The sequence below is a fragment of the Paenibacillus sp. MB22_1 genome (genome assembly GCF_047200555.1).
Taxonomy (GTDB): domain Bacteria; phylum Bacillota; class Bacilli; order Paenibacillales; family Paenibacillaceae; genus Fontibacillus; species Fontibacillus phoenicis.
Genome location: NZ_JBLADV010000001.1, coordinates 2,071,852 through 2,186,588 on the forward strand (window position 1 = coordinate 2,071,852; position 114,737 = coordinate 2,186,588).

The following is a 114,737-nucleotide window of genomic DNA, read 5'->3' on the forward strand; positions in this document are numbered from 1 at the left end:
GTTACCATATCTATGTTATCGTGTTAATACATCAATAATGCTCATAAAGAAAATACGATAAAAACAGTATAAACCCTCGATAAATCAAGGGTTTATACTGTTTATTAATGCACACATAAAATTATGCTCATAGTTTTACAGATACTGCTCGATCTGTGCGTCGTGCACGATTGCTCCAAGCTGAAGCTGCTCCTGTTATTTCCAACCGTATTGTTTGGAGGTCATACGAAGCTCTCCTTCGTAACGATGCTGAAGGGCCAAAACATTACGATTTCCAGCTCTCTGCCGCGCCTTGCTTTAGGTGACGGGGAGCACGTGGCAACCACGCCGCTTCGCGCTTCCTTGGAACCCGGCTCCATTCGGATCATTCGCCCGTAACGGGAACGGTACAGCGTGACGAACTATGACGTGGTTCAAAAAAACCTTTGGGCGGGATTTTTAAGCTCCCCCAAAGGTTTTTTGATTGTTTACCTCACCGGGCTGGATACCTGCCAAACGATGGGACTCAGCTCGACTTGCTCGCCCAACCACTGTCTGGCGATCTTGCGGAACATTTCGGCATCCCCGCTGCAGAAGAACTGATGCACGGGAGTACCGTTGCCGCGAGCTAAGCACCCCCGTTGATGCAGGATGGTGCTGATTTCGCGGGCGGTTTCATCCGCAGAACTGATTAACTTCACGTTCGGCCCCATGACACGTTGGATGGGGTCCTTCAAGAACGGATAATGGGTACAGCCTAGAATCAAGCAGTCCATAGGCTGCTTCTTCATCTCCCGAAGAGATCTCTCGACCACATGCAGCGCTTCCTTCGTTTCATACAACCCATGCTCTACCAACGGAACAAATTCAGGACAAGCTTCGCTGACGATTTCGGTTTGCGGATTCAACTCACGTAACGCCACCGTATAGGCCCCGCTTCGGATCGTACCCACCGTCCCGATGACGCCAACCTTTCCGGTCTTCGTCTCGCTGATCGCTGCCCGTGCACCAGGATGAATGACGCCAATTACAGGGATATCAACCTTGGCCTTGATGAAATCGAGTGCAGCCGCTGTTGCAGTGTTGCAGGCAATGACAATCATTTTCGGATGGAACTGGATTAAATAATCGACGATTTGCTCGGTAAACAAGCGGACTTCCTCGGGCGACCTTGGACCGTAAGGAGCCCGGGCCGTATCGCCGAAGTAAATGATTTTCTCTCTGGGAAGCTGCCTCATCACTTCCTTGCAGACGGTGAGGCCTCCCACTCCCGAGTCTAATATGGCGATGGCTTGCTGCACGAACATACCGCTTCCTTTATGTTTAGTGTAAAATCCTTCTCATTACTTTATGACTTCGCACCACAGAGGGTACCTAAATCTTAACTCAATTTGTAGTGCAAGAAAACCCGCAAGGGCGGAGAAAACGGGAAAAAGACCCGGGAGCGGGTCTTTTTCGGGCGATCGCTGTGGACAGCCGATCAAATTATTGGCCTTCCTCGTTGTCGGAAGTTGCCGCCGCTTCCAAAGCTGCAGCCACCGGTTCACCGGCTTCCGTCGTTTCTTCTTCCGATACGACGCCAAGGGCCACTGTCTCTTCTTCGGCCGCAGTCTCCTCATCCTCATCTGCAAATTCGGAGACTTGAGCAATTACCTCATCTTCATCGGTGGTCTTTTCGGAACGACGGCTTTGGATTTCACTGATCAGCACTTCAGCGGCTTCCTTCACCTTACCGACAAGAACGGTGCTTTGCTCCGAGACTTTCTCGGCAGCCTCTTGCGTCTTCTCTCCGACTTGACGAGCCCCGTTGGCAATATCCTTACGCAGCTCTTTCCCGGCTTTAGGGGCAAATAACAGCGCCGTTACCGCACCGGCAACCGTGCCGATGGCTGCCCCCCATATCCAACCTTTGTTTCCTTTGCTCACGACTCATCTCTCCTTTTTGGCTTTCTCCGCGAATGCCCATATCGATAATGTATTATAAGCAGCAATGGTCTGTCCGGTCACACTTGTAAGGAATAATTTTTGGGCTTGTCCGTCTTAGATTAGACGCCTTCCTGATCCAAATACTTCAGCACATTTGCCGAAAAATCCTGCAAAGCCTCGGGCAGCCGCCCCCTTAGTCCTTCGACCTCTTGGCGATCCCAAGCAAAATATTCCTGAACTAACGGTTTCCGCAGCCGAACCAGCTCGATGAGCGTAGCGTGCAGCTTCGCATCAATTACGGTTTCATCCAAGAGGATGTCAACAATGTCTTCATAGCTGCTGGCGTCACGCATGATAAACCCGTCGATTAAATAGCTGCCGACGTCCGTCACGATTTCCAGAGCCAAATGCAACGCCCGCTCCTCCGCATAACGCCCCAGCAGGGATGAGCTTGCCTCCGCCGATTCACGAAGGGCTTGCAGCAATTCCGGCAGCATGTCCAGTCTGCGTTCGATTTGTTCCCGGTTTACATAATACACGGGGGTTCCCTCCTTCGGTCCAGCCTAAAATTCGAAATCGACTGCGACCTGGCTCTCACGTACTTCGTTCATGTGCTCAATCACTTTCTTGTGCTCCGGATGAACTTGATATCCTTCCAAATCCACAAGCGAATCAAAGGTAGCAATGAGCGCAATGTCATAGGAACGGGGGGAACGGATCACGTCGGTGCCAACCTCAAGGCTTCTGAGCTGCTCCACTTTGCCCTGCATGCCGCGCAGCACTTCAACCGTACGTGCCACAATTTCCGGGGATGCATCCTTCAATTTAAACAATACGATATGCTTGATCATAGTTCATCCTTCTCCTTATTAACGATTCCGTATCTCATTTCAGCATAACATAAAGGGTATCCGCCGGAAAGTAAGCCCCACCCGAAACTCTATCAATCTAGCTTCATATGATATATTGTCTCATTTACTAGAGACGAGAATCAGAGGGAAAAGAGGTGAATCGCAATGACCCTCCTGCGCTTTCTGCTAAATGAACCGCTGCGAAGGCGAATTCGCCTGCTGCAAGCGGAACTCGAGCTGCTAGCCAGCCGGGTGGAGCATCTGGAGCAGGCGCTTGAGGCCGCCTCCTTCCCGGATTCGGCGACCCGGCAGCAAATGAAAGCCTCGATCGGACTCAGCATCACTATTGAGACGACGGGCTCCGTCATACAAGGCACATTGGTCACCGTGCATAACGATGCCCTAGAAATGATCGATGAGTCAGGTCGGCAGGTGATCGTCCCGGTCGCCAAAATCACGAGCATCAAATTGTAAACCGCGTGAAACCGGCGTGGTCCTCCCATTCGGTAACCGGGATGGCTGGATGGGAGGAGGAACACATTTTTTTCGCTGAAGGGATACGTGTCAACTCATATAAAAATGTTACCGAAGGATAATGGTTCACTCACGTAATTTTGTTACCCAGTGGAGGCTGTTACATAGCCTCCACTGGGCGCGTAGCGGAGGCAGGCGTCACGGGTTGGGAAAGCAGCGCTTCCAACTGATTGTGTAATGCAAGCGGATCTTGGGAAGTCTGATACGCCTGTAACCGTTGGGTTTGTTCTGGTCGTAGCACGCCCAATTCGATTAACCGGGCAACGGGTGTTTTGGCCGTGTCGAATGTTTTCTTTACACGAGCCCCGCGACGCTCCTTGCCGATCAGCTTGCGAGTGGGCAAGCAGCAATTGAAGTACCGATCATGCAGAGCATAGATGGAGTTGAGCCACTCCACCTGTTGCGTGCGGTCATAGCGTTCGTAGCCGACCAGCTGGCGGACGAGAAAGCCGTTTTTCTGCTCCACGTGAGCATTGTCGTTTTTGCGATAAGGGCGGCTGCGCGTGAAACGAATGTTGTTCGAAGCGCAGAAGGTTTTCAAATGGGCGTTTAAAAACTCTTGGCCGTTGTCACTGTGGATCCCCCAAGGCTGCATGGGCCACTCCGCGATGATGTGCTTGAGCTCACGAAGCACGGCAAGTTGGGATTTGCCGAGCAGCGCGCGTCTGCGGGTGTAGCCGGAGACCACGTCGGTCACAGTCAGCGTATAGGCGAAGTGGCCGAGCGACGATCCGCCGTTGTGTTCGACCAAATCGATTTCCAGCGCGCCCGGACGCGTTTCATCCCAATCGTAGGCGATCATGGGCACTTGTGAACGGAGTTCGGCGAGCGGCTTTCGCTTGTTGACAGCTGGTCTGGCTTTTGGACAACGAAGTGTGGATAACCTGCGCGCCAATGTCGGGCGGCTGATCTTTTGCAACTGCGATATGATAAGGTCGGTAAGGTGCAGGTGACCGTGCCGGGCAAGGCTCTGGGCTGTATCGAGCAGAACAGGATGCAGTCGCTCGGCACAAGGATAATCCAGGGCTTCCCAAACGCGCTCAATGACGGGCATCGCCTCCTGGTAAGCTAATGGCCGATTACGTTTCGATTTCGCTGGTGTCAGCGCAGGAGGGTTCGTGAGAGCGCGGATAGCATGCTTCCGATGGCAACCCAGCACCTTCACGGCGTTGTCAAGGATTGCAGATTTCTCATTTCGCGATTTCGCTCTCATGTATTGATCAGCCAAGGTACGGATTACTTCACGTCGTGTTTTCATGCTCAGTTTCAAAACACATCCCTTCGGTAACATTTCGATGTGAGTGAACCGATGCCTCTTTAGTAACATTTTAACTGAGTGATCGCGGGATATTGACAGCTTGACTACGTTTTTATACAATAAAGAAGTCGCTCATACGGGGCCTTAGCTCAGCTGGGAGAGCGCATCGCTGGCAGCGATGAGGTCAGGGGTTCGATCCCCCTAGGCTCCACCATACATACAAATATAACAGTCCATTCGGGGCTGTTTTTTTTAATTCTGTGGCGAAAAACGCCCTGAGGATCCTGATTCACGATCAGGAATCCCGGGGCGTTTTTTTCCTCACTCCGTACGAAAGCGTGTTAGCGATTACCGCGCCATTGCCATAGAGTTTACTTCCCCTCAAAAGCCCGTTGCAACTCCGAGAGGTCAAACTTCTTCATCTTCAGAAACGCCTGCGTCACTCGATTCCGTTGTTCCAAGGTTCCCTGGGTCAGCATCTCATCCAAGGCGGACGGAGTGATTTGCCACGAGAGGCCATACCGGTCTTTGAGCCAACCGCATTGTTCGGCCTCAGGAACGGCGGAGAGACTTTCCCAATAATGATCAATTTCCTCCTGCGTGTCGCAATTCACCAAGAAGGAAATGGCTTCGTTGAAGACGAACCCATGAGCGTGCGCACTGTCCATCGCTGCAAACCAGGTATTCTCCAGCATAAAATCGGTGAACATGACCGCCCCTTCCCGGTCCGGTTCTTGTCCGGGGCTATACTTCACGATCGTGCCCGGTTTCGCATTCCGGAAGACGGAGAGATAAAATTCACGTGCTTCTTCCGCTTTGCCACAGTTATCCTCTGTGAACATCATGGACGGAACAATCGGTGGACGCGGCTCCCCCTCCGGATTCGTTAACATCAGCTGCCACGTAACCCCGTACTTGTCCTGAATCCAGCCATACCACTCGCTGAAGGGGTATCGATCCAACGGCATGAGCGCAGTCCCGCCGTCAGACAGCTTGTTCCACACTTCATTCAGCATTTCTCTGGCGTTAGGGTCTCTAGAAGGGTTGAAATTGACGATGCACGAGATCGAAGGATTTAGCTTGAAGTACGGTCCAGCCGAAATCGCCATAAACGGAAAACCCCAAACGGTAAACGAAACCATTTCGGAATCACCCGAAGGGGTATCGTTTAGCGTCGTAACCCCCGTGATTCGGGACTCCGGAAATACGGAGCAATAGAACTCTGCGGCCTCCTTCGCCTGTTTATCGAACCATAGATGCAAGCTGATGGATGTACTCACCTTTTTCCTCCTCTGCATGAATAAGGATATTCTTCTTCATTCTAACATAGTTCATTCCCCTTGGCCTGCGGGTGCTGATGAGTGCTATGAGTGCCTAGAGGTGACTTTGAGTGCCTGCGGGAGCATCCTTTACCTCCTAGTGCTTGCGGGTGCTTTCTTTTACCCCCGTGGGTCTGCGAATCCCCTCCGATTAACCGCTAACGCTTGCCACAGATCTTATTTGCTCCAAAAAGGACACTTTGCGATTCTAACGCTTACTACAGAGCTTATTCCTCTGTTTCCCCCCTATTTTTCTCGATTTTCACCTTAATAGAGTGTCTCATCGTCGTTAGAATTTTTTCGAGAGCAAATTTGCCTTAATAGCGTTGCTCACAAGCGTTAGAGTTAGTGTTATGTTAGCACCAGTAATCGCATTAGCACCAGCAACAGCATCCATATCAACAACAGCATTCGCACCAACAATAGATTCCACACCAGCAACAGCCTCAGCACCAGAAGTGGATTTAGAGCTAGCCTTAGCCCCAGTTACATCCTGCCATCCGAGCGCCTTGCCCCTAACGCGCGTTCGGAAGCCGGAACGTTCGATACCGTTGTCTCCCGCCTACGACCTCCAGCAACTTTCGATTGTGCATAGCATGTAGAATTGCTCGTGTATGCTGCTTGGATAGACTGAGATGATCCGCGAGCTCTGCCGGCGTAAAGGGGCGCATCAGTCGTCTGGCAAACCTTAAGGTTTCCGCTTCGGCCCAATGAAGGTTAGAAGGTACGGCGTTGGACAGGAACTTACCAACAAAGGATAAGACCAGCTGCTTGCAAACTCCCGGGTCTTCCCGAATGGATAGATAGGCAATCGGTAGGAACAACCAATCGTCTAACGCCAGCAGAGCTTGCTTCATACACAAATCCTTAAACCGCCCGGCCTCGATATCCCGAGCATGGCTTCGATAATCCTGAATCTCGATACATCCTTTGGCGTTGCCCGGTCGATAGGCCAAATCGAGATAGCGGAAGCCATTATTAAAGTCGCGAACCTCATACTCAGGATAGAGATCATTGAGGTTTCCAATGGCGGGATACCAAATGTACCGCAGAAAATCCGTTGTCCCCCGGCTTAATCCCTTTTTGAGAAACTCCTTTCTTCTTGGGTTGGTCTCCTCGTCGATCTGCCGTTCCAGCCACTCCAAGTAAACATCATCGAACTCACTCATCATGCACACTCCCTTTCCGAGTCAATAAAAAAACCGCCCCGTTCCCCCTTGCTCCAAGAGCAAGTCAGATCGAAGCGGTATGTGCTTCATACCGAAACATTCATTATGAAAAATAATGTATCACAAGACATATCTTCAAGCAAGTCGTTGCCCGAATTCATCTCGCAGCATGTCCATGCAAAGACATCTTCACCAAATTCCGTGGCCTCATCCAGGAATAAAATTTGCAGATGGGACATATACAATTTCCGCGACGACATGCCCACCGTTTTTTCGCACAGCTTCACTAATGGAATCGGCACGTACCGAGAATACGAACGTAGGCGTACGCTCGCTCGATTGCTTCCGCGACATCTGATTTGGATTCACGACCTGGAAGCTGACCTCGTAAAGGTCATCCGCTTTATCGATCCCCATGGCTAGCACGATCGAAAGTTCATTTAATTCATTGCGGTTCCAATAACCTGACAGCAGCAGGATCATCGCGAGGGATATGGGGACAAGAACAAATCGCTTTACCTGTCGGTACACAGGGATCATCTCCTTGATTTCTACGGTCCTTTAGCTCCAGGTTGGTAGGGAAAGCGGAGGATGGCATCCGATTGCTTCCGTGCCTTGTAGGGAGCGACGGGCGATAAATAAGGAACGCCAAAGGAGTGGAGCCCGCTTAAATACACGACAAGCACAATAAAAGCGACGGTCAGCCCATAAATCCCCAGGGTTGAAGCAATCGCCATGAACCCGAAACGCAGCATCCGGATCGGGATCGACATGGAATAGAACGGAATGGCGAAACTGGATATGGCCGTAATCGCTACGACAACCACCATAACGGTAGAGACGATGCCCGCTTCGACCGCCGCTTGTCCTATGACGATAGAACCCACGATGGACACAGCTTGACCAATCGTTCTCGGTATCCGCAGCCCGGCTTCCCGCAAAATCTCAAAAACGACTTCCATGATCAACGCTTCAAGGAAAGCTGGAAAAGGGCCCCCTTCACGTTGGGCCATTAAGCTCAATAACAATACCGTCGGAATTAAGATACGACTGATAATTATCCTCGGCGGACTGAAGAAAGTCGACGAATAAGGTTGGGGCAAGGAGAACGAATGGCGTTCCGTCAATAAAGATGGCAATTCGGCCTTCCATTACGCCCGTTGCGATCGTATCTGGACGATCGGTGTTGTACAGCATAGGAAAAATCGTAAGCTTGTTATCCTGATTCAGAACTTCTTCAATATATTCACCCTCCAGCACGCGATCCACCAGGAGGTTGTTTAGTTTTTCAGTCAACTTACTTACGATCTGTTGATCCGCTAATCCGTGCATGTACATGATAGCTAGCTCTGTTTTGGTTTTATCGCCTCCGTGAATGCGTCCTGAGGCCCCCGAATATTTGGATAGGCCTTCGATTCGGAAATCGCGCGTTCCTCTAACCCGGGAATTGAGACAATCAAACCATCCATATACCCATCGATCAGGATCAGCGCACCGCCAGACAACAATCCGTTGCACGCATCCTCATAGGTGGTCACTGAGCTAACGCCGCCGACGTTGACGACCTTGTCCTTAACCTGAGTTGGCGTCATCTCCCCGTCTGAGGAGGTCTTCAGAATCGGGCGAATCACATCCTGTTGCAAGAGTTGATTGTCGATAAGTCCTTCGATGTAAACGATAGCGAGTTGCGTACAGTCCGCCGGCAAAAGCTGACGGAACACGACATCCGAACTGTTCCCGAGAAGCTCGCGAAGACCTTCCAGGTTTTGCTGCAGTTGTTTCGATAAACTCGTCCGGTTGTTGCATGTCGCTAGCCCCTTTGTTCTGATGGAAGTAGTAAGAGTATGACCAAAATTTTCTTCTCCTACTCTAGAAGTCGGGCTCGTGGGTTGATATTGGGGAAGTCCAGGATTGACATTCCAAATTAAGCGGATATAATAATACAAAATATCCCACATTCGACGATTGGGAGAGTAGCTGGCTGTTCTAGTCCAAGCGAGCCGGGAGGGTGGAAACCGGTACAGGGCTTCCAGTGAAACGGACCCATGAGAATGGTTGCTGAACGTGAGTCGAGTAAGCAGCCACGGCCCAAGACCGTTATCCTTCAGAGTGGTTAAACATGAAGTTTAACAACAAGAGTGGTACCGCGAGCGCGTAATGCCTTCGTCTCTTTGATGAGATGAAGGCTTATTTTTTTGCCAGGGAGGAGTGGATTTTATGATCAGCAGTTGGATGAAAAAATATCTTGAATTGTCCGTACGACAAGTCCTTTCAAGGCTTGGCCACAGCACCGAGGAGCTCCCGGACATTGTGATCGAGCGGCCCGCCCGTGCGGAACACGGGGATTATTCGACCAACATCGCGATGCAGCTGGCCAAAACGCTGCGTCAACCACCGCTGCATATTGCCGCACAACTGAAGAATGAATTGGAACAAACCGGCCGGATGGAGGGGCTATTCCACCAGATCGAAACCGCGCCGCCGGGCTTTCTGAACTTCCGCCTGGATTGGAACGAATGGGCCCGCAAGGATTTTCAACTTCCGCGGGCAGTTCGCGAAAAGGTCGTGATCGAACATACTTCCATCAATCCGAACAAATCCGCTCATATCGGTCATCTAAGAAACGCCTGTATCGGCGACTCGCTGGCGCGGCTGCTCAAGAGGGCCGGATACCAAATCGAAGTGCATAATTACATCGACGATCTGGGTAATCAGTTGGCAGACACCGTCGTTGGGCTGCTGAATGTGGATCATCAGGCTGCCCACGTGAGATTCGGCGATTTCTGTTGGGACATCTATTCCCGGGTTAACAAGGAATACGATGATCAACCGTCGCTGTTGGAGCAGAGAACGAAGGTGCTGCAGGCGCTGGAAGCTGGAGACGGGAACCTGGCTTGGGTTGGCTTGCTTACGGCAGAGCGTATCGTGCGGGAGCATCTGGAGGAAATGAAGGCGTTTGGGATTGATTATGATTTGTTGGTCTGGGAGAGCAACATTGTCCGGCAAGGGTTCTGGGACACGGCCTTCCGTTTGTTGCAGCAGACCGCACTCTTCCATAAGGAAACGTCCGGTAAGCTGGAGGGCTGCTGGGTCCTGAAGCAACCTGCAGCAGAAGATGTGGAGTCTGAAGCCGAGCATCAGGCCGATAAGGTGCTCGTTCGGTCCAACGGAATTTTGACGTATACGGCCAAGGATATCGCCTATCATCTTTGGAAGTTCGGTTTGCTGGGGAACGATTTCAGGTACAAACCGTTTGCAGATGGGCTCTGGACAACCAGTGCAGAAGGTGTCGCCGCCGATTACGGCAAGGCAGATCTCGTCGTCAACGTGATCGACCACAGGCAAGCGTATCCGCAGGCGATGGTGAAGCAAGCGCTGGAGGCGTTAGGCTTCACAGCCCAAGCGGAGAAGCTGCGCCACGTCGGTTACGGCGTCGTATCGCTAAGCCCTGGCGCAGCCCGGGAGCTTGGCCTCGACACCTCGGACGGCAAAGCCTCGTACGCTATGTCCGGCAGACAAGGGATCGGCATCAAAGTGTCCGATTTGCTGGACCTTATGGAAGCGCAAATCGAAGCCAAGCGGTCCGATTCCGAAGGGTTGTCCAGCCGGCTGATCGCAGCAGCGGCGATCCGTTATTATCTGCTGCGATTCGCCTTGCCGACTGAAGTAGTATTCGACATTCAGCAGGCCACGGAAACCACCGGCAACACCGGCGTTTATCTGATGTACGCGCATGCCCGGGCCGCCAGCATCTTAGCCAAAGCCCAAGCCGACGGGCTCCCTCGGATGGAGTCGCTGCCGGAGGACATCGCACCGCAGGAACGTGCCGAACACGCCCTGCTGAGGCAAATCGCAGCATGGCCGGATACGCTGAGCACTGCGTGTGAGGAACTTTCTCCTACACCGATCTGCCATTTCGCGTATGAGCTCGCCACCTTGTTTAATCATTTTTATACCGCCTGTCCGATCCTAAAAGCCGAGCCCGAGCGGCAACCCTACCGTCTGTGGCTTACTGCGAAATTTAAGGAGACCATCGCGGAGGCGCTGGATGTCATCGGATTGCCGGCTCCGGATCGCATGTAAGCAAGGCAAGTGTTTCGCCAAGCAAAAAAGAGGCGCGACCGGATCAACCGGCCGCGCCTCTTGCATGGGCGTTCTAACCGCCACTCGTGCAACGATCAAACGTTTAGTTCTCTTTTGCGATAAGCCGCATAAGTGACAACAACCAGCACCGCCACCAGGAGGAGGGATAGCGCGACAATCCCCGCATGAAGGCCTTCTCCGTTTAAGATACGCTCATAGCTGAAGTATTTGAAGGGAGAGAGCACGTTCAGTGCGTTTAGCTGATCTGTCAAGTCCGTAAGTTTGGAAATCGCAAAGCTTCCCAGCAGGACCGCGTGAATCGCGACCGTCAGCTCAATATACAAAAACAGCATGGCAAAAAATCCACTGATCTGCGTGACTTCAAAAGAGCCGAATACTTGCTCATTCCGCTGACAACTAGCAAGAACATGCATACGCTCCGGATGATCAAGCCTCTAAGGTAGGCCTTAAGTGCGAAATATTTGAAGGGCGAGATGAAGCGGATCATCTCTTTGTCCTCCCCGCTTGCGAGCAAGGCGCCGATCAGATACAATCCGATGACCACGCCCAGCGATAACGGAAGGACGCTCCGGAGTTTGGCAAAAAACACGGACGACGCCATACCAATCGCCAAAAACATCAACTGAACAAAAAATAACGTCATATGGATCAGCAGAAACAGCTTTTGGCTGAAATCCTCCGTTTTGACTCCGTTTGCGATGAGAAACGCTGCTGCATAGAAGACGATATTCGTCGCGATCAGGAGGAGCATCGCAGCCAACAGCTTGGAGCTGACGATCTTGGCCCGCGGTAATCCTATCCAAATCAATGCCTAACATCGCTTGAACGGATTCCGGATAACTGCCAAAGCAGCTTTTTGAAATCTTCGGCATCGCTCGCTAAGCTGGGATAAATCGATAAGTAGAGGGCGGCCAAGGCGATCATCTCCAAGGTCCAGACGAAGGCCGATTTCCTCAGCGACTTCAACTCATGCATGACCATATTCATGACGGCCTACTCCTCCTTCACGTAGTAATGCAGGAAGATTTCCTCCAGATCGGGCTCCACAATCGAGATGTTGATTAAATCAACGGTAGCGATTCGTTGCAGCAAACGCGTTTAGGCTGCCTTTAAACATGAAGCTGGCCGAAGATCCCCTCAGTTCAAGGTTGCTGACGCCATCCAGCTTCTTAAAGGCGGCGGGATCGATGTCGGACTTGGCTTCCAGGCTGACTTTCTTGTAGCTGTTATCCTGCAAGTCGCTCATCTTCTCCTGCTTGATGATCCGCCCTCCTTAATGAAGGCGACACGGCTGCACATCTTCTGGACTTCGCTCAGAATATGGGACGAGAAAAACACGGTCGCCCCTTTCCGGTGCTCCTCCGCAATCAGCTCGAAGAAGGTCTGCTGCATCAGTGGATCCAGGCCGCTGGTCGGATAAATGAGCCCAAGCAGCGTCCGAATCGTCGTTGACTTCCCCGCCCCGTTGGGACCGATAAAGCCAAAGATCTCCCCCTCCTTCACCTGAAGGTTCACGTCAGTAATCCCTCTGGCCTTGCCCTATCGCTTCGTGAGGTTTCTTAATTCAATCACGCCCATGGAACCCCCTTGTGATTTCCTTGATATCGAGTGTTCTCCCTGGACATCTGGTTGGTGAACCCCTCCGCCATCTAAGTCAACATGTTCATGAGAAGCTTCAGATCAATGCCTTCCTTAAACTTCGATTCATCCACGCCGGTCAAAGCGATCCGGTTCCGAACCTCCTCCCCTTTGGCCAAGATCGCCTTAATTTCCGGATGAACCTCCTCATTCGTTTCAAAATAAACGCTGGTCAAGAAAGACAGTAACGCCGGATGCTTATCGATCATCGCGACCTGATGTTCGCGGCTTGTTTGATTCGCTCGAAGAAATCCGTCACCGTGTGATCGTATTTCGCATACTTCCGTAAACCGATTCGGTCAATATTTATTCGTGGAGTTTTTTTGAATAAATTGCTCCTTCGGCAAGTATGTTTTACTGGAAGGGATGTACACAGTATTTTTTTAATGCGTTAAACCATCGGGTTGAGCGCAAAACCCGAATAAGACTACTTACCAGGGAGGGATCACAGCATGGTATTTATGAAAAAAAGAAGTTGGGCCATCGCTTCCGTGTTGTTGTGTACGGCTTTAGGCGGGGCGCTGCTAGCCGGGTGTTCCGGGTCGGGCGACAAGTCGGGCAGTTCCGGAAAAACGACGATTACGGTGACCTATCGGGATGACGGAGCCGGAGAAAAAGGCACGTTGTACCGTTGGTTGACAGAGATCGCTGCCGCTTACCCGAACAAGGATGTCGAGATTAAACCAGCACCGATTCAGGCCTCTGAAGGGGACTATTTTGCGAAAGTCGCCTTGTCTCTGAAATCCAAAGACACCGCTCCGGATATCGTGACGGAGGACACATTCATCCTCAATTCGGACGCCAGCGCCGGTTATCTGGAACCACTGGATGAGCGGCTGAAGGACTGGGAGGATTGGTCGAACGGCTCGTTTATCGAGGCGATGAAGAAAGGCGTTACCGCCAGCGACGGCAAAGTGTATGGCGTACCGTACAACACGGATTCCCGTGGCTTTTGGTACAACAAAGAGATCTTTAAGCAGGTCGGCCTTCCCGAAGAGTGGACGCCGAAGAACTGGGAGGAAGTGCTTGATGCGGCTCGCACGATTAAGGAAAAAGCCCCGGACATCGTCCCGATCTGGATGAACATGGGCAAGGCGACTGGGGAAGCCACCTCCATGCAGACGTACGAAATGCTCCTTTACGGTACCGGCGAACGACTGTATGACGATGCAAGCGGAAAATGGATCATCGAAAGCCAAGGTATCTTGGACGCATTAGGGTTTATTGAAACCGTAAACAAGGAAAAGCTCGGACCGCCTCTCTCCAAGGTTCTGAACGGGCAGGCCGGTAACACCGCTTCCCGTGAATATTTGCCTCAAGGCAAGTTGGCCATCTCCCTCGACGGCTCCTGGATTACCGGCAACTATCTGGAAACCGGTGCTTCCCCATGGCCGGAATACAAGGATGTGCTGGGCTTTGCTCCGATGCCGACGAGCCAAGGTCAGGCACCGGGGACCATTACCCTTGCCGGTGGTTGGGCGCTGTCCATTCCGAGCAACGCCAAGCATAAAGACGAAGCCTGGGAGTTTATCAAATACGCATTAAACAAAGAGAACAGCAAGAAGCTCGTCACCTCCTCAGGGAATATTACTGTGCGAGCCGACGTCGCCAAAGATCCGGAATACACGCAAATGCCGTTTAACGAAATCGCTACGGAATATCTGCAGAACGCCGAGTTCCGGCCTGCTCAGGATAAGTACCCGGAAGTATCGACGCAAATTCAGACGATGGTTGAATCCGTCGCCACAGGCACCTCCCCCGCAGAGGCAGCTCAAAAATACGCCCAAGACGTCACTCGCATCGTAGGCGAGAACGCTGTCATAAGAAAATGACCAATCATAACAAGCGGCAAAGCAATGCTTTCCGGAAGGAGAACGAACCATGAGCAGCATGACGGCTGAAGGATATTCCAGAAAACGAAATACGTACACGTGGCTGTACTTCTTGCTCCCTTCGATTGTGATAATGCTGGTGTTTTTTATCACTCCGGTCTTCCTTACTTTCTTCTATTCATTTACGAACCTGGCTTTAACGGGGGAATCGGCAAGAGAGTTAAAATTCGTTGGGTTTGACAACTACCTTCACATGTTCAAGGACCCGACGGTCAAGATCAGCATTTGGAACACGCTGGTCTTCCTGTTTGGCTCCGCGGTGATTGGCCAGCAGCTGCTCGGCTTATTCATCGCCCTGCTGATGAAGCGCAGAAACCGGACGTTCCGGCGGGTGATCGGCACGATCGTCCTCGCCGGCTGGGTAACCCCGGAAATCGTCTGTGCGTTGTGCTTGTACAGCTTCTTCGGCGACGAGGGGACGCTTAACTCGATCATCACCTCATTGGGGATTCCGGCAGTCACCTGGCTGTATACCGTTCCGATGCTGACGATCATCCTCGCGAACATCTGGCACGGCACCGCCTTCTCAATGCTCGTCTTTCAAGCGGCTCTCGACGACGTGCCCAGCGAGGTGGAAGAAGCGGCGGTGGTCGACGGAGCTTCGAAATGGCAGGTACTGATTCGGATCATCATCCCTTATATCAAAGATTCGTTTATGACCAACATGATGCTGGTCACGTTACAGACGTTGGGCGTGTTCGGTTTGATTTATGCCATGACCGGCGGAGGCCCGGGAACGTCTACGACCACACTGCCGATCTTCATGTACAACCAAGCCTTCGTGAACTATCAACTGGGGTACGGAACCGCGATCTCCTTGCTGCTTCTGCTCATCGGAATCGTGCTTAGCCTGTTCTATACCCGCTCGTTGAAATAGTCCAAGAGCAAGGAGAACTCCTTATGAACGCAAAACAACGGAAACTCATCTACCGGATCTTGCCCTATACGATCCTCACGATCATCGGCATCTGCTTCGTCTTACCCTTGCTTTGGGTGATGGTTGCTTCGGTTGATCCCAATGCCATGCAGACGCTGAAAATGCCGCAGCGGATCACGGCGGATAATTATATCAACGTGATCACCAGCCGCGAGAACCAGCGCGCTTTCCTGATCGGTTTGATCATGTCGCTGGGGCAGGCGCTGCTCGTCGTCCTCTTGGCACTGTTAGCCGCCTATCCGTTGTCCCGTTATCAAATGAAATACAAGAAGCCGTTTATGTTGACCATCCTGTTTATGACTTCCTTGCCGATTACGGCGGTGATGGTCCCGGTCTACCAGCTGTTTCTAAGTTTGAAGCTGTATGACCAAATCTTTGGCGTTATCCTGTTCTATGTAGCTTCATCCATGCCCTACGGCATTTGGATGCTAAAGAACTTCATGGATTCCGTCCCTCTGGATCTGGAGGAAGCGGCATGGGTCGACGGGGCCTCGGTATTTACGGGGATTCGCAGAGTCGTAGCGCCGCTGATGGTGCCGGGCATTTGCACGGTGGCCATCTTCACCTTCTCGGGCAGCTGGGGGAACTTCTTTGTCCCGTACATTTTGCTGCAAAATCCGGAGAACTTCCCCGCTTCCCTGAAGTTATACCAGTACTTTGGTCAATACGGGATGATTGAATACGGCAATCTTGCGGCCTTCTCCATCCTGTATGCGATCCCGTCCATCGTGCTGTACATCTTGTCCCAGCGGTTTATGTCCAAGGGGTTTGGTTTACAAGGGGGAACGAAGGGGTGACTTCCACCATTCGTCCGATCAGGACATCCGGCTCCACAATCGTTAGAGCTTTCCCATACGGAAGCAAGTAGTAAGGCACATAGGTATGCAAGGAGGCGTCCTCCAGAGATTCCGGCAATAACTGGAAATAGTTGCTGCTTTTGTGACCGCCTGGCCCAGTTTAGGCGAGGGGCTCCATCCCTGGCTCGATCCACGATTCGTAGGTTGGCCCGTAAATATCAGGAACTCGCAGTCCCGCCTGACGCATCAATACCGTCATTTGTCCCCGATGATGCGCCTGATGCATCAGCGTAAACCGGAGCGATGCCCCGTTTGACCAGGGTTCACCTTGCGATCTCCGTTGTGTTCAGGAGCTGCTCGTCCGTCCATTGCGTGCGGATCGCCTCGATGAGTGCCCCGCTGATCCGCTGGTACTCCTCTGCGATTTGCGCCGCTGCCGGGGCTTTAGAGCAATTGTCTAACAAATGCAAAAATGAACAAAGGCCCTGCTGCAGCAGGGCCTTTGCATGAGGTACTATTCAATTAAAAGATAAACGCTTTGGAAACAATGACCAGCAGGATGAAGAGAACCAGAATCGTCCCTGTGGAAGTCCAGAAACCACCATAACCTACGCCACCTACGCCATTTTCATATCCCGACATTGATTTTCCCTCCTTTTTAAATATAGAACATCATATTACAGTTCGTTAGCGAACGATCGGGACATTCGCGGAGAGAGGCAAAAATGGGTATACGTTCACCAGGTACCCATGCTGAATATGAGACGGCGGCTCTAGCCTAGCTCACGCCTAGTCAAGCCAATAGCCATTTGCATAAGATGAAACAAGTAGATTTAAAAGCAGGTGGTGTTCTTGGGAGGAAAAAAGAGGCGTCAATACCAAAGAATCCAAGAAAATGACCTATCCTCGGACGACTTGGCCATTATCGGTGCCGGGTTCACCGTGCTTGGGGATCTTTTCGATTTGCTCTCCCTGTTGAAGCTGAAGGAGGAAAAGGGGCAGAACGGCGGTGATACTGAGGAGACGCTGCTTGACGAGTTCATCTTGCACCAAAGCAAACCCGAAAATAAAAATAAAAAGCGGAAATAAATAAAGGCGCCGGAGCCAGCTCCAGCGCCTTTGAGGTATTACCGGGACAACTTAGCTACCTTCAGCCTCCATCGCCGCCATTTCAAATACACGAGCACCAACAGCAGCGCGCCCAGCCCAATAAAGAAAAACTTTAAATATTTCTCCACCAGGTCGATGGCAACTTGCCACTGTTCGCCAAACACCAATCCGATGCTTACAAAAACAGTCACCCAGAGCGCTGCTCCTGTGTAAGCATACAAGGCAAAGGTTCGAAAAGGAATGCGCATAATGCCAACAAAGTAACCAAAAAACTGCCTTACACCCGGCACAAAGAAACTGATAAGCAGCATTCTATTGCCGTATTTCTCGTAGACCCGCCTCGTTTTGTCCAAATGTGAGGGCTTGACCATAATCCACTTGCCATAGCGTTCGATCAACGGCACACCGACCCGATGTCCGACGAAATAGGTAATCGTCACCCCGATCACCGCCCCAGCATATCCAGCGAAGAGTGCCGGCAGGAAACCTAGCACGCCTTTATATGCCAAATATCCCGTATAGGTCAGAGTCGTTTGACCCGGAGGCAGCGGCAGCGCGATAAAGTCGATGGGAAGTCCGAGCAGCAGAACAAAATAGCCGTAATGCTCAAACATCCTTTCAATCCAATCCAATACGTCCATTATCCAAATCTCCTTTAGCCATTGCAGGCGCTGCCCACGCCAATCAGTCCACTCTTTATGTTATCAGTATATACGGAGATTTTCCAATCTAAAAGGGACCGCGAACGGGGCGGTTCCCCGCCCCGGGTCCAGCCCTGTTCCTAGTTGGCAAAAGGAGAGACGTATCTTATCCGAACCGGCCGCTGATATAATCGTCTGTCCGTTTCTCGGACGGATTGGTAAAGATTTTACTCGTATCGCCGTACTCAACCAGCTCCCCCATGAGGAAGAACGCCGTTTTTTCCGACACCCGCGCCGCCTGATGCATATTGTGCGTGACGATGATAATGCAGTATTCCTGCTTCAGCTCGGCGATCAGCTCTTCAATTTTGGCACTGGATACCGGGTCCAGGGCCGAGGCCGGTTCATCCATCAGGATGATGCTTGGATTGACCGCAATCGATCGGGCGATGCACAGTCTTTGCTGCTGGCCGCCGGACAGGGCCAAGGCGGAGCTGTGCAGTCGGTCCTTCGTTTCGTCCCAAAGGGCCGCTTTGGTGAGCGATTCCTCAACGATCTGATCCAGCTTCTTCTTGTCCCGAATCCCGTGGTAACGCGGTCCAAAAGCGATATTTTCATAGATGGACTTATGGAACGGGTTTGGCCGCTGCCATACCATGCCGATCTTTTGGCGCAGCAGCACGACATCGGTCTTCGGATCATTGATATTGTCGTCCCCGATCCAGATTTCCCCCGTGATCTTCGCCCCGCGGATCAAATCGTTCATCCGATTCAGGCTGCGCAGGAATGTGGACTTGCCGCAGCCCGAAGGGCCAATCAAGGCGGTTACCTGCCGGGAAGCGAAATCGAGCGATATATTTTTAACGGCTTGTTTCTCTCCGTAATAGACGCTTAAGTTTTTCGTAGATAGTTCAATATTTGACACTTGGCTTCGCCCTCCTATTTCGTCGCCGTAAATTTCTTGAGCATCACGCGTCCGAGCCAGCGAGCCAGCAAGTTAAACACCAGCACGGTCAAAATCAGGACGGCCGATGCACCGGCGGCAATTTCAGGCGCATCCGGCGCCAAGCCTTCGGAATTGATCTTCCAGATATGAACCGCCAGCGTCTCCGCCGGACGGAACGGATTCAGCGGGGACGTAGGGCTCAACGGATTCCAGTTGCTAAAGTCGAGCCGCGGACTGCTCATCCCGGCCGTAAACAACAGGGCAGCTGCTTCGCCGAACACGCGGCCCGCCGCCAGGATCGTTCCGGTCAGAATCACCGGCATGGCGATCGGCAGCATCACCGATTGGATCGTTTTCCATTTGGACAAGCCCAGCGCCAAGCTGGCTTCCTTTTGCGCCTGCGGCACGCTGGCTAACCCTTGCTCGGTAATCCGCACCATCAGCGGCAGGTTAAAGATCGTCAAAGCTAACGCCCCTGAGAACAGGGAGAAGCCAAAGCCAAACAGGTTCACGATCACGAGCAAACCAAACAAACCCACGACAATCGATGGAAAAGAGGACAATACCTCAACGATCAAACGGATAAAATCGGTAATTTTCCCCGGTTTAGCGTATTCGCTCATATAGACCCCCGCGCCGATACCGAGCGGAATCGTGATGATCATGGTCAAGACCAAGAGGAACAAGGAATTAAACAATTGCGGGCCAATCCCGCCACCTGCCTTAATCGTTTCAGGAGGTGACGTGAGAAAATCGAAACTGATATGACCCAGCCCCCGGACTAAAATAAAGCCGAGTAACCCCGCCATAATCAAGACAATTAAGCCAGCTAAAGCGATAATAACAACTGTTGCGATTTTGTCGACGGTTTTGGCGCTCATCGTTTTGCTCTCCTTTCCAGCCAACGCACGATAAAGACGAATACAAACGTCATCAGCATCAAGATTAGTGCCAGCGTCCAGAGGACGTTATTCTGCGTCGTGCCCATGACCGTATTCCCCATGCTCAGCGTAATGACGCTGGTCAAGGTCGAGGTGGATTCAAAGAGCGAGCGCGGGATATGCGGCGCGTTCCCGATAACCATCTGCACCGCCAGGGCTTCCCCGAAAGCCCGAGCCATGCCGAGTACAACCCCGGTCAGCAAGGACGGTAAGGTCGTCGGCAATACGGTCCGTGACAAGGTTTGCCAGCGCGTAGCGCCAAGGGCGTAGGAACCTTCTTTCAAGCCGGGAGGCAGGGCAGACAGGGCGTCGGTGGCGATCGAAGTGATCGTCGGCAATATCATGATCGACAGTACGGTCGCTCCCGCCAAGATCCCCAGACCTTGTCCCGGGAAAATATCCCTGTAAAAAGGTACGATGATACTAAGCCCCACAAAACCATACACGACCGAAGGTATCCCGGCCAGCAGCTCGATGACCGGCTGCAAATACTTCTTGCCGAACTTCGGCATAATTTCAACCATAAACAATGCTGCGCAAATGCCAAGCGGTGCTGCGATCAGCGCCGCCAGAATCGAAGTGCTGAACGAGCCCAAGATAAACGGCAGGGCGCCAAACATCGGCGGCTCCCCATCCGGCTTCCAGTTCGTGCTGCCGAAAATTTCACCTAGTGAGATTCCGTCTTGAACAAAAGTGCTTAACCCCTTGGTTGCTACGTAATAAACCATCGAGAAGATCGTAACCACCAGCAATACGATACAAAATGAAGCGTAAATTTTGCCGGTCCATTCCTCGACGATATGCGGTTGTATTTTTTTTCTTCCGCCGGACTGAGCCATGAAACCTCTCCCTTTAAGAACAGCACAGAAAGAGGCAGAACCGTCCGCCTCTTGCCGCACTGATATGATGTTATCGAATCTGCTGGTTATTTCTTCGTGATGTTGCCGTCAACATCGCGTTCCACTTGCATTTTGCTGATCGGAATATAGCCAAGCTCTACTACGTCGCCGTTGTCGCCTTGAACATCCGAGGAAACCATGTAGTCCAAGAAGGCTTTCACGACTTCGTTTGGCTCGCCTTTCGTATACATGTGCTCATAAGCCCATACCGGATAAGTTCCGTTTGCTACGTTTTCTTCCGTTGCGTCGACGCCTTCGTACTTCACAGCTTTGACCGTATCGTCAAGGTAGGACAAGGCCAGATATCCGATCGCCCCCGGCGTTTCTCCAACCAGTTTCTTTACCGTACCGGAGGAATCTTCTTGGATCGAACCTTGCAGGTCCTCCGTTTTCGTACCCAACGCGTATTTCTCAAATGTGGCGCGAGTCCCGGAGCTCGACGGACGGTTTACGATTTGAATCGCTTGGTCCGGACCGCCAAGATCTTTCCAATTTGTGATTTTACCCGTGAAAATTTGGACCAGTTGGTCTTTTGTCAAATTGTCGACAGTGATGTCCGGGTTAACGACAGCTGCCATCGCGACGACAGCAACTTGGTGGTCAACCAGTTCACCAGCTTGAGCCGCATCCAGCTTCTCTTCTGCGAAGACGTCGGAGTTCCCGATGTCCGCTTGGCCTCCGGAAACCTGCGTCAACCCGGTACCGCTTCCGCCGCCTTGAACTTGTATAGAAACATTTGGATTTTGATCCATAAATTTTTTCGAAACTTGGTCTACCAAAGGTTGTAAAGCCGAGGAACCTACAGCCAAGATCGACCCGGAAAGTTCCGATGTCGCTGCATTACCCCCGTTGCTCGCGGATGCATCATCCGCAGTGCTTCCGTTGGTGCCGGCCGTGTTGTTTGGTGCCGCGTTGTTTTGACCGCATGCTGCCAGCGCGAAGCTCAGCACCAAAGTCAAAATCAATAACATACTCTTTTTCATTGTTTAGGTTTCCCCCTTAATTGATTTACAGTTTGATTATAGAAAGCGAAGATCAATGCTGTGTTCTCGTTTTGTAAACTTTGTGTAAAATAAGAGGGCATCTTAGTCTTTAGGTTTATTCTATGCAAAAAATAAAAAAACACTCCCGCGCCGGCCGGCGAAGAGTGCTTGAGAAATGAACTATTCCGTGACCCCTGTATTTTTGGACAGCAGGCCTTTGAGTTCTTTCATAAACATGTTGATATCTTTAAATTGACGATAAACCGAAGCAAACCGTACATATGCAACCTCGTCCACCGGATAGAGCTGCTCCATCACCAATTCGCCGATTTGCCGGCTCTCTACCTCGGCGTTCGCCGAGTGGCGCAAGGAACGTTCCACTTCGGATACGATGGATTCCAGCTGTTCGACGGAAACCGGACGTTTCTCGCAGGCTCGAATCAGACCTCGCAGCATTTTCTCCCGGCTGAATTCCTCGCGGCTTCCATCCTTTTTGATCACAATCAACGGCACTTCTTCCACCATTTCAAACGTTGTAAACCGCCGGTTGCATTTCTCGCATTCACGCCGGCGGCGGATCGAACGGTTCTCGTTCGCCGGTCTCGAATCAAGCACTTTGGTGCCTAAATAGTCGCAATAAGGACATTTCAAACTAGAACACCTCCCCTCTAAATGACGTCATCACGGCCTGTCTCACCGGATGGCAATAAATTACTGCAAATTCATGTGATTGAAATTCCTAGTCCGGCACATAATACTGTTACCAACCACAAGGAGGTGAACAAATCATGGCCCAAAATAATAACTCTTCGAACAACCTGGTGGTTAGACAAGCATCCGGAGCTTTGGATCAAATGAAATATGAAATCGCTCAGGAGCTTGGCATCTCTTTCCCACAAGACGGATATGCTGGTAACCTGACTTCTTACGAAAACGGTTCGATCGGTGGTTTCATCACGAAACGTCTGGTGACCCTGGCTGAACAACAGCTGGCAGGTCAATTCAAATAACCGATCAACTGAAGAGAGCATTGGCTGGCGTAAGGTCGGTCAATGCTTTCTTTTGTTATAACCTTAGGCCCCCTTAAAAATCATCATATATCTTTAAATATTGTTTGTAATAGTGGGATACCCGCTGGACGTAATGCCGGGTCTCGCCAAAAGGAATATTTTGCACCGTCTCCAGTCGTCCGTCCCATCGCCCGCTCTTCAGCCAATTTTTCACATTGGTTGGTCCGGCATTATACGCTGCGATCATGGCGATGGTGTTACCGTCAAATTGCTGGGAGAGCGATCTCAGATACCAGGTGCCGATCTGGATATTCGTTTCCGTCTCGTTGCGGATGTCTTCCAGCGTTGTATTGGGCAACTTCGCTTTGGAAATCACCCACTCCGCCGTATCGGGCATGATCTGCATAATTCCGAGCGCGCCTTTCCGGGACTCCACGCCCGATTTGTAGTTCGTCTCCACCTTAATGATCGCTGCAACAATAAACGGATCCAGGCCGTTGTTCTTGGCATGCCGCCGGATTTCTTCTTTATAATAAATCGGGTAAAACAACGAAAGCCATGCCGAATTAAAAAAGATGAGGATGATGAAACCGATAAACAACAGAAGCAAGACTCTTTTTTTGCGAAGCCACCTCATCGTAGTCCCTGATCCCGCCAAAAGTCATCTATCTGCCGCTTCGTTTCCTCAAGTCCACCGCTGTTATCAATCAAAATATCCGCCCTCTCTTTCTTGATTTCGATATCCATCTGGGCGCTGATCCGCTGCTCGGCCGCCTCCTTCGATAACCCGTCCCTCAACATCAACCGGGTTAACTGTACCTCGCGGGGGACGTAGACAACCATAATTTGATCGTATAACGGATCAAGACCCGATTCATAAAGCAGCGGGATATCCGCCACCACCAATCTGTGAGGATCCGCTGCTTCCAGCTCTTCCATGCGCCGCTTCATTTCAGCGCGGATCGCCGGATGCGTTAGTGCCTCCAGCGCCTTACGCTCCTCCGGATTCGAGAAGACGATCTCGCCTAGCTTCTTGCGATTCAGCGTTCCATCGGGGTGCAGCACGCCCGGGCCAAATCGTTCGCTAACGGCGGCCAATACCGGATGGCCCGGCTCCATAATCTCCCTGGCGATCACATCCGCATCGATAATGGCGGCCCCACGCTCGGCCAACAATCGGGAAACCGTGCTTTTCCCGGTCGCAATGCCTCCGGTCAGTCCGATGTTCATAACCCTATCCACCTCACACTCATAACTTGGAGCCTCGTTCTATCTCGTTAGCCGTTGCTTGGCGCGTGCAGACCCGCTTGTCCGATAAGGCGGCTGACAATTCGGGCAAAAATGCGTGCCCCGCCCCCCTACAACGGTCTTCATCACCGGCTGTCCGCAGTTCAGACAAGGCTCACCTTGGCGGCCGTACATCCGCAAGGAATGTTGAAACATCCCCATTTCACCTTGCCCGTTCACGTACGATTTGATGGAGGAGCCACCAGCTTCTACCGCTTCGGTTAACGTCTCAACGATGGCGGCATGAAGCTGCTCCAGCTGCCTCTTGGTCAGCTTGTCCGCCGGATATTCCGGGTGGATGCCTGCCCGAAACAATGCTTCATCTACATATATATTCCCCAAGCCAACGATGTATTCCTGGTTCAGCAAGGCTGGCTTGATTTTCGTGGTTCGCCGGGAAATTTTGTCCTGGAATGCTTGAAGGGTAAACGACTCCTCCAGCGGCTCCAATCCCAGCTTCACCAGCGGCTTGTTCGTAAACTCCTCCCCAGGAGCAAACAGATGCATCGTACCAAACTGGCGTACATCTTTGTAGCGGAGTTCCGTCCCGTCCGTAAACCGGAAAATGACATGGGTATGCTTCTCCACCTCTTCTCCGGGCTGATACAGCCCGTAACGCCCTTCCATCCGCAAATGGGAGACGAGCACCAGCCCATCCATGATAATCCGCAAAAATTTTCCGCGGCGGCCAATCTCAAAGATGGTATGGCCGGCAAGTTCGGCTTCAAACCGTCGGATATCATCCGGCCGTTGGATGATGCGCGGCAGAAACACATGAACGCTTTGGATCGTCTTGCCCACGATCAATTGGGTTAAGGTCCGTCGGACCGTTTCCACCTCCGGCAATTCCGGCATATCCTCTCACCTCGATCTAAGTTGTTGTCATGCGCAGAGCTTACTTCGCTTCGTACCAATTTAATCCGCTGGATACTTCGGCTTTCAGCGGTACAGAGAGCTCCAACGCTTTCCCCATCGTCTCCGGAACCAGCTTGCTCATGAACTCCAGCTCCTCCGGCGGCACCTCAAACACCAATTCGTCATGCACCTGAAGCAGCATGCGGCTCTTTAATCCGTGCTTATGCAGTTCCTCATCCATGCGCACCATAGCCAGCTTGATGATATCCGCCGCTGTCCCCTGAATTGGCGTATTCATCGCCGTCCGTTCCGCGAAGGAACGCAGGTTGAAATTCGAGGCGTTGATCTCGGGCAGATAACGGCGGCGCTCCAGCAGCGTCTTAACATATCCGTCACGCTTAGCTGCCTTCACGATCTCATCCATGTAACGCCGAACCCCTTGGAAGGCATTAAAATATTGCTCAATAAAGCGAGCAGCCTCCTTCCGCGTGATGTTCAGGTTCTGGGACAGGCCGTAATCGCTGATCCCATAGACTATGCCAAAGTTGACCGCCTTCGCGGAACGTCGCATATTGGCGTCCACCTGATCCGGTCCTACGCCAAACACGTCCATGGCCGTCTTCGTGTGGATGTCCATATCGTGCAGGAACGCTTCCTGCAGCCCTGGATCCCCGGAAATATGCGCTAACACCCGAAGCTCGATTTGCGAGTAATCCGCGGACAGAATAAACCAGCCTTCCTCGGACGGCACAAACACCTTGCGGATTTTGCGGCCTTCCTCCAGCCGGATCGGGATATTCTGCAGGTTCGGATACTGGCTGCTCAAGCGTCCGGTAGCGGCAATCGTCTGCCGGAAATACGTATGCACTTTGCCCGTTTTCGGCGAAATCTCCTTCAGCAGCCCCTCGACATAGGTCGATTGCAGCTTGGCCAGCTGGCGGTATTCCAAAATAAACTGCACAATCTCATGGTAAGGCGCCAGCTTCTCCAGCACTTCCGCATCTGTGGAGTAGCCGGTTTTCGTCTTCTTGATGACCGGCAGGCCCAGCTTATCAAACAGAATTTCCCCTAACTGCTTCGTGGAATTGATATTAAACTCCTGGCCGGCGATCTCATAAATACGCGCAACCAGTTTATTGATTTGGGCTTCAAATTCCACGCCCAGCTCTTTCAAGGCTTCCTTGTTGACGGCAACGCCTTGCTTCTCCATGTCGGCCAAAATCCGAGATAACGGCATTTCCAGCTCATAAAATAACTTCTCCATCTCGTATTTCGCCAAATCCTCACGCTGCAAAGGCAGGATCCGCAGCAATGCATCCGCCTTGCGAGCCAGATGACGGCTCAATACATCCGGCTCCGGCACTTTGAATTTCGCGCCTTTGCCATAAACTTCATCGTCTCCGGGAACCTGCGGCAGCTGGTATTTCGCGGCCAGCCCGCTGATCGTCTGGTCGCTCTCCGTCGGATCAAGCAAATAGGCCGCCAGTTGCACGTCGTGCTCGGCTCCGGCAAAAGCAACGCCATGCCAGAACAGCACCAAATCCGCCCGGTGCAGATCATACCCGCGCTTCGGCACCTGCTCGTCCGCCAGCCAAGCGCGCACTTCCGCCGCAGCCTCCGATTGCAGCACGTCAAACGACAGGAAGTAGTGGCGGCTGGCCGTAGACAGCACCATGCCCATCATTTCGGCCTGATGCGGGTTCTCCCCGTGGGACTCCACGATGATTCCTTCGATGTTTGGCAAATCGGCCGTAAGCTCCTTAAGGTTGTCCAAGTCCACCGTGGTCACCTGGATGTCAACCTGCTCCGCGCGAGCCGCTTCGCCGGTTGCATTCTCGCCGCCGGCAAAGGACATCCGCTCCAGCAGCGACTTAAACTCCAGCTTGCGCAGCATCGGGACCGCGGTTTCCTCCGGAATGCCGTCAAACTTCATCTCCTCCCAGGAGCGTTCAATAGGAACCTCTCGGAAGATGGTTGCCAGCTGCTTGCTCATGCGGGCGTCCTCTGCGTGGTTCATCAGATTCTCCTTCATTTTGCCCTTCAATTCGTCGGTATGGGCCAACACTTCCTCAACGGAACCGTATTGATGCAACAATTTCAGGGCTGTCTTCTCTCCGATTCCCGGCACTCCCGGAATATTGTCGGACGTATCGCCCATCAGGCCCTTCAAATCGATGATTTGCAGCGGCTTCAGCCCATATTTCTCTTCAATTTGCTGCGGGCCGTAAGGCTCGACTTCACTGACACCCTTGCGCGTTAGCGCCACTTTAACCCGATCGCTGACGACCTGCAGCATATCCTTATCGCCGGTCACGACCAGCACTTCATGACCGGCCTCTTCCGCCCGTTTGCTCAAGGTGCCGATAATGTCGTCCGCTTCGTACCCGGACAGTTCAAACCAGGCGATACCAAAGCTCTCCAGCAGCTCGCGCATCAGCGGAAATTGCTCGGACAGCTCCGGCGGCGTTTTGTCGCGTCCTCCTTTATACTCCTGATAGCCTTCATGCCGGAACGTCACTTTGCCCGCATCAAAGGCAACCAGCATATGGGTAGGGCGCTCCTCTTGGATCAGGCGCAGCAGCATATTGGTGAAACCGTAAACGGCATTCGTATGCAACCCGCTGGAGTTCGTGAGCGGCGGCATCGCAAAAAATGCCCGGTAAATGATGCTGTTCCCATCTATAAGAATCAATTTTTCCATACGACACCTCGTCCACAGTATTCTACCTTATCTTATGATAACACAGGGGCCATCCCGATAACACCAAAGCCGTCCTTGGAAAAGAAAAACCGGTCGCAGCCTGCGTAATTTCGCCAGCTGCGACCGGTTGGACGCACGAAAAACTTCATTTCAAAGTTATTGGTTCAGGTCAGGACGATGCCCGGTCACCAGGTAAACGGCGCTTTCCCCGATATTGGTTGCATGGTCGGCGATTCGCTCGATGTATCGGCCCACCAGCGTCAGCAGCATCGCCTGCTGGAGGGATTCCGGGTTTTCGATCATAAACCCGTACAACTCTTGAATCATCTGGCTGTACAGGTGATCTACCTCGTCGTCATCCTTGGCCATTTTGTAAGCCAGATCGGTATTCTCATCCAAATACGATTGCAGCGATTCCCGCACCATCAGTATGACTAGCTCGGACATCTTCGGGATATCGATGAGCGGCTTGATTAACTGCTGGCCTTCCAGCCGCAGGGTGACCTTCGCGATATCGATCGCCAAGTCTCCCATCCGCTCCAAATCGCTGGAAATTTTAAACGCCACGATAATCCGCCGCAGGTCCTTGGCCACCGGCTGCTGAGTCACGATCAGGCGCGAGCCGAGGTCCATCACTTGCTCTTCCATCCGGTTCAGCTCGACATCGCGTTCAATGATGGTTTTCGCTTTGGCCGAGTCCAGAGCCTGCAGGGCGCTGATCGCCCCCGTCAAGGCATCCTCCACATGCTCGCCCATTTTTCTCAGCAGCTGCCGTAAATCCTCCAGATTCTGATCAAATTCCTTTCTTTGAATCATCTTGCTGCAGCCTCCTTGTTATCCGAAACGACCGGAAATGTAATCTTCAGTGCGTGGATCCTGCGGCGTGGAGAAGAGCTTCTGCGTATCGTCCGCCTCCACAATTTCTCCGTTCAGGAAAAAGACCGTCTTACCCGAGATGCGCGCCGCCTGATGCATGTTATGGGTGACCATAACGATCGTATAGCTATCTTTTAATTGCTGCACCAGCTCTTCAATTTTGAGGGTAGAGATCGGGTCCAGCGCTGAAGTGGCTTCATCCATTAGCAAAATATCCGGCTGCACAGCGATCGCCCGGGCGATGCAAAGCCGCTGCTGCTGTCCGCCGGACAGGCTCAGGGCCGACCGATTCAGGAAATCCTTCACCTCGTCCCACAACACGGCCTGGCGAAGGCTTCGTTCCACGATCTCGTCCAGCTCCGCTTTATTCTTGATGCCGTGTAACCGCGGGCCATAAGCCACATTGTCATAAATCGATTTCGGAAAAGGATTCGGCTGCTGAAACACCATCCCCACCCGTTTGCGCAAAGCCTCCACTTCAACATCGTCGCCGTAAATGTCGGTGTCGGCAATTTGGACAACCCCTTCGATCCGCGTGCCCGGAATCATATCGTTCATCCGGTTCAATGTGCGGAGAAGCGTCGATTTGCCGCAGCCGGAGGGGCCAATGAAAGCGGTAATTGCTTTTTCCGGAATATCCAGAGAAACGTCTTTCAACGCATGGAATCGGTCATAATATAAGTTTAATTTTTGAATCCGGATGATAGGTTTCATTGCAGTTCTCCTTCACCAAAATACGTCTAAGCCACCGGCCGCAGCCTCTAAGCCGTTACGGGCCGGGGAATGCCAAGCAAGCTTGAAGCACGGTACCCGCCTTCCCGCGAGCCCGTGCCAATTCTACATCGATTTAGCTAGTATACGCATATTCGCGAATTGTCTCATGTCAAACAATTGTATTCTATCGCACTTATGTAAAAGCACATGAGCTACATTGTAAACGTGGTGTAAAATTTTACGAAAGTGATGTTAAATGTTGTAACTCCCAGAGCACGGTTCTCGTTCGCTCGGCCGCCGTTTCCGATGAGCGGAACATCTCCTGGCTGCGCTGCTCTGCCGCCCGGGCGGACTCCACCAGCGCTTGGAACGTCCCGTCCGCGTTACCGACCCGTTCGTGGCTTTCCGCCATCTCCTCCGCTGTTGAGGAGACGGTGGCTGCCGTTTGCTGAATCAAGTGATTCACCACCCCTAACGTGTCGCCAATTTCCTCCGAGAATCGCTTGGTCTGCAGTGCAAGCTTACGAACCTCGGAGGCGACGACCGCAAACCCGCGCCCGTGCTCGCCGGCATGTGCCGCTTCGATTGAGGCGTTCATCGCCAGCATGCCGCTTTGGTCCGCGAGACTGCGGATATGATCCGCAACCGATGAGATCTGCTGCATCTGCTCCAGCAGCTTGGCCATTTGCTTCTCTTGGGAACGGGCCATCTCGAGCACGCGGGTAAACGACGCCTTCACGGCCTCCAGCTCTTGCCGCCCCTCCAACGATAAATCATTCATCCGCTCGGTCTCCTGCAAGCTTCGTTTTGCCGATTCCGCCACCGCTGCAATCGACTGCTCGATCTCTACGACCCGGTCGCGGCTGTCACGCACCGCCGCCTGCCTCGCTTCATCCGCCTCCCGCTGCAGCTCCCGGGACATCTGCATCAGATCCTGAATCGTCAGGATTCCGTAATATTTCCCTTGATCGGTTAAGATCAGACCATCGTAGAAGGAGGTTCCCTCCCTTCCCAACGCCAGATCCAGCAGTTCACCAGCAGGCGTATCACCTTCGCAAATCAAAGGTTGCTGCTCGGCAAACTGAAACGATGCGACTTCATAAAATAGATCAGCGGCAAACCGCCCCGCCAAGTGGCGGAAAAACCGATCCCGCATCAGCAGCCCCAACGGTTTGTGATCCTCATCACAAATCACGATGCACGGAAGCTCAGGCTGCCTTTGAAACTCCCCCATCACCTGGCGACAGGGAACCTCCGGGCCAATAACCGGAACCTTGCGACAGAAGGAACGGGCTTCAACCGTTGTTAGCCCCCTACTTCCTGCACCTGCCCGCCCTCCATTCGAGCGATCCTCTTGCCTCACCAACGCCGCACGGTGAATCTCGCCTACTTCGCTGCTTGCTGTCCCGCTCCCTGTCTCTTGATCTGTCGAGCTTTCCAGCAGTGCTATGGCCTGTTTTCCCAACCTGCTTCACTCCCCCATATGTAAACGCTGCGTTCGATCTAATCATAGAGGGATAATGTTAAGCTTATGTTCCCAGGATGTTAGCCCTATGTAAAAAAGAACGTCCACCATAAAAGTTACATGATGGACGCTTGCTTCTTATTCACAACCAGTTTATAGCCAACACCGCGAATGGAATCGATATGCACGGACTGCGGATCCAGCTCAAGCTTCTTGCGCAGCGAACTGACGTGCACATCCACCGTCCGCTGTCCTCCGATATAGTCAAATCCCCACACGGCGTTCATCAGATCGTCTCGGGTCATCACCACGCCGGGCTTGCGAGCCAAGTACAGCAGCACCTCAAACTCCTTAGGTCTCAGCGTGATTGGTTCCCCGTTTAACGTGACCTCGTATTTCTCGGGGTAAATCGTCAAGGCGCCCAGCACGATTTGTGAATTATCCTGCTCAGCCGGCTTCTCGCGTTCTTCCTTGCCGGTGGAACGGCGGAGAACGGCGGCAACACGAGCCAACAGCTCCGCAACGCCAAACGGCTTCGTGATATAATCGTCAGCACCGGATTTCAAGCCCTGGACGACCTCTTCCTCCGCATTTTTGGCGGTCAGGATAATCACCGGCGTCTTCACACCCTCGCTGCGCAGCTTCGACATGATCTCAAAACCGTTCATGCCCGGCAACATCAAATCCAGCAAGATCAAATCAAAATCCTGCCGCAGTGCGGTTTCATAACCGATTTGCCCGTGATCCTCTACGATAACTTCATAGCCTTCGTTCGTCAGGTTGTAAGACAAAAGCCGGGATAACGTCGGTTCATCTTCGATAACCAATAGACGTTGAGTCATAGTACCCTCCATTTGTTTGCGGTACAAGTTCATCTCTGAACCAATATCACTTTAATGACAAGCCCAGCATATCACGGCAATGTTAACGTAGTGTAAAGTTAAACAAAAAACGGTTTACATTTTATTTTTATGATCCCCGGACCGATCCTAATCATCCAGGGAATGCATCAGGGGCAGCTCCAGAATAAACGTTGTTCCTTCGCCAACCTTGCTCTCCACGCGGATCGTGCCGCGGTGCAGATCCACGAGGTGCTTGACGATGGACAGGCCAAGTCCTGTCCCACCTGAGCTGCGGGATCTGGCTTTATCTACCCGATAGAACCGTTCAAAAATTCGCGGTAGATCCTTTTTAGGGATGCCGATACCCGTATCGCTAACGAGAATACGCACCTTCTCCTCGTCCCCGCCTTCGCCTATGATGCTTGCGGAAACGCGCACTTTCCCGCCTTCCAAGGAATAGCTGATCGCATTGGACAGCAAATTCATAAAGATTTGCCGCAGCCGATCCTCGTCCGCTTCGATAAATAAATGCTCGGGCACGTCATGCGACATCGAGATCGACTTCTTCTCCGCAGCCGGGAGAAGCACTTCATAAAGACTGTCAAACAGCTCGCTTAACTGCACGGGCGCGTACTCCAGCGGCACCCGCTTCGATTCGATTTTGGACAGCTCAAGCAGGTCGCCAATCAGCCGGTTCAACCGGTCGCCTTCATCATAGATGATCTGCAGGAAGGAACGGGTGGTCTCCTCGTCCTTCACCCCGCCGGCGAGCAGCGTTTCGGCAAAGCCTTTGACCGCGGCAATGGGCGTCTTTAATTCGTGGGATACGTTGGCCACGAATTCGCTGCGCATCCGTTCCAGCTTGCGGATTTCGGTGACATCCTGCACCAGGAACAACATGCCGCGATAGTTGCCGTTATCCTCAAACATCGGCACCCCGTCGAAATGCAATATTTTCTCCTCGGGATCGTAGACGTTGCGTTCTTCCTGTACCGCTTCTTTCCGGGCGATGCCTTCCTCCATAAATTTAACGAATTCGTAATTTCGCTTGAGCTCCTGATACGGTTTGCCTAACACCAGCTCGCCCTTGGTATGGAGGATGCGTTCCGCTTTCCGGTTAATCAAGGCGATATGCTCGGTGGCATCTACCATAAGAATACCGCCGGTCATATTTGCGAGGACGCTTTGCATCAAATCCTCGTTATCCCGGATCCGCTTGAGCTGCTGCTGCAAGCTGTCCGCCATTCCGTTTATTGCCATGCCCAGTTGACCGATTTCGTCCTTACGGGCCAGCTTGACTCTCGCGTCGTAATCAAATCGAGAGATACGGTGGGCTACGCGAGTAATTTGTTCCAGCGGCTTCGTTAACCCCGCCGCCACCCGGTAACTCACCAGCCCCGCGATGAGGAATAGAACAAGCAACGCGCCAAACAGCCACATCCAGGCTTGGGCTAGCCCCTCCTCCACGTCAGCCAAACTCATCGAAAGACGGATATAGCCGTCAAATTCGCCGGCGGTCACGCGCTGGGCGACGTACAGCATATTTTCGCCGATCGTTTCGCTGTACCGGATCGCACTCCCGACGTTCCCGCCCGCTGCAGATTCAATCTCCTGACGATGGGCATGGTTATCCATATGCTCAGGATTGGATTCCGAATCGCCAACAACGTTCCCGTCCAGGGTAATGAACGTGACTCGGGAACCGGTCAGCTCCTCGAATTGCTTCGCTTGACGTTCGTAGTAGGCCTGGGCCTCGGGATTCCCTTGGGCGGAAACGAAATCCACGGTAGCTTCCAGCAAGTTAATTTCCCGGGCCATATTGTCCTCCAACGCCCGAATATGCATATTCTTAAACATCTGGGCCATCGCCAGGCCGGCAGCCAGCATGGAGATGCCCAGCAAAATCATCAGGATGAGGGTTAGGCGCGAGCGAAAGGTTTTCATGTTATTTAAACACCGGATCCTTAAATGCGGCGAGCTTCGCCAACGAATCTTTCTCCACGCCTTCATGCAGGCTGTCCCCGTGCGAATCCATCGTTACGATCGCCGCAAAACCTTCGACCTCGAGATGCCACATCGCTTCCGGAACGCCAAATTCCAAGAAATCAACGCCGTTGACTTTCTTGATACATTCCGCATAGTACTGCGCTGCCCCGCCAATCGCATTCAAATACACGCCGCCATGCTCTTTCAAGGCAGCTAGCGTCTTCGGCCCCATGCCGCCCTTGCCGATCACGGCGCGGATGCCAAATTTCTTCATGATATCCCCTTGATACGGTTCTTCGCGGATGCTGGTTGTTGGTCCGGCCGCCTTCACGTGCCAACCTTCCTCGTCTTTCAGCATGACCGGTCCGCAGTGGTAAATGACCGCACCGTTCAAATCCAACGGGGCGTCGTGATCCATTAAATATTTGTGCAGAGCATCCCGTCCAGTGTGCATTTCCCCGTTGATGATCACCACATCGCCCACCCGCAGGCTGCGGATTTGCTCTTCCGTCACTGGGGTTTGCAGCACAACTTCTCTGCTGGCTGGCGCTGGAGTCCCTTCGGCAGCTGCTCCTGTTGCAACCGATTCAAGCTCGCCGTCCACCGGCACCTCGCTGCCGCGTTCATAAAGCCATTCACGGATCGCCCCGGTTGCCGGATCGATCTCCACGCCCTGACGGCGGAACGCCCAGCAGTTATAAGCAACGGAGACAAAGAAACTTGCCGGAAGCCGGTTAATCGCCCCGATTTTGCAGCCTAAGAGAGTGACTTCCCCGCCAAAGCCCATCGTTCCGATACCCAACTGGTTGGCGGTTTCCATAATATATTTTTCAAGTCGGTCCAAATCCGGATTTGGGTTCACGTCATCCAGCGGGCGGAACAGTTGCTGTTTAGCCAGCTCGTATCCCGTCGTACGGTCGCCGCCGATGCCCACGCCAAGAAATCCTGCGCTGCAGCCTTGCCCCTGCGCTTGGTACACGGCATGCAGGATACATTTACGGATGCCGTCGAGGTCCCGTCCGGCACGGCCCAGCCCCTCCAGCTCGGTTGGAAGGCTGTACTGGATATTTTTATTTTCGCACCCGCCGCCTTTTAAGATCAGCCGGATGTCGATCGAGTCCTGCTCCCATTGCTCGAAATGAATGACTGGCGTCCCTGGGCCTAAATTGTCTCCGCTGTTCGCTCCTGTGAGCGAATCTACCGAATTGGAACGCAGCTTGCCTTCTTCCGTGGCGCGCTTCACCGCGGCGTGAATCGCCTTTTTCATTTCAATTTGATTCGCCCCTACCGGCGTGTGTATCATAAACGTGAGCATCCCGGTATCCTGGCAGATCGGTGAAACCTGCTCCTCCGCCATCCGAATGTTCTGCGCGATGGTCGACATGGCCAAACCGGCCCGTGTCGCCCGGTTTTCCAAGGCACGGCCCCGATTCACTGCACGCCGAACGTCGCCCGGCAATTTCGTTGAAGCTTCCACAATCAATTCGTATACGCTTTCTTCAAACTGGTGCATGATCCAAGATTCCCCTCTCCCTGCCATCTTGTTTGACCCTTTGGCGCGTAATATCCTTCATCACATGGTGTCGTTAACCTATCGCATTCTTCAGATTAATAATAACATAAGAACTCGTTTCGGTTGACGATTTCTGTCCAAAATCAGCTCCGAAATGAGTGAGAATTATCACTGAAGAATTCCTTTGAAAGGCTGAATCGGCGAAAAATACGGAAAGAACCCTCAAGCTTGTTCGGTACTGTGCCGAATCTCTTGAGGGTTCGATTGCATGGGTTGATCCAATCTCAGAATCTTAGCCTGAAGGCTAGCCGTTGACAATCTCACCGCCGTTGATATGCAGCACCTGGCCGCTCATATACGAAGAATCATCCGAAGCCAAGAAGACGTAAGCCGGAGCCAACTCCTCCGGTTGACCAGGCCGTTGCATTGGCGTTGTTCCACCAAATTCGGATACTTGCTTCGCATCGAAGGTAGACGGGATGAGGGGCGTCCAGATCGGTCCCGGGGCAACAGCATTCACCCGGATGCCTTTGCTTCCAACAACGTTCATCGATAACGCCCGCGTGAAGCTGACAATTGCCCCTTTCGTGGCGGAGTAGTCAATCAGCTGCGGGTTGCCTTTATAAGCCGTTACCGATGCCGTATTAATAATTGAGCTGCCCTTGCGTAAATGCGGCATCGCTGCCTTCGTCAAATAAAACATGGAAAAGATGTTCGTCCGGAATGTCTTCTCCAGTTGTGCCGCCGAAATGGCTGTAATGTCTGGCTGCGGATGCTGCTCAGCCGCATTGTTCACCAGGATGTCCAAGCGTCCGAGCTCCTGTACCGTCTGTTGTACCGCCTTCTCGGCAAATGCTTCGTCGCCGATATCACCGGCGATCAACAGGCATTTGCGTCCTTCTTGTTCGACTTCCTGTCGAGTCACGTTCGCATCCTCGTGTTCATTTAAGTAGACGATGGCCACATCGGCACCCTCTTTAGCGTAAGCTACCGCCACCGCCCGGCCAATACCGCTGTCACCTCCGGTGATCAGCGCCACTTTGCCCTTTAGCTTGCCTGCTGCCTTGTAGTTCCCTTCATATTCTGGACGCGGGTGCATCTCGGATTCGATACCTGGCTGATGGTTTTGATGCTGAGGCGGCAAGGTTTGCTTCGCTTGTCCATTACCTGCCATTGCTGCATCCTCCTTTACGGTAATTGGTGAACCTCGGTACGAACGTACCTGTCCACTCACTCACCTCTTAGGATAGCCTGACATCCCCAGCTTATCCGTCTATGATTTCCAATGGACCCCGAATCGTTCAAACAACCATGCTGCATCGTGCTTCCGCAGGGAAGCAAATTTCTCCTTCCGAGCTAATGCCAGTGGGCTGAGCTGTGCTGCTTCCAACAACTCTTCGCCAAACGCCTGATTCACCTGTTCCCGACAAACCGAAGTCAGTTCATCCCCAAAATGTAAGTTCGCAAGGGTCAGTAGATCCACACCCCACATTTCCCGGCTATTGTCATAGGGGAAATTCTGACGGAAGACTTGCATTAACGTCACATCCGGGACAATCTGGCAGGTTCTCCCCTGCAACCAGAGCCTCAAGGAAAATTCCGCCGTCTCCACATCCTTGCCGAAAAAGCCGTCCACTAGCCCCTCCATCTCGCGAAACGTACTACGCCCGACGGCAAAGCATTCCCAAGACAACCACGGGATGTCCAGGTTCTGATCTGCACGCTGGATCGGGTAGCTGCGCAACAAGCCAATCATCCCTCCGACCTCCTTGCTGGCCGGGACGGTGGAACGTTCACTCTTCTCAAAAGCCGGGGATACGGCATCGGCTTGTCCCTGCATAAGCGGCTCCAACAGCCGCTCCATCCATCCGTCATCATAATATAAATGAGAGCCGCTGAAGATCAGATAATCCCCTCTAGCATGCGCTGCACCGAGATTACGCGCCGATGTTCCGGGCTCCCCCTTGATCCGTTGAAACGGCTGATCAAACCGATAGTTCATCAAGAAATCACAGCAACCGTCAATCGAACCTTCATCAACGATGATCACTTCATACGGCAAGGTCGTCTGCGACACTTTCAAAGATTCCATCGTCGTGTACAAATCGATTCCATTATTCTTGACTGCGATAATAATTGATACTGATGTTGATGAGGAAGACATACATGATCTCCTTATATTTAGTTAGAATAAATAATAGGATATAATTTAAAAAATCCTGTAATTCCATAATAACCCAATTCGTACTTGCAGTAAATACAAACAAAACCTGTAGTTTATTATCTTTCCATCAGGTTCTAACTTAAGGTAAATACAGGAGGGGTAATATGGATTACGAGGCATTGGGGAAAAGGCTGCGTCAAGAACGGCATAAAATGCACTTGACCCAGGAAAAACTCGCCGAACGCATTGAAGTTTCGGACGCATACATAGGACAAATCGAACGGGGAGAACGCAGTTTGTCCCTGGAAACGCTGGTGAAATTGGCGAATCAATTGGGCGTTACCGTTGATTATTTGCTCCACGATTCGATTGAGATCAGTGACGACCATTTCTTGGATCAGATCCAACAGATCGTCATGAACCGTTCTACGAAAGAGAAACAACTGGCGCTCGATATTTTAAAATTAATGTTCACCCATTTGGACGAGTTAAAAAAAGCGAATCAAAGTCCTTCCTAACCAAGCGCCAACGCGGCTTAAAGCAGCGTTCAGCAAAAAGACCTGCCGGTAAATCTACCGGCAGGTCTTTGAACTTTTCGATTAAATAATGGTGCTGAACACCATAAAGAACGAAATAAGCAATACCGTCACGGAGAGCAGAGCGCTTAATGTACGCAGCTTCCCTTCCTCCGCCGTCACGGTTTGATTCTTACGAATTCCTTCCAGCGCCAAGCGCAGCGGCTTGGCCATAATTCCGCTAAACGCGCCGATCGCCAGGTACAAGATGACGATCACAATCATCCACGCGACGGAGTAAGTGCCTTGTCCAATCAAATAACCGCCCGTCAACAATTGGATGATCAGCCCGATTTGCGCGTACCGGTTCAGGGAGATCACTGCCGATACCGTCCCTTCCTGAGCCGCCAGCGACAATTTGCCGATTCGGCCGAGCACAAACGGCAGAACCAGATAGAAGCCAAGCGCCAATGCGCCGACAATATGTAGGAATAACATGACTTGGTACATGACCTAACCGTCCTTTCGTGTCAATTACATTTATTATAATCTATTTTATTTATGGATGAAAACAAAGGATGGAAACCAAAGAAATCGCTGAAGGACAAGGCAAAAAAAGCCCTCCCTGCCAAACGCTAGGGAGGGTCTACATCAACGGAGATTGCCCTGCTAAAGCTTAAAATGAGCGATTACATGTTTTTGATGACATGATCAGCAAACTCGGAGCATTTCACTTCCGTTGCTCCGTCCATCAAGCGGGCAAAGTCGTAGGTCACCGTTTTGTTATTAATCGAAATTTCCAAGCCTTTATAGATCAGATCCGCCGCTTCTTGCCAGCCCAGATGCTCCAGCATCATGACGCCCGACAGAATCACAGAGCCCGGGTTCACCACGTCGAGATCCGCATACTTCGGAGCTGTACCATGCGTTGCTTCGAAGATCGCATGTCCGGTGACGTAGTTGATGTTAGCGCCTGGCGCGATACCGATGCCGCCTACTTGCGCTGCCAAGGCGTCGGACAAGTAGTCGCCATTCAGGTTCAACGTAGCGATGACGTCAAAATCCGTCGGCCGCGTCAATACTTGTTGAAGCGCAATATCGGCAATTGCATCTTTCACGATGATTTTGCCTTCGGCTTCTGCCGCTTTCTGCGCTTGGTTCGCTGCATCCACACCGGACTGTTCCTTAATCCGGTCGTATTCGGCCCAAGTAAACACTTTATCGCCGAATTCGGCTTCCGCAACTTCATAACCCCAATTCTTAAACGCGCCTTCCGTAAACTTCATGATGTTGCCTTTATGCACCAGCGTAACGCTCTTACGGCCATGCTTGATCGCATATTCAACCGCTGCGCGAACAAGACGCTTCGACCCTTCTTCCGAAACCGGCTTGATACCGATACCGGACGTTTCCGGGAAGCGGATTTTCTTCACGCCCATTTCGTTTTGCAGGAAGGCCAGCACTTTCTTAACTTCCTCGGAGCCTTCTTTATACTCGATGCCGGCATAGATATCCTCCGTGTTCTCACGGAAAATCACCATGTCCACGAGCTCAGGATGCTTCACCGGAGAAGGCACGCCTTGGAAATAACGGACCGGACGAAGGCAGACGTACAAGTCCAGCTCCTGACGGAGCGCCACGTTCAGCGAGCGGATGCCGCCGCCGATTGGCGTAGTCAACGGTCCTTTAATGGCCACAATATATTCACGGATCGCCGTCAGCGTATCCGCTGGCAGCCACTCCCCGTATGTATTGAAGGCCTTTTCGCCGGCGAACACTTCATACCACGCGATTTTCTTCTCACCGCCGTAGGCTTTCTCCACGGCGGCGTCGAGTACGCGTTTCGAAGCTTTCCAAATATCACGGCCAGTCCCGTCGCCCTCAATAAACGGAATGATCGGGTTGTTAGGCACCTGGAGCTTCCCATTCTGAATCGTAATTTTCTCGCCTTCAGTAGGAAGATCAAACTTTTCGAGTTTCAACATTTTTACGTTTTCCTCCTTCAAGTCTGTTTGCTGCATCTCACGGTCTCCATTTTACCACAATGTTCCTTGGAGCTCCCGTATTGCTGTTTATCTTAATTCGATAGGAACGTATTTCTGATTGGTAGCACCGGTATATTCCGCACGAGGACGGATCAAGCGGTTATCTTCCAACTGCTCCAGAATATGAGCTGTCCAACCGGACAAGCGGCTGATGGCAAAAATCGGCGTAAACAGGTCACGCGGAATGCCCAGCATCGTATATACGGAAGCGGAATAGAAGTCAACGTTCGGCTTCAGCCCTTTTTGCGCGGTGACCAGCTGTTCCACTTTGACGGACATATCGTACAACGTGGTATCGCCCTTCAGAATGCTCAGCTGACGGGACATATTTTGCAGGTGTTTTGCGCGCGGATCGCCGTTTTTGTATACCCGGTGGCCAAAGCCCATAATTTTCTCCTTATTGGCCAGCTTCTTCTGAATATACGGCTCTACTTGATCGAGCGTCCCGATCTCGGCCAGCATATTCATCACCGCTTCATTGGCGCCGCCGTGCAGCGGTCCCTTCAAGGTGCCAATCGCGGAGGTCACTCCGGAGTAAATATCAGACAGCGTTGCAATCGTTACCCGTGCAGAGAACGTCGAAGCGTTCAACTCGTGGTCGGCATGCAGCACCAGCGCTTGATCCAAAGCGCGAACGGCAATCGGATCCGGTTCCTCGCCGGTCAGCATGTACAAGAAGTTGTGTGCGATCGATACGTTCTTCAGCGGAGCGACAGGCTCCTTACCTTCCCGGATCCGGGCAAACGCGGCAATCAGGGTCGGTATTTGGGTTTGCAGCTTAATCGCCTTTAATTGGTTGCTTTCGCGGGAGTTGTCATTGGCGTTCTCATCATACAAAGCAAGAGCCGATACGGCAGTACGAAGCACTGCCATCGTGTTAGCAGTCTGCGGATACAGCTTCATCTGTTCTAGCACCGCTTCAGGAACTTCGGCGTAATCGCTGAATTGCTGCTGCAGGCGGTCCAATTCGGCTCGATTAGGCAATTTGCCGTACCACAACAAATAAGCTGTTTCTTCAAAACTCGCACGTTCCGCCAATTCGTCGATATTGATACCACGATAAGCGAGAACGCCATCATGAATGGAGCTGATCGAAGAGGTTGCCGCAACAATGCCTTCCAGGCCTTTCGTAGCTGTCATGATTCATCTCTCCTTTGTTAACATTTTGTGAGCAAACAAGCCCATGAAACACTCTCAAAATTGAAAGTTTTAAATTTTCGAAGTTAACCAATAACGGGCCTATAATTGCAAAAATAGAGCTCCACCGCTTACTTCTTCATCATACTGGATTTCCGAAAACATGGGAACCGCTTCAGCACCGCCGGGTACATTAAATGATTTTATCACAACAATAAAGAAATTTTGTAAACGATTGCAGTTGTGCAATGAATTATATCACAACTTCCAAAAAATGTGCACTGCGGAATATTCGAGGTGGACAAATCATAGAGTTGAACTAGGACAGGTTTCTGGGAAAAAGGGGAGATGCCACTTGGATCACGTGATCGTCAAGCGCGTGCTGCGCGGCAGCTGGATATGCATTGTCCTCATCGTCTCCGTCCTGGCGATCTACTGGCTCCTCCCGCTCGGTTATCCATTTCTTATCGCCTGGCTGATCGCCTACGCGATGAATCCGTTGGTCCTGTGGTTCCAAAGACACTTGCAAGTGCCTAAATGGCTGGCCGTGACGCTTTCATTGTTCATTTATGTAGGCAGTGCAGGAATCATTGTGTCAGCGGCCTTAACGCGGCTGGTCAAAGAGCTCATTCATTTCGCCGAATCCTTTGATCACCGGATCGCCGAGTGGAGGAATCTGCTCATCTCATGGACGCAAAGCGAAGGCATTCAGTCGATCATTACCGAAATCAACCGGTTTATTGCGGATAACCCTGGCTATGAAAATACGATCCACAAAAACATCGACAATACCGCTGAAAGGTTCGGATCGTTTGTATCCCGTCTTATCAATCACGTCTTGGAAACGATCGTCAACCTGCTCTCCTCGCTCCCGAATTTAGGGGTGATCCTCGGGGTGATCCTGCTGGCCACCTTTTTTATCAGCAATCATTGGGAGCGGGATATGCGATTTCTGGCCGCCTCGGTCCCTGCGCCGTTCCGCAAAACCGTAGGCGCCATCTGGCGCGACCTCCAGCGGGCGTTATCGGGTTATCTGCGCGCGCAATTTATCATGATCTCGATCACCGCATTTATCGTTCTCATCGGCTTGCTCATCCTCGGCGTCGATTCCGCCTTCACCTACGCCCTGCTGATCGGCCTTGTCGACCTGTTGCCCTATCTCGGTGTCGGTACAGTGATGATTCCTTGGCTCATCTACGCCTTTGCCACCGGTCACGACACGCTGGGGATTGGACTGGCCGTCTTGTACGGCGTCATCCTGCTGGCCCGTCAGCTCATTGAACCAAAGGTCCTGGCCAGCAGCGTAGGACTTGATCCCCTGCCCACGCTGATCGCCATGTTTGTTGGGCTCAAGCTGTTTGGCGTATTGGGACTGATCATCGGTCCGGTGACGCTGGTCATCCTGGGTGCTGCCGTCCGTGCAGGTGTTGTCCGGGATTTGCGGAACTATATTTTGCATGGTCGATTGAGATAGAATTAGCTTCACGCTTGAAAAAAAAAAAGGCATCCCGTCCCTCCGAGACGAGATGCCTTTCTTGACTTGTTTAGGGGCTGCCTGCCACCAGAGTTAACGGCGGAAATACGTAATCGTTCCGTCCTTGATCTTCTTGCTGACCCATTTCATCAGCGGGATCCGATAGAGAATACGCGTCAGCGGAAACACCATCGTAAACCCAATGATATCGGTAATGAAGCCAGGGATCAGCAGCAGAATCCCGCCGGCAAATACGCATAAGCCATCTAGGACCATTCGTCCCGGAAGTTGGCCGCCGCTCATCTGAGCTCGGGCATCCGCGAGCACCTTACGTCCTTCAAATTGCATCATCAACCCGCCGATGACCGAAGTCGCCAGCGTCAAAAATATCGTCTTCCCAACGCCCAGCTTCTCGCCGACGTACATATACCCCCAAAACTCAACAATCGGAATCAACACGATGAGAGCGGCTATCCATTTACGCATATCAGGACTCCTTTATCACATTCCTGTACTTGTATTTTACCGCCTCCGCGTCACATAATCAAAATTTTACGGTTTTCGGGCTTCCTCCAACGCCGCGTACCATTCCGGGAACACCTTCTTGAACTGCACCGGTTTGAAATCCTCGCGGCGAACGACATAATGCGAAGAAGAACCCTCGACGCACAACGTGCCTTCCCCGTTATACACCTCATATCCGTAGGCCGTTTTAACCCCGTTGTTCTCAATGACCCGGGTCTTAAGCAGGACGGTATCCCCGTACCGGATCCCGCGTTTATATTCTACTTTCATTTCGTGAACGGGCGAGATATACCCCGCCTGCTCCATATCGAAATAATCGAAGCCGAGATTCCGGCTCAGATGCAGCCTCCCCTGCTCGAACCACTCGATATAACGGGCATGGTAAATGATCCCCATCATGTCAAACTCCGAATATTTCGGCTCAATAGACAGTTCGCATACGTACACGATTCTCCGCTCCTTTCTGATTTGCCTGATGCTGCCGCAGGTACAGTTCCCGTTCCCGCGGCAAAAAAAGCAATGGTCCCTCAGCGGGCCCCATTGCTTTCTTTGTGACTTGAAGTCGATGTATATAAACCTTAAGCTACTTGCGGATTTGCCCGATTTTCACCAGATTCGTGGAACCGGAACGTCCGAGCGGTACCCCGGCAGTAATGACTACGAGGTCGCCTTCCTTCACCAGTCCGGAATCCAAGCCGCCCTTCATCGCTTTGTCGAACATTTCGTCCGTCGTGCTGGCGATATCGCCTTTCACCGGCGTTACGCCCCAGTTCAGGGCCAGGCGGCGCAAGGTTTGATCTTCCGTCGTCACAGCGATAATTGGTGCTTTCGGACGATATTTGGAGACCATCCGTGCCGTATAACCGGTTTCCGTCGAAGTAATGATCGCTTTCGCGTTCAGCTCCAGCGCCGAGTTGGCAACTGCTTGGCTGATCGCTTCGGTTACGGTCGTTTGTTGGGCATTGCTTTGCTTCAAGAAGATTTCACGATATTCCAAAGCGGATTCTGCTTTCTCTGCGATGCGGGACATCGTTAGCACCGATTCCACCGGATATTTCCCGGCAGCCGTTTCACCGGAGAGCATAATTGCGTCCGTACCGTCAAAAATCGCGTTAGCCACGTCGCTGGCTTCTGCGCGCGTAGGTCTTGGGTTGCGTTGCATGGAGTCAAGCATTTGCGTTGCTGTGATGACCGGTTTGCCAACACGGTTACATTTCTCGATCATGCGTTTTTGCACGAGCGGTACATCTTCCGCAGGAATTTCCACGCCGAGGTCACCGCGAGCAACCATCAGGCCGTCAGATACTTCCAGGATTTCATCAAGGTTGTCCACACCTTGTTGGTTTTCGATTTTAGAGATGATTTGAATATGAGTTGCGTTGTGTTGCTCCAGCAGTTGACGAATTTCAAGCACGTCGCTCGCTTTACGAACGAAGGAAGCGGCAATAAAATCGATGCCTTGCTCGATCCCGAACTTAATGTCGTTAGCGTCTTTCTCAGTGATGCCTGGCAGGGAAATGTTTACGCCGGGTACGTTCACGCCTTTTTTGCTCTTGATCGTTCCGCCATTGACGATGCGGCATTTGATTTCCGTTCCTTGAATGTCAACGACTGTCAAACCAATCAAACCGTCGTCGATCAGAATCGTCGAACCGACTTCCACATCTCCAGGAAGATCTTTGTATGTGATGGAAATCCGGTTCTTATCGCCGAGAATTTCTTCGGTCGTCAAGGTAATGAATTCATCCTGTACCAGCTCGATAGGCTCTTCTTTCAATTTACCGGTACGGATTTCAGGACCTTTGGTGTCCAACAGTATGGCGATCGATTTCCCCAGCTCCGCACTCGCTTGACGAATATTCTTGATCCGGTTCCCATGCTCTTCGTAATCACCGTGGGAGAAGTTCAAGCGAGCGACGTTCATTCCGGCCATGATCAGCTTCTTGATGTTTTCTAACGATTCACTAGAAGGACCGATAGTACATACGATTTTTGTTTTGCGCATTTGGGTTTCCTCCGTTTAAAATAGTTCTCTCTATATAATCTTTTCCAACAACTAAATTTACTACAGTTTTGTCGATTTGTATAGGAAGTTTATCATATTGTAACGAACTATCCATGATTACGCGCCTAACGACTTGGCTAAGCGCAGGGATTCTCGGCATCTAAACTTCCAGTATTTCCTGAAAACAGCGAAAATAACCTTACCGCAGGTCCCGTAGGTTCCCCCGTAAGGTTATCGCTGTGAAACTTTAACTTGGCTTGGCAGTTTGAACTTTCGAAGCCGCCTCCGGTTCGCTTGGCGCTTCTGAAGACTTCTCATCCTCAGGGATGCCGGCGACCTCAGCCACCGTTTCCGGCACCACAGTTTCCTGTGCCTTCGGCTCTTCTGCCTTGCCTGCCACCTGAAACTCGCCGATTTTGCGGAACTTCCGATAACGGTCCTCCACCAGCTCATCGGGATTCAAGTTGGACAGTTCTTCCAAATGACGAAGCAACGCCTCTTTGATCGAGGCGGCTGTCGAATCGTAATCCCGGTGCGCGCCGCCGCGCGGTTCGGGAACAATCTCTTCAATGACGCCCATCGCGAGTAGATCTTGGGCGGTGATCTTCATCGCTTCCGCCGCCTGATCCGCCTTGGAGGCATCCTTCCAAAGGATCGAGGCCGCTCCGTTTGGCGAAATAACGGAGTAAATGGCATTCTCCAGCATCAGCACGCGGTTGCCTACGCCAAGGGCGAGCGCGCCGCCGCTTCCGCCTTCTCCGAGAACAACGCAGATGATCGGTACCCGCAGCATCGACATCTCGCGCAAATTCCGAGCGATCGCTTCCGATTGCCCGCGCTCCTCCGCCGTAATTCCCGGATAGGCGCCCTTCGTATCGATAAACGTAATGATCGGCCGCCGGAACTTGTCCGCCTGCTGCATGAGTCGCAGCGCCTTGCGGAAGCCCTCCGGATGAGCGCTGCCGAAGAAGCGGGCGATATTATCCTTCGTATCCTTGCCCCGCTGCTGTCCGATCACCGTTACCGGTACGCCGCCCAGCTTGGCGAGCCCGCCAACGACGGCCAAATCGTCACCAAACACCCGGTCCCCGTGGAGTTCGATGAAATCTTCAAAGATCAGGCCGATCATATCCAGGGATGTCGGTCGCTGATGATGGCGGGCCAGGTGCATCTTTTGGGAGGGAGAAATGTTGCTGTAGATCTCTTCCTCCAGCTGCCGGTAACGCTCTTCCAAGCGCGCGATTTCTTCTGTAAAATCGATTCCCTTCTCTTTGCCAAACTGCTCCAATTCGGAAATCTTCTCACGCAGCTTCACAAGAGGCGTCTCAAAAGGCAATTCGCCTGCCATTTATACTCCTCCCTTCACGCCGTGCAATTCTAGCAATTTCGCCAGCGTCGATTTCATATCCTTGCGGTGCACGACAAGATCGATCTGACCATGCTGCAGGTTAAATTCCGCCGTCTGGAAGTCGTCCGGAAGCTTCTGACGGATCGTCTGCTCAATAACGATTCTTCCGGCAAAACCAAACACGGCCCCGGGCTCGGCCACAATAATGTCGCCAAGCATGGCAAAACTAGCCGATACACCACCCGTCGTCGGGTCTGTAATGACTGAGATATATAAACCGCCATGTTCGCTTAATCGGGCCAAAGCGGCGCTCGTCTTGGCCATCTGCATCAAACTTAGGATACTCTCTTGCATCCGCGCTCCGCCAGATGTGGAGAAAATGATCATCGGCAGGCGTTTTTCGATGGCCGTCTCGATCGCACGCGTAATTTTCTCCCCTACAACCGATCCCATGCTCCCGGTGAAGAAATCGAAGCTCATCACGGCTGCCACGGCAGGATAGCCATGGATGGTCCCCTCGCCGGTCACCACCGCTTCGCGTAATCCCGATTTCAAAGCCTGCTGCTCCAGCTTGCTGGCATACCCCGGGAACTTCAGCGGATCGACCGAGATCAGGTCGGCATCGTACTCCGTAAAGCTGCCTTCATCAAAGGTATAGCGAATCCGATCCAGAGCGTTCAGCCGCATATGGTGTCCACAGGAAGGGCACACCATCAAATTCTTCTCCAGTTCTTTGCTGTACTGAATCGCGCCGCAGCGGCCGCATTTATTCATCAGGCCTTCCGGAATTTCGCGTTTGGGGCGATCTGCCTGCGGCGAGCCCTCTTCATTGCCGGTTCGTCCTGAGGGAATGGTCGCGTACTTCCTCTTCTTCTGAAACAAATCTTTGAACACAACTACACCTCTTCAGCCGTTTATTTATCGTAGCAGTTCCACAAAGTCTATAAAAACCCAGACGACCCTATATGAACCCGCACTTCTAGGCCTCATCTGCACTAGGAATCTCGAATCCCTTTGCTATGGATGCAAAATCGAATTCAACACTTCTTGCACTTCTTCCAGTTCCCCGGAAGGTACTAAAATCTCATATTGCTGTTTGGATAAATTAACAGGACGTGTTTGGACAAGGAAGCCTTCTTCGGTGAGTTTCGTCTTGATCATGTCCGCAACTTTCGCGGTAGGCGCAATATACATAACAGTCCACATGCCCTTTTCAAAGCCCCCTAACCTAATCTTTGAGCCCGTATAATAGAGTAATGATAACATAATTTTCAAAAATCCCGCAACAAAAGGAAACCCGCGCCGAAAGCGGCTCGCGGCACGGATTTGCCGCAGAGCCCGGCGCTAGGATCAAAGTTACAGGGGGCATTTCTCTGTAAGCTGTTATCAGAGGAAATGGGTTAAGGGCGTTGGATTAGGGAGGCATCTCGTCCAAAGGCAAGCTGCTCTAGTTCGTTTAAGAGGGACTGGATGGGTACGTAGCGGCCTGTTCATGCTTATGGGCGATCCGGGCGGAAGCCGCGGCAGCGAGACCGGCGACTAAATCGTCGAGAAAGACGTGAATCCGTTCGCCGCGATTGTTCAGCTTCCCAATGATCTCCGGTTTGACCTTGTCCAAATAGCCGAAGCTCGTCAGGCCAATCATCCCAAACACGCTCGTTATGCCGAGCGCCATCGTCTCATCCACGCCATAGAGCGGTTCGTCGGCCTCCAGGATTGCCTGCAGCGGCTCTGGAAGCCGCTTCTGTTCGGCCAGCTCATCGAGGGCGATTCCCGTAAACAGGGTATATTGAACCTCTCTCTTCTGCAGCACGGCTTTGACGCTCTCCAAGCATTGGTCCAGCGTCAGATCGGCATGATACGCCGTTTGCAGCGAATGCACAATTTGAGCGATATCCTCCAGCTTCACTCCGCGGCGCAGCAGCTGCGCTTTCGCCAATTCATATGTCATCGTATCTTCCTCCCTTGATCCCGGCGCAACCGCCGCTGCCGGTATTTGTCGCGATGGGGTTGTAGTCACGCTGCGGGGTGCTGTCCATCTGTCGATTGTCTACGCGTTGTGAACGTAACTTCCAGTTGTTGATGTCAAGCAGGTGCTGTTGCAAGATAGTTGCTAGTTGCTGATGACCGATAGTTGCTGACATCAGACATGTGCTGGCGTCAGAAAGGTGCTAGCACCAGACAAATGCTGGCGTTAATCAGGTGCCAATGTCAATCAAGTGCGAGCGTTACTCAAATGTCAACGTCAAATAGCCGACGCACCTCTTGAGCAGCGGTACCTGCTCATTTACTGATTCCAATCGATGTGGACCGTTGTGGCCAGTTGTGGAGCCCCCGCTTGTTGACGATGCCGGAATTCATTTCATGATCGATTCTTGGTCATTCGTGTTCCTAAGTGTATGCACCACCCTCCGAAAATGTTCGTTAAAACTTGTCCCTTGCTGCGGATCTGCTCACCAAGCGCTAATGGCATGTCCCTTTCTCCCGTCGCCCACCAACCGCTCCTCGCCAAGACGAAGCTTACCGGCGCTAACGGACCTCAGCGACGCTATTTGCCCATTTCCCGCACATTTCCCGATGTAACGGACTCCACGGTCGTTATTTAACTCTAAACAGGAGATTCCAGGCGCTATGAGAAGAAATAAGGTCTCTCAGGTCCGTTATTTTGCCTGTCTTCTCGTAAATGCTGGAATAACGTCGCTGGAGTCCGTTGCAACTGATGTGGGGGTCCGGCAAATTAAAAACCCGGCACTGCACACATGTGCAGAACCGGGTTTTGGCAACCGGGTAATGGCGACTCTAGATTGGCAGATCGCCGTCATTTGATTTTGACCGTGTCGGGGCCAAGCATCTGCTCCATTTCACGGATCAAAGCGGGCGAAGGCTTGATGCTGTAGCGCTCGTTCAAGGCCAAGAGCTTACCGGTGCTTTCGTAGAACAGCACCGTCGCGATCGGGCCGGGATGCCGCTCCAGCAGCAACTTGAGCCGCTCCAGCAGGCGCGCGTTCTCCGCCGCGGCCGTGATCTTGATGAAGACGCGCTGCGCCGGCGTCTTCTCCCGCTCGCGCCGCGCGCCCGACGCGGGCGCGGCCCCCGCCGCCGCGGCCGGGGCGGTCGGCCGCGCAGCGGCGCCTGCGCCTGGGGCGCTGGCGGGGCGAAGCCCGCCCGCAGCGCCCGCAGGCGCTCCCTCGGCCGCGCGGGAGCCCGCGGCCGCACCGCGTGCGCCGCCGGTGCCACCGGCGGCGCTGGGCCCGCGCCCGCGCGCAAGGCCGCGGCGCAGCCGGGCCAGGCTTTGCTCGCTCAGCGGAGCCACTTCGTCGGCCAGCAGCTTAAAGCCTTCGTCCTGCTGCTGGACGACGCCGCGCAACGCGAGCAAAGCCCCCTTCTCGACGTGGGCGGCCGAGCGCCGCCACACTTCGGGGAACAACACAACCTCGCAGCGCTCGATCTGGTCCTCCAGTTCCATGAACGCCATCGCTTTCCCCTGCTTGGTTGTGATCGTCTTCACGGACACGACCATCCCCGCCACAACGGTGCGGGTGTCGTCCGGCGCTTCGGCCAAATCCATCAGCCGGTCGACGCCTTCTCCCTCCAGCAAGGCGTCGAAATCGTCCAGCGGATGGCCGGACAAATACAGCCCGAGCAGCTCGCGCTCCAAATCCAGCTGCTGGGCTGCCGTAAACTTCGGGACATCCGGGTACTCGATGTCCCAGTTCGGCGATTCCACGAAATCAAACAGCTGGATCTGCAGTTCATCCCGCTCCTTGCGCCACTTCAGCGCCGCCTCGACCGTCTCGTCCAGCATCGCCAGCAGCTGCGCACGGTGACCCGGCAAGGAATCAAACGCCCCGCCTTGGATCAGCGACTCGATCACCCGCTTGTTGCATGTCCGCAAATCCACCCGCCGGCAAAAATCGAGCAAGCTGTCGAACGGACGCTCCTTCCGCTCGCGCAAAATGCTTTCAATCGCCTGCGTGCCGACATTTTTGATCGCGGCCAGGCCAAAGCGGATCACGCCAAGGGCCGGCGGCTCCTGTCCGGATCCGGCGTGTCCGTCCTTCGCATCGCGGCCCTTAGCTTCACCCGAAAGGGCTGCATCCGCAGAACCAGCCCCTACCTGCGGCGTAAACAGAACGCTGCTCTCGTTCACGTCCGGCGGCAGCACGACGATCCCCATCCGCCGGCATTCCACGATGTATTCCGCCACCTTGCGGTGGCTGCCCGTAACCGCGGTCAGCATCGACGCCATAAACTGCACCGGATAATGCGCCTTCAGGTAGGCCGTTTGGAACGCCAGCACGCCATAGGCGGCCGCATGGGCTCGTGCGAAGCCGTAATCGGCGAACCGGACGATCATGTCATAAACGACGTTCGCTTCATCCTCAGTGTAGCCTTGCTGCACGCTGCCGCTGACGAAATGTCCGCGCTGCTCGTCGAGCACCTCACGTTTCTTCTTGGAGACGGCACGTCGCAGCAGGTCCGCTTCGCCCAGCGAGAAGCCCGCCATGCGAGAGGCGATCTGCATGATCTGCTCCTGGTAGACGATAATGCCGTACGTATCCTTCAAAATCGGCTCCAAATCCGGATGCGGATATTCGACGGTGATTTGCCCGTGCTTGCCGGCGATGTATTTCGGAATAAACTCCATCGGCCCCGGGCGATACAACGCCAGCAGGGAGATGATGTCCTCAAACACCGACGGCTTCATCTCCTTCAGCACCCGGCGCATCCCGGTGGACTCCAGCTGGAACACGCCGGTCGTTTCCCCGCGCCCCAGCATCTCGTATGTGGCCGGATCGTTATCCGGGACCAGCCGGAAATCGGGAGCGTCCCCCGACTGCTCCTTAATCCAGTTCATGCAGCGCTCGATGATGGATAAGGTGCGAAGGCCGAGGAAGTCCATTTTCAGCAGACCGATCGCTTCCAGGTTTTCCATGGAATATTGCGTTAACGCCGTATGCTCGCTGCCTTCCTGCAACGGAACGGCATCGGTCAACGGATCGCGCGAAATAACCACCCCGGCGGCATGGGTCGAAGCGTGCCTTGGCATGCCTTCAACTTTCATCGCCATGTCCAGCAGCCGCTTCACCCGCTCGGACCCGTCATACATCGCTTTGAGATCCGGGCTTTCCTTTAACGCGCGTTCAATCGTCATGCCCAGATGGCCCGGAATCAGCTTCGCCACTTTGTCCACTTCGCCAAACGGCACATTCAGCGCCCGCCCTACATCGCGGACCGCCGCGCGCGCCGCCATCGTACCGAAGGTGATAATTTGCGCGACATGCTCTGCCCCATATTTGTCGACCACATAGGCAATGACTTCATCCCGCCGCTCGTCGCTGAAGTCGATATCGATATCCGGCATCGTCACCCGCTCCGGGTTCAAAAACCGTTCAAACAACAAGTTATATTTGATGGGATCCACGTCGGTGATCCGCAGCACGTATGCCACCAAGCTGCCCGCCGATGAGCCCCGTCCCGGTCCGGTGGCGATTCCGTTCCGGTGAGCAAAGGCGATAAAGTCCCACACGATCAGAAAATAATCGGAGAAGCCCATGCTGGCGATGATCTCCAGCTCGTACCGCAGCCGCTGCTCCAGCTTCTCTCGCTCGGTCAGGTCACGCCAAACGTCCAGCTCGCCGTAGCGGTCCACCAATCCTTGTTGACACAGCTCCGCCAAGTAGCTGCCTGCAGTATGCCCCTCCGGGATCGGACGGTAGGCCGGCAAAATATGTCGGTCAAACTCCAGCTCCAACTCGCAGGAATCGGCAATTTTCGCGGTATTGGCATACGCCTCCGGCAAGTGAGGGAACAGCTGGGCCATTTCCTCCGCGGTTTTCAGATAGAGCTGATTGGTGTGCATTTTGAGCCGGTCCTCGTCGTCCACCGTTTTCCCTGTCCCTACGCAAATGAGCACGTCTTGGACCTCGGCGTCTTCCTTGCTCAGGTAATGTGCGTCATTGGTGACTACAAGCTCGGCACCGATTTCTCCAGCCAGCTGGACAAGAAGCGGATTTACCTTTTTCTGCTCGGGGATGCCGTGATCCTGAAGCTCCAGGTAAAAATCCTCGCCAAACGCCGCTTGATAACGCAGCGCCGCTTTCTTCGCTTCCTCGTAATGACCGCGCAGGAGATGGAACGGGACTTCCCCGCCCAAGCAAGCGCTAAGGCAGACCAGGCCCTCGCGATGCCGCTGCAGCGCATCCCAGTCGATTCGCGGCTTATAGTGGAAGCCTTCGAGATGACCGATGGAGCACAGCTTCATCAGGTTGCGGTAGCCCGTCTCGTTCTTGGCCAGCAAAATCAAGTGATGGATCGGCTGATCCTTCCGGCTTCCCCGTTCCTTGCGCGAGCCTGCCGTAAAATAGACCTCGCAGCCGATGATCGGCTTGATGCCGTGTTTTTTACACAATTTATAAAAAGGAACCGCGCCGTACATGACCCCATGATCCGTCAGCGCCAGCGCCTTCATGCCGGAAGCCGCCGCCTTGGCGACGAGATCCTCAAGCCGGGCTGCTCCGTCCAGCAAGCTGTATTCGCTATGTACGTGCAAATGAACAAAGCTGTCCATGCGATCCCTTCCTTTCAATCGGTTTACCTCTAATATTTTATCATACATAGGCATTGCCCGCCCATAGAATGGTAGAAAGACCGGACAAACCTCGGAAAGGGGCAAGCGCGCATGAGCACGTTTTTGACCAAAGCGGTCATGGATTTCTTTATCGCCTTCGGAATTGTGGTGGGGGGCGCCATGGTTGGCGGCATCGGCGCAGTCGTTTCACTGCAGCCTCCGACGCAGACGATGCTGGACATTGCCGACCGCATTAAAATATGGGCGCTGGCTGCTGCAGTTGGCGGCACGATCGACCCGATGCGGGTCATTGAGAGCAATTTTTTTGACGGGAACCTGTCTCCGGCCATCAAACAGATCTTGTACCTGTTGTTCGCCTTTCTCGGGGCGCATATGGGTTCGGAATTGGTGCGCTGGATGTGCGGGGGAGGACGGGGATGAATGAAGAGGCGAAACAACCGAAGCTAACGGGCTTTCGCAGGTTTATGCAATTCACCGCCGTGTTTATCCTCGGCATGGTAACCGGAAGTATCGTGTATAACGTCATTTATCAGACCAGCTACAATTTGCTGTGGATCCAGAACAAAGACCTGACCATCCAGCTGCATCAAGCCGAAGAGGACATTCGGACGCTAAAAAAATACAACAACCGTTCCACCGTCATCAAAGAGATCAAGGTGCGCGTGGAGGAACGCGATCCGCCGCTCGATTCGCTGGCGGTGAAGGAGGTCGCCGAGCAGCTTCACAACGAATTAGAGGTGCTGCGGGGTCGAAATATTTTTGATATTGACTCGGATGCCAAAATGGCCCGCACGCTGTTAAACCGAAAAATCTATGTCGTTCGCGACAAGGAATACGCGATTCAAATCAAGACGATGCTGGTGAGTGACGGGGTGCTTCAGGTTTGGGTGGACATGCGGCCCTATATTCGTCTCTAGCAAATCATGCTAAAATATGAGGTAATTCACTTGAGACGGCAAACAAAACTGTAAAAGTGCAGGAATTTTCTCCATTTCAAGAGCATGTGGATTGAATAACTGTTTTTGCGATTAAAAACTGTATTTTTGCAGGAATTCGACGTTCTGTTGCTGCTCAAGCGCGTATCCACTCTACGATTAAAGGAGCTACGAACCTCTCATGATCCAAACGATCCAATCCATTCTTTACGTGATTTTGATCATCAGTTGCGTGGGCTCGGTCTTCTTCAGCTTTAAGTCCCGGCGTTCGCTCGATCCGAAGACGCGGGGAATGGCGGCCGCCAAAATGAATATCAGTATGGGCGTGATGCTGATCGTTCTGGCCCTCATCCAAATGTTCCTGTTCAGCGGCTCGACGCTTCGCGTTGTCATCGGCGCTGTGTTTATGGTGCTGGGGGCGTTTAACATCTTCGCCGGCCTCCGCAACCATGGCTTATATGCCCGGCAAAAAGAGGGATAACCTCGCGGCCCCAGGCCGTTAGGCTATCCCTCTTTGCATGCAGGATCCCCGCTCCGCTGCTTAGGCATGGTCGATGGACTGCAGCGTCATGACCGCCTTCGAAACCAGCGAATCCTGATAGGTTAACATAATTTCCAGCTTGCAAGCCCGGCGGCTCATCTCCAGTAATACGGGGGTGATAACCACCGGGTTTTCAATTTGCACCGGACGGACGAAATAGGTCGTCAGGTTATCGACCACAAAGTCGCCGCCGCTGGCGTCTTTGGCCGCGCGAAGTCCGGCTTGGGTCATCAGCGAGGTCAGGACCCCATGCGAGATCGTCCCCAAATCGGTCGCCATCTGCGGCGTAATCATTCCGCGGAAGAACAATTTCCCCTCTTCGTCCCGTTCCTCGGCAAACCCGTTCCACATTAAGTGCTCAAACGTTTCGCCCAGCTGCGGCTGATTCCGTACGTCCCGCATCGCTTGCAGCACCTCGCGGCGCGTCACCGACGAGACCAGCTTCCGGTTGCGGTCCACGACAGGCAAGAAGTCGATCCCTTCCCAGACCATGATTTGCGCTGCCGAAGCGAGCGATGTCTGCAGGCCAACGGTGATCGGATGGCGGGTCATGCATTTCTCAATCGGCTGGTCGCCGCTCAGCTCTTCGACGTTCTTCCGGCTGACGATCCCGATGACCCGGTTCCACTCGTCCACCACCGGAAAATGCTGCTGCCCCGTCTCTAAAGACAACTGATCAAAATCGGAAATGTTGCTGGTCGCCTTCAGCATGCTCACCCGCGGTTTGCGGCTGACGATGTCTTCCACCAGCATGATTTTTTTCTTAATCAAACGGTCAAATAACGCCCGGTTAATCATCGATGCGACGGTAAACGTGTCGTGACGCGAGGAGATGATCGGCAATGCCAGCTTGTCCGCCAGCGTCTTCACCTCGCGGCTCGTCCCGAACCCCCCGGTGATCAATACCCCGGCGCCTTGCTCCAGGGCAAGTGAATGGGCATTATCGCGGTTCCCGATGATCAGCAGGCTGCCGGCGTCAATGTATCTGGCCATGGCATCGATTTTCATCGCGCCAATGACATACTTGTTCAGCGTTTTGTTCAATCCTTCTCCGCCGCCCAGCACATGACCTTCGACGATCTCAACCACATCGCCAAAGGTGAGCTGGTCCGAGATGTTGCGCGGCTTCTTCTCCACGCGAACCGTGCCGATCCGTTCCTTCGTAATGACGATCCCGAGATTCTCCGCTTCCTTCACCGCCCGGTAGGCGGTACCTTCACTTACCCCCAGCGCTTTGGCCAGCTTGCGCACGGAGATTTTCGTTCCAATCTTGAGTCCTTCGATATGTTGGAGCAGCTGTTCGTGTTTTGTTACGCTTTCTTCCGGTCCCTCCAACTGTTATACCCCCTGCCCGAATCTGTACTATTCTGTATTCATTATACACATTCAGGCGTAGGTCATCCAGAAGGCGGCAAGAACAATAACAGAATAGACAATTTCCAGCATGCCGGACTGCTTGGCGGTAATCCCCGTCCGCGGGAACCAGACCGCTCTAGCCAGCAGGATCAATGCGGCGATCCACAGCGCCGGAGAGAGCAGCCATACGGCCAAGATCATCAGCATAACGTGGTAGGCTACGGAGTAGCAATAGAATCGCTTATTATTCCGTTCGCGGATGATGGTTTTCACGTAAAAAGCGGTCCCTACAAAATACAACGTGCTGATCAGGAACAGTTCCGTGGCGAGCCGAAGATCGGTTCCTCCTCCAAGCTGATACGAGATAAACACCATCAAGCTGAATTGCACGATCGCCGCGATGTCGTTCAGCAGAGCGCGTTCGCGCTTCTGCTTGGCATAGAAGGCATTCACCCCAAACAGCGGCACGAACAGGAGAGCCAACTTCAGCACCTCGGGGCGAAGCAGGACCAAAGTGAGCGCCGCAGGGACCAGCAACGCACCGTAGAGCAGCAAAGGCTTGCGGTATCGGTCGGCTTTGGCTTTGGTCTTGGCTTTTCCCCTCCGAATCCATTGCAGCAAAGGAAACATAAACAGATAAATGAGAAGCCAGCACACAAACAACAAACCGTGGATCGCCCCGGGGGTAGAGGCGAGCATGCCAAACAGAAACGGAACGATCAGCATGGCCCAGGCTCCATGTTGATTCGGGATGTAATCTCGGACGCGCATGTTATCGGTTCCTCCTTCTAATCGTGAGCCATCAAATTCAAATTACGCACATTATAATCGTCCGGCATCGGCACCCAAGTGACAGAAATCACTTGATTCATGGCAGCTTCCGGACAAATCCGCCGAGAAATTTTTGACGGTTTCGCATCTTGTGACTGATATCACAATCCCGCTCAAGTCCGTTGCTATAATGGGGGCGAATCGTTAAATTCTAAACATTTAGGAGGACTTCCCATGAGTCAATTCAAAGCTACTGTCAACGCCACCGAATATCCGCCGCAGCTCAAGCATAAGACCATTTTTGCAACCTTTAATTCCCTGGAGCCGGGGGAAGCGATGCTGCTGATTAACGACCATGACCCGGTACCGCTCCGGTTTCAGTTCGAGGCCATGCATCCCGGCGGTTTCACTTGGGAGTACATTGAGCAGGGGCCAGAGATGTTCCAGGTGAAAATCGGCAAAAACTAAGCAGGGGGAATGCCCTATGGCAACGATTACGGTTGTCGATGAGAAAACAATTAAGATTGCCGTCGAGCTCGAGGATGCGTTACGGATGATTGAGGAAGCGGAAAGCAATCTGGAACGCTATGCCAGCGAGATCCTCACCATCGCGGAAAAAATGCCGGAATTCCAATACACCTATTTCTGTTTCTATGCCTACGATACTTCCGCTTTGTTTGAAAAAATGCTGGGGATCGATCCAAAGCAGTATTTGTCCTTCTCGCTGGATGCGCCGGACTCGTTCTTCTATACGCTGTACGGCGGCATGAAGGGACTCAGCGGTGCAGCTCGGCTCTGCCAAGCATTTGCCGCCGAACGGACGGACGTGGAGGTGAATCCATAAATGGCAAACCAGATCGTTGAACTCGACGTTCGGCCGATTCTTCGCCGCGGCGAAGAGCCGTTCAGCGTTATTATGGACACGGTTGGGAAGCTGCAGGAGGGTGACAGCCTTGTTCTGCACGCCACAATGAAGCCCGTCCCGCTCCTGAAGGTGCTTGAAGGTAAGGGCTACCGTCATGAATGCGAACAACTGGCAGCGGATCATTGGAAGGTGACATTTGAACCGATTCAAGCTTAGGTTTTTGCAGAAATCGGGTAGGAGGCTACCCATTAATTGGGCAGCCGACCTCCCACACCACCGTACGTACCGTTCGGTATACGGCGGTTCCATTAGGAATGCGCAGTAACTTGTCGATAATAATCAGAAAAGAAAAGGAATCCGAGGTTCTTCAGCCTATTGTTACCGAGGGACTTCGAGAGGATTGGGCTATTGGAGATTCTCCAATAGCCCTTTCTTGTGTTTGCGTATTCCCACGCCTTCTGTTCATGAATTCCGAGCGATATAAGCCTTTCGAGTTTCGTCCTCACTCGTTTCCATTGCTTCCAGAAGACCATTCGGATACGCCTTCTCATCCATTTATCAGTGGTTTGGAGTAGTTGTTTCATGTCAGCAAGCTTGAAATAATTTACCCATCCCATGATGTAACGCCTAAGCTTCAGCGCCCGGTCGGTGTTGCCCATTCCGTTGCTTCTCGACGTTAGCTCTTTCACTTTAGCTTTCATCTTGGATACGGATTTGGGATGGATTCTGACCCGCGTTTCCCCTTTGCTCTGGTAGAATGAGAAGCCAAGAAATTTAACTTTTGTCGCATCGTCCACGATCGTTTTCTCCCGGTTTACCTTGAGAAACAACTTCTTCTCGATGTAAGGGAGAATTTTCGTCAGGGTACGCTCCGCACTCCTCCTGCTCCGGCAGAATATGAGCATATCGTCTGCGTATCGCACGAATCGATGTCCTCTTGCTTCCAGTTCCTTGTCCAATTCATTCAGCATGATATTGCTGAGAATCGGACTTAGGTTCCCTCCCTGCGGTACGCCGATTTCCGTGTCCTCAAACTTATGCTTCACGACGACTCCCGCCCGGAGATACTTATGGATGAGCGAGATCACTCGTCCGTCTTTGATCGTTCTTGAAAGCACCTCGATGAGCTTGCTTTGGTTGACGGTGTCAAAGTATTTCTCCAAGTCCATATCCACCACGTAACGATATCCCTCTTGCACGTATTGTTGGCTTCGTTTCATCGCGTGGTGTGCGCTCCGTTTGGGTCGGAATCCGTAGCTGTTGTCTGAAAACTGCCTCTCATAAATTGGCGTAAGCACTTGGGCGATTGCCTGCTGGATGACTCGGTCAACCACTGTTGGAATGCCAAGGTTTCTCTTCTTTCCGTTCTCTTTGGGAATCTCTACCCTTCGAACGGGATTCGGGCGGTACTTGCCGCCCAAGATCAGTTGCTTGATGGTCTCGCCGTTGTCTCTGAGATATTGTAGAAGTTCATCTACTCCCATCCCGTCGATTCCGTGCGATCCCTTGTTCGCTTTGACTCTCTTGAATGCTTCGTTCAAGTTGTCCCTGCTAACGATTTTCTCAAGCAACCGGTCCTTCGACTCGGTTGCGTTGGTGTCGTCGGTTTCGGTTATCCTCGCAGGACTGTGCACTCCCGCATATCCTTCGTGTTCCGCACTATTCTTTTGCAGAGAGTCTTCCGTTAGAAGTTGGCTGCCCTTGGCTCCTGTTTCGGTAACTTTCATTGACTTCACCTCCTAAGGTTCAGCCCTTCCCTCGAACCGTCGACTGTTCGCGGTACTATGGCGTCTGCTGACTTCTCATGATAAATCTTGTTTCAACCGTGATTCGAAGTGCATCTCCTCACGTCCATGAGACCTCCCACGGTAAGACGATTCACTTTCCTTCCATATACCCACATCATTTACATTGGTACGTCCGTGTAGTTAATTGGACTTCGTCTTGTTTAGCAGACTCATCCCGTATCCTATGCCTGATGATGTTCGTGTTCCTTGGGCCGGAAGTTTGCCTCCAGCTTCCTTTGGATTCCACCTCGCGGTGGACACCCTTGCTCTTGGCTAGTGGTTGGTAACTACAAACCCCCACAGTGGACTTTCACCACCTAGTTAATCGCCATGCGTGGCACACCAAGAAAAGGAGGCCGCTCGGCCTCCTTATTATTTTTGTTGTTGTGAAAATCCTCGTGGAATATATGCGCAATACGGATCGCTCTCCAAATAATCGCCGGTAACCGCATAAGCCCTCGCTCTTGAACCTCCGCACAGCTCCTTAAATTCGCAGACGCCGCATTTTCCCTTCAGCAAGGATTTGTCCCTCAGCTCCCGAAGGATCGGTGAGTTCCGATAAATATCCACCAATGAAGCGTTCCGGACATTCCCGCAGCTAACTGGCAGGAACCCGCTTGGATACACCTCGCCAATGTGACTAATGAAGACGAACCCGTCTCCGTCATTTACACCTTTCGGCGAGCGGCCGAGCAGATCTTTACGTTTGGGCGCTGCCTCTCTGCTTCCTCCGGCCAAGGCGTCCCACGAATTATGACTGGGATCACTCCACAAGCGAATCTCCCGCGATAAAATAGTCAAAATTCCACCGGGAGGTCTGACCTAATGAGAAACATCCAAGAATCCAAGTTAACCTCCGCCCGAAGCGGAGCGGAGCTGTTAATCGATTGCCTGCTTGCGGAACAGGTCGATACGATCTTCGGATACCCGGGCGGGGCAGTAATTCCTATTTACGATGCGCTGTACGATTGCCGAGAGATCCGGCATATTCTGACCCGGCATGAGCAGGCAGCCGTACACGCGGCGGACGGCTACGCCCGCGTGACGGGGAAGGCGGGGGTTGCGCTCGTCACCTCCGGACCAGGCGCAACCAATGCGGTCACAGGGATCGCCAACGCCTACATGGACTCGGTCCCGATGGTCGTGCTGACCGGTCAGGTGTCGACTGATCTGATCGGTCGGGACAGCTTCCAGGAGGTCAACATTTTTGGCATGACGATGGACGTGACCAAGCATAATTATTCCGTGATGGATATCCGCGAGTTGCCTAGAATCATCAAAGAGGCTTTTCATCTCGCTGTCACGGGACGACCGGGGCCGGTCCTGATCGATCTGCCCAAGAACATCATGACCGCTCAAACCAACTTGAGTCCGGCTGCCGAAATCCACATCCGCGGTTACGTGCCTTCAACCCAGATCGATGAGGAGGCCGTACGGCTGATTGCGAGCAAGATCGAAAGCTCCGAGCGCCCGGTGCTCGTTGTCGGGGGCGGCGCCGTGGCATCCGGTGCGGCCGAGCCGCTGTTCCAGCTTGTAGAAACCACGCAAATTCCGGTGGCGACTACGCTGATGGGCATCGGGGCCTTCCCTGCCCGCCATCCGCTCTATCTCGGGATGCTCGGGATGCATGGCACGTATGCCGCCAACCGGGCGGTGCATCACGCCGATCTGCTGATATGTCTAGGAACGCGGCTCAACGACCGACTTTCCGGCAAGGCTAAGTCGTTCGCTCCCCATGCCTGGAAGATCCATGTGGACATCGATGATGCTGAGCTGGACAAGAACATTCCTGTTGATCTGGGGCTGTGCGGAGATATCGGGGACCTGCTGCGGAAGTTAAATGCGTGCGCGATCCCGCCCAAGTCGACCCGCTGGGCTGAGGAGACGGCCGGATGGCAGCGAAAGGTGCCGCATTATAACGAGTCGGTGGCTCCAGGATCGCTGAATCCGCAGGAGGTCATTCGGCTGATCGACAAGCATACCCAAGGCCATGCTGTGGTGGCAACCGATGTAGGTCAGCATCAAATCTGGACCGCCCATCACTACCAGTTCTCCCGGCCCAGTTCTTTCCTGACCTCCGGTGGACTTGGAACCATGGGCTTTGGCTTCCCCGCCGCTATCGGTGCCGCCATCGCGTTGGAAGGTCCGTCCGCTCCGCCGATTGTCTGCATCACCGGGGACGGCAGCTTCCAAATGAACCTGCAGGAGATGATGACAGCCGTGGATTACGGCTTACCGATCAAAATCGCCATCCTGAACAATGGTTATTTGGGGATGGTGCGGCAATGGCAACAGCTGTTCTATGAACGGCGCTACTCCTCCGTCCACCTCACTTCGCCGGATTTTGTAGCGTTTGCCGGCGCCTACGGAGTACCCGGGCTGCGGGCGCAAACGCCGGAGGAAGCCGATGCCGTGATCCGGCAGGCGTTAACGCACCCCGGCCCCGTTCTGATGGAATTTAACGTACGGGAGGAGCAAAACGTCTACCCGATGGTCCCGCCTGGAGCCAGCAACGATCAAATGCTGACCGGCGAAGACGAGAGGTAGTGCCATACAAAATGAGCCGAGGACGAAAAAAAGGGACTGTTCCGGAAGATCATTACACTTCCGGAACAGTCCCTGTCCATTTTTAGCACGGGCTTATGCCTTTTCACCGTGTTTTCCGTCCGCTCCCCATTGGAGCTCCCATTCCCGGTATTTTTCCCGCCGGATTCGGTCCAACTCCCGCTGCTTCTCTTCATTGACACCAAGAAGGAAATGCAGGTGAGCCCCGATGACGAGGAAGGCAAACCCTGCCCACACCGCGCCAAATACCGACACCCAGCCGGCTCCAGGCTCAAACGAAATCATCGGCAAGGCATAAACGAGCATCGCTAATGCCAGAATCAGATAAACGGCATGCTTCCATTTGCTTGGTTTTCTTACGACTTTCATCCTCTGCAGCTCCTTTATTTTCATAGATTACGAGATACGTTGATGAGGTCTTCCCCTTGTCTCTTCTATCTCTATGAACGGGGCTGCAGGAATATGATAGAAACTTGTGAATCAAGAAAGCGTGCGTAAAAGCGCGAAGTTAGATCCCCGCGCCGTACAGGTGGGACAGGCTGTCCGTAATAATCTTGTTGACGTCCTGAATGATCACGCTAAGCCGGCGTTCGGCGTCAAACAGACGACGGATATTCAAGTTCAGACTCAGCACCTCGAACTGTTTCTCCATTTGTTCCATTTCCTCTTGCGTCGGCATCTCTCCAGCCATCATTCGCTGCTGGACTTCATTTTGGCGAACCCGAAAATCGTCGAGCATCCGTTTGCTTTCGGGATCGGCCTCCACCAGCTTCATCGCTGCCGTGATTTCGGCTACCTCCTGGCTGTCCTTCAAGGCTGCCGCCAGTTCATGTGCTTTGTCATAAATGTTCATTAAGTTAAACCTCCAAATTTGATTTAGTGTAATCCAAGCGGGCGTAAGACGAGCCTGTCCCCTGCTTGCTTTCCAGTTTGCTTTCTAACTTGCTTTTTAGCTTGCTTTCTAGCTTACTATCTAACTTCCGTTCTAGCTCGCTTTCTTGCGTTCTTGTGCTAACGCTGATCAAGAAGCTTATTTGCCCAAAAAACGAGGAGTACAATTTTTAACGCTGATCACAAAGCTTATCGACCCGAAAACATCGCTGTTTAGCGCAAATGACAAGAAATAAGCTCTGTGGCAAGCGTTAGAATTTCATTTCCCTCTTTTCGGCGCCAATAGCGCTCCTCACAAGCGTTAGAAGAAGTACCGCGAGGACTCATGGCCCGCGACAGCAGACAACCGACAACCGTCAGACCCTACACCGACAACCGACAGCCGCTAGCCATCAGCCTACCCCGCCGAATAGCAGTAACAGCGACTGGAACAAGCCGATGATTCCGCCAAGCAATACGCCAAGCCAAGTAATGGCGCGAAATTCCTTGCCGGAGACGCTGAGGATGACCTCCTCCAGCCGTTCGATCGGGAATCTCTGCACCTGTTCCTCGACGAGGCCCGGCAAATCCACCGCCTGCATCGCCGCCGGAATGCCCTTGGCAATCAAGCGCAGTAGCCGCTCGGTCAGCACCGGAACGAAGCCCTGCACCGACGCTTTCCACGGCTCGATCAACGAGCGAATCGGTCGGTTCTCCGCTTGCTCCAGCCAACGCTCCAGCGGCAGCTGCTCCAGCTTGCCGCTCAGCCAGCTTAGCGCCTCTTCGCCGGTTAAGAGCGCCAGCAGTTCCGCCACCGGCTTCTCGCCGTACAGCTCCAGCCGCGTCTCGATCGCTTGGGCGGTTTTGCTTAAAGCTTCCTCGCCCCGCAGCGCCTGAACGAGCGCTGGGGTCATTTTTTGCACCAATTTGTCCTCATCCACAAAAATCGCCGCCATCGTGCCAAGGAATCCGCCGGCCCGGTCCATCAGCCCCGCCGCCATTTTCGACAGCATGCGCTGTCCGTTGGCCGACAGCAGTTCCTCTTCCACGACGCCCAGTAACGCGCTGGCCAGCGCAGCGCTCCAGGCTTTGCGGTTCTCCTCAGACCAACCGGGAACAAGCCGCTTCACTGGCAGGCTGCTTAGGTCCGCATGTCCCCATAGACGCGCCAGCCCCCGCATCGCCGTTGCTCTAGCCCCAGCCGCCAGCTTGGACTTCAGCGCCTCGAACTCCTCCTCGCTCCACACCCGGAGTGCCGCTTGCCGAAGCGTTAACTCGCTGGAGCTTACGCGTTCCACGAAGCCGCGCAAGGCATTCTCCGCCTTGTTCCGGAACGCCGGACGCTGCACGGTTTCCTGCAGCCCTTCGGCCGTCACCAAATACTCGGCCACCACCTGACCCAATGATTCGGCGATATCGTCACGGCGTTTCGGGATCAGTCCCGGTGTAAAGGGAACGTGAAATTTGCCGATATGTATGGGCTTGCGCGGATGAAACAACATTTTAATCGCAAAATGGTTGGTCACGCCGCCGACAAAAGCAGCCACCGCGACGCTCACCAACACGTAAAGCCAATCGGGCACCCTCTCTTCCTCCTTCTTTCTCTTAGGCTGCTGCCCTAACTATCTTCCGCGATATCCGTCTTCGGCCCGCGCCTGGCAAGGAGTAAATCGCTTTATTCCTTCGCCCGGAAGCCGCCGAAAACGGGCATAGGTTAATCACCAAGGATTCTATGTCCTCATATGATGCATTACATGCATTTTACGCAGATGATCTTTACTTGCATCCAAGACTCTAGCTTAGCTTGGAAGGAGATCCGCATTCATGCCCTCCAAAAAAATTACGGTACAAATCATGAGTCCGGGCATTCTTGAAGACGACATTCTCGTGCTCGGAGACATGCTGATCAAACAGTGGAAAATCCCAACGCATCTTCCGCTTCTACTCACCTTCGGATCATTTCGGCACCGCGTGAAGGTCATTCCCTTATCCAGATCCGACGGAGTTCGCATGAGCTCGGGTCTGGCTAGAAAAATGGGAATCCAACCGCGGTCGCCGCTGCGACTCATCTATCGGCCGCATTCCTCGACCCTTCAACTGGGTCCGCTGTTAGGAGTTCTGCTCAGTCAGGATTTCCCCGGTAATCCGGAACGGCCGTTTGGCCAAATGACCAAGTTCTGCAAAGAGCTCGTGAACGCCTGCTCGCGCCAAGGGGTATTCGTCTATTTCTTTACCCCCAATCATATCGGCACCAGCACAAGCCAGATCTCGGGCTGGGTCTATGGCAACGGGTGGAAGCAAACCCAGCTGCCCGCCGCAGATGTATTCTACAACCGGCTGAATTCGCGGAAATTGGAGAACAAACCTAGCGTACAGCATTTTATGAAAGAAGTAAAATCCCGCTACGGGAGCCATTTTTTCAACGAGAAATATCTCGACAAAACCGAAGTGTTCGACGCGCTTAGCCGAGATGCCTCCGTGCAGCGTTATTTGCCGGAATCGCATCTGTTTCGCAATTACGCGATGTTGAAAGCGATGTGCAGCAAATATCCCGTCGTCTTCCTGAAACCAATCAAGGGAAGCTTGGGCAAAGGCATCATCCGTATCTCGCGGCTTGAAGGCGGCGCCTTCCAGACCTTATCGACCCAGGTTGGTGGCGCACAGCGCCAAGTATATCCGAGCCTCGCTAAGCTGTTCACCGCGTTATCCGGCAAAATGAAAACGACTCGCTACCAAATCCAGCAGGGGCTTCACTTGATCGAGGTGGATCATAGGCCGGTTGATTTTCGGGCGTTGGTCCAGAAGAACCTGTACGGCAAATGGAATACGACTTCCATCGTGGCCCGGATCGCCGGGAACCATCATTTTGTGTCCAATCTGGCTCGCGGCGGCACGCTGAGTAAGGTGAAGGACGCGATTGCCCGCAGCTCGCTGCCGGCTGGAATCAAAAGCAAACTCGCCTTAAAGCTGAAGAAGGTGGCGCTGGACGTCGCCCAGAGTGTCGATGCGCAAATCCCGGCCCACTTCGGGGAGTTCGGGATTGATTTGGCGGTGGAAACGAGCGGCCGGGTGTGGTTGCTGGAGGTCAACTCCAAGCCGTCCAAGAACGATAATACTCCGATCGGCGAAGACAAGATCCGCCCTTCGGTCAAGCAAATGATCGAATATACCCGCTATTTGTCCGGCTTTTAGAGGTTGCCCTTGGAGGGCCTCTTGGAAGGAGGGAATCAGCCATGTACAAAACATCACAAGGGAACGTTGGCATCCTGGTCTCCGAAAGCAGCGGTCCGCTCCCCTTCGCGGAAGTTGCGTTCTGCCGCAGATTATGCCGCATCGGCGCAAGGCATGGGCTTCACGTGTACGTCTTCTGCCTCAGCTGGATCGCTTTGGGGAACGCTGCCGGCATTCCCGCCTACACCTTTGAACACGGAACCTGGATTCGCAAATGGTGCCCCCGGCCGGACATCATTTACGACCGTTGCCTGATCCATGACCGCAAGCAGCAGCTGCGCAAGCATCGTTTGCTCGAACGGCTGGCGAAAGAGCATCCCTTCGTTTATTTGGCCCGGGGTCTTGCGGGGAAATGGGCGGTATACCAAGCTCTGCTTGAATGCCCGGAGGTTACCGAATATTTACCGGAAACGGCGCTGTACCAAGGGCAGGCTCAGCTGGACCAATGGCTGCAAGCCCATGACGGAGAAGCCTTCCTGAAGCCGCGGAACGGTACGCACGGCAAACGGACGCTGCACGTCAAATGGCATCTGCCGCGTGATGAAGTCAGGGTTGTCGGCCGGAGCGGGCGGAATACGGTCTTCCGGCGTCGCTTTTCCACCAAGCGAGCAGGGCTGGATTGGATTGACCGCTTTACCGGGAGACAGCCGTTCCTGGTTCAGCCGTATTTGCAGTTGAACAGCTCGGACGGCGAACCCTTTGATGTCCGCGTCCTCATGCAGAAAGACGCCAAGGGCGAATGGAGCTTGACGGGGATGGCGGTCCGCGCGGGCCGCAAGGATTCGCTAACCTCCAATTTGCATGGAGGCGGTACCGCCCATCGGGCACTGCCTTATCTCATTCGCGAACTCGGGGAGTCTGAAGGCAAAGCCGCTGAAGCCGCAATCCGCAAACTGTCACTCTTGATTCCGGCCTATCTGGAGACCCGTTTCGGCAGGCTGGCGGAGCTGGGCCTTGATTTCGGCGTTGACCGCCAAGGCCGTGTATGGGTGCTGGAGGTCAACTCCAAACCGGGGCGCTCCTCGTTCTTTCGGATCGGCGATCCGGAAACCGCCAGAAGGTCGCTGGAAAATCCGATAGGCTATGCCCGCTATTTACTGCTGAGCAAACCCTGATCACTTTTAGGAGGATAAAATCCATGAGTTTGACTTTTTGCAACGTCCATTTCACGCAAGCCCCCGACCGGGTGGTTTACGTGTCAGGGGCTCTTATGAAGAATCTGAAGCTGTCCGGAAAAAAGTTGGTTCATCTAAGACTCGGGGGAGATCGGGTCCCCGCCACCATCAAACGGATTAATAAAGCGGGAAACCACTTGTACCTTGCCAGCGGCGTTCGCAGAGGCATTAAAATCCCCAAACCCGGCGGCGTCTACCTCCGCAGCCAGCAAGAGGGAGAAGTGCAGATCGGCCCGCTTATCGGCGTGTTGTCCGACGGCCCCACGTCCTCGCCAACGAACCCGTTTGGCTCGCGCACCGCATTCATCAAGCAACTCCTTCGGCAGGGAAGCCGGATATCCTATATCTTCGCGTTCACCCCGCGGGATATCCATTGGGGAGACGAAACGGTGAACGGCTACTTTCTGAACGAAGCTGGGCGGTTCGTGCGGAAGCGGGTACCGCTGCCCGACGTGGTGTATAACCGCCTCCCCAGTCGCCGAGCCGAAACGACCAGCTCGATCAGTCAGCTTCGGGACCGGTTCGTCCGCCGGAGGATTCCTTTCTTTAACTGGAGTTTTTTTAATAAATCCGATATTTACCGCCTGCTGGAGAAAGACCCGACGGTGGGACGCTACGTGCCCGAATCGATTATGAGTCCGACGCCGGAGCAAATTAAGGAGATGCTGGACCGGCATTCCCTGGTTTATTACAAGCCGAACAGCGGCAGTCTGGGCAACGGGATATATCGCCTGTCCTACATCCCGAGAAGCGGTTATTATGCCAGGTATCGGAAAAATGGCCGGAACGCCCTGCTGCGCTTCTCTTCCTTCAACAGCCTAATGCGCACGCTGCAAGCCAGACACGGCCGGGCGCTCCGCGGATACGTGGCCCAGCAGGGGATTCGTCTCATCGAAATCGACAACTGCCCGATCGATTTCCGGTTTCACATGCACAAGAACGGGAAGAACCAATGGGTTGTCGTTGGCATCGGCGCGAAAAAAGCCGGCAAAGGCAGCGTAACCACGCACTTGAAGAACGGCGGCTCCCTGCTCACTCCAGAGCAGGCGCTCACCCGCGCATTTGGCTCGCGTGCCGATGAGGTGCTGCGGAACGCGAAAGCCGTCGCGATCACGTTGGCCGAAGCGATTGAATCCCATCAGCAGCATTTGATCGGCGAGATCGGATTTGATATCGGGATCGACCGGGAAGAGAAAATTTGGATGTTCGAAGCGAACGCCAAGCCAGGCCGTTCGATCTTTAAACACCCTTCACTTCGGGCAGAAGGGAAGGCGTCAGTAGACCACATCCTGGATCATTGCCTCTACTTGAGCAAATTCCGGAGGAGAGATGGCTCATGAACAATCCAGTATTGAACGAGAAGAAGCCCGTCGTCGCCGTGCTGACCGTGGATGATAACGTCCGGCTATTCCGCGGTAACCGCAGCAACTTCAGAGACCTCGTCAAAACCGGGCAAGAGCTGGATTGTCCCGTATATGTCTTAACGGCCAAAGACTTGAAGCTTAGCGCCAAACGCGTCCAAGGATATTTGTTCCACCCGGAGGAGAAGACGTGGAAGAAGCATTGGTTCCCCTTGCCCGACGTCATCTACAACCGCATCCCCCTCCGGGAGGATGAGAAGAAGCCGGAGGTGCGCCGCAAAATCGATGAGGTGATCCAGCATGAATCGATTCATCTGTTTAATCCTTTTTTCTTCAATAAACGGCGACTATTTGAATGGCTGAAGAAAGGCCGGGCGACCAAAACGCTTGTGCCGGACACGAAAAAAATGCTAGGACCCAAAACGCTGACCGCGATGCTGGAGAAATACGGCTCCCTGTACCTTAAGCCTGAGGGCGGAAAAGCCGGAAAAGGGATCATGCTGCTGCGACTGGACGTGGATCATCCGAGACCTTACCGGCTGACAATCCAAGGGAAGAAGCGCCGAAACATCATTTATCGAACCGCCAAACTGCCCTTGTTGTGGAGGAGAATCAAAAGAGAAGCCGGGATGACGCCCTACATCATGCAAGAGGGCATCGAGCTGACCTCCTATCGTGGACGCCACTTCGACATGCGCGTGCTCGTGCAAAAGAACGGCAAAGGCATTTGGATGGTGACCGGGATCGGCGCCCGTCTGGCCGGACCGAAACGGATTACAACCCATGTTCCGCAAGGCGGCAGCATTGAAGACCCGGAGAAGATGCTTCTCCCCGCCTTCGGGTCCGATATGACGACACTGCTCCTCAGCCGGATTAAGTCCAGCGCCCTCTTGATTGCCAAGCAAATCGAGAAGGAATCGGGCTTCCTGCTTGGGGAGATGTCCATGGATCTTGGAGTGGACACCGACGGACGCCTGTGGTTTTTCGAAGCGAACGCCAAGCCGATGAAGTTCGATGAGCCGCATATTCGCAAGAAATCGCTGGAGCGGATTTTTCAATACAGCCAGTATTTATACCGCCAGCCGAAACACAAACCGTGAAACGAACTACGACCAACACGAAAGGAGGACGGTCGTGATGGAGATTCGAGCCGTGACCTTGGAGGATGGAGCTCCTTGGGAGCCGCAGCACAGTGAAATATTAGCTTTCATCCGAAAATATAACTCCGGCCGCGTTCCGCCCACCGTCCTCCGGAATCTGCTCCGGCTGACGCCAAGTGACTTGAAGCGGCCTGGCTGCTCCTTGCTCGTTGCCCGCATCCGAGCGGAGGACGGGGAGCGGCTGGCCGGCGCCTCTTGCGTCATGGATTACGGCCGCAAGCTATGCGTCGTCGTCGTCCATCCGCTGTACCGCGGCCGCGGGATCGGCGCGGGGCTGCTCCAAGCCCAGCTGACTCGGCTGGGGCAGCTTAGCTTTCGGGTGGCGTTGAGTCAGATTCAGAGCTTGCGCATGTGCTTTCGTGCAGGGATGTACGCTTCGGGCCTGACCCGGGATCCGAACGGGAAACCGCTGCTTCTGCTGGAGACCCGGCCCGTTTCCCCAACGTCTGCAACGTCGGTCTCCCATACCAGCAAAGAAGGTGATATTATTGTCACAACCCGTCCTGGGCATCCTGACCTTGTACCTCAATAACAAGAAGCTGCTGGAGGAACGCCATATCTACCAGCGCATGATCACTGAGGGAAAAAAAATGGGCCTGGACATATTCGTGTTCACCCCAATGGACGTGATTGACCAGAAAAAGCAGATCCTTGCCCTCGAGTACGATCCAAAGGGCAAGAAATGGTTCCGCAAATGGCGCAGCTTCCCAGACCTGATCTTTGACCGCTGCCGGATCCAGCGCAGCAAGCGGTTCGAGCAGCTGCTGAAGTTTCGGGCGCGTTACCGTCATCTGACCTTCCTCAACCGGCCGCTGCGCAATAAGTGGACGATATATCAAACCTTGTCCCGCAAAAGCCGATTCCGGTCCAACCTGCCGGAGACGGTGTTATTTCAAAGCAGCAGCGATGTGTTTAACCTGCTCAAAAAGTATTCCGCCGTCTACGTCAAACCGATTAACGGCACGGGAGGCCGCGGCATCCTGCGGGTAGAACGCCTGGACAGCAATCTCTTCCTGATCCAGGGACGGAGACAGAACCGCAATATCATCGCTCCCCAGAAAATCCACAAATCCCGGCTGGGCACGTTCCTGCTGGGCTGGAAAGGAAGCGGACGCTTCATCGCCCAGCAGGGCATCCAGATCAAGCTGCCAAGCGGCCGCGTTCACGACTACCGGATGCTGGTGCAGAAGAACGGTCAAGGCCAATGGGAAGTGACCGGCTGCGCCGGAAGGGTGGGTCCTCCCCGCAGCGTCACCTCCAATCTCCACGGCGGCGGTCATGCCGTGGCGATGAATACGCTGCTGAAGCAGTGGATCCCAAGCGAGGAGCGGCAGCAGGAGGTGCGCCGGACGGCGGAGAAGCTCAGTCTGGAGGTCGCAGCCTACCTCGAGGAGACGTTTGGGGCCTTATGCGAGCTGGCACTAGATTTGGCGATCAACCGCCATGGCCAGATCTACCTGCTTGAGGTGAACCCCAAACCTGCCCGCGAAGTGTTCCATCAATCGGGCGACTCCCAAGCGTACCGCGCAGCGATCATTAGGCCGCTGGAATACGCGTTATGGCTGCATAAGCAAAAAGCCGCTTCCCCCTCCAATTAGGAGGGAAGCGGCTTACTGCTTGTTATTTGCCTATTACGCTTCCTCCGCCGCCTGATCATACAAGGAGATCAGTTCATCGAAGTTGCGAATCCGCACGTCGGAGCCGGCCAGCTCCCGGTCATCCCCGAAGCCGGCATAGGCGCAGCCGATCACGGCTAGCCCGTTCCGGTTGCCCGCTTCAACATCCGAGGAGCGGTCCCCAATCATCCACGCGCGGGTGATGCCATGCCGATCTAGGAGCAGCTTGACGAGATCGACTTTGGTCGCCGTTTGAAACTCCCCTGCGCTAAAGAGCCCTTCAAACAGCGGAGCAATTCCATGCGCCTCGGCCACTCCTTTGACATAATGCTCTAGCCCGTTGCTGGCAACAAACAGCCGTACGCCCCGTGCTTTGAGCTCCTGCAACGTTTCCGGCACTTGCGGATACAACCCGGTAGCCAGCTGCTGCAGCCCTTCCAGCTCATATTCCAGCAGCAGTTCATCGGCCCGGCGATGCACCGTCTCGCTATGGTTCGGAATCACCCGGCGCCAGATGTCCGGCAGCAGCATCCCCAAGCAGCTCAGGATCAATTCTTCCGGCGGCGTCTCCCCGGCATACAACCCTTCTTTTCGCAACTGGTCAAACACCTTATGAAAAACCGGTATGAGCAGCGTTTCTGTTTTGAATAACGTCCCGTCCATGTCAAAGATCATCGCTTCCGGCCTAGAAAGCTTGACAGCCTGTCTCTCCATCTCCACATTCCTTCCGTATGTATGATATAGCCTCATGATATGTCAATCAGCATTCCTTGTAAACCGAAGCATGATCCTAATTTCGCCCAAGTTCCCCAACGTCTCTTGATCTCGGCCCCCAGCAGCAACAAGATTGGAAAAATAACCTGAAATGGAAATGCGTAGAAGTCATAGGTCTTCATTGCAAAATCCCACATCTCCATAATGTTGTTGTACAACGAGTTGGCTAAATACGTAATCAAAAGTCCCAATTACGGTGTGCGTATTGACCCGGATTTCGACCGCTGATGATCCTTCAGGCTAATCATCGGGAGTATGCTGCTAATGCCAGGTGTATTCACCGTATCGGCGAAATCAAACAATTCCATGACCGGGGCGGTCGACAAATTGGTAATCAACGTTTCGGTAAACCCCTAGGGTGGCCCAATCACCGACTTTTCCACTGACCTCGATGTTGAAATTTACGGAATTTAATAGTGGAGTCGCCGGGAAATATCCGTTTGAATAATGCGATGTTCTCATCGACTGAAGAATGAAGGCGTTCCTTGATCTGCAAGGGATTTCCTCCTTTCACCAAAGGGTATGGATATGTTATTCCCAATTTAAGCAAATTTTATCAATGAAATCCCGTTCGGAAGTTTTTCTTGCGATATCAGGATGCCAATCCCCGTAGTTTATACTTTCTGGCGTGTAATATAATCAAAATATAAAGAGGAAATCCCCAGCGACTATCGAAGAAAGAAGCACCTGACAGGGAAGCTTCAATCTTACCTACCAACCACAGGAGGTTAAAGTCGCATGGGGAAATCCTCGCACATTCAAGGCCGTAAGGGAACTAAGTTCAGTCAACAGCTAAGGGGCGTTAACCTGGAGCAAGTCCTCATCGTTGCAATCGATGCGGCCAAGCTCCACCAAAAAGCCTTAATATGCAATTATTTCGGCGACATCATTGAAAAACCCTTCTTTTTCTCAGCGAATAATTCTGGTATGGAGCTGCTTTGCAAGAAGATTAATCAAGCGGTTACAGCCACAGAGGCTGTTCGCTTGTTCCTGGGTATTGAGGCAACAGGCCATTACTATGAAGACATCGTCCGCGAGATGGCGAAACGAGGGTACCACGTTCAGATCTTGAATCCGTATACCACCTTCGAGGAACGCGCCGGCGCACTGAATTGGTGCAAAACAGATGATCTTGATCTTGTGGCCATCGCCCATGCCATCAAAAGCAACAAAGCCACTGAAAACCAGCTTTTGAATGGCGTGCAGCGTCAGCTCCATGTCTTGACTCGAGCACGGCGCTCAGAGACACGGAAGCGTGCTTCCTTGCGTACAGAGATTCGAGCACTTATGGACCTCATCTGGCGCGAGTACCAAGGATATGCAGATTATTCAGCCGGTAGAGCTCGAAAAATCAAAGTATTCAGTGACTTCTGGGGGAAAGCCTCGCTCTTCTTCATGGAGCATTATCCACACCCCGCTGCTGTCCTGAAACTAGGGGAGACCGGGCTACGGAAGCTCTCGATTCAGCATAATCTCAAATTGCGAAACACCACCATCCAGAAGCTCTTGCACGTCGCTGAACAAGCGTTATCGAGAAACTTACAGGAACTTCGGCCTGAGCTTATGTTACTGAAAATGAAGCTACGTGACTTACGAACATTTGATGCCAAAATTAATGTTTTGGAACAAGAGATCGAGAACCTTCTCCTTCAGACAGACGGACGACTGCTTCTTACCGTCCCGGGCTTAGGAGTGACTACCGCGGCTGAGCTTTATGCTGAAATCGGCGATGTATCTCAGTACTCGAACGCAAACCAGTTAATTAAGAAAGCTGGCACAAACCCCATTGTTAAGCAAACAGGTGGCGGCAAAGGCTCCTACCGCAAGATTTCCAAACAGGGAAACGATCACCTTCGTTATGCGGTATATCTAGCAGGTAAGAGTCTCTGCATGCATAATAAGGACCTTAAGCCTTTCTATGATCGTCTGAAGGAAAAAGGAAAACATGAACGAGCCATCTTTGTTGCAATGGGTAATAAGATGCTCAAAGTCGCTTTCGCCATGCTGCGAGACCGTTTACCGTTTCAATCGCAGTGCTCTGATTATCACATCCTTGATGAGGTCAATAAGAAGTTGAACTTCAATTGCGTTATGCCGACACTAGCGACGGCCTAACTAAGCAAGATCTTGGAACCGGTCTTTCTGGGACTGAGGGAAGATCGGATCACTTTCTTGGAGACCTTGGATCTCGTATGTCAGCTTTATCCACCTCGCCCTGTGAATGCGAATTGTACGTTAGCGTATACTCTGCACTCAGCCAGATTGCATCGCAGGATTGAAAAAACGAGGCTATTTCCTTTCAAGTCCGAGAAAGGCCGGTTTCAAGCATCGCTTCTCTGTCAGTTGCTAACTTTTTTGAAAATCTGGGGGGTTAGGTGTGTTTGGGTTACCCAGAAACCTAAAAATTCTACTTGACATAGTACGCTGATATCTTAAAAAAGACAACGGGGACGTATACACTTCCCCGTTGCCTTTGTCTAAGCTTCGGCTGCCATTACTGGGTAATCAGCCAAAAGGCTTCCCAAGCGCCCCCAACCTGATCCCGGTTAGCCACCAGTCCAGCTCCGTTATTCAATTCCACTGTCACGTACTTGTCATTGGCCAAGGCGAACAAGGCGATCGCCCCGTCGGCCAGCTGTTCCTTCCGGAACTTCTCCCATAGTTGAATGCTCTCGCCGCGGGCAATCAGCTTGCCGCCGTCGTTCAAGTCCGCGGTGACGTATTTTCCATTGATTTTGGATTTCAACGAAATCGTTCCATCACTGTTGTTGATGATTTCGAACAGCTCCCAATCCTGGGCTGTATCGCGATTTGCGACCAGCGGAGCGCTGTCGGCGTTCTCCGCGCTGACGATCTTCTTATTCGCTTCCGAGATCAAATAAACGAACCCGGTAGGCGTAGGAGGCGGGGTTGACCCGGTCGTATATTTTTTCACCAAATTTTGCAGTGTGGTGTTTGGCCGAAAATTCTCAGTATTAAATTTGCTCCATTTAGCGGCGATCGTCGCCGGGCTGTCGCTTAAGATGTTTGGCACCGGATTTGGGTTGTTGTTGAAGTAACCCCAGTTCCCGTAGTTCGAGCTGACCTTATACGTCCAGTTCGTCCAAGAGATATTGGAGGCGTTCATTCCAGCCAAGAACTTCTCCCACAGATCGGTAAAATCAAACAGGCAAAATTCTCCGACATACACCGGCACGTTCCACCTGGCTTGGTGATCGCGCAGTCCTTGCAAAGCGGTGTTCACCAGATTGTTCTGCACATTCCAATCAGAAGCCTCGTTGCCGGCCATCGCGTAATAGTGCATCTCGTACACCACGTTAGTCCAACCAAACGTATCCGGGTCATAGAGCTGGTTCCAGTTCCAGGCCGCTTCGATGAAGATCGTATGATCGGGATCGATTGCGCGGATCGCCTTATAGAGTCGGTCATAAAAAGCGTTCAACTGCTCCTTGCTCACCCGGTCAGGTTCATTTAACAGATCGTAACCTGCCACGGTCGGATTGCCTTTAAAATGGGCTGCAATCCCTTCCCACAACCGGACGGTACGATCCTGATACTGCTGGTTCTTCCACAGCTGCGGGTCCGAGTTGACCTCACCCGAGTTATCGAAGGTGTTCTGGGCCCCAAACGTACCGTGCAGATCCAGCAGAACGTAAATGCCCCGATTCCCCGCTTCGCGGACGAGCCAATCCAGCTTGCTCCACGGATCCGCCTTCCAATTGCCGTACTTGTCCATCAGCTCCAGGTACAGAATAGGCACGCTGACCATATTCATCCCCATGTTTTTGATATTGTCCAAATCCCGCGTAGTCAGCCAAGCGTCTTGATACGTTTTGATCAGGCTTTCCGCCGTTTGCGCGCCATGCAGGCTCGTCAACGTTTCACGCAGCGTCCATTCGTCCTTCACGCCAAGCGGTGACATCCAGCTCTCCTGCAACAACCAACCGCCTAGGTTGGTCCCCCGCAGATTGACGATATTGCCTGTGCCGTAGTTGTCCCGCAGCACCGTACCGTTGGCTTTCAGGAAACCGCTTTGCTCAATTCTCGACACATTCATGCCGGAATCTCCCTCTGCGGCTTGGGCAGAAGGAACAAACATGGAGTTACTTAAGGTCAAAGCAGCAAGAATCACACAGAGTAGGAAAGTGCGGAGTATTCTCTGGATGTCACGGACAGCATTGGGTCGGATCATGATCATCACAAATCCTCCTTTATTACAATAATGGTTTATATTTCCTTTTTAAACATAACCTGAATCCGTGATAAAGGTTCTTTGAAAATTAAAGATAATTGAAGGAAAAAGCACCTCCGGTAAAGAAATTAAAAGAAAATCATAACTTTTCCAATTTCACCTGAGAGGTGCTCTATGAAGATCCAATTTGTCCGCTCGAAAGAGTTAATTCTCTCTACTCACGCCGGTCTTGCAACCGTTGGCGCTTTGCTTGCGCATACTGGACTTAGAAAGCGCCTGAATCATACAAAGATCAAAAGTATGAAAACACCGATTCATTCCCACGCCGATGTCATGAAGAGCTATCTGGGCCTGCTCTGCCAAGGCAAGAGCGACTTTGACCATATTGAGCCGTTTCGAAAAGACGATGTATTCACAATCTGCCTTCAGCTCCAAAAAGTCCCCTCCAGCCCGACTCTTCGCCAGCGTCTTGACGCCGCAGCACAGACGCCGGAATGGAACCGGATTTTACTTGAGGAATCCGCTGATCTCATTCGCAAGGTAAAGGCTCCATTAACAGGGCTGACAGCAGGTGAAAAGGCTTATGCGCCGCTGGATATCGACGTATCTCCTTTCGACAATTCCGGCACAAAGAAAGAAGGCGTATCTCGTACTTACAAAGGGACTGACGGCTATGCTCCCATCTTTGCCTACCTGGGCCAAGAAGGCTATGGCGTTAATGTGGAACTGCGTGAGGGCAGTGTGCATTGCCAGAAGGGAACAGCCGCATTTTTAGAACAGAGCATCGCATACGCCAAACGTGCAACGGACCTGCCGCTGCTCATTCGCATGGACGCTGGAAACGACAGCGCCGAAAATTTGCATGTTTGTCATCGCGAGAAAGCCGACTATATCATCAAGGCCAATCTCCGCAGAGAACCGAAGGAAATGTGGCTGCGCATTGCGGAAACGACGGGAATCGCCTGCCAGCAGCGCGAAGGAAAAGTCGAATATATCGGCGCGATAGAATTTCGCGAAAAGGGATTCGACCGCCCCCTTCGCCAAGTGTTCCACGTCATTCATCGAACGATTGATCGGGATGGACAAGTGTTGCTGTTCCCGGAAATTGAAGTGAGCGTCTATTGGACGTCGCTTCGCTGTGCCCCGTCACGAGTGATTGAGCTTTACCGCGATCATGGGACAAGTGAGCAATTCCACAGCGAAATCAAAACCGATTTGGATTTGGAGCGTCTGCCTGCAGGAAAATTCGCAACGAATGATCTCGTACTGCATGCCGGCTTGTTTGCCTATAACCTTCTTCGAATCATCGGCCAGGAGAGTCTGCGTGAGCATGACTCGCCGATTCGAAACAACGTGCAGCGTCGCCGTATTCGTACGGTTATCCAGAATATTATTTACATGGCGGCAAGATTGGTTCGACATGCGCGAGGTATTCGATTCAATTTCGGCTGCAACAGTCCGTGGTTTCCCGTTATCCGTCGTATTTACTGTGCCTTTACCTGACAGGATGGAATGTTATAGGGGTCAATAAGGCCTTGTCAGCCAAGGTCTGTTTGATCATGCGCTCCATCAGAGTGCGATCTCATTAAACAGTTTGTCAGCGTCAAAAATCGCACATTTTACAATAACAACCAGATTTTCAATCGAGCAATACAAAGCGTCACGGATTCAGGCATAAGCTATTATTGTAAGCGCTGTCAATAGAAAGATCATTTCATAGATTCTTTCAGATGATCGCTTCTAGCAGATGTGCGATCCGGGCCGTATCTGCGGCTTCAATCCATGCCTGTGGAATCCGCGCGAAGCGGCACTCACTGCTTTGTAAATAACGGTAGATGATCCGAGCCTCATCAATTTCATCTCGGGTAGGTTTGCCCGTCAGGGGAGGAGAGCTATGGCTTAGACAGGCCAATGCCTTCTCCGCCATTTTCAGAGACAGAGAGGCTCGGGAGCTTCCTTCTGAAATTTCAACCTTCCGGCTATACAGGATCGTATTTCGCCGCAATATGAACCACTTGGCCTTCCGCTCACTCCAACGTTCCAGGACCACGAAATTCCCGTTCTGCTCAACAAATCCGGCGATCTCCTCTTGTCTCGCAAACAGATCGATGGCATGAAGGGCATCCCTGAGTTTGGCTGCGGCTTCAAAATCAACCCGTTCGGAAAAGTCCCGCATTCGTCCCTCCAACTCTTCCCGGAGGCTGGAATCCGAGCCATCCAGCAGCGCAGCAAAGCGGTTCATCACGCAGTTGTTGAGTTCAACCGCCTCCCCGCCCAAACATGCGCCGAGACATAAGCCCAGCGAATGGTTCAAACAGGGTACTCCAGTGGGAGCGGAACGGGGACGGCTGCAAGCGATACGCAAGGCTTCGCGAACGCTCCGGACTGCCGCCTCCACAGAATGTCGGCTCGCCGAATAAGGTCCGTAAACTTGGCGGATTCCCGGGGCCTCCGGCACATCGACGACCTCCAGGTCCCAAATCCCGTCCGTGTCGCGGATCACCAAATAGACATAACCGTGCGGACTCTTCATCTTTTTGTTATACATCGGCTTCAGTTCTCGAATCAGCCGGCACTCCAGCATCAGCGCTTCGAATTCGGTGTCGGTCCTGAGGATCTCCAAATCCTTGACGTTATGCGCCAATCTCTCGACCTTCTTGGAGCGGTGACGGGAGGCATGAAAATAAGAGCGCACTCTTTGCTGCAAGTTCTTCGACTTGCCGACATAAATGACGCCTCCCGCCGCGTCCTTCATCAAGTACACCCCCGGCGCGGCCGGGAGGGTGCGCAGCTGCTGTTCGACCCGTTCGTTTGTCATGGAGCAAACTCAATCCGTTTGATGATCTCCCCGGCAAAATCCTTAACGATAAACGCCCCTGCCTTCAAAATGCCATAGGAATTAGGGAAATTCTCCTTCGGCAAGGCGATAGACCCCGGGTTCAGGACATAGATGCCGTCTTTGACGTCAGCCACTGGCACATGCGTATGTCCCTGAATAAACACGTCACCCGGCGCCAACGGCGGAAGCTGCTCGATGCTGTATCCGTGCCCATGCGTGACGTAAATACGGCGTCCTTCCAAGTAGAGCATGGCATAATCCGCCATCATCGGAAATTCCAGCAGCATTTGATCCACTTCTGCATCGCAGTTCCCGCGAACAGCGATCAGGTTATGCTTATGCTCGTTAAGCGTTGCCGCGACCTGCTTCGGATCATAGCCGTCAGGCAGCGGATTTCGCGGCCCATGATACAGGAAATCCCCCAGCATGATGATTTGATCGGGCTGCTCCTCTGCCGCTTTGGCCATCGCCCGATCCAGCCAAGCGCTTGACCCGTGGATATCCGAAATCAACATCAATTTCATCAAAACCAACTCCTTACCTCTTTCGTTTTAGTATAAAGGAAGAAAGAACGTCTGGCGAAACACACTGAAATTTATCATCGGAGGTACCTTGTATGAAGTCCATCAAGAAATGGGTAGTGATCCTTCTAGTCTTTTGGGGGATGTGGAAAATCTTATTTTTCCTACTAAGAGACGTTCTGTTTGAGGTGCTGACGTTCCCAGATCCCTATGCCAATATCCTTAAGACAGCGTCTGATAAGCAAATAAGACAAGAAAGACGTCCAATCGCTTGAACGTCCTTAGCCTTCTATTATTCAACCAGCGTGTACTGCGGATCTGTCACCTTAAACGAATTTTTGATACCGGACGTGACGTAAATTTTGTTGTCTTTTGTTATAAACATCGCTTCCGTCCCGTCATTCAAGTCCTCGATGTATTGCAGCCCTTCCTCCAGGCCCATCACATAAACGAAGGTCGACAGCGCGTCCGCGTCCGTTGCGTTATCCGCCAGAATCGTGACGCTCTTTAGATTATTTTGCGCCGGCACGCCGGTTCTCGGATCCAGTATATGGTGATACATCACATCGTCCTCGATAAAGTAACGTTCATAGATTCCGGAAGTATCAATGACTTGGTCGCTTAAACGGATCGTTCCCATGGTCGTGCCCCGCGAGCTATCCGGATCTTGTAGACCGACGTTCCAGCTGTCTCCATTAGGCTTGTTTCCAATCACGATGATGCTGCTGCCGCCGAGGTCGACAAGCGCGCTCTTGACGCCTTCCGCCCGCAAATAGGCCGCAACCTCGTCCGCCGCATACCCTTTGCCGATGCCGCCGAGATCCAGCACCATCCCAGGCCGTTTCAGAAAGACGGTGCGCTTGGCTTCGTCGACCACTACGTCTTGATATCCCACCAGGCTAAGTTCCCGCTGCAAATCCTCCGGAGCCGGAACATGGGCTCCTTCATGGCCGATATCCCAAAGATCCACCAGCCCGCCGACCGTCGGATCAAACAGCCCGTTCGTCTCTTTGGCGTAATCAAGCGAGCGTTTCAGCACCTTCATCGTATCCTCCGACACTTCAACCGCCTGTTTGCCGGCTTCCTGATTTACTTTGTAGAGCTGGCTCGTCTCCAAGGTCCGGCTTAACTCCTGATCCAAGGTTTTTAGCATCGTATCGATATGATCCAAATGTTCCTCAGCCTTCGGGTCATCATACAATTTGATGTTAACCACCGTATCAAAAATATAATATTGTTTCGAGGCCGGCTCCGCGGCCGTTGGTTTCTCCTTGTTCCCTGCATTCCCCCCGCAGCCGGAGAGGAGGGTCATCAGCATTGCCGTCAAGCCTAAGATCACGGCCCGTTTGCTCCATTTCTGTGTTCGTTGCATCATTTCACCTCATTTGAAAGTTCACGCAGCTTGTTGTTAACTTCCCGTATTGTATAATTTTCATCACACTTCGTCTAGGAAGTACATCACGATCAGCTGGGTACTGCAAGATAAAATGAGCATGAAAAAGAAGCGAGATCGATCTCGTTCCCAAAATGGTCAACTCCAAGCCAAGGTTGAAAAACCAGGAACAACACCAACAAAATTCGGTAAGCTAACGTAAAATGACCAGTAGCAAAATTCTCCTCGAACGCCGCGATAACCTTTCTCCGGTTCGATCAGCCATTACCGGGAAGGGAATATGAAGCTGCGGCCCGGGGTGGTCGTCGGCTTAACCGTTGCAGCGGGAGCGTGGATCAGCTCGGGCTGGTCATCCCTGATCCCCGAAGATCAGCTGGGATATTTGACCTCCGGGATGCTGTTCGCTTTCCGGATTCGCCCTGTGGTTTCGAATGGCCTATGTCTCCCGGCGGCCGAAGACGCCCGAGATCATGGACGCCTCATCCGGCAAAGGCTGGCGCTTTGGGGTGAATGCACCGCTCGTTGGCTTCATTACCGGCGCTTTATCGGGGCTGTTCGGAATCGGGTCGACCCCCTTTATCCAACTGGGGCTGATGCTGCTCCTTGGAATGTCCATGCGATACGCCGCCGGAACAACCATGCTGGTCATTATGCCAATTGCCCTCGCCGGAGGGGCCGGTTACATTACCATCGGGTACCTGGATGTACAATTGCTCGCCACCGTTGTCATCGGCACGATGACCGGCGCGTATATTGGAGCCAAGCTCACGAAGCGCGTGCCTGCGGCTTGGCTAAAAACGTGCATGGTGCTCACCCCGATGCTGGGCGGCGCAATCCTCTTGTTCTAATTATCGATCCAAAAAAAAGGACCCTTCTGATGAGGGTCCGTCATTTTTATACGTTTAGCACTAGCTGAGCTGCAACGAAGTAATGCAGGTTTGATCTCCATCAAATGTGGAGATTTCCGACTCGGCGGTTTTACCGTCATGACTGACTTGAATCCGGTAGGTTTGATTGCGAGGCAGCCACAAGTCGATAAATCCGTTCGCCTGGGACGTCATCTTTTGGTCCAACACGGTATTCCCATTCGCATCGGTGACGTTGACTTGAAACTCTTGCTCCGTCATCTCGCCGCGGCATCCGGTCAAGCTATGAATCTCGCAAGGATGTGTCTGATTCTCGTAAGGCGCGATCGAGACGAAAAATTCGTCCTTCGGCAGTTCATACGTCTTCGAGTCCGCCGTATCCCCGTCCACGATCAAATGGCTGGACGTAATCGAAGCAGACTTAGCGGTGAGTTTACCCACGCTGTAGTCATGAACCATCTGCTTGATGCTCTGAGCGTCTAGAGCTTTTGATTCCGTTTGCTTATCGGCTTGTCCCGTGATAAGAAAATAACTTCCCAACGCGGCAACCACAATGAACCCGGCCGCCGCCAAGATGGTATTGCGTTTCATTATCGGCACCCTTTCGCTACCTAGTATTCGATTGCTTGTTCCTTTCTGAACAATCCAATTATAGCATAATCCTCACAATGTTTCCCATTGCGACCGGAGGAACAGCTTGTAAATCCGCTTCCAGGCAATTTTTAACAGCATATACACCGGGATGACGATCAGCATCCCAATGATGCCAAACCAATTGCCGCTTCCCAAAACGAGCAAAATGGTCGTCACCGGATGGATGTCCAGCTTTTTTCCGAACACGTAGGGTGAGATCACATTATCCTGAATCTGCTGCGCCAACAAAATGATGACCAACGCCCAAATGCCGGTAGACGGAGACTCGATGAGCCCGATAATGACAATGGGAATGGCGGAGATAATCGCCCCAAACAAAGGGATGAAATTCATAATAACCGCAATCGTCGTCAACAACAGCGCATACGGCAGTCCAATGATCAGGAAGCCGATAAACATCAGTACGCCCAACGCTGCGTTTACGATCACCCGGCCGATAATATAATCGTTCAGCGCCTTGTCCATTTCAATGGTAGCGCGATACACTTCTTTCCGATAACGGATGGGCGAGAGCTTGACCAGGCTGCGTTTGAAGCGATGCCCTTCCTTGAGCATGTAGTAGAGCAGGATCGGGAACGTAAACATCACGATCGCGAACTGGGACAAGAAAGAGAAGAAACCGCTCAAGTAATTCGTCAAGAAGGAGATTCCCTGGCTTAAGTATTCCGAGAAATTGTCGGCTAATCCGGAATCGGAAGGAAAAATGGACGCAAGGAAAGGCAATTCTCCCCATTCCTTTAGTCGCTCTTCAAGCAAGCTTATAAATTGGGGGATGTTTTGCACTAAATTGATCAGTTGGGCTTGCAACATCGGCCAGACCACCGCGATAAAGGCCATGGCCAAGATCGCCATAACGACATAGAGGATAAGGATCGCCAAGGACCGACGAATCTTATGCTTTTCCATGTACTGGACCACAGGGCGGAGCAAATAGTAAAAGAAACCGGACAGCAGGAGCGGAATCAAAAGGGCCCCGATGACGGCCTCCATTGGGCGAAAAAACGGCCTCACTAAGGAGAACACATACACGATGGCCAGCAGAATCAAAACAAATTTCGCTCCGCGCGTCCATCTCTCCAGCAAATTCATTCTCATCATCACCTCACTTTGTATAATTCGTCGAATAAAAAAGATCTCTATTCTATATTATTGGTTTTCAGATCAAAAATAAAATTCAGCGGGTTTCCCCCAGCTTATCGAGGTATGGAGTCCGTTGCGTTGCTGTTTAGCGGTAAAAAAAGGCCTTATTTCTCACACTCGCTTCCAAATCAAATGTGGAAATTGATTCAAGGTCAAAAAAGTTAAAAACCTAGAGTGGACTTATTATGCTTGGAATGTTTAAATATCTATAGCCCTGCTGTGGGCCAAAAAACCAGCAATATGTATTTGATGAGAAATAGACATAAACTTCGAAACTTATTTTTAATACTCGGGGTTCTATTTACACTGAATTCTGTATTACTTCTTTATGGATATCTTCAAACGATGCAAGGAGTAACAGACATTAGCTAGAAGAAGAATCATAGACCCTGAAAGAATGCGATAACGTAAAAACAGGAGAGAAGCGGAAAATCGCCGTTTCTCTCCTGTTACCTCGTACCCTACTGACTCCTTAACTCAACCCGCCTGCTGGCCTGCTGCATCAATTCTTGCCTGCGAGGCGTTCGAGCAATTCTTGCAGACTTTCAGCTGTTGCCCTGCACTTGTGTTTTTGACATACAGCAGCTTGATTCGCGTGCTTCCGCACACTGGACACGTTCCACGACCGCGCGAAGGTAAGTTCCAAAGCGATTTTCCACGTTTATTTTTGGCCATGATCAGATCCCCTTCAACGATAAAATAAGTTCATTTCAAAAATTAGAAGAATTTCTTATGCTCCCGATCCTCTTTCAGAATTTCTACCGCTTCACGGAACCGCAAGCTGTGCACGATTTCGCGTTCGCGCAGGAACTTCAGGCTGTCCTGGATATCCACGTCGTCGGTCATGTCGATGAGCCACTGATATGTAGCCCGCGCCTTCTCCTCGGCTGCGATGTCCTCGTACAGGTCGGCGATCGGATCGCCTTTCGCCTGGATGTACGTCGCCGTAAAAGGCACCCCGCCCGCGTTCTCGTAAAAGAGCGCCTTGTCGTGGTTCACATAATACGGATCCATCCCGGCCGCCTTCAGCATCTCCGGCGTCGCGTCTTTGGTCAGCTTGTAGACCATCGTGGCGATCATTTCAAGATGGGCGAATTCTTCTGTCCCAATGTCGTTCAGGAGCCCGATCACCTTGTCGGGAATCGTATATCTCTGATTCAGATAACGCAGCGCTGCTGCCAGCTCCCCATCAGCGCCGCCGTACTGCTCGATCAGCAGTTTCGCCATCCGCGGATCGCATTTGCTGACGCGTACCGGGTATTGCAGCTTTTTCTCATACACCCACATAATTCCTGTTTAACCTCCTTTAGCTTCCCGTCACGGATGGAAGGCAGGAAAGCTAAACCTGCCACGGCCAAGGGCTTTTCGACCATTCCCACGGGAATTTCGAATACGCGCGCCCGAAGTTTTGCAGCGGGCCATACAACTGTTGAAAATGATTTGCGTGCTGCGTCCGCTCCTGGGTCAGCTGATTAAATTGCTGGATCGCGGCAAGATCATCCGGATGCGTATCCAGATACAAATTCAGCTCTACCAGCGCGAAGTCCAGCGCCTGCAGCTTCTCAAGCTTCTCGTAAAACTCCTGATCGAACGGTTGGTTGTTGGGATTTGTCGACATGGGATCACCGTCCTTTTCCCCATTTGGATTCATAAGGGCTGTACAAAGCCGGCCATAACGTACCGTGTCTCAGGGCATCCATCGGGCTAAACTGCGGCAAATTCGGAGGTTGAAAGTGGATAAACAGCTGCGGAGGGGTGCTGTAGGTTTTTTGCGTGATCGGCGGACACGGATCGAATGGGCCAATATACGGGGTCCACACACGTTCTTGAGGATGGTTCAAAGAAACTTCCTCCTTACTTCAAGCATTGGTCATGCAGGCAAGCCACCAAATTTTCCCTGCATCCTACCTATAACATATGACAATCGCCCAAATAATGAACCAGAAGAGACGTATTTTTACAAAAAAATAAACGCCGCCCCTAAATCCCAGGGACAGCGTTATGCAGCCGGATGAAGCTTGTCCGGCTTTATTCCTCTTCGATTTCCTCTTCCGGCTCCTCGACAACGAGGCGGATGACCTTCACGCGCGTGATGCGCAATCGGCTGGCTTCCTCAACCTCGAATAAGAAGCGGTCAACCTGTTTTCTTTTGCCTTTGGCCGGGGTGCCTTCCAACTCCTTAAACAACCAGCCACCGATGGAGTCCACTTCCTCGTCTTCAATGTCGCTGCCGACCAGTTCATTGACTTCTTCGATCAACAAGCGGCCGTCCACCGAATAGACATCATCCGTTATTTTCTCGATATCCGGACGTTCATCCTCGAACTCGTCATGGAGATCGCCAACGATCTCCTCGAGAATTTCTTCCGCGGTCAGCAGTCCGGCCGTTCCGCCGTATTCATCGACGACAAGCGTTACTTGAGAATGCTTCTTCTGCATCAAGCGAAGCACCTGGCTGATTTCCATCGACTCCGGCACGTTCAGGATCGGGCGAACCATCTCCTCCAAACGAAGCGGCTTCTCCGAATCGGGCAGCAGCAGGTCGGTAATATGTACGAACCCGATGATCTGATCCTTATCCTCGACGGCAACCGGATAGCGGGAGTGCTTCGTGTTGGCTACGATTTTCATATTATCTTCCCAGCTCAAATTCGTGTACAAGCAATCCATATCCGTCCGCGGCAGCATGACCTCACGGGCCAGCATGTCGGAGAAGTCGAAAATATTGTCCACCAGCTTCATTTCATCTTTATCGATGACGCCGCTTTTGGCGCTTTGATCCATGAGAATGCGAATTTCTTCCTCGGAATGCGCCGCCTCGCTCTCACTGGCCGGTTCAATTCCAATCAGCCGGAGCGCGCCGTTTGCCGCTGTATTCAAGAGCCAGATCACGGGAAGGAATAAGCGATAAAACATCAACAACGGCCAAGACAGCCATAAGGACGCCGCTTCCGACTTTTGGATCGCCAGCGATTTTGGAGCCAGCTCCCCCATCACAATATGTAAAAACGTAATGATCGCAAAACCGACCGCCACCGAGACCGTGGAGATCAGAGTGGGATCGGTTGCGCCCATCTTATGCATCAGCGGTTCAATTAACAGCTCGGACACCGCAGGTTCTCCGACCCACCCGAGCCCCAGCGATGCCAGCGTGATGCCAAGCTGTGTCGCCGACAAGTAGGTGTCGAGCCGCTTATTGACCTTCAGTGCGTAATTCGCCCGGCGGTTGCCCTCCCGGGCCAGTTGAGTCAGCCGGGATTGGCGAACCTTCACGAGCGAAAATTCGGCAGCCACAAAGAATCCGTTTAAGAAGACGAGAATTAGGACGATCAGTAAGTTCCATATCAGCTTGCCGATTTCAAAATTGGTATGAGCATCGAGGGCTACCGGCATGTCATACGCCTCTTTTCTAGTTTAGTTCTACTTATAGAGCAGCCGCTTTACGCGATTTAAAATCCGTATCTTGATAATACATGTCCGCAACCAAGAGATTCGGGCCGCAGCAACCAGCCGCATCGCAGTGGCAGTTGACCTTCTGGTTTAATGGATGCTCCGTCAGCCAGCGGCTGAAGATCTCGTCCAGCTTCCCTTCCCGCACATTGCCAAAGGCCGGGATGGCAGCAAAATCCGTTACAAAGACATCCCCGGTGAACATATTCACATTTACGCGGTTACGTCCATCCGGATCATTGCGAACGGTCACGTTAGGCTCTTTCCGCAGCCTGCGCAGCAGCTGCAAGTCTTCTTCATTCCCGTTACAAGCAAAGAAAGGCAGCGTTCCGAACAGCATCCATACGTCCGGATCCCGAGCGTCCAGCAGCGAGTGGATCGCCGCTCGCATATCGCTTAACGCCAGCACAGGCAACCCTTCGGCAAAATCGGCCGCATACATCGGATGGACCTCATGTCTTTTGCAGCCCATTTCTACGATCATGCGATGAATCTCCGGCAGTTTGCGGTGCGTCCGATAGTTAATCATCGACTCGGCAGACACGAACATGCCCGCTTCGCTGAGTTTGCGTGTGTTCTCAATCATCGTCTCGTACATTTTATAAGCGACCTCCGGCTTGACCGGGTGTCCGCTGCGAGCGAATCCGATCTCATGGAAATCGCGTTCGCTTGTATAGTTAAACGAGATGTGCATCACATCCAAATAAGGAAGCAGCTTCTCGTAACGTTCATAGTCTAATGTCAGATTGGAATTGATTTGCGAACGAATCCCGCGCTCCTTGGCGTATTTCAGCAGCGGGATAATTTTCTCCTCCACGGTTTGGCGCCGAAATGTCGGCTCGCCGCCCGTGATACTAATCGTCTGCAAATGTTCAACTTCATCCAGCGCCTTCAGAATCAGCGGCAGCGGAAGCTGCTCGGGTTCCTTCAGCACGAGACTGTCGCCAACCGCGCAGTGCTCGCAACGCATATTGCATAAATTCGTTACCGTCAGCTCGACGCTGGTTAAGGCATGACGACCAAACTCCCGCAGGGACAAAATCGGGTCCCATGGATCATAACTCGGGCTGATCGGCCGAATGCCTTCATTTATCGTTATCGTCTGTTTTCTCATTATCCACTACCACCATTTCTATTCCGTCCGCTCCCGCAATCCGGATGGAGTGCGAAAGCGGACATATCTACTGTCGTAAGATGACGTTTCTCCCGTCCTCATTATAAATCTTTTTCCTGGATTTCATTCCAGCTTGAAATACTGCCCGCCCTTGAAGTGTATTAACGCATAATAAAGATCCAGAACAAGGCGGCCAAAACAAACCGATAATAAGCAAAATGGCGAAGCTGCACCTTTTGGATGAGCTTTAAGAACGCCAGTACGACCACATAGGCCACAACAAAAGCAACCACAAAACCGATCAAGAAATACCCGATCGTTTCGGACGTCAAATAGCGGTACGAATCCAGCATTTCGTAAGCGGACACCGCACACATGATCGGGATGGCGATAAGGAACGAGAAGTCGGCAGCCGCTTTGTAGCTGGCACCGCTCAGCATCCCGCCGGCAATCGTCGAGCCGGACCGGGAGAAGCCGGGCCAGAGCACGGAGATACACTGATACAACCCGATCAGAAGCGCTTGTTTATAGGTCAGCTGATCCATTTCTTGCGCAGTAACCTCCGCTTTGTTCTTATTAAACCATTCGGCGAAGATCATGAATAGGCCGCCAACGACAAGCGCCCACAATACCGTCTGCGAGCTGAACAGGCCTTTGATGAAATCGCGGAAGAAAAATCCGACAGCCAGCGCCGGCACAATCCCCAGCAGAATATGGATTAAATTAAGACGGCCCTTCGGGGCGTTCAGGTCAACGACCGTTATTTTTTTGCTTAAGCCAAGCAGATTTAAGATCCGTTCCCGGTAAACCCAGGCCATGGCAAGGATCGCCCCAAGCTGAATGACGATTTCAAAGGTTTTCATCTCCGGCGACTGATCATCGTATCCCATCAGCTTGGCAGTTAATATCATGTGTCCCGTCGACGAGACCGGAATAAACTCGGTTAAACCTTCCACAATGGCTAAAATAATCGAGACAATAAGACTCATTCGTTCCTCCTGATCGAGTGTGACTTCGCGCTATAGTTATTCTACTTTTTTCCACCGGGATTGAAAACAGGTATCCACTGCGCCGGCCGTCTGCAGTTCAAAGCGGAGCAGATCGCGCAAAAATTCAGGGAGCATATAACGCTTCTCCGTCCCCCGCTTTAATCGTTCATAACCGACGCCAAAGGTGAACATATCCAGCGTGCCTACGAGATACGTCTGGTCGCTCCGCAATGGCTTGCCCGCAACGCTTGCCCGGATGATCCGCTCGAAGGGGGGAGCGTCAGGGTTGTATTCAATCTCCATTCCGTCAACGCAAATGCCGCCAAGCACCTTTCCCCGAAAGCCAAATCCCATAATGAATTTGCCCATCTTCTCCTCAAGCAGCGATTCCTCCAGACTTGCCAAAATATCTTCCCCGGACAGCCGCATCGTACAAGGGTTAATCGGCGAAGGGCAACGTTCATGCAGCATTCCTTCGCTGATCTCTCCAGCCGGCAGGCTAGCGAGCAGCTGACCGCTGTTCACCAGAGAAAATTCGCTGTTGGTATGACGGCGCACCGCTTGAGCCAGCAGATTGCCAAACGGAGATTCTGCCTCGTAGGACACCGGCAGCTCGCGATCCGTCACCGCAACCGTGCGATTCAACCGGAGCTTTGCTGCTTCTCTCTGCAAGGCGATGGCCGTCTCCACCTGCTCCAGCTTCGGCCCTTCCCGGACAGGCAGGCAAACCCCGTCCATCGATAACCGTCCGGTTACGGCCTCCCGGAGAACAACAACCTTCCCTAAGTAGTTGCCGAACTTCCCTGCAGCCGTAACCATCGTTGATCCGATGCGCAGCGGCTCCTCCAGCAAATGATGGGTGTGCCCGCCGATGATCAGGTCGATGCCCGGTACCGTCTCGGCCAGCTGCTGATCCATCGGCAGGCCTAAATGGGACATCACAATGACCAGATCCACCTCATCGCGCAGCTGACTTACATCCCTGGCGATCGTTTCCAGCGGATTCAGGGATTCCAAGCCCAGCAGCTCATAGAACTCAGCAAACGCAGCCGTCGCAGCCACCAGCCCAATCTTAAACCCCTGCTTGTGCACGACCAGACGGCTCTGCATCCACGCTGGGGGCCGTCCCGTCCGCATCTCTACGATATTTCCGCAAACGACGGAGCTGTGCAGGCCGGCGTAGGCCTGGCCCAACATTTCCGGCGTAAAGGTCAGCCCTTCATTATTGCCGATCGTTACCGCATCGTATCCCGTTAGGTTCAGCACGTCCACATTGGCCTGTCCTAAGGTGCCTTCGGTTTCGATCGCCGCCCGGTCCATATGGTCGCCGATATCGAGAAGGAGCGTAGAAGCCGGCGCCTCGGCACGCAACTCATCAATCATCGCCGCGATGCGCCCCATCGTTTCAAAATGGCTGTGAATATCGTTGGTGTAGAGTATCGTTAACGTTTCCTGGTTCGTCTCCGGCATAAGCACTACCTCCTTGCCCTCTCAATCTATTCGGCTTATTCTAAATTTTAGAGTTCAATGTGTATTATATACCTTAAAATTGATCGTTGTCTTGTTATAATGTATATTACTTACAAACTATTCCGAGGAGACTCCTATGAATATTCAAATTGCTCTTTTTGCCGGGTTGGCGGACCGGATCGGTACGTCAACCTTAAGCTTTGCATACCCTTATCCAGAACGTCCAATTACAGCAGCCTCGTTAAAGGAAGCGTTAGCTGAGGCTTATCCCTCAGCAGCTGCGCTGATTTCCGCCTCCTTCGTTGCGGTAAATCAGGAGTACGCTGCAGGCGATACGCCCATCCATGCGGAGGACGAGATCGCACTGATCCCGCCGGTATCCGGCGGAGAATGGAGTTCGAACGATGCTTCGGATCCGGCGGACGATCAACTGTACATCATCACGGAAGAACCGCTGTCCGTGGAGGAGATCACGGCTAAGGTTATCACCCCCGACCATGGCGCCGTTCTAACGTTCACCGGGACTACCCGGGAATGGACGCAAGGTCAACGGACCGTCCATCTCGAATACGAAGCCTATGTGCCGATGGCCTTAGCCAAGCTGCGCCAAATCGGCGCCGAGATCACGGAGCGCTGGCCAGGAACCCGCTGTGCGATCAGCCACCGGATCGGTCGCGTGGATATCGCGGAAATCAGTGTCGTCATCGCCGTATCGGCACCTCACCGGGCCGGATGCTACGAGGCCAGCCGCTACGCGATTGAACGTCTTAAGCAGATTGTCCCGATCTGGAAAAAGGAAATCTGGGAAGACGGTTCGGAGTGGAAGGGCCATGGACTTGGTCCGTGGGACCCTCGTGTACCGGGAGAACACCTCCTTTCGGGTGATTGACAAACCTAACAATTTCGTTGTCAACCCATTTGTTTCCTGATATGATTAAGAAAAACAGGAAGATTACGAGGTGTCATCGTCTTTGAAAGTACATATTATGGAGCTCAGTCCAGGCGACCGTCTCCAACATGACGTATTTAATCATTTCGGCGTTTTTGTTTTGCAGAAAGGCTGTGAATTGAGCAGCGATTCCATCGTTAAGCTAATGCAGCATGGGATTGACTACGTAGATATCGAACCGCAAACCTTAGACGCCGAATTCCCTTCGGATCCTGCCTTCCGGGCCAAGCCATATATGGATGAAGCCGTTGACGGTTTCGAGGAACTGTTCCTGAAAGCGCTAACGAACGGGACGATCGACGAAGCGAAAGTGGACAAGCTGTTAGAGCCGATGATCTCAGAACTGGATAACCAGAAGGACGTCGTCTCTTTATTGCTGATGATTGGTGACGGTGACAATTATACTTACCATCATTCCATGCAAGTCGGCATGCTCAGTTATTATATCGCCTCCTGGTTAGGGTATCCTAAGGAAGAAGCCTACAAGGCTGGGAAAGCCGGCTACTTGATCGATATCGGCAAGAGCAAGGTCCCACAGAGCATTTTATCCAAGCCCGGCAAGCTGACGCCGGAGGAATTCGAAGAAGTGAAGCGTCATTCCGAATACGGTCATGACATTATTCTCAATTCTACCGGAGACGAGCTTTCGGCCTTGGTGGCGCTGCAGCATCACGAACGGGAGGACGGCAGCGGTTATCCGCATGGCTTAACAAGCAAGGATATCCATCCGTTCGCCAAGATCGCCGCGGTTGCAGACGTGTATGCGGCGATGACCTCCAACCGGGTCTACCGCTCGAAGCAGGAGCTGCTGTCCGTGCTGCGCGAGTTAAACAGCCTTAGCTTCGGCCAGTTGAGCCCGGAGCCAACGCAAGCATTGATCCGTCATCTGTTGCCGAACTTCATCGGCAAGAAAGTGATGCTGAGCACCGGCGAGATCGGTTCTATCGTCATGACGAATCAAACGGACTTCTTCCGTCCGCTGGTCAAGACGGATTCCCGATTTGTCGACCTGTCCAAAGAACGCGAAACTTCGATAGCGGAAGTATACTTATAAATTTATGAAGCTTCCTCTAGGTCTTGACCCGACTAGAGAGATCCCTGCAAAAGTCAACCTAAAATCTGTAAAAAACAAGCCCAGTTCCACATAGGTACTGGGTTTGTTATATATAAAAGAAAATGAGAGAGATGAGACCCTTGCTACAGTCTGCCAAACAAATGACGGTATCTTTCCATACCGAACTATACAAACTCATTCCGGAAGACCATCAGCTGCGTAAAATTCATGAAGTCATCGACTTCTCTTTCATTCATGAACTCGTTTGTTCATCTTACTGTGAATATTATCGGAGACCGGCTAATGAGCCTGAGCTCCTGTTTCGTTTGCTGTTTTTGCAGATTCTCTACAATCCGTCCGACGAACGGATGATCCAAGAAGCACAGGTCAACCTTGCTTACAAGTGGTTTCTGGGGCTTAACCCGGAAGATCCACTTCCGGATCCCTCTCAACTATCTCGCTTTCGTAATCATCGTTTAGGCGCTGGAGCCGTAGATGAGGTACTCAAAGCCGTTGTTCGTCAGTGCATCGAGAAGGGATTAGTGAAATCAAAGACAATCATCATGGACTCCACCCATACGCTGGCAGCTTCACAAAAACAAAAGCCTCTTGAGGTGCTACGAGATGCGGCAAAGCGCCTATTCCGTGTCGTAGTCAAAAAGCATCCGAAGCTCGAAAAGAAACTCCCACGGCTACCGGAGCTGAAGAAAGATCAGGAGGATGCGGAGAAGGTCATGCTGCACTACTTGGCGGAACTTGGACAGACTGTCGAGACCCTGTTACCCGATCACGAGGGTTCCATCTCGGAGAAGATCCGGATCGCCAAAGCGATCGTGGAAGATGAGCGGTTGCTTGCCCAAAAAGGCATTTTGTCGGCGATTGACCCCGACGCGCGTTTCGGTTGGAAGAGCAGTACGAAGTCCTTTTTTGGCTATAAAGAACACATTGCCATGACCGAAGAGGAGATGATCACTGCCGTAATCGTTACCGGAGGAAGCTCGGATGACGGAAAGCAATTCAAAGAACTCTTGAACCAATCCCTGGCAACAGGAATTGAAGTCGATGAAATCATTGCCGATACCGCGTATTCAGGTAAAGATAACTTAGCCGAGATGAAATCCAAAGGGATCCGGCCTGTTGTCCCACTAAATCCAGTTGTACATAACGGGGGCCTGAGGCAAGAGGGCTTTGAATACAATAAGGATGCGGATTTCGTGATTTGCCCGGCAGGTGAGCACAGTACTCGTAAAGCTGTACAAGGAAGCAAGAAAAGTGGCGAAAGCCGTTCACTTGTCTTTTACTTCGATACGGAGAAGTGCAAGACTTGCCCGCTTAGAGAAGGTTGCTTGAAACCGGGAGCGAAAAGCAAAACCTACTCCATTCGGATCGTGGCAGAGCACTTCAAGGAACAAATCGAATTTGAGAACAGTAATACGTTTAAAGAACGCATTCGCCGCCGACCGATCATTGAACATAAGAATGCCGAACTGAAAAGATTTCATGGGATGACCAAGGCCAAATACCGTGGTCTATTTCGCATGCGAATACAAGCCATACTTACCGCTTTTGTGGTAAACGTGAAGCGAATGGTGAAGCTGAAAGAACAAATGCAGCCCGCCTCTTAAGGGAGAACGGACTGCATTTATTTGTTTTATGCCACATTTTAGTCGGTTGCCACAGCGTCTTATGCCCTCAACCAAAAATGAGGGTGTTTTGCAGGGATCTCGACTAGAGGAAGCTTTTTTTTGTTACATATCAATATCAATTGAAAAAAAACACTATTTCATGTAAGGCAGGAAAAATTGTAACGTCCAAGGACCATTGATTACATAAGTTGGTTCAGTTATATTGAATGTCAGATATTCTTGTTTTGGATCAATGCTAAAAATTAGATTTTTTACTTCTAAAGTTGATTCATCAAGCTGAGTTTTGTACGTAACGGCATTCCCTGTATGATCAACCACTCTAAAATCACGTAGCTTTTTTGCATGGTCCTTCTCATCATGAAGATCTGTTTTAATGATCACTGTTGAGTCATCTTTACGTTCCACACTCAAAAAATCAATCGAAAAATCTGCTGCTGTTACTGAGACTTTGGTAGTAATTTGCCCTTGGGTGGGTACAGGCAGAGTTACTTTATATAGCAAATTGGACATGTCGGCAACTATTATTTTAGGAATGGTTAATGTAAAGGGACCTTCCTCATTTGCATCAAACAATAACTCATTCGGATTATACTTAGATGTCGAATCATTTTGTATAACGATTTCGTTTCCTTTGGAATCGGTTAATCGTAATCCTCTGGATGAATGGATCCCAAAATCAACTCTATTTGAGTAAGGCAAATCCGATAACAGGTTAACTCGGACACGATGTTTCTCTAGTAGTTTGACCACCGATGTTATTAATACTCCATTTTTATAATTACTTGGTCCTAATTGCTCAATATTTTCTGCAGATTCTGCTTCAGTGAGAATTAAAGGTCCTATAACATTATTATCATAACGTAGCTTAAATGACGGGTTATCCCGAACCTCCACTTCACCTAAGTAGTAATATGAACTTTGCCAGGAATGTTCCGTCTGATTACTTATTGCAAGTTGAAGCTGATATTCACGCCCACTTTCAGTTATTAGTGAAACGGTTTTAGGAGGGTTCCCCCCAGTACCTACCAAGGAAATCTGCACTTCTTTATTTGTCACTACAACCCCATAAATAGTCTGCTTTACGTCAGCTAACATATTTTCAAAAGGTTGTTCTAACACATATATGTGTTGATCTTGTTGCTCTGTCATCTGCACAATTCCTAATCCAGGAATAAAGTTAAGTCGTTTCCGCAGATCTGCTATCACTTCCGGAGACAAAATGGTCATCAGAACTGTACCTAAAAGTAAAACTAAGATTGACGCTTTAGCAATCATTGATCGTCTAGATCGTTTTAATGAAGATCCATATTTTAGCCCAAGGCGGCGAAATGTATTATCTGTTATTCTTGATAATGTTTTAACATCTGGTAACTCATCCGCAAAAAAATTTATGCTTTCAATATCATCCACTCCATACTTATCAATGGAATTTATTAGATTAAAAATCTGTTTTTCCTCATTATTTATGTCCATAATCATCCCCCTCCCTTAGCTTTATAATTTGTTGTTTTAATGACTTTCTTGTACGTATCAATCGGTTCTCGATTGCCTTCACTGACAATCCCATACAATTAGCGATCTGAGTAATTGATTCATATTGGAAATACCGCTTAATTAAAATAGTTCGGTCAGGTTCGGGTAGTTGATTAATTACCTGCACAAGTTCTTTTCTTTGTTCCAAAGAAAATACAATTTCATCGGGACGCTCACTTCCCACAATCCAGTCATTCATTTCTTCTTTTACCCCTTGTGTACGGTTTAACCTCCGGTGATAATCCAATGCTTTATACTTGGTAAGTATAAGTAGCCATGTTCTGAATGTCCCCTTGTTTTCATTGAACTCACTAATTTTTTTCCAAGCAATAACAAAGACGTCACTGATACATTCTTCAACATCCTGATCACTTCCCGTGCCAGATAAAATACGACGTGCAAGTGCATATAGACTCCTACCATATACTTTGATTACATATTCAAGGGCACGAGGATTTTGGTTTCGCATCTCACCAACTACATTATCCTCATTTATTTTCATTTGAACCCTCCAAAACATTCTTCGTTTTCTAATACTACGTCGATAAAAATGAAAATCCCTCAAAATATATGATATAAAAAATTGAGTGCAGTAGTTCAAATTAACCAACCCTGCACTCGGATAATACAAAATATATCCTAAACCTTTTATCAGTACCATGAAACTTCAAAAGAGAGGTTAGAAAAAAGGGAACAAACTAACCATTTGATCACTTATTTATAAAGAACAGTTCCCCTGACCACGGCTGATAATCAATAGTATTTTTTCTGTTTGTCAACAATTGATTTCTAATTGTTTCAACTGTTGCATTGGGATCTGATTCTAACATTAGAGCAATTACTCCAGTCACAACTGCGGCTGAAAAGGAGGTTCCCGAATTTAAACTATAACTATCACCTGAAATATTACTTAGTGATAAGATGTCTATTCCAACAGTAACCAACTCGGGTTTGTGACGGCTCTCTGACCAAGAGGAGAAACTTGCCAATTTATCATCCTCCAAATCATAAGTATAGTTATTGTTTACTGTTCCCACAGTTAGAACATTCTTTATTGTTGCAGGGAATAAGACACTATCCTTATTTGGACCCTCATTACCAGATGGACAAACAATTATGATCCCTTCCGTATTTAATATTTCTACATAAAATTTGATTTTAGAGTTTCCTCTATCTTGTGGAATATATTTACCTGCTGACAAATAGACTAACCTTATGTTATATTTCTCTCTATTTTCGTAAATCCAATTTAGAGCAAGAGATAGTTTATTTTCATCAGTTTCTCCAAACTCATTTATTGTCTTTATTGCTATAAAGTTGACTTCCGGTGCAATACCAACAAGTGCGCCATTTGCACCTATAATCCCAGCAACAAAGGTTCCATGTCCGTAGTCATCATACATTTTGTTATCTTTATTATTAACAAAATCTATCGATTTAATAATTCTATGGCCTTCTATATCGTTATGTGGCGCGATACCACTGTCTACAATTGCTACCGTGACATTTTCCCCAGTAAACTTGTAAAGACTGTTATCCCGAAGACCAATGTACTTTATAATTGAAAGACCTTGTGACGGGATACCATTCGATGCATTAATTTCAACACTCGTTTTAATAATTATTAAAAGAAAAAAACAAAGAATTATAGATAGCATCTTAATTGGTTTTATTTAAATCCCCCCAATTAATTGCTCGACATTAATTCCAGCCGAGATTGTTCTTAAGTCTGTTGTTTTGTTTCTAGGCGAAATAGTATATAGAAGTTCATTGTCATAAACAGAACTTAGAAATTGATTCACTTCCTTTTTTCTTTTCTCATCTAAATTTGACATTAAACTTAATGTTTTCACACCTTTTAAAGTCGAGAATAGATCCGGCTCTCCATTTGGTCGAGTATTATTTTTAAAACCACCGCTAACATATAGATTTTCGATAGCATTATAAACTTTACTTAAATCATTTTTTTCAAAATTATTGGTTCCTAGAAGGTACATAATTTTATAAACATCACAAACATAAATGCTCTGAATTATTTCATTTTGGCTTTGCTCAGCTTGAATCTTATCTTTGATAAAACTCACGATTTTTTTGCGTAAGTTGTTATCTAGATCAACTTTTAATTCGTTAAGTAGTTCTATCCCGAGTGAAATATCTAATATTTTTTGTACATCATTTGTATTATTTTCAGATAACAAAATTGAATCGAGATACATTCCAATACTTTTAGGGAGTTGTTTGTTCTCATTAAATACAACATTTAACAATTTCGCTGATTTTGTTAGAAAATAAATATTTTTAAGCTTATCGCTATCTTTTATGGATATGTTTTCTTCCATAAGAACCCTATGCCATGTAGAAATTAATTGATTTACTTTTGTTTTATCGTATTTAAACCCTGATGATTCAGATAAATATAAACCAAAATAATTGTCATCTACTTTTAATATAGGATTTAAAGTACTAGTAAAACGAGTTGTCACAGAATTGTTTATATAGTCATGCAACTCCGTTTTAAATGGGAACTCATACCTTGAATATAAACATAGCTGTAGTATTATATAAAGATATTGTGGGTCAGCAACCAATTGATTGTTTAAATAAAGATCAGAAAAAGATGATTTTTCAGAAAACATCGAGCTTAAATACGGTTCTATGTCAATCTGTAGTTCAAAGAACTGATTTAATTGAACCAGATTATATATAGTAAGAATTGATAAGAAATCATAATTCATAATTGAAGTTACTTTTTCACTAATTCTAGAAACCGATTCTTTTCTTTTTAAATTTATCGCCTGTGGCAAATTAGTTGGTGTAATATCCAGTTCCTTCAATCCAAGTATAATTACTCCACCGTAATTTAAAATACCGTCGGATACTTCGAATGATTCAAAGAAAGAATCATCAGAATATAGACTAATAAATTTACTTTTCACTTTTTGTAACATAATTGATTTAGGATCTATGTATTTTAGTGCAGAAATTGCTACTACAGTAGCAGATAATTTTTCTTCAAATGTTTCATTTTTTTTCTCCCAAAAGAATAAATTGTCTTTATGATCAAAATGACTCTCTAAATACTTAATGAATTCGTCTGGTTTAAACGCGCTAACATGAACTAATCTATTAATATTTGTAATTGTTCTTATATTTTCTAATTCCCAATCAGTTCTTTGGCTTTGATCTACTAACTCGTTAAGATATGTCAGTGAATCTGCATCAAAATTCATAAGTTCCATCAACTTAAGAATCCATATTATAGAATAAAGTGTTATTTTGCTATTTGCTAAAGCAACAGAATTAAAGCCAGCAATATCGCCAGAGGAAAAGTAACTTTGTTGCAATAACATATCTAGTTTATGATTTGGAATTCTAGATAAATCCTCCGAAAAATAACTTACATCCTTGCTAGAGAATGAATTAGAAGTACATCCAGTAACCAAAAAAACCAAAATCAATATTAATAAAGCACATTTTTTCAAGCATAACACCTCACTTTTTTGGAAATTTGAATTATTATAGTGGTCTTCATTCAGAATTAGGCCATCTATATAGATGGCCTAATCTATTCTGGAGTTTTTCAGAAATTCTGTAGTATTATGATTTTTATATATGCTAATATAAAAGCCCGCCAGTTATCCAAAAAGTTTAATTTACCAAACTAGTTCAGAGTCATTTGTTCCAATCGTTATAGTCGATGTACCGAACAAATAAGTAGCCACATTGCTACGAATAGCAGAGGTAATAGCGTATGCTTTACCAACAATTCCGCTATACTTATGGTCATATCTCCACGCATTTGATAATTCAGGATAAGTAACAGATGCACTTGACCCACCACCTGTAAACCCGATTCCAGGAGGCCAAGAAATAGTAGCGGAGGTTCCTACATAATTATAGGAGAAATTATCGGTGTGATTAATTTTTGTCGCATTTACAGGATTTGAACCTAACCAAGCAGTATATGATGTACCTGAAAATGTAATTTTGTAATCTGTAGTAAGTCCATTACCTTGTTCGACATAAACATTCGTATCAAAAGTGTTGTATAGTTCGGCTCCATTATGCTCATCAGACTGCCAATCATACAAACTAATATTATAATTATCTTGTGCTGAAAAATTCTTGAGTTTAGCTTCATATTTCGATTTATCCTTAACCAGTTTGGATGGAATAAAAGAAGCATTTCCTTTGCCATCGTCGTAGATAAAAGTAACTTCAGGGTCTGACTTAAGTTGATTAATGACTTTTTGATTTTTTGTTACAATGCTATCGGCAACTTCCTTGGCAGTTGGAGCAGCCAAAGCAAACGCTGAAGAACTTCCAACAATTGTTACACTAAGAAATACCGTCATGACAACAGAGCTAATTCTCTTAATATTTCGCATTTTTCCACCTCACTATTTTTTGTTTTTGAAACCTCTTTCTACATCGCGTACATATGATACTACTTACTCTATGAAGTTGATAAATAGAATCGCTCCTTCTTCGGTATATATTTAACCCTTCCATTTTTTATGTATTTTATTTTATGCTGTTCCTTATGAAGGATTACACCTACTCCTATTTGATTTTTATTGTAATCAGGGCATGCCTGCTACAATCTACTGAACCATCTATTTATTTAATAAAATATTATTAATCAAACAAATGTGCTATAATAAATGATAGGACTACTTCTTTGTACACCAAAGAGGCTAGGCCACCCAAACCGATACCAGCTGACCCGCCAAAGCTCACTGGTATTGGTTTTTTATTTAAATATGTAAAATCATAAATGGTGAACAAAAAAATATTCTTTTTTGGTTTTTTTTTACATATTCATCATATCACCATTAAGCGCAATATGTATATAGTTTTTTTGTGATATTTTGTAATTTTTTATTTTAACACTACAAAATTTGACTTCTTTACGCATAACCATATTTATACGTCACTTATTCAATAAAAAATAGAAGCATACCAATTTAAATCCTTTCGCCCAGTCAACGCCAGCCCGCCCAACATACACTAATGGTAAAAATACGGGAGGCTACGCTAAATCATGCCTAATTACCGTATCATCGTGGACTTGTCGGACCGGATGCTGTATCTGCTGGACGACAACATCGTCGTGCGCGGGTTTCCGGTCGGCATCGGCAAAATGCTCACACAAACCCCTGAAGGAACGTTTACGATCGTCAACAAGGCCCCGAACCCCGGCGGGCCGTTTGGCGCCTATTGGATGGGCTTGTCCAAGCCCCATTACGGGATCCACGGCACTGATGATCCTTCCTCCATCGGCAAAGAGGTTTCACACGGGTGTATCCGAATGTATAACCCGGACGTCATCGAGCTAGCCCGGATCGTGCCGATCGGAACCAGCGTAACGATCCGCCAGTAGAGCCCAACCACGCAAAAAAAGGAGAAGTCCCGCTCAGGGGCTTCTCCTTTCGTTTGGCCTAAACTTTTAACCGATCGAGCCTTCCATCTCAAATTTGATCAAGCGGTTCATCTCTACCGCATATTCCATCGGCAGCTCTTTCGTGAACGGCTCGATAAAGCCCATAACGATCATTTGCGTTGCTTCTTCTTCGGTCAGACCGCGGCTCATCAGATAGAAGAGCTGCTCCTCCGACACCTTCGATACGGTCGCCTCATGCTCCAGCGTGATATTGTCGTTCATGATCTCGTTGTATGGGATCGTATCCGACGTCGACTCGTTATCGAGAATCAGCGTATCGCATTTGATGTTCGATTTCGCGCCTTCCGCTTGTCGGCCGAAGGAAGCGAGACCGCGGTAAGTAACCTTACCGCCATGTTTGGAAATCGACTTCGACACGATCGTCGACGTTGTATCCGGCGCCAGGTGGATCATTTTCGCACCGGCATCCTGAAGCTGACCTTTGCCGGCAACGGCGATGGACAGCACGCTGCCTTTCGCGCCGCGGCCTTTCAAGATAACGGCTGGGTACTTCATCGTCAACTTCGAGCCGATATTGCCGTCAACCCATTCCATCGTTGCGTTCTCTTCGGCTACCGCACGTTTCGTAACCAGGTTATAGATGTTTGGTGCCCAGTTCTGGATCGTCGTGTATCGAACGCGAGCGTCCTTCTTCACGATGATTTCCACGACCGCGCTATGCAGCGAGTTCGTGCTGTAAATCGGCGCCGTGCAGCCTTCGGTGTAATGCACAAAGCTGCCTTCGTCGGCGATGATCAGCGTACGTTCAAATTGTCCCATGTTCTCCGAGTTGATCCGGAAATAAGCCTGCAGCGGCACTTCGCATTTCACGCCTTTTGGCACGTAAATGAAGCTGCCCCCGGACCATACGGCGCTGTTCAGAGCCGCAAACTTGTTGTCCGCAGCAGGAACTACCGTACCGAAGTACTCTTTGAACAGTTCCGGATACTCACGCAATGCGGAATCCGTATCCATGAAGATAACCCCTTGATCTTCCAGGTCCTTCTGAATGCTATGGTATACGACCTCCGACTCGTATTGCGCGGAGACGCCGGCCAGGAACTTCTGCTCGGCCTCTGGAATCCCCAGCTTATCAAACGTTTCTTTGATTTCTGCCGGGACTTCTTCCCACGTCTTACCTTGTTTCTCAGATGGTTTCACGTAGTATTGAATATCGTTAAAATCGAGCTCGCTCAAATCTCCGCCCCAACGCGGCAACGGCATTTTCTCGAACTGCTCAAGCGATTTGAGGCGGAAATTAAGCATCCACTCCGGCTCGCCTTTAATACGGGAGATTTCCGTTACGATTTCACGGGTCAAGCCTTTACCGGATTGAAAGATCGCCTTGTGTTCATCCCGGAAACCGTATTTATACTCTTCTAATTCCGGTGCTTTTTTGGCCATGTTCGGCTACCTCCTCAGGGGATTAGATTTCCGCTTGGATTCCTTTTTTCAGCGCATTCCAAGCTAACGTAGCGCATTTGATGCGGGCAGGAAATTTTCTAACGCCGGATAAGGCCTCAAGATCTTCATAGTCGTCAAACTCCACCGTTTCTCCCATCATCAGCCGGGAGAACCGTCCAGCTAGCTCCATCGCGTCCTCGATCGTCCGTCCTTTGACGGCCTCCGTCATCATCGAAGCCGACGACATGCTGATGGAGCAGCCTTCCCCGGTAAAGCGGGCGTCCTTGACGACGTCTCCTTCCACAATCAACTGCAAGGAAATGCGGTCGCCGCAGGTCGGATTGTTCAAATCGACCGTCAGCGCGCCTTCCTCAAACTTCCCGCGGTTCCGCGGATTTTTATAATGATCCATTATGACACGGCGGTATAAATCGTCTAGTTGCATCACCCAAAATACTCCTTTGTTTGGATTAAAGCTTCCGCCAGTCGGTCGATATCCTGTTCCGTATTGTATAAATACAGGCTTGCTCTAGCCGTTGCGCTTGCTTCAAGCCAACGCATCAGCGGCTGGCAGCAGTGGTGACCCGCCCGGATGGCGATCCCGGAAGCATCAAGCACGGTCGCAACATCATGCGGGTGAATGTCCTGCAGATTGAAGGTAATCAGCCCCACTTCGCGCTCGCGCGGTCCATATAGGGCCAGCCCTTCGATCTCTGACAGGCGGTTCATCGCATAAGTGGCAAGCTTGGCCTCGTGCCGGTGAATTTCCTCAAGCCCGATGCCTTCAAGGAAATCGATGGCTGCCGCCAATCCAACCGCACCTGCAATAATCGGCGTCCCGCCTTCAAATTTCCAAGGAAGCTCCTTCCAGCTTGATTCATACAATCCGACATCGTCGATCATTTCTCCGCCGTATTCGATCGGCTCCATGGCTTCCAGCAGATGCTTCTTTCCATAGAGTACCCCAATTCCAGTTGGTGCGCACATTTTGTGGCCGGAAAAAGCATAAAAATCAGCATCCAGCTCCTGTACGTTAACCTTCATGTGCGGGGTGCTCTGCGCGCCGTCAACAACCATAACCGCCCCGTTGCGATGAGCAATCGCCGCGAGCTCCTTGACGGGATTAACAACGCCCAGGACGTTGGATACGTAGGCGGTCGCCACGATCTTCGTCTTGGGAGTAATCGTCTTCTCCGCATCCGCCAAATCGATATGACCGTCCGGCTGCAGCGGGATATATTTCAATACAGCTTTCTTCTTCAACGCCAATTGCTGCCAAGGAATCAAATTGCTATGATGCTCCATCGGAGTAATGACGATTTCGTCGCCTTCACCGACATTCGCCGCTCCGTAAGAGGATGCAACCAAATTCAGCGACGTCGTTGTGCCCCGGGTAAAAATAATCTCTTCCCGGCGCGCAGCCCCGATAAATCGGGCTACCTTCTCGCGGGCGTTCTCGTAAGCATCGGTCGCCCGGCTGCCCAGCGTGTGGACGCCGCGATGCACGTTCGCATTATCCCATTCGTAATAATGCTTTAATGCTTCGATCACGACGGCCGGCTTCTGCGAGGAAGCCGCGCTGTCGAGATAAACGAGCGGATGCCCGTTTATCTCTTGCTGCAGAATCGGGAATTGCTTCTTGAGCTCTTCAGCATGGATACTCATTGTCCCAGCTTCCTTTCCACCAGACCTTGCAGTTGCTTCTGCAACGGTTCCAGCGGGATATCCGAAACCACCGGCGCCAAGAAGCCGTAGATCACCAAGCGTTCCGCCTCTGCACGGGTAATCCCGCGGGACATCAAGTAGTAAATTTGTTCCGGGTTCACCTGCCCAACGGAAGCGGCGTGTCCTGCGGAAACGTCATCTTCGTCAATCAGCAGAATCGGGTTGGCGTCACCGCGGGCTTTCGGGCTCAGCATGAGCACTTTCTCGGTTTGCTGGCCGTCCGCTTTCGTGGCACCTTTCTCGATTTTCGTGATCCCGTTAATAATCGCCGTAGCTTCTTCCCGCATCACCGCGCGGGTAATCATTTGGCTGTTCGAGCTCTTCCCGTAATGTACGGCCTTCGTCGTATAGTTCAAACGTTGTTTCCCCGAACCAACGGCGATGACCTTCGCATCAGAGTTCGAGCCGTTCCCTTTCAAGATCGACAGCGTTTCGCTTGCCGAATCGCCATTGTTCATCTCGCCGATGATCCATTCGATGCTGCCGTCATTCTCAACAACGGCGCGGCGATATGTCACATCCGTCGCTTGCTCGGCCAAATGGTGCACCGTAGCGAATTGGACTTTGGCGCCCGGCTTCACGATTACTTCGGCTGCACCGTTATGCACGATGCTTCCATTCAGATTCACAGAAATATAGTTATCCACGTAGGTGACTTGGCTGTTCGTGTCCGCCACGATCAGGACGTGAGGCGTGAACGCAGAACCTGCATCATCCAACAGGAAAATCGTTTGCAGCGGCGTATCAATCACCACGTTCTTCGGAACGTACAGGAAAACCCCGCCATTCCACAACGCGGCATGCAAAGCTGCCAGCCGATTCTCGTCCGGCTTGATCACGCTGTGCAGGTGCGCCTTCACCAGATCCCCATGCTCCCGCACGGCGGTCTCCAAATCGGTGAAGATCACCCCTTGGCTCGCCAGCTCCGGTGCCAACTTAGTAAATACGGTATCTGCATTCCGTTGAACAAGCAAATTGCTCTGCTCAGTCAAGTCCACCAACGATTGGATGCTGTCAGGCAACTGCTGCGGATTTTCAACCCGAGCTTCAGCAAGCGTTCCAAAGTTGCTCAAATCCCAGCGGTCAATCCGCGTCTTCTCCAATTGAGGCAGTTCCAGTTCCGCCGCCAGCTGCAGCGCCTTCGTCCGGCTGTCCGTCAGCCAGTCCGGTTCGCCGCGCTTCGCGGACAGTTGTTTCAATTGCTCCGCTTCTACCGGAAGTACGGTTTGTGTCGTCATTCTCTACTCCTCCTTCCGTTTAGGCTTCTTGACCAACTGTTTCGTCCACGATACCCAGCTCTTCCTTGACCCAATCGTAACCTTCCGCTTCCAGGCGCTCGGCAAGCTCAGGACCGCCGGATTTCACGATGCGGCCTTGCATCATCACGTGAACGTAGTCCGGTTTGATATAGTTTAACAGACGTTGGTAGTGGGTAATAATCAAGAAGCCGCGGTCTTCGCTGCGCATGGAGTTTACACCATTCGCCACGATCCGCAAAGCGTCGATGTCAAGACCGGAGTCGATTTCGTCCAGAATGACGATCTTCGGATCCAGCAGCAGCATTTGCAAAATTTCGTTCCGCTTCTTCTCCCCGCCGGAGAAGCCTTCGTTCAAATAACGGTGCGCAAACTCTGGATTCATCTCCAGCACTTTCATTTGCTCTTCCATTTGACGAATGAATTTGATCAGGGAGATTTCGTTCCCTTCGCCGCGGCGGGCATTAATGGCACTGCGCAGGAAGTCTGCATTCGTTACGCCAGCGATTTCGCTAGGATATTGCATCGCCAGGAACATACCGGCGCGGGCGCGTTCGTCAACGGCCATCTCCAACACGTCTTCCCCGTTCAGCGTCACTTTACCATCCGTAACTTCATACTTCGGATGACCCATCAGCGCAGAAGCCAGCGTACTTTTCCCGGTTCCGTTTGGTCCCATGATGGCGTGGATTTCCCCGCCTTTTATCTCAAGGTTAATCCCTTTCAGGATCTCCTTCTCCTCGATTGTTGCTTTCAAACCCTCAACTACAAAATGCGTTGCCATGTAACTGCTCCTTCCATTCACGAAAATTAACGTTATTTGCTTAGGGCCGCCGCCCTTGTTCTTGCCATTATATCATAACAATTATCACATTAGAATAATTCTAAGTGATTCTCACTGATTCTCACTTCATTCTAACCTACTTTATTGGCATAAGCAACGTATGGCGGCGGATGTTCACCGTTATGCAATATCGTTGTCACAGAATGCAAAAGGACCCGGCCCGCGTTTGCGGCCAAGCCCTCTTGGAATGCGTGCTGTCTTCGACTCCGGTAAGAGCTATCAATCCAAATACGCCCGGAGCATCCACATGTGTTTTTCCCATTTGCCAAGATAACCGGTTAACAAATCGCTGGTGACGTTATCCTCCACCTGATCCGCGAGACCAATCCCTTCGTTGTACGCCTCCGTTAAGGTCGCCAGGTCCTCAAGCACATGCTGAACCATCGCCTGCGGCTCCTCCTTCCCGGTTGCCTCCTGAATGGTGGCCAGGTCCAGATACTCTTCCAGCGATGCTGCCGGGTTCCACTTCAGCGCCAGCATTCGCTCGGCAATGGCATCCATTTGTTCAGTAACTTCATTATACAACTCCTCAAATTTGGCGTGCAGCCGAAAGAAATTTGTCCCTTTCACATACCAATGATAGTTGTGCAGCTTCACATAAGGCACGTTCAGGTTGGCAACTTGTTCGTTCAGCAGTTGCTCCAGGCTGGATTTCTTCGTATTCTTTGCTGGTTTGGCTTCCGATTTGGCCATCCTTATCCCCTGCTTTCTTCAATAAAATGTTGTCATTATCTTACCCTGATTCAGGCGGGGTGAAACAAAAGATCCATAGATGTATAGATTTGTGTAAATTTCTTGATGTTTGGGCTATGATTGTTGTCATAGTGGTGCTATTATTATTGAGGATTTTCAACAGAAAAAGATGACCTTTCTCTGCCTAACTTGAAATCACTGTGGGGGAATTATGGAAAATCAAACCGGTCAACATCATAATCAAGAAGAAGTGGGCTATTTATTTAACGTCGAAATTCTAGTCAAAGGGACAACGAACCCGCTGGCTCTGCAAGCGCTGTTGAAGCTGCTGAACGACAGCCCTGACATTATAGATTACCGCATCAACTCCGGAATCGAGCTGGGACGAATTATTGAATCTACCTTAGCTTCCCGCACGCAGTCCCGCATCGAAACCGCCCAAGCCGTCAAGGCTAAGAATAACGGCAAAGAAACGTCTAAACAACCCGCTGTGGTGGAGAAGAAGAAAAGCGAGCCGGCTTCGAGCAACTTCAAGGAGCTGGCGACAAGCGATGAATTCCAAGCCTGGATTCAAAACTATATTACAGGCAATAAGCTTGTCCGTTTGTACGTCAATCGTAACGGTAAGCGGACGAGTATGCCGTGCCGAATCTTAAATTTCCTTCCGGAAACCTACGCGGTGAGCGTATACCACGTCGACGAGAAGCAGGTATACACGCTAAAACTGAGCGAGATCATCGACTTTTTGGATACGTAAATCATTTCATTATAAAAGCAGCAAAAAGGGCTGGCGGTTCCTGCAGATGCAGGTTGCGCCAGCCCTTTTAGGGCTTGAATCTCCTTAAGCTTTATGCTCCAGCCCGAGGTGCCGCCTTCCAGGCTTCCAGTGCGAGCAGCAGCCAGCCTGCTAGAAATGATACGCCGCCAAGCGGTGTCACCGGACCAAGCCATCGTAAGTCCAAGGTGGCAAGGCCATATAAGCTGCCTGAAAATAAGATCACGCCGATCAGGAATAACCGTCCGCTCCACAGCAGCCGCTTGGAATCTCCCCACTTCGCGGCAAATAACGCGGTCAGCAGCATGGCGATGCCATGAATCATTTGATAATGGACTCCGGTCTCAAAGGTGCCGATTGCTGCATCCCCGATCCGCTCTTTCAAAATATGGGCGCCAAACGCACCAAACGCCACGGAGAGAAGCATGACAATCGCTCCGATCCCCGCATATTTTCGCTGCACTATCGATTTCGCCCCTTTCTGATCATGTCCCATAGCCTTCGTGTCCATCATACCGCAGGGTTTAGCCTGATTTCCACCACCGTTTCAACCAAAAATATCCTTGCAATTTTCAGGAGGATATTTGAAGATGGTCTTGAATAGGTTTACATTACTGTCTATAGAGGAGTTTTGGGATGGATTATCGTCAATCGGAGCAAGATCCTGTATCACCCTATTTTGCCCCCCACGAGCCAACAAACCGGATGAAATTCTCCGGCCCCGGCATCGCCTCCTTCGTACTCAGCTTACTTGCCGTAATTGGCTATATCGCTGCGCTGGCACTGATTATTTCTACAGCGATGGATCTCGTGGACCAGCCTGCGGAGGTCATCGCCGAAGACCTGATGCAGCGAAGCGGGACCGTGCTTGGCGTTCTGCTGTTCCTGATTTCCGGCTTATTGGACTTGATTGGATTGATTCTGGGCATCGTAGGCTTGGCGATCCGTAATCGGAGGAAAGTGTTTGCGATATTAGGCACGATTTTTTCGGTCTTGCCGTTCGTTCTCTTCATCTTGCTAATCGTGCTTGGAAGCCTCACGGCCTAGGATAACGCGGTACCATGTAAGCTTTCCCTCGAATCGGCGGCGTCCATCGCGGACAGCTGCCGAAAGCCCTAAACCCCGCGGGTCTTTGGTCGGTCTTGGGGCTTTTCCTTGTCTTGTTCTTTTTGATAGAATGTATGAAAGTTCATCTTTTACATTACATGTGATTTGCATCAACTACCCAAGGAGACTGCTTATGTCTAAAGTGAAAATTTTTGCGGATAGTACCTCGGATCTGCCAGCCGGTTGGATCGAACGGTATGACATCGGCCTGGTTCCACTTTACGTCGTATTCGGCAATGAAACGTTCCGGGACGGCATCGACATTACCCCGCTCGATATCTATCGCCGAGTGGAGGCCGAGGGACAATTGCCTAAGACAACAGCACCGTCCCCGAAAGATTTTATGAGCGCCTTTGGCCCTTACATCGATCAAGGAATGGACATCGTGTATATCAGCTTGTCGTCCAAGCTGTCGTCCACCTATCAGAACGCGCTAATCGCAGCAGCGGAATTTCCCGAGGGCCGGATTCACATTGTGGATTCCTTGACCCTGTGCAGCGGAATCGGAATGCTCGTCATGAAGGCCGTGCGCCTAGCCGAGAAAGGATGGGGAGCCGCAGAAATCGCTGGACAAGTTGCCGCCTTACGCCCCCAAGTGGTGACGCAGTTTGTCATTGATACGCTGGAATATTTGTACAAAGGCGGTCGCTGCTCCGGCATGCAAAATTTTATCGGCAGCCTGCTGCAAATTCGGCCGGTACTGAAGCTGGTGGACGGGAACATCATCCCGGCTTACAAAGTACGGGGCCGCAAGGAGAAAGCCGTGCAGCTCATGCTTGATCATGCCCTGGCCGACAAGGATCACATGGACGAGGATCTGATCCTGGTCGCGCATACGCTCGCGGAGGAGGAGGCGCATCGGTTGGCCGTGATTTTGCGGGAGCAGACCGGTGTACGAGAAGTCGCCGTTGCGGAAGCCGGCTGCGTGATTTCGAGCCACTGCGGCCCCCATACCGTCGCGATTATGTATACAAGAAAATCGGCGGCTTCATAAGTCCCATAGATAACCATGACGTTTAGGAGGATTTATATGGGTTCCATTAAAATTTTTGCTGACAGCACTTGTGATCTCCCCGCTGAATGGATTGCGCAGTACGACATCGGCATTGTGCCTCTGTATGTTACGTTTTCGGAACAAACCTACAAGGACGGGATCGATCTGACGGTGCCCGAGCTCTACCGGAAAGTCGATGAGACGGGCAAGCTGCCTAAGACGGCGGCACCGTCACCGGCGGATTTTATCGAAGCGTTTCGTCCCCATATTGAGGAAGGCCGGAGAATTCTCTATATCAGCTTGTCCTCAGAGCTGTCCTCAACTTATCAGAATGCGCTGATTGCCGCAGACGAATTTGCCGAAGGGATGGTGACGGTGTTCGATTCCCTGAATTTATCGACCGGCATCGGTCTGCAGGTGATGAAAGCCGTTAACGCCGCTGCAGAAGGCAAGAGCGTTGAGGAAATCGTTGCCCTGCTGACGGCCGTTCGTCCGCAGGTCGAGACCGAATTTGTCATCGATTCGCTGGATTATCTGTATAAGGGCGGCCGCTGCTCCGGTATGCAGAACATCGTTGGCAGCCTGCTGAAAATCCGGCCCGTCATCAAGGTCGAGAACGGAAAAATGACTCCGGCTTACAAAATCCGCGGCAGCCGGGAAAAAGCGCTGGATCAGCTGTTAAACAATGCGCTTAGCCATCTATCCGAGATGGATAAAGATCTTATCTTCGTGACGCACTCTTTGGCAGATGAGGACGCGAAGGTGCTGAAGGAAGCGTTAGAGGCCAAAACGAACGCCCGCCAGGTTGCGGTGTCCAACGCCGGCTGCGTCATCTCCAGCCACTGCGGCGCCAAAACGATCGGCATTTTATACACGAAGAAGCTCGCCTAGCGGAATATTAAAAAAGGGATGGCCAGAGGGATTCAGTCCTTCTGGCCTTCCCTTTTTGCGTGTGCCCGACAGCAGCTCCCGCAGCAGCTGAAGGTCCCGGGTCAAGGCAACAATCATGTCCTTCAGCTGCGTTTGAGCTCCAGCGCCTTCTCCTGTTCCCCCTACTCAGGCAGCGTGCGAGCAGCTCCGTTAGTTCCTTGGCCTCCTCCAGCACCGCTTCATGAATTAATGCATGGCTGTCCACGTTTCTTAAAGAGGATCCCGATCTCATGCCTACTCCTCCTTTTGGGGTTGATTTTTACTAGGGTTCACTGTGCATTTCCAATTTATTCCGACCTTGGGGCATAAGAAAAACGTCTATCGACGTACATTCAAAGTAGACAGACCGCGTTTAGCGGAAGTTTTTCTTGCGATATCAGGATGCCAATCCCCGTAGTTTATACTTTCTGATATCTTAAGAAAAACGTCTATCGACGTACATTCAAAGTAGACAGACCGCGTTTAGCGGAAGTTTTTCTTGCGATATCAGGATGCCAATCCCCGTAGTTTATACTTTCTGATATCTTAAGAAAAACGTCTATCGACGTACATTCAAAGTAGACAGACCGCGTTTAGCGGAAGTTTTTCTTGCGATATCAGGATGCCAATCCCCGTAGTTTATACTTTCTGGCGTGTAATATAATCAAAATATAAAGAGGAAATCCCCAGCGACTATCGAAGAAAGAAGCACCTGACAGGGAAGCTTCAATCTTACCTACCAACCACAGGAGGTTAAAGTCGCATGGGGAAATCCTCGCACATTCAAGGCCGTAAGGGAACTAAGTTCAGTCAACAGCTAAGGGGCGTTAACCTGGAGCAAGTCCTCATCGTTGCAATCGATGCGGCCAAGCTCCACCAAAAAGCCTTAATATGCAATTATTTCGGCGACATCATTGAAAAACCCTTCTTTTTCTCAGCGAATAATTCTGGTATGGAGCTGCTTTGCAAGAAGATTAATCAAGCGGTTACAGCCACAGAGGCTGTTCGCTTGTTCCTGGGTATTGAGGCAACAGGCCATTACTATGAAGACATCGTCCGCGAGATGGCGAAACGAGGGTACCACGTTCAGATCTTGAATCCGTATACCACCTTCGAGGAACGCGCCGGCGCACTGAATTGGTGCAAAACAGATGATCTTGATCTTGTGGCCATCGCCCATGCCATCAAAAGCAACAAAGCCACTGAAAACCAGCTTTTGAATGGCGTGCAGCGTCAGCTCCATGTCTTGACTCGAGCACGGCGCTCAGAGACACGGAAGCGTGCTTCCTTGCGTACAGAGATTCGAGCACTTATGGACCTCATCTGGCGCGAGTACCAAGGATATGCAGATTATTCAGCCGGTAGAGCTCGAAAAATCAAAGTATTCAGTGACTTCTGGGGGAAAGCCTCGCTCTTCTTCATGGAGCATTATCCACACCCCGCTGCTGTCCTGAAACTAGGGGAGACCGGGCTACGGAAGCTCTCGATTCAGCATAATCTCAAATTGCGAAACACCACCATCCAGAAGCTCTTGCACGTCGCTGAACAAGCGTTATCGAGAAACTTACAGGAACTTCGGCCTGAGCTTATGTTACTGAAAATGAAGCTACGTGACTTACGAACATTTGATGCCAAAATTAATGTTTTGGAACAAGAGATCGAGAACCTTCTCCTTCAGACAGACGGACGACTGCTTCTTACCGTCCCGGGCTTAGGAGTGACTACCGCGGCTGAGCTTTATGCTGAAATCGGCGATGTATCTCAGTACTCGAACGCAAACCAGTTAATTAAGAAAGCTGGCACAAACCCCATTGTTAAGCAAACAGGTGGCGGCAAAGGCTCCTACCGCAAGATTTCCAAACAGGGAAACGATCACCTTCGTTATGCGGTATATCTAGCAGGTAAGAGTCTCTGCATGCATAATAAGGACCTTAAGCCTTTCTATGATCGTCTGAAGGAAAAAGGAAAACATGAACGAGCCATCTTTGTTGCAATGGGTAATAAGATGCTCAAAGTCGCTTTCGCCATGCTGCGAGACCGTTTACCGTTTCAATCGCAGTGCTCTGATTATCACATCCTTGATGAGGTCAATAAGAAGTTGAACTTCAATTGCGTTATGCCGACACTAGCGACGGCCTAACTAAGCAAGATCTTGGAACCGGTCTTTCTGGGACTGAGGGAAGATCGGATCACTTTCTTGGAGACCTTGGATCTCGTATGTCAGCTTTATCCACCTCGCCCTGTGAATGCGAATTGTACGTTAGCGTATACTCTGCACTCAGCCAGATTGCATCGCAGGATTGAAAAAACGAGGCTATTTCCTTTCAAGTCCGAGAAAGGCCGGTTTCAAGCATCGCTTCTCTGTCAGTTGCTAACTTTTTTGAAAATCTGGGGGGTTAGGTGTGTTTGGGTTACCCAGAAACCTAAAAATTCTACTTGACATAGTACGCTGATATCTTAAAAAAACCGGGACTCCCAGCAACTACGCTGGAAACCCGGCTATCATCCTGCACTTATCTAGTTATAATAGCTTGCCTCCTACCGATTGCTGGAACTCCTCAATCGCCGGCAGCTGCGGTTCTACACTGCAGACAAGCCCAAACCCTGCGATCACCGATGCCAGCTCGTCCAGCACTCTGGAAGTACGGGCCACAAGCCGCATCGGCATCACTCTATACGTCTCGATCAACCCCAGCAGACCATCCGCAAGGTTCTCGGACGCTTCCGCCTGTTTGGTCAACCCGTAATGCAGGATCTGCCCGGTCTCTTGATCCGCAATCACGTTCATCGTCGGATAAAACGGACGTTCCTCGTCTTCAATGGGCATGGGGATAAAAAAGCTGTCTACCTCCCAGACCCCCGCATCACCGCTGACTGCACGCCTTGCTTTGACCATGCGCAGCTCGTCCACCATGACCGCTCGTCCGGCTGGCTCCAGCGGCCGATCCGCCTGGTCCGGCTTGAGCCATTCGCTGATCCATTCGGTCGTACCCGCACCCTCCCCGGTAACGGGAATCCGCACGAGAAAACGTTCCCCGTTGCCTTCCAATAGAGCATCGGGATCCTCCCGATAGGAAAGACTCACTTCCATCGCTTGTCTGAGGATCTCCGTCAAGAAGACAATATCGTCCCGGTCCGTTATCGGCCAAGGCACGTAACCCGGCTCGTAGAGACGGAAGGACGGCCAGGCAGTTTTGCCGCGAAAGGATAAACCTAACTCCTTCACCCGTTCATATTCCTCCGGGTACAGCTCGTCCCGGCTGCCAAAGGACAGCATATAACAATGCTGCGCAAACAGCGGATCGCCTATGAATTCCCCATTTAACATGTCAAGCACTGTCTGCAGGCCCTCCGTTCCCAAATAAACGGCCATACCAAACACTTCCTTGCCGCTCCCCATCACGCAGCAATATCCGATACGGTGATCCCATGGACTGCGAACCCCAAACAAATGAACGTTCGAAAGCCATTCCCATGGCTTCAGCTTCTTAAATTGATCCGCGGCTTCATATAGCTCCAGCCAAACCTGATTCATCGGCACCAATTCGTGACCCCCTTCGCAAACCTAACCTAATCTAACTGTTATTAGCTTAACGGGAATCTCCGCCTTTTTCCAGCCTTATTGTTTCCAAACCGGCGCAAGCTCCCTCACATATCGCCCCTCTCCGTGAATATACTTTATTTACATCCACAAATATAGCGTTCCGGGAAATCCCGATATGGAGGTGTTCATCTATGCCAACGCCTGATCGATATCACTTTGTCGTCTCCAAAGAGGACTGGTCGCTGCAC

Annotated in this window: 115 protein-coding genes, 1 tRNA gene, 3 pseudogenes and 1 other annotated feature (1 of these 120 running past the window's edge); of the genes and pseudogenes, 37 read left to right on the plus strand and 82 right to left on the minus strand. The window is 51.4% G+C overall.

Annotated elements, in window-relative coordinates; genetic code table 11:
- Positions 1-123: 123 nt before the first annotated feature.
- Entirely contained in the window at positions 124-378 is a 255-nt protein-coding gene (locus ACL02P_RS09745; RefSeq protein ID WP_412837191.1) for a hypothetical protein, read from the plus strand.
- An 89-nt stretch (positions 379-467) separates the two neighbouring features.
- Here the strand turns inward: ACL02P_RS09745 and racE are convergent, their stop codons facing one another.
- The 4 genes from racE to ACL02P_RS09765 form a co-directional block, all read right to left on the minus strand.
- The gene (gene racE / locus ACL02P_RS09750) at positions 468-1,286 is read right to left on the minus strand and encodes a glutamate racemase (protein WP_009222725.1); all 819 of its coding nucleotides are present in this window, start codon (positions 1,284-1,286) and stop codon (positions 468-470) included.
- A 178-nt stretch (positions 1,287-1,464) separates the two neighbouring features.
- A complete protein-coding gene (locus ACL02P_RS09755) occupies positions 1,465-1,905 on the minus strand; it encodes a YtxH domain-containing protein (protein WP_009222724.1) in 441 nt (146 codons plus the stop codon).
- Between the two features lie 119 nt (positions 1,906-2,024).
- Positions 2,025-2,444: a DUF86 domain-containing protein gene (locus ACL02P_RS09760; protein WP_009222723.1), complete on the minus strand. Its 420-nt coding sequence runs from the start codon at positions 2,442-2,444 to the stop codon at positions 2,025-2,027.
- Between the two features lie 24 nt (positions 2,445-2,468).
- Entirely contained in the window at positions 2,469-2,756 is a 288-nt protein-coding gene (locus tag ACL02P_RS09765; protein WP_339301927.1) for a Dabb family protein, read from the minus strand.
- A 165-nt stretch (positions 2,757-2,921) separates the two neighbouring features.
- Here ACL02P_RS09765 and ACL02P_RS09770 point away from each other — a divergent pair, with 165 nt between their 5' ends.
- Positions 2,922-3,230, plus strand: a complete 309-nt coding sequence (locus tag ACL02P_RS09770) for a hypothetical protein (protein WP_323076201.1) — start codon at positions 2,922-2,924, stop codon at positions 3,228-3,230.
- A 160-nt stretch (positions 3,231-3,390) separates the two neighbouring features.
- On the opposite strand, the gene ACL02P_RS09775 is transcribed toward ACL02P_RS09770, so the two are convergent.
- On the minus strand, positions 3,391-4,560 hold the full coding sequence (locus ACL02P_RS09775) for a DDE-type integrase/transposase/recombinase (protein WP_412837192.1): 1,170 nt from the start codon (positions 4,558-4,560) through the stop codon (positions 3,391-3,393).
- A gap of 126 nt (positions 4,561-4,686) precedes the next feature.
- Between ACL02P_RS09775 and ACL02P_RS09780 the strand changes: the two genes are divergently transcribed.
- Positions 4,687-4,762 (plus strand) — tRNA-Ala (locus ACL02P_RS09780).
- Positions 4,763-4,919: 157 nt separating this feature from the next.
- On the opposite strand, the gene ACL02P_RS09785 is transcribed toward ACL02P_RS09780, so the two are convergent.
- From ACL02P_RS09785 to ACL02P_RS09800, 4 genes and pseudogenes are all read right to left on the minus strand, one after another.
- Positions 4,920-5,846 (minus strand): VOC family protein, encoded by a 927-nt coding sequence (locus tag ACL02P_RS09785; RefSeq protein ID WP_412837193.1) that lies wholly within the window; start codon positions 5,844-5,846, stop codon positions 4,920-4,922.
- A gap of 536 nt (positions 5,847-6,382) precedes the next feature.
- The gene (locus ACL02P_RS09790; RefSeq protein WP_036646488.1) at positions 6,383-7,036 is read right to left on the minus strand and encodes a transcriptional regulator; all 654 of its coding nucleotides are present in this window, start codon (positions 7,034-7,036) and stop codon (positions 6,383-6,385) included.
- Between the two features lie 207 nt (positions 7,037-7,243).
- Positions 7,244-7,567: a hypothetical protein gene (locus ACL02P_RS09795; RefSeq protein WP_323076199.1), complete on the minus strand. Its 324-nt coding sequence runs from the start codon at positions 7,565-7,567 to the stop codon at positions 7,244-7,246.
- A gap of 20 nt (positions 7,568-7,587) precedes the next feature.
- Positions 7,588-8,994, minus strand: a pseudogene (locus ACL02P_RS09800) (spore germination protein).
- Positions 8,989-9,210, plus strand: a binding site (T-box leader). (Overlaps the previous pseudogene by 6 nt.)
- 43 nt (positions 9,211-9,253) lie before the next feature.
- On the opposite strand from ACL02P_RS09800, the gene ACL02P_RS09805 reads away from it, so the two are divergent.
- Positions 9,254-11,119, plus strand: coding sequence for an arginine--tRNA ligase (locus ACL02P_RS09805; RefSeq protein WP_036646481.1), 1,866 nt, complete (start codon positions 9,254-9,256; stop codon positions 11,117-11,119).
- 95 nt (positions 11,120-11,214) lie between these two features.
- On the opposite strand, the gene ACL02P_RS09810 is transcribed toward ACL02P_RS09805, so the two are convergent.
- From ACL02P_RS09810 to ACL02P_RS09830, 5 genes and pseudogenes are all read right to left on the minus strand, one after another.
- Positions 11,215-11,472, minus strand: coding sequence for a hypothetical protein (locus ACL02P_RS09810; protein WP_050769827.1), 258 nt, complete (start codon positions 11,470-11,472; stop codon positions 11,215-11,217).
- The gene (locus ACL02P_RS09815; RefSeq protein ID WP_412837194.1) at positions 11,448-11,948 is read right to left on the minus strand and encodes a hypothetical protein; all 501 of its coding nucleotides are present in this window, start codon (positions 11,946-11,948) and stop codon (positions 11,448-11,450) included. The genes ACL02P_RS09810 and ACL02P_RS09815 overlap by 25 nt, the downstream gene beginning before the upstream one ends.
- Positions 11,945-12,127 (minus strand): hypothetical protein, encoded by a 183-nt coding sequence (locus tag ACL02P_RS09820; protein WP_260070007.1) that lies wholly within the window; start codon positions 12,125-12,127, stop codon positions 11,945-11,947. The genes ACL02P_RS09815 and ACL02P_RS09820 overlap by 4 nt, the downstream gene beginning before the upstream one ends.
- A gap of 6 nt (positions 12,128-12,133) precedes the next feature.
- Positions 12,134-12,664: pseudogene (locus ACL02P_RS09825) on the minus strand (ATP-binding cassette domain-containing protein).
- Positions 12,665-12,789: 125 nt separating this feature from the next.
- Positions 12,790-12,987, minus strand: coding sequence for a hypothetical protein (locus ACL02P_RS09830; RefSeq protein WP_339301920.1), 198 nt, complete (start codon positions 12,985-12,987; stop codon positions 12,790-12,792).
- 252 nt (positions 12,988-13,239) lie between these two features.
- Between ACL02P_RS09830 and ACL02P_RS09835 the strand changes: the two genes are divergently transcribed.
- Genes ACL02P_RS09835 through ACL02P_RS09845 form a run of 3 tightly spaced genes read left to right on the plus strand, consistent with a single transcriptional unit; the run spans position 13,240 to position 16,404 of the window.
- A complete protein-coding gene (locus ACL02P_RS09835) occupies positions 13,240-14,610 on the plus strand; it encodes an ABC transporter substrate-binding protein (protein ID WP_412837332.1) in 1,371 nt (456 codons plus the stop codon).
- A gap of 49 nt (positions 14,611-14,659) precedes the next feature.
- Positions 14,660-15,547, plus strand: a complete 888-nt coding sequence (locus ACL02P_RS09840) for a carbohydrate ABC transporter permease (RefSeq protein WP_009226776.1) — start codon at positions 14,660-14,662, stop codon at positions 15,545-15,547.
- A 23-nt stretch (positions 15,548-15,570) separates the two neighbouring features.
- On the plus strand, positions 15,571-16,404 hold the full coding sequence (locus ACL02P_RS09845; protein ID WP_009226775.1) for a carbohydrate ABC transporter permease: 834 nt from the start codon (positions 15,571-15,573) through the stop codon (positions 16,402-16,404).
- 160 nt (positions 16,405-16,564) lie between these two features.
- Here ACL02P_RS09845 and ACL02P_RS09850 read toward each other — a convergent pair whose 3' ends face one another.
- The 3 genes from ACL02P_RS09850 to ACL02P_RS09860 are packed head-to-tail and all read right to left on the minus strand — an operon-like array spanning position 16,565 to position 17,046.
- The gene (locus ACL02P_RS09850) at positions 16,565-16,690 is read right to left on the minus strand and encodes a DinB family protein (protein ID WP_232282365.1); all 126 of its coding nucleotides are present in this window, start codon (positions 16,688-16,690) and stop codon (positions 16,565-16,567) included.
- 37 nt (positions 16,691-16,727) lie between these two features.
- Positions 16,728-16,874: a hypothetical protein gene (locus tag ACL02P_RS09855; RefSeq protein WP_260070005.1), complete on the minus strand. Its 147-nt coding sequence runs from the start codon at positions 16,872-16,874 to the stop codon at positions 16,728-16,730.
- A 52-nt stretch (positions 16,875-16,926) separates the two neighbouring features.
- On the minus strand, positions 16,927-17,046 hold the full coding sequence (locus tag ACL02P_RS09860; RefSeq protein ID WP_198136240.1) for a sporulation protein YjcZ: 120 nt from the start codon (positions 17,044-17,046) through the stop codon (positions 16,927-16,929).
- A gap of 204 nt (positions 17,047-17,250) precedes the next feature.
- Between ACL02P_RS09860 and ACL02P_RS09865 the strand changes: the two genes are divergently transcribed.
- Positions 17,251-17,493, plus strand: coding sequence for a hypothetical protein (locus tag ACL02P_RS09865; protein ID WP_260070069.1), 243 nt, complete (start codon positions 17,251-17,253; stop codon positions 17,491-17,493).
- 38 nt (positions 17,494-17,531) lie between these two features.
- Here the strand turns inward: ACL02P_RS09865 and ACL02P_RS09870 are convergent, their stop codons facing one another.
- From ACL02P_RS09870 to nrdR, 6 genes are all read right to left on the minus strand, one after another.
- Positions 17,532-18,155, minus strand: a complete 624-nt coding sequence (locus ACL02P_RS09870) for a DedA family protein (RefSeq protein ID WP_036646478.1) — start codon at positions 18,153-18,155, stop codon at positions 17,532-17,534.
- A 166-nt stretch (positions 18,156-18,321) separates the two neighbouring features.
- Positions 18,322-19,080 (minus strand): phosphate ABC transporter ATP-binding protein PstB, encoded by a 759-nt coding sequence (pstB, locus tag ACL02P_RS09875; protein ID WP_009226770.1) that lies wholly within the window; start codon positions 19,078-19,080, stop codon positions 18,322-18,324.
- A gap of 14 nt (positions 19,081-19,094) precedes the next feature.
- The gene (gene pstA / locus ACL02P_RS09880; RefSeq protein ID WP_260070004.1) at positions 19,095-19,982 is read right to left on the minus strand and encodes a phosphate ABC transporter permease PstA; all 888 of its coding nucleotides are present in this window, start codon (positions 19,980-19,982) and stop codon (positions 19,095-19,097) included.
- Positions 19,979-20,881 carry a phosphate ABC transporter permease subunit PstC gene (gene pstC, locus ACL02P_RS09885; protein WP_323076194.1) on the minus strand — a complete coding sequence of 301 codons (903 nt, stop codon included), beginning with the start codon at positions 20,879-20,881 and terminating at the stop codon, positions 19,979-19,981. Before pstC ends, pstA begins: the two co-directional genes overlap by 4 nt.
- A gap of 86 nt (positions 20,882-20,967) precedes the next feature.
- Entirely contained in the window at positions 20,968-21,924 is a 957-nt protein-coding gene (locus tag ACL02P_RS09890) for a phosphate ABC transporter substrate-binding protein (RefSeq protein ID WP_009226767.1), read from the minus strand.
- A gap of 180 nt (positions 21,925-22,104) precedes the next feature.
- Positions 22,105-22,575: a transcriptional regulator NrdR gene (nrdR, locus tag ACL02P_RS09895; protein ID WP_009226766.1), complete on the minus strand. Its 471-nt coding sequence runs from the start codon at positions 22,573-22,575 to the stop codon at positions 22,105-22,107.
- A gap of 137 nt (positions 22,576-22,712) precedes the next feature.
- On the opposite strand from nrdR, the gene ACL02P_RS09900 reads away from it, so the two are divergent.
- Positions 22,713-22,934, plus strand: coding sequence for an alpha/beta-type small acid-soluble spore protein (locus ACL02P_RS09900; RefSeq protein WP_009226765.1), 222 nt, complete (start codon positions 22,713-22,715; stop codon positions 22,932-22,934).
- Between the two features lie 73 nt (positions 22,935-23,007).
- Here ACL02P_RS09900 and ACL02P_RS09905 read toward each other — a convergent pair whose 3' ends face one another.
- The 12 genes from ACL02P_RS09905 to ACL02P_RS09960 all read right to left on the minus strand — a co-directional run bounded on the left by ACL02P_RS09905 (position 23,008) and on the right by ACL02P_RS09960 (position 37,337).
- On the minus strand, positions 23,008-23,571 hold the full coding sequence (locus ACL02P_RS09905; protein ID WP_009226764.1) for a lytic transglycosylase domain-containing protein: 564 nt from the start codon (positions 23,569-23,571) through the stop codon (positions 23,008-23,010).
- Entirely contained in the window at positions 23,568-24,164 is a 597-nt protein-coding gene (gene coaE / locus ACL02P_RS09910; RefSeq protein WP_260070002.1) for a dephospho-CoA kinase, read from the minus strand. Before coaE ends, ACL02P_RS09905 begins: the two co-directional genes overlap by 4 nt.
- Positions 24,165-24,203: 39 nt before the next feature.
- Positions 24,204-25,076: a DNA-formamidopyrimidine glycosylase gene (mutM, locus tag ACL02P_RS09915; RefSeq protein ID WP_412837195.1), complete on the minus strand. Its 873-nt coding sequence runs from the start codon at positions 25,074-25,076 to the stop codon at positions 24,204-24,206.
- 40 nt (positions 25,077-25,116) lie between these two features.
- The gene (polA, locus tag ACL02P_RS09920) at positions 25,117-27,777 is read right to left on the minus strand and encodes a DNA polymerase I (protein WP_412837196.1); all 2,661 of its coding nucleotides are present in this window, start codon (positions 27,775-27,777) and stop codon (positions 25,117-25,119) included.
- Positions 27,778-27,933: 156 nt separating this feature from the next.
- Positions 27,934-28,593, minus strand: a complete 660-nt coding sequence (gene phoU, locus ACL02P_RS09925) for a phosphate signaling complex protein PhoU (RefSeq protein WP_009226760.1) — start codon at positions 28,591-28,593, stop codon at positions 27,934-27,936.
- Between the two features lie 18 nt (positions 28,594-28,611).
- Positions 28,612-29,367 carry a phosphate ABC transporter ATP-binding protein PstB gene (gene pstB / locus ACL02P_RS09930; RefSeq protein WP_009226759.1) on the minus strand — a complete coding sequence of 252 codons (756 nt, stop codon included), beginning with the start codon at positions 29,365-29,367 and terminating at the stop codon, positions 28,612-28,614.
- A 238-nt stretch (positions 29,368-29,605) separates the two neighbouring features.
- The gene (locus ACL02P_RS09935) at positions 29,606-30,832 is read right to left on the minus strand and encodes a methyl-accepting chemotaxis protein (RefSeq protein ID WP_412837197.1); all 1,227 of its coding nucleotides are present in this window, start codon (positions 30,830-30,832) and stop codon (positions 29,606-29,608) included.
- Between the two features lie 116 nt (positions 30,833-30,948).
- Complete coding sequence (locus tag ACL02P_RS09940; protein ID WP_009226757.1) at positions 30,949-31,674, minus strand: response regulator transcription factor; 726 nt, start codon at positions 31,672-31,674, stop codon at positions 30,949-30,951.
- 147 nt (positions 31,675-31,821) lie between these two features.
- Positions 31,822-33,618: a two-component system histidine kinase PnpS gene (pnpS, locus tag ACL02P_RS09945; protein ID WP_036646475.1), complete on the minus strand. Its 1,797-nt coding sequence runs from the start codon at positions 33,616-33,618 to the stop codon at positions 31,822-31,824.
- A gap of 1 nt (position 33,619) precedes the next feature.
- Positions 33,620-35,173 carry a fumarate hydratase gene (locus ACL02P_RS09950; protein WP_009226755.1) on the minus strand — a complete coding sequence of 518 codons (1,554 nt, stop codon included), beginning with the start codon at positions 35,171-35,173 and terminating at the stop codon, positions 33,620-33,622.
- A gap of 304 nt (positions 35,174-35,477) precedes the next feature.
- Positions 35,478-36,347, minus strand: a complete 870-nt coding sequence (locus ACL02P_RS09955) for an SDR family oxidoreductase (RefSeq protein ID WP_009226754.1) — start codon at positions 36,345-36,347, stop codon at positions 35,478-35,480.
- Between the two features lie 99 nt (positions 36,348-36,446).
- The gene (locus tag ACL02P_RS09960; RefSeq protein WP_412837198.1) at positions 36,447-37,337 is read right to left on the minus strand and encodes a glycosyltransferase family 2 protein; all 891 of its coding nucleotides are present in this window, start codon (positions 37,335-37,337) and stop codon (positions 36,447-36,449) included.
- A 164-nt stretch (positions 37,338-37,501) separates the two neighbouring features.
- Here ACL02P_RS09960 and ACL02P_RS09965 point away from each other — a divergent pair, with 164 nt between their 5' ends.
- Entirely contained in the window at positions 37,502-37,855 is a 354-nt protein-coding gene (locus ACL02P_RS09965) for a helix-turn-helix domain-containing protein (protein ID WP_009226752.1), read from the plus strand.
- 81 nt (positions 37,856-37,936) lie between these two features.
- On the opposite strand, the gene ACL02P_RS09970 is transcribed toward ACL02P_RS09965, so the two are convergent.
- From ACL02P_RS09970 to citZ, 3 genes are all read right to left on the minus strand, one after another.
- On the minus strand, positions 37,937-38,362 hold the full coding sequence (locus ACL02P_RS09970) for a hypothetical protein (RefSeq protein WP_009226751.1): 426 nt from the start codon (positions 38,360-38,362) through the stop codon (positions 37,937-37,939).
- A gap of 179 nt (positions 38,363-38,541) precedes the next feature.
- Positions 38,542-39,837 carry an NADP-dependent isocitrate dehydrogenase gene (gene icd / locus ACL02P_RS09975; RefSeq protein ID WP_016312838.1) on the minus strand — a complete coding sequence of 432 codons (1,296 nt, stop codon included), beginning with the start codon at positions 39,835-39,837 and terminating at the stop codon, positions 38,542-38,544.
- An 87-nt stretch (positions 39,838-39,924) separates the two neighbouring features.
- Complete coding sequence (gene citZ / locus ACL02P_RS09980; protein WP_009226749.1) at positions 39,925-41,037, minus strand: citrate synthase; 1,113 nt, start codon at positions 41,035-41,037, stop codon at positions 39,925-39,927.
- Positions 41,038-41,389: 352 nt separating this feature from the next.
- Between citZ and ytvI the strand changes: the two genes are divergently transcribed.
- Entirely contained in the window at positions 41,390-42,508 is a 1,119-nt protein-coding gene (ytvI, locus tag ACL02P_RS09985; protein ID WP_009226748.1) for a sporulation integral membrane protein YtvI, read from the plus strand.
- Positions 42,509-42,601: 93 nt separating this feature from the next.
- On the opposite strand, the gene ACL02P_RS09990 is transcribed toward ytvI, so the two are convergent.
- From ACL02P_RS09990 to ACL02P_RS10025, 8 genes are all read right to left on the minus strand, one after another.
- On the minus strand, positions 42,602-42,994 hold the full coding sequence (locus tag ACL02P_RS09990) for an FxsA family protein (protein WP_009226747.1): 393 nt from the start codon (positions 42,992-42,994) through the stop codon (positions 42,602-42,604).
- 66 nt (positions 42,995-43,060) lie between these two features.
- Positions 43,061-43,480, minus strand: coding sequence for an acyl-CoA thioesterase (locus ACL02P_RS09995; RefSeq protein ID WP_009226746.1), 420 nt, complete (start codon positions 43,478-43,480; stop codon positions 43,061-43,063).
- A gap of 136 nt (positions 43,481-43,616) precedes the next feature.
- Positions 43,617-45,038: a pyruvate kinase gene (gene pyk, locus ACL02P_RS10000; RefSeq protein WP_009226745.1), complete on the minus strand. Its 1,422-nt coding sequence runs from the start codon at positions 45,036-45,038 to the stop codon at positions 43,617-43,619.
- Positions 45,039-45,285: 247 nt separating this feature from the next.
- Positions 45,286-46,386: an acetyl-CoA carboxylase carboxyltransferase subunit alpha gene (locus ACL02P_RS10005; protein ID WP_009226744.1), complete on the minus strand. Its 1,101-nt coding sequence runs from the start codon at positions 46,384-46,386 to the stop codon at positions 45,286-45,288.
- Positions 46,387-47,280, minus strand: coding sequence for an acetyl-CoA carboxylase, carboxyltransferase subunit beta (gene accD / locus ACL02P_RS10010; protein WP_009226743.1), 894 nt, complete (start codon positions 47,278-47,280; stop codon positions 46,387-46,389).
- 123 nt (positions 47,281-47,403) lie between these two features.
- Entirely contained in the window at positions 47,404-47,592 is a 189-nt protein-coding gene (locus ACL02P_RS10015; RefSeq protein ID WP_009226742.1) for a hypothetical protein, read from the minus strand.
- A 250-nt stretch (positions 47,593-47,842) separates the two neighbouring features.
- Positions 47,843-48,337 (minus strand): phosphatidylglycerophosphatase A, encoded by a 495-nt coding sequence (locus ACL02P_RS10020; protein ID WP_009226741.1) that lies wholly within the window; start codon positions 48,335-48,337, stop codon positions 47,843-47,845.
- 867 nt (positions 48,338-49,204) lie between these two features.
- The gene (locus ACL02P_RS10025) at positions 49,205-52,957 is read right to left on the minus strand and encodes a DNA polymerase III subunit alpha (protein ID WP_412837199.1); all 3,753 of its coding nucleotides are present in this window, start codon (positions 52,955-52,957) and stop codon (positions 49,205-49,207) included.
- 111 nt (positions 52,958-53,068) lie between these two features.
- Here ACL02P_RS10025 and ACL02P_RS10030 point away from each other — a divergent pair, with 111 nt between their 5' ends.
- From ACL02P_RS10030 to ACL02P_RS10040, 3 genes are all read left to right on the plus strand, one after another.
- Entirely contained in the window at positions 53,069-53,398 is a 330-nt protein-coding gene (locus ACL02P_RS10030) for a YtrH family sporulation protein (RefSeq protein ID WP_009226738.1), read from the plus strand.
- Positions 53,395-53,895, plus strand: a complete 501-nt coding sequence (locus tag ACL02P_RS10035; protein ID WP_036646464.1) for a hypothetical protein — start codon at positions 53,395-53,397, stop codon at positions 53,893-53,895. Before ACL02P_RS10030 ends, ACL02P_RS10035 begins: the two co-directional genes overlap by 4 nt.
- A gap of 199 nt (positions 53,896-54,094) precedes the next feature.
- A complete protein-coding gene (locus tag ACL02P_RS10040) occupies positions 54,095-54,394 on the plus strand; it encodes a YtpI family protein (RefSeq protein ID WP_009226736.1) in 300 nt (99 codons plus the stop codon).
- A gap of 60 nt (positions 54,395-54,454) precedes the next feature.
- Here ACL02P_RS10040 and ACL02P_RS10045 read toward each other — a convergent pair whose 3' ends face one another.
- Entirely contained in the window at positions 54,455-55,789 is a 1,335-nt protein-coding gene (locus ACL02P_RS10045; RefSeq protein ID WP_009226735.1) for a DRTGG domain-containing protein, read from the minus strand.
- A 51-nt stretch (positions 55,790-55,840) separates the two neighbouring features.
- Complete coding sequence (locus tag ACL02P_RS10050; RefSeq protein ID WP_009226734.1) at positions 55,841-56,581, minus strand: YwiC-like family protein; 741 nt, start codon at positions 56,579-56,581, stop codon at positions 55,841-55,843.
- A gap of 234 nt (positions 56,582-56,815) precedes the next feature.
- On the opposite strand from ACL02P_RS10050, the gene ACL02P_RS10055 reads away from it, so the two are divergent.
- The 3 genes from ACL02P_RS10055 to ACL02P_RS10065 are packed head-to-tail and all read left to right on the plus strand — an operon-like array spanning position 56,816 to position 57,662.
- Positions 56,816-57,049, plus strand: coding sequence for a DUF2249 domain-containing protein (locus tag ACL02P_RS10055; RefSeq protein WP_009226733.1), 234 nt, complete (start codon positions 56,816-56,818; stop codon positions 57,047-57,049).
- A 16-nt stretch (positions 57,050-57,065) separates the two neighbouring features.
- On the plus strand, positions 57,066-57,425 hold the full coding sequence (locus tag ACL02P_RS10060; protein ID WP_009226732.1) for a hypothetical protein: 360 nt from the start codon (positions 57,066-57,068) through the stop codon (positions 57,423-57,425).
- Complete coding sequence (locus ACL02P_RS10065) at positions 57,426-57,662, plus strand: DUF2249 domain-containing protein (protein WP_009226731.1); 237 nt, start codon at positions 57,426-57,428, stop codon at positions 57,660-57,662. It abuts the gene before it with no gap.
- A 92-nt stretch (positions 57,663-57,754) separates the two neighbouring features.
- Here the strand turns inward: ACL02P_RS10065 and ltrA are convergent, their stop codons facing one another.
- Positions 57,755-59,173 (minus strand): group II intron reverse transcriptase/maturase, encoded by a 1,419-nt coding sequence (ltrA, locus tag ACL02P_RS10070; protein ID WP_068693838.1) that lies wholly within the window; start codon positions 59,171-59,173, stop codon positions 57,755-57,757.
- Between the two features lie 432 nt (positions 59,174-59,605).
- A pseudogene (locus tag ACL02P_RS10075) lies at positions 59,606-59,941 on the minus strand (SPASM domain-containing protein); the annotation flags it as partial.
- A gap of 117 nt (positions 59,942-60,058) precedes the next feature.
- Between ACL02P_RS10075 and ilvB the strand changes: the two are divergent.
- Positions 60,059-61,780 (plus strand): biosynthetic-type acetolactate synthase large subunit, encoded by a 1,722-nt coding sequence (ilvB, locus tag ACL02P_RS10080; protein ID WP_412837200.1) that lies wholly within the window; start codon positions 60,059-60,061, stop codon positions 61,778-61,780.
- 93 nt (positions 61,781-61,873) lie between these two features.
- On the opposite strand, the gene ACL02P_RS10085 is transcribed toward ilvB, so the two are convergent.
- The 3 genes from ACL02P_RS10085 to ACL02P_RS10095 all read right to left on the minus strand — a co-directional run bounded on the left by ACL02P_RS10085 (position 61,874) and on the right by ACL02P_RS10095 (position 64,251).
- On the minus strand, positions 61,874-62,167 hold the full coding sequence (locus tag ACL02P_RS10085) for a hypothetical protein (RefSeq protein WP_009227034.1): 294 nt from the start codon (positions 62,165-62,167) through the stop codon (positions 61,874-61,876).
- 139 nt (positions 62,168-62,306) lie between these two features.
- Positions 62,307-62,651 (minus strand): YlbF family regulator, encoded by a 345-nt coding sequence (locus ACL02P_RS10090; protein WP_260071918.1) that lies wholly within the window; start codon positions 62,649-62,651, stop codon positions 62,307-62,309.
- Positions 62,652-63,081: 430 nt separating this feature from the next.
- Positions 63,082-64,251 (minus strand): DUF445 family protein, encoded by a 1,170-nt coding sequence (locus ACL02P_RS10095; protein ID WP_412837201.1) that lies wholly within the window; start codon positions 64,249-64,251, stop codon positions 63,082-63,084.
- 241 nt (positions 64,252-64,492) lie between these two features.
- Between ACL02P_RS10095 and ACL02P_RS10100 the strand changes: the two genes are divergently transcribed.
- Genes ACL02P_RS10100 through ACL02P_RS10125 form a run of 6 tightly spaced genes read left to right on the plus strand, consistent with a single transcriptional unit; the run spans position 64,493 to position 71,193 of the window.
- The gene (locus ACL02P_RS10100) at positions 64,493-65,860 is read left to right on the plus strand and encodes a YheC/YheD family protein (protein ID WP_323076165.1); all 1,368 of its coding nucleotides are present in this window, start codon (positions 64,493-64,495) and stop codon (positions 65,858-65,860) included.
- A gap of 41 nt (positions 65,861-65,901) precedes the next feature.
- Positions 65,902-67,014, plus strand: coding sequence for a YheC/YheD family protein (locus ACL02P_RS10105; protein ID WP_339301887.1), 1,113 nt, complete (start codon positions 65,902-65,904; stop codon positions 67,012-67,014).
- A gap of 23 nt (positions 67,015-67,037) precedes the next feature.
- Positions 67,038-68,414 (plus strand): YheC/YheD family protein, encoded by a 1,377-nt coding sequence (locus ACL02P_RS10110; RefSeq protein WP_323076161.1) that lies wholly within the window; start codon positions 67,038-67,040, stop codon positions 68,412-68,414.
- Complete coding sequence (locus ACL02P_RS10115) at positions 68,411-69,535, plus strand: YheC/YheD family protein (protein WP_009227040.1); 1,125 nt, start codon at positions 68,411-68,413, stop codon at positions 69,533-69,535. The genes ACL02P_RS10110 and ACL02P_RS10115 overlap by 4 nt, the downstream gene beginning before the upstream one ends.
- A gap of 37 nt (positions 69,536-69,572) precedes the next feature.
- Positions 69,573-70,127 (plus strand): N-acetyltransferase family protein, encoded by a 555-nt coding sequence (locus ACL02P_RS10120; protein WP_412837333.1) that lies wholly within the window; start codon positions 69,573-69,575, stop codon positions 70,125-70,127.
- Positions 70,084-71,193 carry a YheC/YheD family protein gene (locus tag ACL02P_RS10125; protein ID WP_412837202.1) on the plus strand — a complete coding sequence of 370 codons (1,110 nt, stop codon included), beginning with the start codon at positions 70,084-70,086 and terminating at the stop codon, positions 71,191-71,193. The genes ACL02P_RS10120 and ACL02P_RS10125 overlap by 44 nt, the downstream gene beginning before the upstream one ends.
- 33 nt (positions 71,194-71,226) lie before the next feature.
- Here the strand turns inward: ACL02P_RS10125 and ACL02P_RS10130 are convergent, their stop codons facing one another.
- Positions 71,227-71,925: an HAD family hydrolase gene (locus tag ACL02P_RS10130; RefSeq protein ID WP_036646671.1), complete on the minus strand. Its 699-nt coding sequence runs from the start codon at positions 71,923-71,925 to the stop codon at positions 71,227-71,229.
- A 251-nt stretch (positions 71,926-72,176) separates the two neighbouring features.
- Positions 72,177-72,323, minus strand: a complete 147-nt coding sequence (locus ACL02P_RS10135) for a hypothetical protein (protein WP_009227045.1) — start codon at positions 72,321-72,323, stop codon at positions 72,177-72,179.
- A 400-nt stretch (positions 72,324-72,723) separates the two neighbouring features.
- On the opposite strand from ACL02P_RS10135, the gene ACL02P_RS10140 reads away from it, so the two are divergent.
- Positions 72,724-74,100, plus strand: a complete 1,377-nt coding sequence (locus ACL02P_RS10140) for an IS110 family transposase (protein ID WP_009227146.1) — start codon at positions 72,724-72,726, stop codon at positions 74,098-74,100.
- Between the two features lie 379 nt (positions 74,101-74,479).
- Here ACL02P_RS10140 and ACL02P_RS10145 read toward each other — a convergent pair whose 3' ends face one another.
- The gene (locus ACL02P_RS10145) at positions 74,480-76,183 is read right to left on the minus strand and encodes a cellulase family glycosylhydrolase (protein ID WP_412837203.1); all 1,704 of its coding nucleotides are present in this window, start codon (positions 76,181-76,183) and stop codon (positions 74,480-74,482) included.
- Between the two features lie 168 nt (positions 76,184-76,351).
- Between ACL02P_RS10145 and ACL02P_RS10150 the strand changes: the two genes are divergently transcribed.
- Positions 76,352-77,680: an IS1380 family transposase gene (locus ACL02P_RS10150; RefSeq protein ID WP_009227150.1), complete on the plus strand. Its 1,329-nt coding sequence runs from the start codon at positions 76,352-76,354 to the stop codon at positions 77,678-77,680.
- A 223-nt stretch (positions 77,681-77,903) separates the two neighbouring features.
- Here the strand turns inward: ACL02P_RS10150 and ACL02P_RS10155 are convergent, their stop codons facing one another.
- From ACL02P_RS10155 to ACL02P_RS10165, 3 genes are all read right to left on the minus strand, one after another.
- Positions 77,904-78,995, minus strand: coding sequence for a GIY-YIG nuclease family protein (locus tag ACL02P_RS10155; protein ID WP_009227047.1), 1,092 nt, complete (start codon positions 78,993-78,995; stop codon positions 77,904-77,906).
- Entirely contained in the window at positions 78,992-79,540 is a 549-nt protein-coding gene (gene yfcE / locus ACL02P_RS10160; protein ID WP_009227048.1) for a phosphodiesterase, read from the minus strand. Before yfcE ends, ACL02P_RS10155 begins: the two co-directional genes overlap by 4 nt.
- Before the next feature lie 289 nt (positions 79,541-79,829).
- Complete coding sequence (locus ACL02P_RS10165) at positions 79,830-80,912, minus strand: FAD:protein FMN transferase (RefSeq protein ID WP_009227049.1); 1,083 nt, start codon at positions 80,910-80,912, stop codon at positions 79,830-79,832.
- A 449-nt stretch (positions 80,913-81,361) separates the two neighbouring features.
- On the opposite strand from ACL02P_RS10165, the gene ACL02P_RS10170 reads away from it, so the two are divergent.
- Positions 81,362-81,778: a sulfite exporter TauE/SafE family protein gene (locus ACL02P_RS10170; RefSeq protein WP_232282375.1), complete on the plus strand. Its 417-nt coding sequence runs from the start codon at positions 81,362-81,364 to the stop codon at positions 81,776-81,778.
- A gap of 60 nt (positions 81,779-81,838) precedes the next feature.
- Here ACL02P_RS10170 and ACL02P_RS10175 read toward each other — a convergent pair whose 3' ends face one another.
- From ACL02P_RS10175 to ACL02P_RS10220, 10 genes are all read right to left on the minus strand, one after another.
- Positions 81,839-82,387 (minus strand): CueP family metal-binding protein, encoded by a 549-nt coding sequence (locus ACL02P_RS10175; protein ID WP_009227051.1) that lies wholly within the window; start codon positions 82,385-82,387, stop codon positions 81,839-81,841.
- A gap of 72 nt (positions 82,388-82,459) precedes the next feature.
- Complete coding sequence (locus ACL02P_RS10180) at positions 82,460-83,548, minus strand: AI-2E family transporter (RefSeq protein WP_009227052.1); 1,089 nt, start codon at positions 83,546-83,548, stop codon at positions 82,460-82,462.
- A 519-nt stretch (positions 83,549-84,067) separates the two neighbouring features.
- Positions 84,068-84,265: a hypothetical protein gene (locus ACL02P_RS10185; protein ID WP_339301873.1), complete on the minus strand. Its 198-nt coding sequence runs from the start codon at positions 84,263-84,265 to the stop codon at positions 84,068-84,070.
- A 42-nt stretch (positions 84,266-84,307) separates the two neighbouring features.
- Positions 84,308-84,877: a manganese catalase family protein gene (locus ACL02P_RS10190; protein ID WP_009227053.1), complete on the minus strand. Its 570-nt coding sequence runs from the start codon at positions 84,875-84,877 to the stop codon at positions 84,308-84,310.
- Positions 84,878-84,929: 52 nt separating this feature from the next.
- A complete protein-coding gene (locus tag ACL02P_RS10195) occupies positions 84,930-85,208 on the minus strand; it encodes a spore coat protein CotJB (protein WP_009227054.1) in 279 nt (92 codons plus the stop codon).
- A 4-nt stretch (positions 85,209-85,212) separates the two neighbouring features.
- The gene (locus ACL02P_RS10200) at positions 85,213-85,431 is read right to left on the minus strand and encodes a spore coat associated protein CotJA (RefSeq protein WP_009227055.1); all 219 of its coding nucleotides are present in this window, start codon (positions 85,429-85,431) and stop codon (positions 85,213-85,215) included.
- A 187-nt stretch (positions 85,432-85,618) separates the two neighbouring features.
- A complete protein-coding gene (locus ACL02P_RS10205; RefSeq protein WP_009227096.1) occupies positions 85,619-86,983 on the minus strand; it encodes a hemolysin family protein in 1,365 nt (454 codons plus the stop codon).
- A gap of 31 nt (positions 86,984-87,014) precedes the next feature.
- Positions 87,015-88,154, minus strand: coding sequence for a radical SAM/CxCxxxxC motif protein YfkAB (yfkAB, locus tag ACL02P_RS10210; RefSeq protein WP_009227095.1), 1,140 nt, complete (start codon positions 88,152-88,154; stop codon positions 87,015-87,017).
- A gap of 161 nt (positions 88,155-88,315) precedes the next feature.
- Positions 88,316-89,143: an undecaprenyl-diphosphate phosphatase gene (locus ACL02P_RS10215; protein ID WP_009227094.1), complete on the minus strand. Its 828-nt coding sequence runs from the start codon at positions 89,141-89,143 to the stop codon at positions 88,316-88,318.
- A 36-nt stretch (positions 89,144-89,179) separates the two neighbouring features.
- Positions 89,180-90,613, minus strand: a complete 1,434-nt coding sequence (locus ACL02P_RS10220) for a bifunctional metallophosphatase/5'-nucleotidase (RefSeq protein WP_412837204.1) — start codon at positions 90,611-90,613, stop codon at positions 89,180-89,182.
- A 136-nt stretch (positions 90,614-90,749) separates the two neighbouring features.
- Between ACL02P_RS10220 and ACL02P_RS10225 the strand changes: the two genes are divergently transcribed.
- The 3 genes from ACL02P_RS10225 (at position 90,750) to ACL02P_RS10235 (ending at position 94,241) form a co-directional block, all read left to right on the plus strand.
- Positions 90,750-91,502: a molybdenum cofactor biosynthesis protein gene (locus tag ACL02P_RS10225; protein WP_009227092.1), complete on the plus strand. Its 753-nt coding sequence runs from the start codon at positions 90,750-90,752 to the stop codon at positions 91,500-91,502.
- A gap of 82 nt (positions 91,503-91,584) precedes the next feature.
- Positions 91,585-92,616, plus strand: a complete 1,032-nt coding sequence (locus tag ACL02P_RS10230; RefSeq protein WP_028538233.1) for an HD-GYP domain-containing protein — start codon at positions 91,585-91,587, stop codon at positions 92,614-92,616.
- A gap of 161 nt (positions 92,617-92,777) precedes the next feature.
- Entirely contained in the window at positions 92,778-94,241 is a 1,464-nt protein-coding gene (locus ACL02P_RS10235) for an IS1182 family transposase (RefSeq protein WP_412837334.1), read from the plus strand.
- Between the two features lie 153 nt (positions 94,242-94,394).
- Here the strand turns inward: ACL02P_RS10235 and ACL02P_RS10240 are convergent, their stop codons facing one another.
- The 5 genes from ACL02P_RS10240 to ACL02P_RS10260 all read right to left on the minus strand — a co-directional run bounded on the left by ACL02P_RS10240 (position 94,395) and on the right by ACL02P_RS10260 (position 100,183).
- On the minus strand, positions 94,395-95,735 hold the full coding sequence (locus ACL02P_RS10240) for a hypothetical protein (RefSeq protein WP_412837205.1): 1,341 nt from the start codon (positions 95,733-95,735) through the stop codon (positions 94,395-94,397).
- Positions 95,722-96,297, minus strand: coding sequence for a sigma-70 family RNA polymerase sigma factor (locus ACL02P_RS10245; protein ID WP_412837206.1), 576 nt, complete (start codon positions 96,295-96,297; stop codon positions 95,722-95,724). Before ACL02P_RS10245 ends, ACL02P_RS10240 begins: the two co-directional genes overlap by 14 nt.
- Positions 96,298-96,505: 208 nt before the next feature.
- Positions 96,506-97,453 carry a S8 family serine peptidase gene (locus tag ACL02P_RS10250; protein ID WP_412837207.1) on the minus strand — a complete coding sequence of 316 codons (948 nt, stop codon included), beginning with the start codon at positions 97,451-97,453 and terminating at the stop codon, positions 96,506-96,508.
- A gap of 15 nt (positions 97,454-97,468) precedes the next feature.
- Positions 97,469-99,277, minus strand: coding sequence for a hypothetical protein (locus ACL02P_RS10255; RefSeq protein WP_412837208.1), 1,809 nt, complete (start codon positions 99,275-99,277; stop codon positions 97,469-97,471).
- A gap of 171 nt (positions 99,278-99,448) precedes the next feature.
- Positions 99,449-100,183: a hypothetical protein gene (locus tag ACL02P_RS10260; protein WP_412837209.1), complete on the minus strand. Its 735-nt coding sequence runs from the start codon at positions 100,181-100,183 to the stop codon at positions 99,449-99,451.
- Positions 100,184-100,839: 656 nt separating this feature from the next.
- On the opposite strand from ACL02P_RS10260, the gene ACL02P_RS10265 reads away from it, so the two are divergent.
- Positions 100,840-101,178, plus strand: a complete 339-nt coding sequence (locus ACL02P_RS10265; protein ID WP_412837210.1) for a L,D-transpeptidase — start codon at positions 100,840-100,842, stop codon at positions 101,176-101,178.
- Positions 101,179-101,244: 66 nt separating this feature from the next.
- Here the strand turns inward: ACL02P_RS10265 and sufB are convergent, their stop codons facing one another.
- The 6 genes from sufB to ACL02P_RS10295 form a co-directional block, all read right to left on the minus strand.
- Positions 101,245-102,642 carry a Fe-S cluster assembly protein SufB gene (gene sufB / locus ACL02P_RS10270; protein ID WP_009227089.1) on the minus strand — a complete coding sequence of 466 codons (1,398 nt, stop codon included), beginning with the start codon at positions 102,640-102,642 and terminating at the stop codon, positions 101,245-101,247.
- A 22-nt stretch (positions 102,643-102,664) separates the two neighbouring features.
- Complete coding sequence (sufU, locus tag ACL02P_RS10275; RefSeq protein ID WP_036646693.1) at positions 102,665-103,087, minus strand: Fe-S cluster assembly sulfur transfer protein SufU; 423 nt, start codon at positions 103,085-103,087, stop codon at positions 102,665-102,667.
- Positions 103,087-104,307 carry a cysteine desulfurase gene (locus ACL02P_RS10280; RefSeq protein WP_009227087.1) on the minus strand — a complete coding sequence of 407 codons (1,221 nt, stop codon included), beginning with the start codon at positions 104,305-104,307 and terminating at the stop codon, positions 103,087-103,089. The genes sufU and ACL02P_RS10280 overlap by 1 nt, the downstream gene beginning before the upstream one ends.
- Positions 104,304-105,605 (minus strand): Fe-S cluster assembly protein SufD, encoded by a 1,302-nt coding sequence (gene sufD / locus ACL02P_RS10285; RefSeq protein ID WP_009227086.1) that lies wholly within the window; start codon positions 105,603-105,605, stop codon positions 104,304-104,306. Before sufD ends, ACL02P_RS10280 begins: the two co-directional genes overlap by 4 nt.
- Before the next feature lie 19 nt (positions 105,606-105,624).
- Positions 105,625-106,407, minus strand: coding sequence for a Fe-S cluster assembly ATPase SufC (sufC, locus tag ACL02P_RS10290; RefSeq protein WP_036646691.1), 783 nt, complete (start codon positions 106,405-106,407; stop codon positions 105,625-105,627).
- Positions 106,408-106,686: 279 nt separating this feature from the next.
- Positions 106,687-107,160, minus strand: coding sequence for a Dps family protein (locus tag ACL02P_RS10295; RefSeq protein WP_412837211.1), 474 nt, complete (start codon positions 107,158-107,160; stop codon positions 106,687-106,689).
- A gap of 211 nt (positions 107,161-107,371) precedes the next feature.
- Between ACL02P_RS10295 and ACL02P_RS10300 the strand changes: the two genes are divergently transcribed.
- Complete coding sequence (locus tag ACL02P_RS10300) at positions 107,372-107,917, plus strand: hypothetical protein (protein WP_260071498.1); 546 nt, start codon at positions 107,372-107,374, stop codon at positions 107,915-107,917.
- A 91-nt stretch (positions 107,918-108,008) separates the two neighbouring features.
- Here ACL02P_RS10300 and ACL02P_RS10305 read toward each other — a convergent pair whose 3' ends face one another.
- Positions 108,009-108,398, minus strand: coding sequence for a DUF423 domain-containing protein (locus tag ACL02P_RS10305; protein ID WP_260071497.1), 390 nt, complete (start codon positions 108,396-108,398; stop codon positions 108,009-108,011).
- 173 nt (positions 108,399-108,571) lie between these two features.
- Here ACL02P_RS10305 and ACL02P_RS10310 point away from each other — a divergent pair, with 173 nt between their 5' ends.
- From ACL02P_RS10310 to ACL02P_RS10325, 4 genes are all read left to right on the plus strand, one after another.
- Entirely contained in the window at positions 108,572-108,982 is a 411-nt protein-coding gene (locus tag ACL02P_RS10310; RefSeq protein ID WP_009227081.1) for a hypothetical protein, read from the plus strand.
- Positions 108,983-109,175: 193 nt separating this feature from the next.
- The gene (locus ACL02P_RS10315; RefSeq protein WP_009227080.1) at positions 109,176-110,036 is read left to right on the plus strand and encodes a DegV family protein; all 861 of its coding nucleotides are present in this window, start codon (positions 109,176-109,178) and stop codon (positions 110,034-110,036) included.
- Positions 110,037-110,072: 36 nt separating this feature from the next.
- On the plus strand, positions 110,073-110,927 hold the full coding sequence (locus ACL02P_RS10320) for a DegV family protein (RefSeq protein ID WP_009227079.1): 855 nt from the start codon (positions 110,073-110,075) through the stop codon (positions 110,925-110,927).
- 781 nt (positions 110,928-111,708) lie between these two features.
- Entirely contained in the window at positions 111,709-113,085 is a 1,377-nt protein-coding gene (locus ACL02P_RS10325) for an IS110 family transposase (protein ID WP_009227146.1), read from the plus strand.
- A gap of 381 nt (positions 113,086-113,466) precedes the next feature.
- Here ACL02P_RS10325 and ACL02P_RS10330 read toward each other — a convergent pair whose 3' ends face one another.
- On the minus strand, positions 113,467-114,480 hold the full coding sequence (locus tag ACL02P_RS10330; protein ID WP_397376647.1) for a DUF6930 domain-containing protein: 1,014 nt from the start codon (positions 114,478-114,480) through the stop codon (positions 113,467-113,469).
- A 200-nt stretch (positions 114,481-114,680) separates the two neighbouring features.
- Between ACL02P_RS10330 and yhbH the strand changes: the two genes are divergently transcribed.
- Positions 114,681-114,737, plus strand: the beginning of a protein-coding gene (gene yhbH, locus ACL02P_RS10335) for a sporulation protein YhbH (RefSeq protein ID WP_009227138.1). 1,113 nt of this gene lie beyond the right edge of the window; the window shows 57 of its 1,170 coding nt (coding positions 1-57); the start codon lies at positions 114,681-114,683; the stop codon falls past the right edge of the window.

Coding starts and splice junctions, on each gene's coding strand:
- ACL02P_RS09840 (WP_009226776.1), top strand. CDS start 14,660: ATGAGCAGCATGACGGCTGAAGGATATTCCAGAAAACGAAATACGTAC.
- ACL02P_RS09900 (WP_009226765.1), top strand. CDS start 22,713: ATGGCCCAAAATAATAACTCTTCGAACAACCTGGTGGTTAGACAAGCA.
- ACL02P_RS09830 (WP_339301920.1), bottom strand. CDS start 12,987: ATGATCGATAAGCATCCGGCGTTACTGTCTTTCTTGACCAGCGTTTAT.
- sufU (WP_036646693.1), bottom strand. CDS start 103,087: ATGCAACTAGACGATTTATACCGCCGTGTCATAATGGATCATTATAAA.
- pstC (WP_323076194.1), bottom strand. CDS start 20,881: ATGGCTCAGTCCGGCGGAAGAAAAAAAATACAACCGCATATCGTCGAG.
- ilvB (WP_412837200.1), top strand. CDS start 60,059: ATGAGAAACATCCAAGAATCCAAGTTAACCTCCGCCCGAAGCGGAGCG.
- ACL02P_RS09870 (WP_036646478.1), bottom strand. CDS start 18,155: ATGGACGTATTGGATTGGATTGAAAGGATGTTTGAGCATTACGGCTAT.
- ACL02P_RS10235 (WP_412837334.1), top strand. CDS start 92,778: ATGACGGTATCTTTCCATACCGAACTATACAAACTCATTCCGGAAGAC.
- ACL02P_RS09805 (WP_036646481.1), top strand. CDS start 9,254: ATGATCAGCAGTTGGATGAAAAAATATCTTGAATTGTCCGTACGACAA.
- ACL02P_RS10240 (WP_412837205.1), bottom strand. CDS start 95,735: ATGGACATAAATAATGAGGAAAAACAGATTTTTAATCTAATAAATTCC.
- ACL02P_RS10170 (WP_232282375.1), top strand. CDS start 81,362: ATGGCCTATGTCTCCCGGCGGCCGAAGACGCCCGAGATCATGGACGCC.
- ACL02P_RS10145 (WP_412837203.1), bottom strand. CDS start 76,183: ATGATCATGATCCGACCCAATGCTGTCCGTGACATCCAGAGAATACTC.
- ACL02P_RS10320 (WP_009227079.1), top strand. CDS start 110,073: ATGGGTTCCATTAAAATTTTTGCTGACAGCACTTGTGATCTCCCCGCT.
- pnpS (WP_036646475.1), bottom strand. CDS start 33,618: ATGAAAACCTTTCGCTCGCGCCTAACCCTCATCCTGATGATTTTGCTG.
- ACL02P_RS09950 (WP_009226755.1), bottom strand. CDS start 35,173: ATGCACCAGTTTGAAGAAAGCGTATACGAATTGATTGTGGAAGCTTCA.
- ACL02P_RS10035 (WP_036646464.1), top strand. CDS start 53,395: ATGAATGAAGAGGCGAAACAACCGAAGCTAACGGGCTTTCGCAGGTTT.
- ACL02P_RS10180 (WP_009227052.1), bottom strand. CDS start 83,548: ATGATGAGAATGAATTTGCTGGAGAGATGGACGCGCGGAGCGAAATTT.
- ACL02P_RS10185 (WP_339301873.1), bottom strand. CDS start 84,265: ATGGCCAAAAATAAACGTGGAAAATCGCTTTGGAACTTACCTTCGCGC.
- mutM (WP_412837195.1), bottom strand. CDS start 25,076: ATGCCGGAATTGCCGGAGGTGGAAACGGTCCGACGGACCTTAACCCAA.
- sufD (WP_009227086.1), bottom strand. CDS start 105,605: ATGACGACACAAACCGTACTTCCGGTAGAAGCGGAGCAATTGAAACAA.
- pstB (WP_009226759.1), bottom strand. CDS start 29,367: ATGAAACCTATCATCCGGATTCAAAAATTAAACTTATATTATGACCGA.
- racE (WP_009222725.1), bottom strand. CDS start 1,286: ATGTTCGTGCAGCAAGCCATCGCCATATTAGACTCGGGAGTGGGAGGC.
- ACL02P_RS09845 (WP_009226775.1), top strand. CDS start 15,571: ATGAACGCAAAACAACGGAAACTCATCTACCGGATCTTGCCCTATACG.
- ACL02P_RS09745 (WP_412837191.1), top strand. CDS start 124: ATGCTCATAGTTTTACAGATACTGCTCGATCTGTGCGTCGTGCACGAT.
- ACL02P_RS10315 (WP_009227080.1), top strand. CDS start 109,176: ATGTCTAAAGTGAAAATTTTTGCGGATAGTACCTCGGATCTGCCAGCC.
- sufB (WP_009227089.1), bottom strand. CDS start 102,642: ATGGCCAAAAAAGCACCGGAATTAGAAGAGTATAAATACGGTTTCCGG.
- ACL02P_RS10020 (WP_009226741.1), bottom strand. CDS start 48,337: ATGACATATGAATTGGCGAAAGCGCAGCTGCTGCGCCGCGGAGTGAAG.
- ACL02P_RS10280 (WP_009227087.1), bottom strand. CDS start 104,307: ATGAGTATCCATGCTGAAGAGCTCAAGAAGCAATTCCCGATTCTGCAG.
- ACL02P_RS09810 (WP_050769827.1), bottom strand. CDS start 11,472: ATGCTGTTTTTGTATATTGAGCTGACGGTCGCGATTCACGCGGTCCTG.
- ACL02P_RS09790 (WP_036646488.1), bottom strand. CDS start 7,036: ATGAGTGAGTTCGATGATGTTTACTTGGAGTGGCTGGAACGGCAGATC.
- ACL02P_RS10175 (WP_009227051.1), bottom strand. CDS start 82,387: ATGAAACGCAATACCATCTTGGCGGCGGCCGGGTTCATTGTGGTTGCC.
- ACL02P_RS09960 (WP_412837198.1), bottom strand. CDS start 37,337: ATGTCTTCCTCATCAACATCAGTATCAATTATTATCGCAGTCAAGAAT.
- ACL02P_RS09970 (WP_009226751.1), bottom strand. CDS start 38,362: ATGTACCAAGTCATGTTATTCCTACATATTGTCGGCGCATTGGCGCTT.
- ACL02P_RS10090 (WP_260071918.1), bottom strand. CDS start 62,651: ATGAACATTTATGACAAAGCACATGAACTGGCGGCAGCCTTGAAGGAC.
- ACL02P_RS10005 (WP_009226744.1), bottom strand. CDS start 46,386: ATGGCAGGCGAATTGCCTTTTGAGACGCCTCTTGTGAAGCTGCGTGAG.
- ACL02P_RS09785 (WP_412837193.1), bottom strand. CDS start 5,846: ATGCAGAGGAGGAAAAAGGTGAGTACATCCATCAGCTTGCATCTATGG.
- ACL02P_RS10030 (WP_009226738.1), top strand. CDS start 53,069: ATGAGCACGTTTTTGACCAAAGCGGTCATGGATTTCTTTATCGCCTTC.
- ACL02P_RS10195 (WP_009227054.1), bottom strand. CDS start 85,208: ATGTCGACAAATCCCAACAACCAACCGTTCGATCAGGAGTTTTACGAG.
- ACL02P_RS10065 (WP_009226731.1), top strand. CDS start 57,426: ATGGCAAACCAGATCGTTGAACTCGACGTTCGGCCGATTCTTCGCCGC.
- ACL02P_RS10120 (WP_412837333.1), top strand. CDS start 69,573: ATGGAGATTCGAGCCGTGACCTTGGAGGATGGAGCTCCTTGGGAGCCG.
- ACL02P_RS09850 (WP_232282365.1), bottom strand. CDS start 16,690: ATGCATCAGGCGCATCATCGGGGACAAATGACGGTATTGATGCGTCAG.
- ACL02P_RS10040 (WP_009226736.1), top strand. CDS start 54,095: ATGATCCAAACGATCCAATCCATTCTTTACGTGATTTTGATCATCAGT.
- ACL02P_RS10140 (WP_009227146.1), top strand. CDS start 72,724: ATGGGGAAATCCTCGCACATTCAAGGCCGTAAGGGAACTAAGTTCAGT.
- yfcE (WP_009227048.1), bottom strand. CDS start 79,540: ATGAAATTGATGTTGATTTCGGATATCCACGGGTCAAGCGCTTGGCTG.
- ACL02P_RS09890 (WP_009226767.1), bottom strand. CDS start 21,924: ATGAAAAAGAGTATGTTATTGATTTTGACTTTGGTGCTGAGCTTCGCG.
- ACL02P_RS09860 (WP_198136240.1), bottom strand. CDS start 17,046: ATGTCGGGATATGAAAATGGCGTAGGTGGCGTAGGTTATGGTGGTTTC.
- ACL02P_RS10205 (WP_009227096.1), bottom strand. CDS start 86,983: ATGCCGGTAGCCCTCGATGCTCATACCAATTTTGAAATCGGCAAGCTG.
- ACL02P_RS09905 (WP_009226764.1), bottom strand. CDS start 23,571: ATGAGGTGGCTTCGCAAAAAAAGAGTCTTGCTTCTGTTGTTTATCGGT.
- ACL02P_RS10260 (WP_412837209.1), bottom strand. CDS start 100,183: ATGCGAAATATTAAGAGAATTAGCTCTGTTGTCATGACGGTATTTCTT.
- ACL02P_RS09765 (WP_339301927.1), bottom strand. CDS start 2,756: ATGATCAAGCATATCGTATTGTTTAAATTGAAGGATGCATCCCCGGAA.
- ACL02P_RS10115 (WP_009227040.1), top strand. CDS start 68,411: ATGAACAATCCAGTATTGAACGAGAAGAAGCCCGTCGTCGCCGTGCTG.
- ACL02P_RS09770 (WP_323076201.1), top strand. CDS start 2,922: ATGACCCTCCTGCGCTTTCTGCTAAATGAACCGCTGCGAAGGCGAATT.
- ACL02P_RS10110 (WP_323076161.1), top strand. CDS start 67,038: ATGAGTTTGACTTTTTGCAACGTCCATTTCACGCAAGCCCCCGACCGG.
- ACL02P_RS09990 (WP_009226747.1), bottom strand. CDS start 42,994: ATGCGTAAATGGATAGCCGCTCTCATCGTGTTGATTCCGATTGTTGAG.
- ACL02P_RS10100 (WP_323076165.1), top strand. CDS start 64,493: ATGCCCTCCAAAAAAATTACGGTACAAATCATGAGTCCGGGCATTCTT.
- coaE (WP_260070002.1), bottom strand. CDS start 24,164: ATGAACATCGGACTGACCGGAGGCATTGCGACCGGGAAAAGCACGGTT.
- ACL02P_RS10250 (WP_412837207.1), bottom strand. CDS start 97,453: ATGCTATCTATAATTCTTTGTTTTTTTCTTTTAATAATTATTAAAACG.
- ACL02P_RS10060 (WP_009226732.1), top strand. CDS start 57,066: ATGGCAACGATTACGGTTGTCGATGAGAAAACAATTAAGATTGCCGTC.
- ACL02P_RS10155 (WP_009227047.1), bottom strand. CDS start 78,995: ATGACAAACGAACGGGTCGAACAGCAGCTGCGCACCCTCCCGGCCGCG.
- ACL02P_RS10225 (WP_009227092.1), top strand. CDS start 90,750: ATGAATATTCAAATTGCTCTTTTTGCCGGGTTGGCGGACCGGATCGGT.
- ACL02P_RS09835 (WP_412837332.1), top strand. CDS start 13,240: ATGAAAAAAAGAAGTTGGGCCATCGCTTCCGTGTTGTTGTGTACGGCT.
- ACL02P_RS09940 (WP_009226757.1), bottom strand. CDS start 31,674: ATGACTCAACGTCTATTGGTTATCGAAGATGAACCGACGTTATCCCGG.
- ltrA (WP_068693838.1), bottom strand. CDS start 59,173: ATGAAAGTTACCGAAACAGGAGCCAAGGGCAGCCAACTTCTAACGGAA.
- ACL02P_RS10165 (WP_009227049.1), bottom strand. CDS start 80,912: ATGATGCAACGAACACAGAAATGGAGCAAACGGGCCGTGATCTTAGGC.
- ACL02P_RS10050 (WP_009226734.1), bottom strand. CDS start 56,581: ATGCGCGTCCGAGATTACATCCCGAATCAACATGGAGCCTGGGCCATG.
- ACL02P_RS10150 (WP_009227150.1), top strand. CDS start 76,352: ATGAAGATCCAATTTGTCCGCTCGAAAGAGTTAATTCTCTCTACTCAC.
- pyk (WP_009226745.1), bottom strand. CDS start 45,038: ATGCGCAAAACAAAAATCGTATGTACTATCGGTCCTTCTAGTGAATCG.
- ACL02P_RS10295 (WP_412837211.1), bottom strand. CDS start 107,160: ATGGCCAAATCGGAAGCCAAACCAGCAAAGAATACGAAGAAATCCAGC.
- phoU (WP_009226760.1), bottom strand. CDS start 28,593: ATGATTCAAAGAAAGGAATTTGATCAGAATCTGGAGGATTTACGGCAG.
- ACL02P_RS10085 (WP_009227034.1), bottom strand. CDS start 62,167: ATGAAAGTCGTAAGAAAACCAAGCAAATGGAAGCATGCCGTTTATCTG.
- pstA (WP_260070004.1), bottom strand. CDS start 19,982: ATGAGCGCCAAAACCGTCGACAAAATCGCAACAGTTGTTATTATCGCT.
- ACL02P_RS10015 (WP_009226742.1), bottom strand. CDS start 47,592: ATGTGGACTGTTATGTATATTGCGCCTACCGCGAAAGTTGCGGACATG.
- ACL02P_RS10220 (WP_412837204.1), bottom strand. CDS start 90,613: ATGCCGGAGACGAACCAGGAAACGTTAACGATACTCTACACCAACGAT.
- icd (WP_016312838.1), bottom strand. CDS start 39,837: ATGTTGAAACTCGAAAAGTTTGATCTTCCTACTGAAGGCGAGAAAATT.
- ACL02P_RS10215 (WP_009227094.1), bottom strand. CDS start 89,143: ATGAGTCTTATTGTCTCGATTATTTTAGCCATTGTGGAAGGTTTAACC.
- ACL02P_RS10245 (WP_412837206.1), bottom strand. CDS start 96,297: ATGAAAATAAATGAGGATAATGTAGTTGGTGAGATGCGAAACCAAAAT.
- ACL02P_RS10325 (WP_009227146.1), top strand. CDS start 111,709: ATGGGGAAATCCTCGCACATTCAAGGCCGTAAGGGAACTAAGTTCAGT.
- yfkAB (WP_009227095.1), bottom strand. CDS start 88,154: ATGAGAAAACAGACGATAACGATAAATGAAGGCATTCGGCCGATCAGC.
- ACL02P_RS10055 (WP_009226733.1), top strand. CDS start 56,816: ATGAGTCAATTCAAAGCTACTGTCAACGCCACCGAATATCCGCCGCAG.
- citZ (WP_009226749.1), bottom strand. CDS start 41,037: ATGACAGCTACGAAAGGCCTGGAAGGCATTGTTGCGGCAACCTCTTCG.
- ACL02P_RS10105 (WP_339301887.1), top strand. CDS start 65,902: ATGTACAAAACATCACAAGGGAACGTTGGCATCCTGGTCTCCGAAAGC.
- ACL02P_RS10310 (WP_009227081.1), top strand. CDS start 108,572: ATGGATTATCGTCAATCGGAGCAAGATCCTGTATCACCCTATTTTGCC.
- polA (WP_412837196.1), bottom strand. CDS start 27,777: ATGGAAAAATTGATTCTTATAGATGGGAACAGCATCATTTACCGGGCA.
- ACL02P_RS10025 (WP_412837199.1), bottom strand. CDS start 52,957: ATGGACAGCTTTGTTCATTTGCACGTACATAGCGAATACAGCTTGCTG.
- ACL02P_RS10300 (WP_260071498.1), top strand. CDS start 107,372: ATGGAAAATCAAACCGGTCAACATCATAATCAAGAAGAAGTGGGCTAT.
- ACL02P_RS10130 (WP_036646671.1), bottom strand. CDS start 71,925: ATGGAGAGACAGGCTGTCAAGCTTTCTAGGCCGGAAGCGATGATCTTT.
- ACL02P_RS09955 (WP_009226754.1), bottom strand. CDS start 36,347: ATGGCAGGTAATGGACAAGCGAAGCAAACCTTGCCGCCTCAGCATCAA.
- sufC (WP_036646691.1), bottom strand. CDS start 106,407: ATGGCAACGCATTTTGTAGTTGAGGGTTTGAAAGCAACAATCGAGGAG.
- ACL02P_RS10330 (WP_397376647.1), bottom strand. CDS start 114,480: ATGAATCAGGTTTGGCTGGAGCTATATGAAGCCGCGGATCAATTTAAG.
- ACL02P_RS10265 (WP_412837210.1), top strand. CDS start 100,840: ATGCCTAATTACCGTATCATCGTGGACTTGTCGGACCGGATGCTGTAT.
- ACL02P_RS09965 (WP_009226752.1), top strand. CDS start 37,502: ATGGATTACGAGGCATTGGGGAAAAGGCTGCGTCAAGAACGGCATAAA.
- ACL02P_RS09820 (WP_260070007.1), bottom strand. CDS start 12,127: ATGAATATGGTCATGCATGAGTTGAAGTCGCTGAGGAAATCGGCCTTC.
- ACL02P_RS10190 (WP_009227053.1), bottom strand. CDS start 84,877: ATGTGGGTGTATGAGAAAAAGCTGCAATACCCGGTACGCGTCAGCAAA.